Source organism: Microbacterium oxydans, from assembly GCF_900095745.1.
Lineage (GTDB): Bacteria > Actinomycetota > Actinomycetes > Actinomycetales > Microbacteriaceae > Microbacterium > Microbacterium oxydans_B.
Window position 1 is genome coordinate 170508 of sequence record NZ_FMIR01000018.1, and the last position, 113836, is coordinate 284343.

At 67.9% G+C, this 113836-nt stretch carries 112 protein-coding genes and 3 tRNA genes (2 of these 115 only partly in view); 44 read left to right on the top strand and 71 right to left on the bottom strand.

Annotated features, from left to right (window positions below; genetic code table 11):
- The 8 genes in view from fliF to BQ2383_RS13565 are tightly spaced (at most 28 nt apart) and all read left to right on the top strand, a layout consistent with a single transcriptional unit that may run on beyond the window.
- Window positions 1-1344 carry the 3' portion of a flagellar basal-body MS-ring/collar protein FliF gene (fliF, locus tag BQ2383_RS13530; protein ID WP_091035017.1) on the top strand. The gene continues 285 nt to the left of window position 1, outside the view, so the window shows 1344 of its 1629 coding nt (coding positions 286-1629); the start codon falls outside the window, past its left edge; it ends in the stop codon at window positions 1342-1344.
- A complete protein-coding gene (gene fliG / locus BQ2383_RS13535; protein ID WP_091035019.1) occupies window positions 1341-2345 on the top strand; it encodes a flagellar motor switch protein FliG in 1005 nt (334 codons plus the stop codon). The genes fliF and fliG overlap by 4 nt, the downstream gene beginning before the upstream one ends.
- Window positions 2335-2940 carry a FliH/SctL family protein gene (locus tag BQ2383_RS13540; protein WP_091035022.1) on the top strand — a complete coding sequence of 202 codons (606 nt, stop codon included), beginning with the start codon at window positions 2335-2337 and terminating at the stop codon, window positions 2938-2940. The genes fliG and BQ2383_RS13540 overlap by 11 nt, the downstream gene beginning before the upstream one ends.
- Entirely contained in the window at window positions 2937-4232 is a 1296-nt protein-coding gene (locus BQ2383_RS13545) for a FliI/YscN family ATPase (protein WP_091035024.1), read from the top strand. The genes BQ2383_RS13540 and BQ2383_RS13545 overlap by 4 nt, the downstream gene beginning before the upstream one ends.
- Complete coding sequence (locus BQ2383_RS13550; RefSeq protein ID WP_091035027.1) at window positions 4229-4651, top strand: hypothetical protein; 423 nt, start codon at window positions 4229-4231, stop codon at window positions 4649-4651. Before BQ2383_RS13545 ends, BQ2383_RS13550 begins: the two co-directional genes overlap by 4 nt.
- The gene (locus tag BQ2383_RS13555; RefSeq protein ID WP_091035030.1) at window positions 4648-6114 is read left to right on the top strand and encodes a flagellar hook-length control protein FliK; all 1467 of its coding nucleotides are present in this window, start codon (window positions 4648-4650) and stop codon (window positions 6112-6114) included. The genes BQ2383_RS13550 and BQ2383_RS13555 overlap by 4 nt, the downstream gene beginning before the upstream one ends.
- Window positions 6115-6129: 15 nt before the next feature.
- Window positions 6130-6567 carry a flagellar hook assembly protein FlgD gene (locus tag BQ2383_RS13560; RefSeq protein WP_029261089.1) on the top strand — a complete coding sequence of 146 codons (438 nt, stop codon included), beginning with the start codon at window positions 6130-6132 and terminating at the stop codon, window positions 6565-6567.
- A gap of 28 nt (window positions 6568-6595) precedes the next feature.
- Complete coding sequence (locus tag BQ2383_RS13565; protein WP_029261090.1) at window positions 6596-7756, top strand: flagellar hook protein FlgE; 1161 nt, start codon at window positions 6596-6598, stop codon at window positions 7754-7756.
- 76 nt (window positions 7757-7832) lie between these two features.
- Here the strand turns inward: BQ2383_RS13565 and BQ2383_RS13570 are convergent, their stop codons facing one another.
- Together BQ2383_RS13570 and BQ2383_RS13575 are read right to left on the bottom strand one after the other, a co-directional pair.
- On the bottom strand, window positions 7833-9269 hold the full coding sequence (locus BQ2383_RS13570; protein WP_205829199.1) for a type II toxin-antitoxin system HipA family toxin: 1437 nt from the start codon (window positions 9267-9269) through the stop codon (window positions 7833-7835).
- Complete coding sequence (locus BQ2383_RS13575) at window positions 9269-9517, bottom strand: helix-turn-helix transcriptional regulator (RefSeq protein WP_091035036.1); 249 nt, start codon at window positions 9515-9517, stop codon at window positions 9269-9271. Before BQ2383_RS13575 ends, BQ2383_RS13570 begins: the two co-directional genes overlap by 1 nt.
- Before the next feature lie 206 nt (window positions 9518-9723).
- On the opposite strand from BQ2383_RS13575, the gene BQ2383_RS13580 reads away from it, so the two are divergent.
- From BQ2383_RS13580 to csrA, 12 genes are read left to right on the top strand one after another with little or no spacing between them, the layout of a single operon-like run.
- Window positions 9724-9966, top strand: a complete 243-nt coding sequence (locus BQ2383_RS13580; RefSeq protein WP_029261094.1) for a flagellar FlbD family protein — start codon at window positions 9724-9726, stop codon at window positions 9964-9966.
- Window positions 9966-10781, top strand: a complete 816-nt coding sequence (locus tag BQ2383_RS13585) for a motility protein A (protein WP_029261095.1) — start codon at window positions 9966-9968, stop codon at window positions 10779-10781. Before BQ2383_RS13580 ends, BQ2383_RS13585 begins: the two co-directional genes overlap by 1 nt.
- Complete coding sequence (locus tag BQ2383_RS13590) at window positions 10778-11587, top strand: OmpA/MotB family protein (RefSeq protein ID WP_091035038.1); 810 nt, start codon at window positions 10778-10780, stop codon at window positions 11585-11587. Before BQ2383_RS13585 ends, BQ2383_RS13590 begins: the two co-directional genes overlap by 4 nt.
- 46 nt (window positions 11588-11633) lie before the next feature.
- A complete protein-coding gene (locus BQ2383_RS13595) occupies window positions 11634-12566 on the top strand; it encodes a flagellar motor switch protein FliM (protein WP_091035041.1) in 933 nt (310 codons plus the stop codon).
- A complete protein-coding gene (gene fliN / locus BQ2383_RS13600; protein WP_091035044.1) occupies window positions 12563-13222 on the top strand; it encodes a flagellar motor switch protein FliN in 660 nt (219 codons plus the stop codon). Before BQ2383_RS13595 ends, fliN begins: the two co-directional genes overlap by 4 nt.
- A 32-nt stretch (window positions 13223-13254) precedes the next feature.
- Window positions 13255-13719 (top strand): FliO/MopB family protein, encoded by a 465-nt coding sequence (locus BQ2383_RS13605; RefSeq protein ID WP_244176016.1) that lies wholly within the window; start codon window positions 13255-13257, stop codon window positions 13717-13719.
- On the top strand, window positions 13716-14531 hold the full coding sequence (fliP, locus tag BQ2383_RS13610) for a flagellar type III secretion system pore protein FliP (RefSeq protein ID WP_091035046.1): 816 nt from the start codon (window positions 13716-13718) through the stop codon (window positions 14529-14531). The genes BQ2383_RS13605 and fliP overlap by 4 nt, the downstream gene beginning before the upstream one ends.
- The gene (gene fliQ, locus BQ2383_RS13615) at window positions 14528-14800 is read left to right on the top strand and encodes a flagellar biosynthesis protein FliQ (RefSeq protein WP_091035049.1); all 273 of its coding nucleotides are present in this window, start codon (window positions 14528-14530) and stop codon (window positions 14798-14800) included. Before fliP ends, fliQ begins: the two co-directional genes overlap by 4 nt.
- Before the next feature lie 4 nt (window positions 14801-14804).
- Window positions 14805-15566: a flagellar biosynthetic protein FliR gene (locus BQ2383_RS13620; protein WP_091035054.1), complete on the top strand. Its 762-nt coding sequence runs from the start codon at window positions 14805-14807 to the stop codon at window positions 15564-15566.
- Window positions 15563-16654, top strand: a complete 1092-nt coding sequence (locus tag BQ2383_RS13625; RefSeq protein ID WP_091035056.1) for an EscU/YscU/HrcU family type III secretion system export apparatus switch protein — start codon at window positions 15563-15565, stop codon at window positions 16652-16654. The genes BQ2383_RS13620 and BQ2383_RS13625 overlap by 4 nt, the downstream gene beginning before the upstream one ends.
- The gene (locus BQ2383_RS13630; protein ID WP_091035059.1) at window positions 16651-18711 is read left to right on the top strand and encodes a flagellar biosynthesis protein FlhA; all 2061 of its coding nucleotides are present in this window, start codon (window positions 16651-16653) and stop codon (window positions 18709-18711) included. Before BQ2383_RS13625 ends, BQ2383_RS13630 begins: the two co-directional genes overlap by 4 nt.
- Window positions 18712-18715: 4 nt before the next feature.
- Window positions 18716-18967 carry a carbon storage regulator CsrA gene (csrA, locus tag BQ2383_RS13635; protein ID WP_091035061.1) on the top strand — a complete coding sequence of 84 codons (252 nt, stop codon included), beginning with the start codon at window positions 18716-18718 and terminating at the stop codon, window positions 18965-18967.
- Window positions 18968-19019: 52 nt separating this feature from the next.
- Here csrA and BQ2383_RS13640 read toward each other — a convergent pair whose 3' ends face one another.
- From BQ2383_RS13640 to BQ2383_RS13695, 11 genes are all read right to left on the bottom strand, one after another.
- A complete protein-coding gene (locus BQ2383_RS13640; protein WP_091035064.1) occupies window positions 19020-20159 on the bottom strand; it encodes a hypothetical protein in 1140 nt (379 codons plus the stop codon).
- On the bottom strand, window positions 20156-21751 hold the full coding sequence (locus tag BQ2383_RS13645; protein WP_091035066.1) for a sensor histidine kinase: 1596 nt from the start codon (window positions 21749-21751) through the stop codon (window positions 20156-20158). The genes BQ2383_RS13640 and BQ2383_RS13645 overlap by 4 nt, the downstream gene beginning before the upstream one ends.
- Window positions 21752-21957: 206 nt before the next feature.
- Window positions 21958-22761 carry a response regulator transcription factor gene (locus tag BQ2383_RS13650; RefSeq protein ID WP_091035069.1) on the bottom strand — a complete coding sequence of 268 codons (804 nt, stop codon included), beginning with the start codon at window positions 22759-22761 and terminating at the stop codon, window positions 21958-21960.
- The gene (tsaE, locus tag BQ2383_RS13655; protein ID WP_244176017.1) at window positions 22758-23255 is read right to left on the bottom strand and encodes a tRNA (adenosine(37)-N6)-threonylcarbamoyltransferase complex ATPase subunit type 1 TsaE; all 498 of its coding nucleotides are present in this window, start codon (window positions 23253-23255) and stop codon (window positions 22758-22760) included. Before tsaE ends, BQ2383_RS13650 begins: the two co-directional genes overlap by 4 nt.
- Window positions 23252-24358 carry an alanine racemase gene (gene alr, locus BQ2383_RS13660; protein WP_091035071.1) on the bottom strand — a complete coding sequence of 369 codons (1107 nt, stop codon included), beginning with the start codon at window positions 24356-24358 and terminating at the stop codon, window positions 23252-23254. The genes tsaE and alr overlap by 4 nt, the downstream gene beginning before the upstream one ends.
- A complete protein-coding gene (locus BQ2383_RS13665) occupies window positions 24355-24714 on the bottom strand; it encodes a holo-ACP synthase (RefSeq protein WP_091035074.1) in 360 nt (119 codons plus the stop codon). The genes alr and BQ2383_RS13665 overlap by 4 nt, the downstream gene beginning before the upstream one ends.
- Before the next feature lie 93 nt (window positions 24715-24807).
- The gene (gene glmS, locus BQ2383_RS13670; RefSeq protein ID WP_091035077.1) at window positions 24808-26655 is read right to left on the bottom strand and encodes a glutamine--fructose-6-phosphate transaminase (isomerizing); all 1848 of its coding nucleotides are present in this window, start codon (window positions 26653-26655) and stop codon (window positions 24808-24810) included.
- Between the two features lie 63 nt (window positions 26656-26718).
- Window positions 26719-27672 (bottom strand): type I pantothenate kinase, encoded by a 954-nt coding sequence (gene coaA, locus BQ2383_RS13675; RefSeq protein ID WP_091035079.1) that lies wholly within the window; start codon window positions 27670-27672, stop codon window positions 26719-26721.
- An 85-nt stretch (window positions 27673-27757) separates the two neighbouring features.
- The gene (locus tag BQ2383_RS13680; protein ID WP_091035082.1) at window positions 27758-29857 is read right to left on the bottom strand and encodes a fibronectin type III domain-containing protein; all 2100 of its coding nucleotides are present in this window, start codon (window positions 29855-29857) and stop codon (window positions 27758-27760) included.
- A gap of 40 nt (window positions 29858-29897) precedes the next feature.
- Window positions 29898-30770: a fibronectin type III domain-containing protein gene (locus tag BQ2383_RS19460; RefSeq protein ID WP_205820533.1), complete on the bottom strand. Its 873-nt coding sequence runs from the start codon at window positions 30768-30770 to the stop codon at window positions 29898-29900.
- Window positions 30767-32254 carry a dicarboxylate/amino acid:cation symporter gene (locus BQ2383_RS13695; protein WP_091035090.1) on the bottom strand — a complete coding sequence of 496 codons (1488 nt, stop codon included), beginning with the start codon at window positions 32252-32254 and terminating at the stop codon, window positions 30767-30769. Before BQ2383_RS13695 ends, BQ2383_RS19460 begins: the two co-directional genes overlap by 4 nt.
- 147 nt (window positions 32255-32401) lie before the next feature.
- On the opposite strand from BQ2383_RS13695, the gene BQ2383_RS13700 reads away from it, so the two are divergent.
- The 4 genes from BQ2383_RS13700 to BQ2383_RS13715 all read left to right on the top strand — a co-directional run bounded on the left by BQ2383_RS13700 (window position 32402) and on the right by BQ2383_RS13715 (window position 36201).
- Complete coding sequence (locus BQ2383_RS13700) at window positions 32402-33346, top strand: Ppx/GppA phosphatase family protein (RefSeq protein ID WP_091035093.1); 945 nt, start codon at window positions 32402-32404, stop codon at window positions 33344-33346.
- 35 nt (window positions 33347-33381) lie between these two features.
- Entirely contained in the window at window positions 33382-33852 is a 471-nt protein-coding gene (locus tag BQ2383_RS13705; RefSeq protein WP_091035095.1) for a VanZ family protein, read from the top strand.
- Entirely contained in the window at window positions 33849-34640 is a 792-nt protein-coding gene (locus BQ2383_RS13710) for a low molecular weight phosphatase family protein (RefSeq protein ID WP_244176018.1), read from the top strand. Before BQ2383_RS13705 ends, BQ2383_RS13710 begins: the two co-directional genes overlap by 4 nt.
- Before the next feature lie 94 nt (window positions 34641-34734).
- Complete coding sequence (locus BQ2383_RS13715) at window positions 34735-36201, top strand: polysaccharide biosynthesis tyrosine autokinase (RefSeq protein ID WP_140403357.1); 1467 nt, start codon at window positions 34735-34737, stop codon at window positions 36199-36201.
- Between the two features lie 8 nt (window positions 36202-36209).
- On the opposite strand, the gene BQ2383_RS13720 is transcribed toward BQ2383_RS13715, so the two are convergent.
- Window positions 36210-37295 (bottom strand): hypothetical protein, encoded by a 1086-nt coding sequence (locus tag BQ2383_RS13720; protein ID WP_091035101.1) that lies wholly within the window; start codon window positions 37293-37295, stop codon window positions 36210-36212.
- Window positions 37296-37659: 364 nt separating this feature from the next.
- Between BQ2383_RS13720 and BQ2383_RS13725 the strand changes: the two genes are divergently transcribed.
- The 3 genes from BQ2383_RS13725 to BQ2383_RS13735 all read left to right on the top strand — a co-directional run bounded on the left by BQ2383_RS13725 (window position 37660) and on the right by BQ2383_RS13735 (window position 40425).
- Entirely contained in the window at window positions 37660-38556 is an 897-nt protein-coding gene (locus BQ2383_RS13725; protein WP_140403358.1) for a helix-turn-helix domain-containing protein, read from the top strand.
- 195 nt (window positions 38557-38751) lie between these two features.
- A complete protein-coding gene (locus BQ2383_RS13730; protein ID WP_091035106.1) occupies window positions 38752-39285 on the top strand; it encodes a hypothetical protein in 534 nt (177 codons plus the stop codon).
- Window positions 39286-39435: 150 nt separating this feature from the next.
- Window positions 39436-40425 (top strand): MauE/DoxX family redox-associated membrane protein, encoded by a 990-nt coding sequence (locus tag BQ2383_RS13735; RefSeq protein WP_091035109.1) that lies wholly within the window; start codon window positions 39436-39438, stop codon window positions 40423-40425.
- 27 nt (window positions 40426-40452) lie between these two features.
- Here BQ2383_RS13735 and BQ2383_RS13740 read toward each other — a convergent pair whose 3' ends face one another.
- Window positions 40453-41517 (bottom strand): acyltransferase family protein, encoded by a 1065-nt coding sequence (locus BQ2383_RS13740; protein ID WP_091035112.1) that lies wholly within the window; start codon window positions 41515-41517, stop codon window positions 40453-40455.
- A gap of 48 nt (window positions 41518-41565) precedes the next feature.
- On the opposite strand from BQ2383_RS13740, the gene lepB reads away from it, so the two are divergent.
- Both lepB and BQ2383_RS13750 read left to right on the top strand, forming a co-directional pair.
- Window positions 41566-42249, top strand: a complete 684-nt coding sequence (gene lepB / locus BQ2383_RS13745; protein WP_091035115.1) for a signal peptidase I — start codon at window positions 41566-41568, stop codon at window positions 42247-42249.
- A gap of 42 nt (window positions 42250-42291) precedes the next feature.
- Entirely contained in the window at window positions 42292-43734 is a 1443-nt protein-coding gene (locus BQ2383_RS13750) for a hypothetical protein (protein WP_140403359.1), read from the top strand.
- Window positions 43735-43853: 119 nt separating this feature from the next.
- On the opposite strand, the gene BQ2383_RS13755 is transcribed toward BQ2383_RS13750, so the two are convergent.
- The 13 genes from BQ2383_RS13755 to BQ2383_RS13815 all read right to left on the bottom strand — a co-directional run bounded on the left by BQ2383_RS13755 (window position 43854) and on the right by BQ2383_RS13815 (window position 59460).
- Window positions 43854-45695 carry a DUF4012 domain-containing protein gene (locus BQ2383_RS13755; RefSeq protein ID WP_091035121.1) on the bottom strand — a complete coding sequence of 614 codons (1842 nt, stop codon included), beginning with the start codon at window positions 45693-45695 and terminating at the stop codon, window positions 43854-43856.
- Window positions 45696-45754: 59 nt separating this feature from the next.
- Complete coding sequence (locus BQ2383_RS13760; protein WP_091035123.1) at window positions 45755-46873, bottom strand: nucleotidyltransferase family protein; 1119 nt, start codon at window positions 46871-46873, stop codon at window positions 45755-45757.
- A 5-nt stretch (window positions 46874-46878) separates the two neighbouring features.
- Entirely contained in the window at window positions 46879-48102 is a 1224-nt protein-coding gene (locus BQ2383_RS13765; RefSeq protein ID WP_167381625.1) for a lipopolysaccharide biosynthesis protein, read from the bottom strand.
- Window positions 48103-48176: 74 nt separating this feature from the next.
- On the bottom strand, window positions 48177-49424 hold the full coding sequence (locus BQ2383_RS13770) for a glycosyltransferase (RefSeq protein WP_140403360.1): 1248 nt from the start codon (window positions 49422-49424) through the stop codon (window positions 48177-48179).
- Complete coding sequence (gene wecB, locus BQ2383_RS13775; RefSeq protein ID WP_091035131.1) at window positions 49417-50544, bottom strand: non-hydrolyzing UDP-N-acetylglucosamine 2-epimerase; 1128 nt, start codon at window positions 50542-50544, stop codon at window positions 49417-49419. The genes BQ2383_RS13770 and wecB overlap by 8 nt, the downstream gene beginning before the upstream one ends.
- Window position 50545: 1 nt before the next feature.
- Entirely contained in the window at window positions 50546-51640 is a 1095-nt protein-coding gene (locus BQ2383_RS13780; protein ID WP_091035132.1) for an NAD-dependent epimerase/dehydratase family protein, read from the bottom strand.
- Window positions 51637-52689: a polysaccharide biosynthesis protein gene (locus BQ2383_RS13785; protein ID WP_091035135.1), complete on the bottom strand. Its 1053-nt coding sequence runs from the start codon at window positions 52687-52689 to the stop codon at window positions 51637-51639. The genes BQ2383_RS13780 and BQ2383_RS13785 overlap by 4 nt, the downstream gene beginning before the upstream one ends.
- Window positions 52686-53909 (bottom strand): glycosyltransferase family 4 protein, encoded by a 1224-nt coding sequence (locus BQ2383_RS13790; protein WP_091035138.1) that lies wholly within the window; start codon window positions 53907-53909, stop codon window positions 52686-52688. The genes BQ2383_RS13785 and BQ2383_RS13790 overlap by 4 nt, the downstream gene beginning before the upstream one ends.
- On the bottom strand, window positions 53906-54571 hold the full coding sequence (locus BQ2383_RS13795) for an acetyltransferase (RefSeq protein WP_091035141.1): 666 nt from the start codon (window positions 54569-54571) through the stop codon (window positions 53906-53908). Before BQ2383_RS13795 ends, BQ2383_RS13790 begins: the two co-directional genes overlap by 4 nt.
- Window positions 54564-55172: a sugar transferase gene (locus tag BQ2383_RS13800; RefSeq protein ID WP_279627356.1), complete on the bottom strand. Its 609-nt coding sequence runs from the start codon at window positions 55170-55172 to the stop codon at window positions 54564-54566. The genes BQ2383_RS13795 and BQ2383_RS13800 overlap by 8 nt, the downstream gene beginning before the upstream one ends.
- A gap of 8 nt (window positions 55173-55180) precedes the next feature.
- Window positions 55181-56311: a DegT/DnrJ/EryC1/StrS family aminotransferase gene (locus tag BQ2383_RS13805; protein WP_208617674.1), complete on the bottom strand. Its 1131-nt coding sequence runs from the start codon at window positions 56309-56311 to the stop codon at window positions 55181-55183.
- Window positions 56308-58122, bottom strand: coding sequence for a polysaccharide biosynthesis protein (locus BQ2383_RS13810; RefSeq protein ID WP_244176019.1), 1815 nt, complete (start codon window positions 58120-58122; stop codon window positions 56308-56310). The genes BQ2383_RS13805 and BQ2383_RS13810 overlap by 4 nt, the downstream gene beginning before the upstream one ends.
- Window positions 58123-58251: 129 nt before the next feature.
- On the bottom strand, window positions 58252-59460 hold the full coding sequence (locus BQ2383_RS13815) for a hypothetical protein (RefSeq protein WP_091035149.1): 1209 nt from the start codon (window positions 59458-59460) through the stop codon (window positions 58252-58254).
- 70 nt (window positions 59461-59530) lie between these two features.
- On the opposite strand from BQ2383_RS13815, the gene BQ2383_RS13820 reads away from it, so the two are divergent.
- Both BQ2383_RS13820 and BQ2383_RS13825 read left to right on the top strand, forming a co-directional pair.
- Window positions 59531-60883: a polysaccharide biosynthesis tyrosine autokinase gene (locus BQ2383_RS13820; protein WP_091035151.1), complete on the top strand. Its 1353-nt coding sequence runs from the start codon at window positions 59531-59533 to the stop codon at window positions 60881-60883.
- 112 nt (window positions 60884-60995) lie between these two features.
- A complete protein-coding gene (locus BQ2383_RS13825; protein WP_029261163.1) occupies window positions 60996-62453 on the top strand; it encodes a polysaccharide biosynthesis tyrosine autokinase in 1458 nt (485 codons plus the stop codon).
- A 24-nt stretch (window positions 62454-62477) separates the two neighbouring features.
- Here the strand turns inward: BQ2383_RS13825 and BQ2383_RS13830 are convergent, their stop codons facing one another.
- A complete protein-coding gene (locus tag BQ2383_RS13830; RefSeq protein WP_051662295.1) occupies window positions 62478-62921 on the bottom strand; it encodes a GtrA family protein in 444 nt (147 codons plus the stop codon).
- A gap of 54 nt (window positions 62922-62975) precedes the next feature.
- Here BQ2383_RS13830 and BQ2383_RS13835 point away from each other — a divergent pair, with 54 nt between their 5' ends.
- Both BQ2383_RS13835 and BQ2383_RS13840 read left to right on the top strand, forming a co-directional pair.
- The gene (locus tag BQ2383_RS13835) at window positions 62976-63761 is read left to right on the top strand and encodes a glycosyltransferase family 2 protein (protein ID WP_091035154.1); all 786 of its coding nucleotides are present in this window, start codon (window positions 62976-62978) and stop codon (window positions 63759-63761) included.
- Window positions 63758-65206: a hypothetical protein gene (locus BQ2383_RS13840; RefSeq protein ID WP_140403361.1), complete on the top strand. Its 1449-nt coding sequence runs from the start codon at window positions 63758-63760 to the stop codon at window positions 65204-65206. The genes BQ2383_RS13835 and BQ2383_RS13840 overlap by 4 nt, the downstream gene beginning before the upstream one ends.
- A gap of 87 nt (window positions 65207-65293) precedes the next feature.
- Here the strand turns inward: BQ2383_RS13840 and glmM are convergent, their stop codons facing one another.
- From glmM to BQ2383_RS13875, 7 genes are all read right to left on the bottom strand, one after another.
- Window positions 65294-66652, bottom strand: a complete 1359-nt coding sequence (gene glmM, locus BQ2383_RS13845; RefSeq protein ID WP_091035159.1) for a phosphoglucosamine mutase — start codon at window positions 66650-66652, stop codon at window positions 65294-65296.
- A 14-nt stretch (window positions 66653-66666) separates the two neighbouring features.
- Window positions 66667-67152 carry a 30S ribosomal protein S9 gene (gene rpsI / locus BQ2383_RS13850; protein WP_028502255.1) on the bottom strand — a complete coding sequence of 162 codons (486 nt, stop codon included), beginning with the start codon at window positions 67150-67152 and terminating at the stop codon, window positions 66667-66669.
- Between the two features lie 27 nt (window positions 67153-67179).
- Complete coding sequence (gene rplM / locus BQ2383_RS13855; RefSeq protein ID WP_091035162.1) at window positions 67180-67626, bottom strand: 50S ribosomal protein L13; 447 nt, start codon at window positions 67624-67626, stop codon at window positions 67180-67182.
- A 183-nt stretch (window positions 67627-67809) separates the two neighbouring features.
- Window positions 67810-68478 carry an endonuclease/exonuclease/phosphatase family protein gene (locus tag BQ2383_RS13860; protein ID WP_091035164.1) on the bottom strand — a complete coding sequence of 223 codons (669 nt, stop codon included), beginning with the start codon at window positions 68476-68478 and terminating at the stop codon, window positions 67810-67812.
- Between the two features lie 12 nt (window positions 68479-68490).
- Complete coding sequence (gene truA, locus BQ2383_RS13865) at window positions 68491-69375, bottom strand: tRNA pseudouridine(38-40) synthase TruA (RefSeq protein ID WP_091035167.1); 885 nt, start codon at window positions 69373-69375, stop codon at window positions 68491-68493.
- A gap of 42 nt (window positions 69376-69417) precedes the next feature.
- Window positions 69418-70959: an APC family permease gene (locus BQ2383_RS13870; protein WP_091035170.1), complete on the bottom strand. Its 1542-nt coding sequence runs from the start codon at window positions 70957-70959 to the stop codon at window positions 69418-69420.
- A 98-nt stretch (window positions 70960-71057) separates the two neighbouring features.
- Window positions 71058-71423 (bottom strand): winged helix-turn-helix transcriptional regulator, encoded by a 366-nt coding sequence (locus BQ2383_RS13875; protein ID WP_091035171.1) that lies wholly within the window; start codon window positions 71421-71423, stop codon window positions 71058-71060.
- 93 nt (window positions 71424-71516) lie between these two features.
- Here BQ2383_RS13875 and BQ2383_RS13880 point away from each other — a divergent pair, with 93 nt between their 5' ends.
- Window positions 71517-72362, top strand: a complete 846-nt coding sequence (locus tag BQ2383_RS13880) for an SDR family oxidoreductase (RefSeq protein WP_091035173.1) — start codon at window positions 71517-71519, stop codon at window positions 72360-72362.
- A 54-nt stretch (window positions 72363-72416) separates the two neighbouring features.
- Here the strand turns inward: BQ2383_RS13880 and BQ2383_RS13885 are convergent, their stop codons facing one another.
- From BQ2383_RS13885 to BQ2383_RS13925, 9 genes are all read right to left on the bottom strand, one after another.
- Window positions 72417-72791, bottom strand: a complete 375-nt coding sequence (locus tag BQ2383_RS13885) for a hypothetical protein (RefSeq protein WP_091035175.1) — start codon at window positions 72789-72791, stop codon at window positions 72417-72419.
- Window positions 72773-73393: an Asp23/Gls24 family envelope stress response protein gene (locus BQ2383_RS13890; RefSeq protein ID WP_091035177.1), complete on the bottom strand. Its 621-nt coding sequence runs from the start codon at window positions 73391-73393 to the stop codon at window positions 72773-72775. Before BQ2383_RS13890 ends, BQ2383_RS13885 begins: the two co-directional genes overlap by 19 nt.
- Window positions 73390-73956, bottom strand: coding sequence for an RNA polymerase sigma factor (locus BQ2383_RS13895; protein ID WP_091035179.1), 567 nt, complete (start codon window positions 73954-73956; stop codon window positions 73390-73392). Before BQ2383_RS13895 ends, BQ2383_RS13890 begins: the two co-directional genes overlap by 4 nt.
- Before the next feature lie 126 nt (window positions 73957-74082).
- Complete coding sequence (locus BQ2383_RS13900) at window positions 74083-74256, bottom strand: CsbD family protein (protein ID WP_029261149.1); 174 nt, start codon at window positions 74254-74256, stop codon at window positions 74083-74085.
- A 91-nt stretch (window positions 74257-74347) separates the two neighbouring features.
- A complete protein-coding gene (locus BQ2383_RS13905; protein ID WP_091035180.1) occupies window positions 74348-74965 on the bottom strand; it encodes a hypothetical protein in 618 nt (205 codons plus the stop codon).
- Window positions 74962-75528, bottom strand: coding sequence for a hypothetical protein (locus BQ2383_RS13910; protein WP_091035182.1), 567 nt, complete (start codon window positions 75526-75528; stop codon window positions 74962-74964). Before BQ2383_RS13910 ends, BQ2383_RS13905 begins: the two co-directional genes overlap by 4 nt.
- The gene (locus tag BQ2383_RS13915) at window positions 75525-75872 is read right to left on the bottom strand and encodes a hypothetical protein (protein ID WP_091035184.1); all 348 of its coding nucleotides are present in this window, start codon (window positions 75870-75872) and stop codon (window positions 75525-75527) included. The genes BQ2383_RS13910 and BQ2383_RS13915 overlap by 4 nt, the downstream gene beginning before the upstream one ends.
- Entirely contained in the window at window positions 75869-76060 is a 192-nt protein-coding gene (locus tag BQ2383_RS13920; RefSeq protein ID WP_029261145.1) for a DUF2273 domain-containing protein, read from the bottom strand. Before BQ2383_RS13920 ends, BQ2383_RS13915 begins: the two co-directional genes overlap by 4 nt.
- Window positions 76057-76500, bottom strand: a complete 444-nt coding sequence (locus BQ2383_RS13925; protein WP_244176020.1) for an Asp23/Gls24 family envelope stress response protein — start codon at window positions 76498-76500, stop codon at window positions 76057-76059. Before BQ2383_RS13925 ends, BQ2383_RS13920 begins: the two co-directional genes overlap by 4 nt.
- 175 nt (window positions 76501-76675) lie before the next feature.
- Between BQ2383_RS13925 and BQ2383_RS13930 the strand changes: the two genes are divergently transcribed.
- The 4 genes from BQ2383_RS13930 to BQ2383_RS13945 all read left to right on the top strand — a co-directional run bounded on the left by BQ2383_RS13930 (window position 76676) and on the right by BQ2383_RS13945 (window position 80297).
- On the top strand, window positions 76676-77287 hold the full coding sequence (locus BQ2383_RS13930) for a TetR/AcrR family transcriptional regulator (RefSeq protein ID WP_091035187.1): 612 nt from the start codon (window positions 76676-76678) through the stop codon (window positions 77285-77287).
- A complete protein-coding gene (locus BQ2383_RS13935; protein ID WP_091035189.1) occupies window positions 77288-78958 on the top strand; it encodes an MDR family MFS transporter in 1671 nt (556 codons plus the stop codon). It begins immediately after the preceding gene.
- Window positions 78959-79070: 112 nt separating this feature from the next.
- Complete coding sequence (locus BQ2383_RS13940; RefSeq protein ID WP_091035191.1) at window positions 79071-79379, top strand: hypothetical protein; 309 nt, start codon at window positions 79071-79073, stop codon at window positions 79377-79379.
- 90 nt (window positions 79380-79469) lie between these two features.
- The gene (locus tag BQ2383_RS13945; protein ID WP_091035193.1) at window positions 79470-80297 is read left to right on the top strand and encodes a CPBP family intramembrane glutamic endopeptidase; all 828 of its coding nucleotides are present in this window, start codon (window positions 79470-79472) and stop codon (window positions 80295-80297) included.
- Window positions 80298-80303: 6 nt separating this feature from the next.
- Here BQ2383_RS13945 and BQ2383_RS13950 read toward each other — a convergent pair whose 3' ends face one another.
- The 7 genes from BQ2383_RS13950 to BQ2383_RS13980 are packed head-to-tail and all read right to left on the bottom strand — an operon-like array spanning window position 80304 to window position 87416.
- Entirely contained in the window at window positions 80304-80639 is a 336-nt protein-coding gene (locus tag BQ2383_RS13950; protein WP_091035194.1) for an L-rhamnose mutarotase, read from the bottom strand.
- 16 nt (window positions 80640-80655) lie between these two features.
- Entirely contained in the window at window positions 80656-81639 is a 984-nt protein-coding gene (locus BQ2383_RS13955) for an aldo/keto reductase (protein WP_091035196.1), read from the bottom strand.
- Window positions 81636-83156: a sugar ABC transporter ATP-binding protein gene (locus BQ2383_RS13960; protein WP_091035198.1), complete on the bottom strand. Its 1521-nt coding sequence runs from the start codon at window positions 83154-83156 to the stop codon at window positions 81636-81638. Before BQ2383_RS13960 ends, BQ2383_RS13955 begins: the two co-directional genes overlap by 4 nt.
- A complete protein-coding gene (locus BQ2383_RS13965; RefSeq protein ID WP_091035199.1) occupies window positions 83153-84157 on the bottom strand; it encodes an ABC transporter permease in 1005 nt (334 codons plus the stop codon). The genes BQ2383_RS13960 and BQ2383_RS13965 overlap by 4 nt, the downstream gene beginning before the upstream one ends.
- On the bottom strand, window positions 84154-85233 hold the full coding sequence (locus tag BQ2383_RS13970) for an ABC transporter permease (protein ID WP_091035201.1): 1080 nt from the start codon (window positions 85231-85233) through the stop codon (window positions 84154-84156). Before BQ2383_RS13970 ends, BQ2383_RS13965 begins: the two co-directional genes overlap by 4 nt.
- Entirely contained in the window at window positions 85233-86324 is a 1092-nt protein-coding gene (locus tag BQ2383_RS13975) for a mandelate racemase/muconate lactonizing enzyme family protein (RefSeq protein WP_091035203.1), read from the bottom strand. The genes BQ2383_RS13970 and BQ2383_RS13975 overlap by 1 nt, the downstream gene beginning before the upstream one ends.
- Window positions 86325-86351: 27 nt before the next feature.
- On the bottom strand, window positions 86352-87416 hold the full coding sequence (locus tag BQ2383_RS13980) for a sugar ABC transporter substrate-binding protein (protein WP_091035205.1): 1065 nt from the start codon (window positions 87414-87416) through the stop codon (window positions 86352-86354).
- 118 nt (window positions 87417-87534) lie between these two features.
- Between BQ2383_RS13980 and BQ2383_RS13985 the strand changes: the two genes are divergently transcribed.
- Both BQ2383_RS13985 and BQ2383_RS13990 read left to right on the top strand, forming a co-directional pair.
- Window positions 87535-88191: a GntR family transcriptional regulator gene (locus tag BQ2383_RS13985; RefSeq protein WP_167381626.1), complete on the top strand. Its 657-nt coding sequence runs from the start codon at window positions 87535-87537 to the stop codon at window positions 88189-88191.
- A 50-nt stretch (window positions 88192-88241) separates the two neighbouring features.
- Window positions 88242-88430, top strand: coding sequence for a hypothetical protein (locus tag BQ2383_RS13990; protein WP_091035211.1), 189 nt, complete (start codon window positions 88242-88244; stop codon window positions 88428-88430).
- A 174-nt stretch (window positions 88431-88604) separates the two neighbouring features.
- On the opposite strand, the gene BQ2383_RS13995 is transcribed toward BQ2383_RS13990, so the two are convergent.
- The 3 genes from BQ2383_RS13995 to BQ2383_RS14005 form a co-directional block, all read right to left on the bottom strand.
- Window positions 88605-88991, bottom strand: a complete 387-nt coding sequence (locus BQ2383_RS13995) for a hypothetical protein (protein ID WP_140403362.1) — start codon at window positions 88989-88991, stop codon at window positions 88605-88607.
- Between the two features lie 684 nt (window positions 88992-89675).
- Window positions 89676-90599, bottom strand: coding sequence for a DUF2971 domain-containing protein (locus tag BQ2383_RS14000; protein WP_091035216.1), 924 nt, complete (start codon window positions 90597-90599; stop codon window positions 89676-89678).
- 167 nt (window positions 90600-90766) lie between these two features.
- Complete coding sequence (locus BQ2383_RS14005; RefSeq protein WP_140403363.1) at window positions 90767-92326, bottom strand: P-loop ATPase, Sll1717 family; 1560 nt, start codon at window positions 92324-92326, stop codon at window positions 90767-90769.
- 238 nt (window positions 92327-92564) lie between these two features.
- On the opposite strand from BQ2383_RS14005, the gene BQ2383_RS14010 reads away from it, so the two are divergent.
- Window positions 92565-93101: a hypothetical protein gene (locus tag BQ2383_RS14010; RefSeq protein ID WP_091035223.1), complete on the top strand. Its 537-nt coding sequence runs from the start codon at window positions 92565-92567 to the stop codon at window positions 93099-93101.
- Window positions 93102-93546: 445 nt separating this feature from the next.
- On the opposite strand, the gene BQ2383_RS14015 is transcribed toward BQ2383_RS14010, so the two are convergent.
- The 8 genes from BQ2383_RS14015 to BQ2383_RS14050 form a co-directional block, all read right to left on the bottom strand.
- A tRNA-Met gene (locus tag BQ2383_RS14015) sits at window positions 93547-93620 on the bottom strand.
- Window positions 93621-93654: 34 nt separating this feature from the next.
- Window positions 93655-93726: transfer RNA gene (locus BQ2383_RS14020), tRNA-Thr, on the bottom strand.
- Window positions 93727-93794: 68 nt separating this feature from the next.
- Window positions 93795-95042, bottom strand: a complete 1248-nt coding sequence (locus tag BQ2383_RS14025; protein ID WP_091035226.1) for a peptidoglycan DD-metalloendopeptidase family protein — start codon at window positions 95040-95042, stop codon at window positions 93795-93797.
- Between the two features lie 119 nt (window positions 95043-95161).
- Window positions 95162-95956 carry an inositol monophosphatase family protein gene (locus BQ2383_RS14030; protein ID WP_091035229.1) on the bottom strand — a complete coding sequence of 265 codons (795 nt, stop codon included), beginning with the start codon at window positions 95954-95956 and terminating at the stop codon, window positions 95162-95164.
- Entirely contained in the window at window positions 95953-96951 is a 999-nt protein-coding gene (locus BQ2383_RS14035) for a hypothetical protein (protein WP_140403364.1), read from the bottom strand. Before BQ2383_RS14035 ends, BQ2383_RS14030 begins: the two co-directional genes overlap by 4 nt.
- Before the next feature lie 117 nt (window positions 96952-97068).
- On the bottom strand, window positions 97069-97869 hold the full coding sequence (locus BQ2383_RS14040) for an enoyl-CoA hydratase/isomerase family protein (protein ID WP_091035234.1): 801 nt from the start codon (window positions 97867-97869) through the stop codon (window positions 97069-97071).
- A 45-nt stretch (window positions 97870-97914) separates the two neighbouring features.
- Complete coding sequence (locus tag BQ2383_RS14045; RefSeq protein ID WP_091035237.1) at window positions 97915-98406, bottom strand: FBP domain-containing protein; 492 nt, start codon at window positions 98404-98406, stop codon at window positions 97915-97917.
- Between the two features lie 9 nt (window positions 98407-98415).
- On the bottom strand, window positions 98416-99315 hold the full coding sequence (locus tag BQ2383_RS14050) for a bile acid:sodium symporter family protein (RefSeq protein ID WP_091035239.1): 900 nt from the start codon (window positions 99313-99315) through the stop codon (window positions 98416-98418).
- Window positions 99316-99451: 136 nt separating this feature from the next.
- Between BQ2383_RS14050 and BQ2383_RS14055 the strand changes: the two genes are divergently transcribed.
- Entirely contained in the window at window positions 99452-99970 is a 519-nt protein-coding gene (locus BQ2383_RS14055) for a DUF2087 domain-containing protein (RefSeq protein ID WP_167381627.1), read from the top strand.
- A gap of 21 nt (window positions 99971-99991) precedes the next feature.
- Here BQ2383_RS14055 and BQ2383_RS14060 read toward each other — a convergent pair whose 3' ends face one another.
- The 3 genes from BQ2383_RS14060 to BQ2383_RS14070 all read right to left on the bottom strand — a co-directional run bounded on the left by BQ2383_RS14060 (window position 99992) and on the right by BQ2383_RS14070 (window position 104587).
- Window positions 99992-101800 (bottom strand): sigma-70 family RNA polymerase sigma factor, encoded by a 1809-nt coding sequence (locus tag BQ2383_RS14060; RefSeq protein WP_091035242.1) that lies wholly within the window; start codon window positions 101798-101800, stop codon window positions 99992-99994.
- 178 nt (window positions 101801-101978) lie between these two features.
- Window positions 101979-103799, bottom strand: coding sequence for a VaFE repeat-containing surface-anchored protein (locus BQ2383_RS14065; RefSeq protein ID WP_167381628.1), 1821 nt, complete (start codon window positions 103797-103799; stop codon window positions 101979-101981).
- Between the two features lie 47 nt (window positions 103800-103846).
- Window positions 103847-104587, bottom strand: a complete 741-nt coding sequence (locus BQ2383_RS14070; RefSeq protein WP_091035249.1) for a hypothetical protein — start codon at window positions 104585-104587, stop codon at window positions 103847-103849.
- 309 nt (window positions 104588-104896) lie between these two features.
- On the opposite strand from BQ2383_RS14070, the gene BQ2383_RS14075 reads away from it, so the two are divergent.
- On the top strand, window positions 104897-105370 hold the full coding sequence (locus tag BQ2383_RS14075) for a hypothetical protein (RefSeq protein WP_091035250.1): 474 nt from the start codon (window positions 104897-104899) through the stop codon (window positions 105368-105370).
- Between the two features lie 93 nt (window positions 105371-105463).
- On the opposite strand, the gene BQ2383_RS14080 is transcribed toward BQ2383_RS14075, so the two are convergent.
- On the bottom strand, window positions 105464-105937 hold the full coding sequence (locus BQ2383_RS14080; RefSeq protein WP_091035252.1) for a heme-binding protein: 474 nt from the start codon (window positions 105935-105937) through the stop codon (window positions 105464-105466).
- 235 nt (window positions 105938-106172) lie between these two features.
- Here BQ2383_RS14080 and BQ2383_RS14085 point away from each other — a divergent pair, with 235 nt between their 5' ends.
- Window positions 106173-106655: a hypothetical protein gene (locus BQ2383_RS14085; RefSeq protein ID WP_091035254.1), complete on the top strand. Its 483-nt coding sequence runs from the start codon at window positions 106173-106175 to the stop codon at window positions 106653-106655.
- Window positions 106656-106812: 157 nt separating this feature from the next.
- Here the strand turns inward: BQ2383_RS14085 and BQ2383_RS14090 are convergent.
- The 4 genes from BQ2383_RS14090 to BQ2383_RS14105 form a co-directional block, all read right to left on the bottom strand.
- Window positions 106813-106897, bottom strand: a tRNA-Tyr gene (locus tag BQ2383_RS14090).
- A gap of 86 nt (window positions 106898-106983) precedes the next feature.
- Entirely contained in the window at window positions 106984-107913 is a 930-nt protein-coding gene (locus BQ2383_RS14095; protein WP_091035258.1) for a PfkB family carbohydrate kinase, read from the bottom strand.
- 188 nt (window positions 107914-108101) lie between these two features.
- The gene (gene rpoC / locus BQ2383_RS14100) at window positions 108102-111977 is read right to left on the bottom strand and encodes a DNA-directed RNA polymerase subunit beta' (RefSeq protein WP_029261838.1); all 3876 of its coding nucleotides are present in this window, start codon (window positions 111975-111977) and stop codon (window positions 108102-108104) included.
- Between the two features lie 80 nt (window positions 111978-112057).
- Window positions 112058-113836, bottom strand: the 3' portion of a protein-coding gene (locus BQ2383_RS14105) for a DNA-directed RNA polymerase subunit beta (RefSeq protein WP_091035268.1). 1725 nt of this gene lie beyond the right edge of the window; only the last 1779 of its 3504 coding nucleotides appear in the window; its start codon lies off the right edge, out of view; the stop codon is at window positions 112058-112060.

Sequence of the window (113836 nt, forward strand, 5' to 3'; positions counted from 1 at the left end):
CGGCTCGCCGCCGCCTCCGCAGGTCTCCCCGGTGCGAGTTCCGGCGGGTACTCGCTGCTCGACGACATGGGCGTGACCACTTCGGAGTTCCAGCAGTCCGTGACCTACAAGCGCGCCATCGAGGGCGAGCTCGCCGCGACCATCTCGTCGATCGAGGGCGTGACCGCGGCCTCCGTGCAGCTCGCCATCCCGGAGGAGAGCGTCTTCGTCTCGGAGACCGTCGACGCCACCGCATCGGTGTTCGTGGAGACGTCGGGCAGTGCGTCGCTCACCTCGAAGCAGGTCGAGGCGATCGTGCACCTGACCTCCGCCGCCGTCAGCGGCATGAAGCCCGAGAACGTCGCCGTCGTGGACCAGAGCGGCCAGACCCTCTCGGCCGCCGGCGTCGGGGCGATCGGCGGCGTCGACCAGCAGGCCGGCGACTACGAGGCACGGGTGACCGCGAGCGTGCAGCAGATGCTCGACACCGTCGTCGGACCCGGCAACGCGACCGTGACCGTGGTCGCCGAGATCGACCGCTCGGTCAACGAGCGCGTCGAAGAGACCTACACCCCGGCGGAGGGCGCGCCTCCGCTGACCGAGCAGTCTCGAACGGACACGCAGAACGGCTCGAGCTCGAACGCCGGCGTGCTCGGACCCGACAACATCGCGGTGCCGTCGGCCGGCGCGGACGGCACCTCCGAATCCACGGAGACGTCGAAGACCAACGCCGTCAACAAGAGCACCCAGAGCACCTCGACCCCCGCCGGCAACGTGCTGCGCCAGTCGGTCTCGGTCGCGGTCGACGCGGGTGCCGGTGGCGACCTGAGCACCGCGCAGCTGACCGAACTGGTCGAGACCGCCGCGGGGATCGACACCGCACGCGGCGACTCCATCGCGGTCGAACTCGTGTCGTTCAGCCAGACGGATGCCGAAGCCGCGCAGGCCGCCCTCCAGGCCGCCAAGGACGCCGAGGCCGCGGAACGTCAGTCGGTCCTGCTGAACACCGCGATCATCGCCGCAGCGATCGCACTGCCCCTGCTGCTCGCGGTCATCGCCGCCCTCGTGCGGATGCGGCGTCGCGCCAACTCGGCGACCGAGTTCGACCAGTTGTTCGGCGACCGGCCGGCTCCGCTGTCGGCGGCCCTCGGCCCCGGTGCGGCCACCGTCGCCATCGACCAGGCCGCCACGACCCCGCTGGCCTTCCTCGAGACGACTCCCGATCCCGAGCCGGAGCCCGACCCCGAGCCCGCGCAGGTGAGCCTCGAGCGCCGCCGCGCCGAGATCGACTCCCTGACGCGACAGGACCCGAAGCGCACGGCCGACCTGCTGCGGACCCTCATCGACGACAGGCAGCACGTATGAGCGGGCTGACCGACCGGCAGACGGCGGCCGTCGTGCTGATGAACCTCGACCGCGCGCAGGCGATCGAGGTGATGAAGCATCTCTCGGAATCGGAGGCCGAGGCCGTCGCGGCCGAGATCATCGAGCTGCAGGACCTGGATGCCGCCACCACCGCTCAGGCGCTCGGACAGTTCCACCGGATCGCGACGGGACACCTGCCGCCCGCCCGCGGTGGCCGCGACCTCGCGGCCGGTCTGCTGGAAGCCTCGTTCGGTGCGGAACGTGCGGCGGCCGTGCTCGGCAGGGTGGGTTCGACGTCGATGAACTCGTCGTTCGAGTTCCTCGGCTCCGCCGACCCGGCGCAGCTCGCGACGCTGCTCGACGGCGAGCTTCCGCAGACCGTCGCCCTCGTGCTCGCGCACCTGCCCACCGACCGGGCGGCAGCCGTGCTGGCGGCGCTCCCCGACCCGACCCGTACCGACGTCGCCCACGCGATCGCGACCATGGGCACCGCGTCACAGGAGGCGATCGCGATCGTGGCCGACGCGTTGAAGACCCGTACCGGGAGCTTCGCGAGCCGCGACGCGCCGGAGACCCTCGGCGGCGTCGAACCGCTCGTCGAGATCATCGCCCGCTCCGGAGCGACCGTCGAGAAGGCGCTGCTCGCGAGCATCGAGGACCGCGACAGTGCCCTCGCGGAAGACATCCGGTCGCGCATGTTCACCTTCGCCGACGTCGTCAAGCTCGACGACCGCGACACCCAGCGGGTGCTGCGCGGCATGGACATCCGCTCTCTCGCTCTCGCGCTGAAGGGCGCCAACCAGGGGATCGCCGACCTCATCCGCCGCAACGTCTCCGAACGCAACCGGGAGAACCTCGATGAGGAGGCACGGACGCTCGGCCCCGTGCGCGTCTCGCAGGTCGAGGAGGCCAGAGCCGAGATCGTGCGCACCATCCGCGCTCTCGAAGCGGCGGGCGACATCACGGTGCAGCGCACCGACGAGGACGAGTATGTCTACTGACGCGTTCGCTCCGGTGCTGTTCCCGCGTCTCGACGGACACGCGGACGGCGCGGAGCATGCGCGCGCCCGGATGCGCGGCTACGCCGAAGGACACGCAGAGGGCTTCCGTGCCGGGCTCGCCGAGGCCGAGTCGGCACAGCGGGTCGCCGCCGCGGAGCAGGCAGCCCGCGACGCGGCAGCCGCGCGCGAGGTGGAGACCGCGGTCTCGGCACTGCAGGCCGCAGCCCGGTCACTGGGCGAGCGGGAGCGCGCACTCACCAGCGCCGCGGGCGATGAGGTGCTGCGCTGCGCGATCGAGCTGGCGGAGTTGATTCTGGCGGCCGAACTCTCGGACGCCGGTTCTTCGGCGGCGGCGGCCGCCCGGCGAGCACTCGCGGTCACCGACCCCGCCGATATCCGCGAGGTACGCCTGCACCCCGACGACCTGCAGACGCTGCAGACCGCGGAGTCGGACCTGACCGCGTTCGCCCTCGTCGCCGACGACACGCTCGAGCGCGGCGATGCTGTCGCGGCCCTGGCGCACGGACACATCGACGCCCGGATCGGCAGCGCCCTCGAGCGCGCCCGCCGCGCACTGGTCGAGGCCGGGTCGTGACGGCCTGGACCGCCGTCCGCGAGGCGGTTCGACCGGAACGCGTCGGCGTCGTCTCCCAGGTGCGCGGCCTGAGCGTGCAGGTGCGAGGGCTCGAAGGCGCCGTCGGCGATGTCGTGACGCTCGACGGGGTCGATGCCGAAGTCGTCGCGATCGGCGAGGGCGGTCTGCGGTGCATGCCCCTCGGCGCCGTCGCCGGGCTCACCGTCGGAGCACCCGTGCGGGGTCGCGGTGGCCCGCTCCGTGTGCCGACCGGAAACGCGCTGCTCGGGCGGGTCCTGGACGGACTCGGTCGGCCGATCGACGGCAAGGGCCCCTTGACCGGCGCGATCTCGGTGAGCCTCGACCACGCTCCGCCCTCGATCATGGGGCGCGACCGGATCGACTCCCCTCTTCCGCTCGGGGTGCGCGCGCTCGACACGCTCGTCAGCGTGGGTCGCGGGCAGCGCGTGGGGCTCTTCGCCGGCTCGGGAGTGGGCAAGTCGTCGCTGCTGTCGATGATCGCGCGCGGCACCGAGGCCGAGGTGACGGTGATCGCCCTCGTCGGCGAGCGTGGCCGCGAGGTGCGCGAGTTCATCGAAGACGACCTGGGGCCGGAGGGACTCGCTCGTTCGGTGGTCGTCGTCTCGACCTCCGACCAGCCGGCCATGGCGCGCATCCGGGCCGCGTACACCGCCACCCGGATCGCCGAGGCCTTCCGTGACGAGGGCGCGCACGCCATCCTCATGATGGACTCGCTGACCCGCGTGGCGATGGCGCAGCGCGAGATCGGCCTCTCCGCGGGAGAGCCCCCGGCGACCCGCGGTTACCCGCCGTCGACGTTCTCGCTCCTCGCCGGCCTGCTCGAACGGGCCGGCACCGATCGGCGCGGCTCGATCACCGGCATCTACACGGTGCTCGTCGACGGCGACGACCACAACGAGCCGATCGCCGACACCGTGCGCTCGATCCTCGACGGCCACGTCGTGCTCGATCGCGCGCTCGCGCTCTCAGGCCACCACCCGGCGATCGACGTGCTCGGCTCCGTCTCCCGCGTGGTGGGGAAGATCACCGCCCCCGGGCAGCGGGCGCACGCGGCGACGCTACGTGCGGTGCTCGCCGCGCGTCGCCGGGCCAACGACCTGATCGACATCGGCGCGTACCAGCCGGGTGCCGACGCCCGCATCGACGCCGCGATCGCCCACGAACGGGCGATCTCCGCCTTCCTCACCCAGTCGCTCGACGAGACGAGCGCGATCGACGAATCGTGGCGTCGACTCGACGAGCTCGTCTCCGGTTTCGGAGGAGTCTCATGACACGGTCGTTCTCCCTGGCGGGCCTGCTGCGTGTGCGCGAGATCCAGGAGCGCGCGGCGGCGCAGCGGCTCTCCCGCGCGGTGCTCGACGCCCGGCACACCGAGGCCCGCGATCGGTCCCTGCGCGCTCATCTCTCCGGTGCCGGGAGTGAAGCCGTGGACGTCCGCTCGCTGGCCGCGCTCGCGGCCGCCCGTGTGGCCGGGCGGACGCTGCTCTCCGACCTGACGGTGCTGGCGGAACTGCAGGAGCAGACCGTCGACCAGGCCCGCGCGGAGCACTCGGAGGCACGACGAGCGATGCGCGGACTCGACCGTCTCGCCCAGGCGCACGCCGTGCGGGTGCGGGCGGCCGAGCTGCACGCCGAACAGGCGGAGCTCGACGAGATCGGATCGCGCACCGACACGGAGGGGCAGTCGTGACCGCGCTCGGCATCGTCGACATGCTCGACCCTCGCGCGTCGCGGCCGAGCGGTGCGTCACCTTCGCGCGGCGTCACCCCGGGGGCCTCGGCCTTCGCCGACGTGATCCAGGATGCGGCGCGGGCTCAGCTCGCCGAAGACGCGCCTGCCGACGGCGTCCCCACCGAGGGAGTGTCGTCGGGTTCCTCGACGGGAACCGAGACGACGGATGCGGCCGCCGAATCCGCTGATCCGGTTGTTCCGGTGGCCGCATCGCCTCTCCCACCCCTCACGACCCTCACGATCCCGAGCGGGTCGGGGACTGTGGCTCCCGTCGACGAAAGCACCATGGGAGCGGACCCCGACCTCGACGGGCCCCCGCCACCGGTGGATGCCGGGGAAAACACCGGAGCGGCGGATGCCCCTGCGGAAGCCGCCGACCCCACCCCGATCGCGGCGTCCGGCGCTGTGGCCGCATCGGTCGATCCGGCACGCACCACCGCATCGACGGCAGCCCTGGCCGCCTCATCCGTGCCGCCCGCCGCGACCGGCGCATCGTCGCCGCGCGCCTCGACCGGGCCCGCCGCCGTCGGTGCGGCATCGGCTCCTGTCGGCAGCGACGGTATCGCCGGCGCATCCGGTGCGAACAGCACGGCGGCGGATGCTCCGGCCGATGTGACTCTCCGCCTTGTGCCCGTCGCCGCTGGGCCGCACGGTGCCGTCGCCGCGGCTGCGGCTGCCTCGACGCAACCGGCACCGGGGTCGGACGCCGACGCGGCGCTCCTGGCGGGGACAGCATCCGCCGTCGATAGGGCATCCGATACCGCGCCGTCCCCTGCAGGCTCGACTCCGGTCGCCACTGCCCCCGCCGCATCGGCACCCGCGACCGAGGATGCCACCGGCTCGACGGCCGCCGTCACTGCACCGGCTCCCGCCTCGCCGCCCCCGTTCGCCCCGGCCACGCCTGCCGCCGCCGCCGTCGCCCGCCCGGTACTGCTCCCCCAGATCACAGCGCCCGTCGTCTCCCTCGCCCAGGCCGCAGACGGCGATCACAGCCTCACGCTGACCGTGTCGCCGGAGAACCTCGGGCCGGTGACCGTGCGCGCGCACATCTCCGGCGGGGCCATCCACATCGAGCTGCACGCCCCGAACGACCTCGGACGCGAGGCGCTGCGGGCCGTGCTCGCCGACCTGCGGCGGGATCTCGCCGCAGCGGCTCCGCACGCCTCCCTGATGCTGTCGACCTCGGACGACGGCCCGGGCTCATCGAATCCACAGACATCACCGAACAGCAGCGGCTCCGCGAACGGCAACGCGACGAACGGCAACGCGGCGAGCGCGGGCGGCGGCCAGGCCCGCGGCGACGCACCCGCCGACCGGAATGCCGGCGCGCGGCCGAACCCGGTCGTCGTCCCCACCGCACCGGACGGCGCACCATCCGGCCCCCTCGACGCGCCGCTCGGCGGCATCGATGTCTTCGCCTGATCCGAGAGGAACCCCATGACCACGGTCGACCCCATCACCGGCACCATCCCGCCCACCGGCGTGCAGACAGGAAGCACCACGCCTCCGGTCGAACGCAAGAAGACGCTCGACTCGGAGGTGTTCCTGAAACTGCTCGTGACCCAGCTCACCAACCAGGATCCGAGCTCTCCCATGAACACGAACGAGATGATCTCGCAGACCACGCAGCTCGCGTCCATGGAGCAGCTGACCGCGCTGTCTGCCACCTCGACCGAGAGCTTCGCGCTCAGCATGCGTCAGACCGCCGCCGCGCTCATCGGCCACGAAGCCCAGTACGTCGATGCCGACGGTGTCACGCAGAAGGGCATCGTCACCTCGGTCTCCTATGCGGGCGCCGTGCCGCTCGTGACCATCGGCGAAGCATCCATCCCCCTCGACGCCGTCTCCGGCGTCTCCCTCGTCCCCAAATCCTGATCAGCCCCGCACCCAGAAAGGCACCACCATGCTCCGCTCCCTCTTCGCCGGAATCTCGGGCCTGCGCTCGCACCAGACCATGCTCGACGTCACGGGCAACAACATCGCCAACGTCAACACGACCGGCTTCAAGGCCTCGGCCGTGCAGTTCCAGGATTCGCTGTCGCAGCTGCTGCGCAACTCGATGATGCCGCAGACGAACCTCGGCGGTCAGAACCCCGCCCAGGTCGGTCTCGGTGTGCAGGTCGCCGGCATCAGCACCAACTTCGCGTCGGGGGCACCGCAGCCCACCGGCGTCCCCACCGACCTCATGATCGCCGGCGACGGCTTCTTCGTGGTGCGCTCCGGCGGCGAGACGCTGTACACCCGCAACGGCGGCTTCTCGTTCGATGCGAGCGGCAAGCTGGTCTCGGCCGACGGTGCGCTCGTGCAGGGTTGGACCGCGCGCGGCGGAGCCATCGTCCCCGGTCAGGGCATCGGCGACATCACACTCCCCGTTGGCGCTCTGAGCCCGGCCGCCGCGACGACCACCGCGCGAGTGACCGGCAACCTGCCTTCGGGCGCGGCCGTCGGCGACACGCTCGTGCGCGACATCAAGACCTACGACGCGCAGGGCACGGAGACCTCGATGCGTCTCACCTTCACCCGCACGACCGCCGGCTGGGACGTCACCGACGCTGCCGGCGCGCGCACCCCGCTGGCCTTCACCGACGGCAAGCAGGCCGGCGCCTCGTCGATCGTGTCCGGCGGCATCACGGTCGACCTCTCGGCGGTCACCGGCTTCGCCGACGTCAGCGACATCGCCATCAAGGAGCAGAACGGCAAGCCGGCCGGCACCCTGAGCTCCTACGCCCTGACCAACGACGGCAGCCTCGTGGGCACGTTCAGCAACGGCGACACCGAAGTTCTCGCGCGCATCGCACTGGCCGGCTTCGTGAACCCGGGCGGCCTCGAGAAGACCGGATCCTCGCAGTTCCGTCCCAGCGGCAACTCCGGCCAGCCGACGCTCGGCGAAGCCGGAACCGACGGCCTGGGCGGCATCATCAGCGGCGCCCTCGAGATGTCGAACGTCGACCTCTCGCAGGAGTTCACCAACCTGATCGTCGCGCAGCGCGGCTTCCAGGCGAACGCCCGCATCATCACCACGAGCGACGAAGTGCTGCAGGAGCTCACGAACCTCAAGCGCTGAGCGAAGGCGCCCTGGCCGAAGTCGGGGCGCCTTCGACGTGTCACAGCGGTCGTCTCCTGGAGGCGCTGCTGACCCGTCAGCGGGAGATCCGAGTGCGGTACCGTCCGGTGATCCACCGACCGGAGCGCCACTCGCCCGGTTCCCACACCGCGGTCCGGGCCTGCTCTTCCGCGTTCGTCGGCCCGGTGAAGGTGGGGATGTTGCGCACGCTCAGGTCCTCGGCCGCGATCCTCTCGACGAACTCTGCTGCGAAGCGCTCGATGCGCGCGGGCATCGCACGCACACGCGCCGTCGCGAGTCCGCCGGGCAGCGCTTGGACAGCCTCCTCGAATGCCCCGCCGAGTTTCTGCGACATGCGGTTCAGCAGCGCGGCGAACTCCCGCCGCGGCACGCCGAGCACGTCAGCGGTGCGCGCGAGATTGCGGCCGGTGATCTTGCTGTACGGGCGCTCCTTCCCGTACTTGACCGCGGCACTCGAGCGGTATGTGATGCGGTCGTCGTCCCAGATGCCGTGAGCGGAGATCAGGTCGTACGCCGGTGCCAGCCTGGCGACCCCGCCGACATGCAGCAAACTGTGGTTCTTCGCGTGTGCGTCCACTCCCGCGGTCAGCAGGTTGAAAGCGAAGAGCTCGGTGAGACTCCGCAGGTCTCCACCGCGGTACGACGGCGAAGACGCGCTGCCGACCAGCTCCACCATGTCCGACATGGTGGGGCCGCCGTCCTCTTCGTACTTCCGCGCCGGCAGGACGCTGAGCGCCTGGCAGAAGTCCTCCTGGTGGACTCTCGTGACCTCGCCGTTCCCCGCCACGCTGCGGTCGTAGCGGGTCGTGACGAAGGTGGGGAGACCGTCGAAGTCCATGATGTCGACGGTGGCCGCACGAACACCCATCGCCCGTGCGGCGCGCATCGTGACGAACTCCACCGCCTGGACGTCGTTGTCGGTCTGCCCCGAGGCGAGCACCATGCCGGGCTTAACGATGTGCGTGCTGGCGGCACGACCATTGGGCTCGAACCACTCCCCGTCGATGCGGGCGAGAGCGAACTTGCCCTGGTTGCCGCCCAACGAGAACCTGCTCTCGTCGTCGTCGCTGTCGTCGACCCAGTGGTCCGGATCGGCGAGGATGGCCCGGACGCGGCGCGCGATATCCCACTCCGTCAACCGGGAGATGGCTCCCGTGGAGCTCGGGATGACCCCCTCGGGCACGACCTGCACCGAGCCCGGGGCATCCTCCCCCGTGTGGCGGAGCAGGGAGAAGGGGTCGTTGCGCCGTTCGTCGAACTTCGCCGCCCAGCGCGCCCTCACCTCGTCGGAGTCGGGCAGCAGGTTCGAGAGCCAGGGCATGACCCGGTCGGGACCGTGCCCCGCTTCGCTCTTCGGCATACTCACGGACAGGGGCGTCGAACGGGACTCCTCGCGGTAGTCGTCGTCGTAGAGGAACTCCACCTGATCGCGTTCTCCGCGCATCAACTTCCCGGCGAACCGTCCGTCGAGCCAGAGATCGAGCACGCTCATCACAGATCCTCGAAGAGACGGTCGAGCATGTCGGAGCGCGCGCTCTGTTCGAGCGTGACGCTGAATCCGAGAACGGCGGCGACCTCGATCGCGGCGCTCAGGGAGGGGACGACCTTGCCCGATTCCAGGTCGTGCACCCAGCGTCTGCTCTTGCGCGCCGCCTGGGCGAGTTCCTGTTGGGTCATGTGCGCGCTCAATCTGTTCGCACGGACGAACCCGGCGAACGCCTTGGCTGATTGCAACTGCATCTCGCACCTCCGTGAGCAGAATACTTCCCTTTAGGTCTTATGGGAAGTTTACTGCACTTTAGAGCTAATGGGAAGTATCCTGCGCAGATCATGGCCACCCGCTAACGCCAGGCGCCCACCGGCCGACAGTCACCTCCGACAGCCCAGGACGGGCCGTCGGGTCCGCGCTCCCCGGAACGCGGACAGATCTTTCCAGGATGGAGCCCATGATCGTCCTCACGCGCCTGAACCGTTCCCGGTTCGCGGTGAATCCCGACCTGATCGAACGTGTCCAGGCAACGCCGGACACGACGCTCATCATGGTCGACGGTGCGACGTTCGTCGTCACCGAGACGATGGACGACGTGATCGCGCAGATCACCCGGTTCCGGGCCGGCGTGCTCGCTACCGCCGCCGCCCTCATCGCCGCGAACGAGGGCGACTCCCCCACTCCCGAGGCGGGTCTCTGATGGATCCGTCCCTCATCCTCGGGCTGGTCCTCGCGTTCGGCGCCCTGATCGCCATGATCAACCTCGAAGGCGCGACCATCGGCTCGCTGCTGATCCCCGCCCCGATGGTGCTGGTCTTCGGAGCCACGATCGCCGTCGGCATCGCGAGCGGCACCGTGCGCGATGCGCTGCATGCGGTCAAGTCGCTCCCCCGCGCCTTCCGCGGCGAGCGCCGCACCGCGTCGAGCATGATCGACACGGTGGTCGGCTACGCCGAGAAGGCGCGCGCCGAAGGGCTCCTCGCCCTCGAGCAGGGGCTGGAGGACGAGAAGGACCCGTTCCTGCGCCAGGCACTGCAGAGCATCGCCGACGGCACGGACGCCGAAGACCTGCGAACCCTGCTGGAGGATGAGCTCACCTCGACCGCTGCCCGTAACCGCACCGCCTCACGCTTCTACATGACCCTCGGCGGCTTCGCCCCGACCGTCGGCATCATCGGCACGGTCGTCTCCCTCACGCATGTGCTGGAGAAGCTCGACAAGCCGGACACCCTCGGTCCCATGATCGCGACGGCCTTCGTGGCGACGCTGTGGGGTCTCCTGTCGGCCAACTTCATCTGGCTGCCCATCGGCGGACGCCTCCAGCGTCTCGGCGAGCTCGAGCTCGAACGCATGACCGTGCTCATGGAGGGTATGCTCGCGATCCAGGCCGGCGCCCCGCCGCAGTTCGTCGGAGAGCGCCTGCGCGCCCTCGTGTCCGAGCGCCCCTCCGCCCGCTCGGGCCGTCGCACCCGCACTCGCGCCGCGGAGGAGACGGAGACGGAGCCCGCGTCGTGAGCGTGCGCGCCCGTCGCCGCGTGCCACAGGAGGAGCACAGCGGTCCGGACGAGCGGTGGATGGCGTCCTACATGGACATGGTGACCGTGCTGATGTGCATGTTCATCGTGCTGTTCGCGATGTCGACCGTCGACCAGGAGAAGTTCGAGGCTCTCAGCGCGTCACTCGCGACCGGCTTCGGCCAGGAGCCCTCGGAAGACGTGGATGCCGTCACGGGCGTCGTGGTGCCGCCGGAGCTGGTCGACGAGAAGGGCGAGGACTTCGCCGACATCGAGCTGGCCGCGGCCCAGACTGAGTTCGACGAGCTCTCCGCGCTCCGCGAGCGGCTGCGCACGGTGCTCGCCGACAACGGCCTCGAGGCCGACGTCACCTTCACGATCGACGAGCGCGGCCTCACGATCGGACTCGTCAGTGCCGAGACGTTCTTCACCACGAACAGCACCACCCTCAGCTCGAAGGCCATGCTGGTGCTCGATGCGCTCGGCTCCGTCCTCGTGACCGCCCCGAACGAGATCTCGGTCGAAGGCCACGCCGACGTCCGCGGATCGGTCGCCCCGTTCCCCACGAACTGGGAGCTCTCGGCCGGTCGATCCACCCAGGTGCTGCGGCACCTCGTCGAGGCGTCCGGGCTCCCGCCGGCGCACCTGAAGTCGGTCGGGTTCGGCGACACCCGACCTGTCGCGGCCGGTTCCTCGCCCGCGGCGCTGGCACAGAACCGGCGCGTCGACATCGTCGTCCTCTCCGATGCGAAGGAGGAGGTGCGAGCACTCATCCCCGAAGCACAGGCCGCGCAGCCGTCCTCCTGACCGTTCCCGCCTAACGCACGTCGATCACCACCCGATAGTCGGGTTCGTGGTGATCGAGGACAGCGTGCGCTCCGACGTGCGCACAGCGACGGCGACGAAGACCGCCGAAGTCGAGGTGTACGACTTCGGCCGTTCGGCGACCCTCTCGCGCGAGCACACCCGCGCCCTCGAGCTGGCCTTCGAGACGTTCTCCCGGCAGTGGTCGGCGCAGCTCTCGGCCAAGATCCACGTGCGTGCCACCATCGCCGTCGAGCATGTCGGGATGCTGACCTACGGCGAGTACGCCGCCTCACTGCCGACCACGACGACCCTGATCGTGTGCGCGCTGCCCGACTCCGACGAGCGACTCATCGTGCAGCTGCCGACCTCCGCCGCCACGACGTGGATCGTGCAGATGGTGGGAGGACGAGCGTCCGCGACGTCGGAGGACCGCACGTTCACCCCGATCGAGCAGGCGCTGATCCGCTCCCTCATCGTCGACGCGCTCGACCACCTGACCGGCTCGCTGGACGGGCTGCTGCCGGCCGGTGTCACCGTGAGCGGCATCCAGTACAGCTCGCAGTTCGCCCAGGTCGCCGCATCGGGCGAACCGGTCATCGTCGCCCGCTTCTCGATGCGCCTCGCGGGTCGGGCGGTGCCGGTGAGCGTCATGCTGCCGGCGTCGGTGCTCGCCGGCTTCACCGTGCGCACCTCGGATGCCGACCGCGCCGCAGCGCCCGGCCTGGTCCGACGCCAGGTCGAGGTCTCCCCCATCGAGCTCTCCCTGCGGCTGGCCCCGCGCGCCGTGCTCCCCCGCGAGGTGCTCGACCTCGCCGTCGGCGACATCGTCTCCTTCCCGCATTCCGCCGACCGTCCGATGCTGCTCGCCGTGGGCGATCAGACGGTCGCCACCGCCGCCGTGGGCAGCGCCGGCGCCCGTCTCGCGTGCGTCGTCGCCACCACCGTCCCCGATCCCGTCTTCGCCGAGGAGCCCGCGTGACCAGCACCACCACCTACGAGTCGGCCGTCGCCGCCGCCTTCGCCGCGTCGTTGCCGACCGCCGCTCCCGTCACGGCCCGCGCCTCGCAGGTCTCCGGAGACACCGGCGATGCCGTGATCGTGCAGTTCGTCGGCGAGGCCAGCGCGCAGCTCGCCGTGCAGCTCTTCGACGCCGAGACCCTGGTCGACGGACTCTCCGGAGCGCCCCTCGCCGACCGGCTGCGCGACGCACTGGAAGCCTCGACGAGTGCGCTCGGAGCCGGTGCGCTCGGCGATGCCGTGATCGGCGATGCCTCTCCGCTCTTCTCGAACCCCACCGCGCAGCTCTTCGACCTGCAGGACGACGCGGATCGCACGATCGGCCGCCTCGCCGTCGTCGTCACGCGCACCCCGGCAGCGGCATCGAGCTCGACCCGGCGTCTGCACCGCATCGCCGGCGTCGAGATGGAGCTCACGGTCGAGATCGGCCGCACCCGCATGTCGGTGCGCGATGTGCTCGACCTCGAACCCGGCCGCATCGTCGAGCTCGACCGTTCCGCCGGCGCCCCGGCCGACATCAAGCTCAACGGCCGCATCATCGCGCACGGCGAGGTGGTGGTGGTCGACCAGGACTACGCGGTGCGGATCACCCGCATCCTCGAGAACGTCGAGGCCTGACCCTGGACGACCTCCTGCTCGGCCTGCGGGTCGTGCTCTCGCTCGCCGCCGTGCTCGGGGTGCTGTGGTTCCTGCAGCGCCGCGTCGCGCGCACGCAGGCGCGTCGGCGCGACGGCGAGGTCATCACGGTGCTCGGGCGGCAGGGTGTGGGTCCGAAGGCGCAGGTGGTCGTGGTCCAGACCGAAGACGCCCGTTACGTCCTCGGCGTCACCGAGCACGGAGTGAGCGTCGTCGACAAGCTGCCGGTCAAGGCCGCGGCGCAGCCTGATGCAGACACCCACCCGGTGTGGTCGGCGGCGACGTCAGAGGCGGCATCCGATGCCGAGGAGTTCGACCGCATCCTCGCCGCGACCGCACTGACCGAGACCACCGCGGCATCGCCGGCCGACCGTGCCCCGCAGCGCCGGGTCCGTCACCGCAACGATCCGCTGCGCGGCTCCATCCTCTCCCCCGAAACCTGGCGGCAGACCGCCGAGGCCATCCGGCGCACGCGATGAGCGCGTCCCGTGGGGTCGTCGACGGCCGCGCGCTCCGACGGGTCGCACTGATCTTCGTCGCGGTCTTCGCACTGGTCGCCGTTCTCACGCTGCTCACCGGCACCGCGGCCCATGCCGAGGTCACCCCCGACGATCCGGGCGAGGGCGTCACGATCGACATCAACGGCGTCGACGGCGGCCCCTCGGGTTCGATCCTGACCCTGCTGGGCATCACGCTGCTCTCGGTCGCCCCGGCGCTCCTGCTGATGATGTCGTCGTTCACGAAGATCTTCGTCGTGCTGGCGATGACGAGGAACGCGCTGTCGCTGCCCACGATCCCCCCGAACCAGGTGCTGGCCGGACTCTCCCTCTTCCTGTCGCTGTTCATCATGTGGCCGGTGCTGACCGAGATCAACACGGTCGCCGTGCAGCCGTACATCGATGGCACGCTCACGTTCACGCAGGCGATCGACGTCGGCCAGCTGCCGCTGCAGGAGTGGATGCTGCGCTTCACGCGCGAAGAGGATCTGGCCCTGATGACGCGGATGGCGGGTCAGCCGAACCCCGAGGATCCCTCGAGCGTGCCGATGTACACGCTCATCCCGGCGTTCATGATCTCGGAGCTGCGCGCCGCCTTCATCATCGGCTTCGTCATCTTCGTGCCGTTCCTCGTGATCGATCTGGTCGTCGCCGCCGCGCTGATGTCGATGGGCATGATGATGCTGCCGCCGGTCATGATCTCGCTCCCCTTCAAGATCCTGCTGTTCATCCTCGTCGACGGCTGGGGACTCATCATCCGTGCCCTGCTGGAGAGTTACGGGGGCGTCGGATGAGCCCCGAAGCGGTCATCGACATCGGCACCCAGGGCCTGATCATCGCGGCGAAGCTGGCGGCCCCCATCCTCGTCACGGCCCTCGTGGTGGGCTTCGCGATCTCGCTGCTGCAGTCCATCACCCAGGTGCAGGAGGTGACGCTGTCTTTCGTGCCGAAGATCGTCGCCGTCGGCATCGCGCTGCTCATCGCCGGCAACTGGATGATCGCCGAGATGATCGCCTTCACGAACGAGATGTTCGCCCGCATCCCCACCCTGCTGAGCGGGTGACAGCGTGTTCATCCCCATCGACTTCGCGTGGCTCGAGGCGACCATGCTCGCCGCCGTGCGCATCACCGCGTTCATCATGATCGCCCCGCCGTTCTCCTACGGAGCCATCCCCGTGCGGGTCAAGGCGATGCTCGCCATCGGCCTCTCCCTCGCCGTGGGCACGGCCGTCGCTCCCGGCTACGAGAATCTCGACACCGGGCCGTTCCTCGGAGCCCTCGTGCTGCAGGTGCTCACGGGAGCGCTGCTCGGCTTCCTCGTCTTCCTGTGCTTCGCCGCGCTCCAAGCCGCCGGCAGCCTGATCGACGTGTTCGGCGGGTTCCAGCTCGCCCAGGCGTTCGACCCGCACTCGCTCGTGAACGGCGCCCAGTTCACCCGGCTCTTCCACATCACCGCGCTGACACTGCTGTTCGCCTCGGGCGGGTATCAGCTGATCCTCGCCGGTCTCGCCCGGAGCTTCGAGGCGGTGCCGGTCGACGGCATCTTCGAGGTGGCCGGGCCCGCCGAACTCCTCATCGACGGGGTGTCGCAGATGGTCCTCGCCGCCGTGCAGATCGCAGGTCCCCTGGTGCTGGTGCTGTTCCTCGCCGACGTCGGGCTCGGACTGATCACCCGGGTGGCGCCGGCGCTCAACGCCTTCGCGATGGGCTTCCCGGTGAAGATCCTGCTCACCCTGCTGCTGGCCGGTGCCGTGTACGCCGTGCTCCCCGGCATCGTCGACGCCCTCTCCGGGCAGGCGCTGAAGATGATGCAGGGGGTGCACGAGTGAGCGGCACCGACACCGGCGAACGCAGCGAGAAGGCCACCGACAAGCACCTCAATGAGGCCCGCAAGAAGGGGCGCCTCTCGCGCAGCCAGGACCTCACGGCGTGGCTCGGCATCGGGGCCGCGGCGATCGCCATGCCTGCGGCGATCGCCCTCGGCGCAGGCGCCGGGACCGAGCAGCTCCTCACCGTCACCTCGCTGGTGTTCAGCCCCACGCCGGAGGCGGCACTCGGTGCGCTCGAGCGCGGCCTCGCCTCCGTGCTCCCGACCATCGCCGTGATGCTCGCCGCCGTCGCGATCGTCACGCTCATCGGCGCCGTGGTCCAGGGCGGCGTGCATCTGAAACCGCTCACCGGGCGCTTCGAGCAGTTCAACGTCGTCAGCGGCATCCGTCGCGTGTTCGGCCTGCAAGCACTGTGGGAGGGCGCCAAGGCCCTGCTGAAGACCGCCGCAATCGGCATCGCGCTCTGGGTGGTCATCGCCGGTCTGATGCCGGTGCTCACCGCCAGCGGCGCCCACTCCATCTCACGCCTGCTCGGCACGGCTTCCGAGGGCACGGCCGCCCTGCTGCAGACCGCGATCGCCGTCGGACTGGTCCTCGCCGCGATCGACATGTTCGTCGTGATGCGCCGCAACCGCAAGCACACCCGCATGACCAAGCGCGAGATCCGCGACGAGAGCAAGAACTCCGAAGGCGATCCGCTGATCCGTCAGCAGCGGCGCTCCCGGCAGCTCGCCGCCAGCCGCAACCGCATGATCGCTGCGGTCGCCGGGTCGGATGTCGTCGTCGTCAACCCGACGCACATCGCGATCGCACTGCGGTACGAGCCCGGTCGCGCGGCCCCCAAGGTCGTCGCGAAGGGCAGCGGTGTGATCGCGGAGCGCATCCGCGACGAGGCCGTGCGCGCCGGGGTGCCGCTCGTGCGCGAGATCACGCTCGCCCGAGCCCTGCATGCCGCGTGCGAACTCGGCCAGGAGATCCCCGAAGACCTGTACAACGCCGTCGCGCGCGTGCTCGTGTTCGTCGACGCCCTGCGTCGGCGCGGCGCCGCCCGCGGCATCCACACCCTTCCCTACCGGAGGACCGCATGAGACAGCTGTTCGTCAAGCTCATGGTGCCCATCGGGGTCGTCGGCATCATCATGCTGCTCGTCGTCCCGGTTCCGCCGTTCCTGCTCGACATCCTCATCATCCTGAACATCATGTTCGCGCTCGTGATCCTGCTCACGTCGATGTTCGTCAAGAAGCCGCTGGACTTCTCGGTGTTCCCCTCGCTGCTGCTGGTGGCGACGCTGTTCCGGCTCGGGTTGAACGTCGCCTCGACACGTCTGGTGCTCGGCGAGGCGTATGCGGGTCAGGTGATCGAGGCGTTCGGCGCGATCGCCGTCGGCGGCTCCCTCATCATCGGCGCCGTGGTGTTCCTCATCCTCGTCGTCATCCAGTTCGTGGTCGTCACCAAGGGTGCGGAGCGCGTCGCCGAGGTCGGCGCCCGGTTCACCCTCGACGCCATGCCCGGCAAGCAGATGGCGATCGACGCCGACCTCAACGCCGGTCTCATCACGGATGCCGAGGCCCGCGAGCGCCGTGCGGAGGTCGCGGCGGAAGCCGACTTCTACGGGGCGATGGACGGTGCATCGAAGTTCGTGAAGGGCGATGCGATCGCCGGACTCGTCATCATCATCATCAACATCGTCGGCGGCATCGCGATCGGCCTCGTGCAGCACGGCATGTCGGTCGACGAGGCCGTGAGCACCTACAGCCTCCTCACGATCGGCGATGGGCTCGTCACGCAGATCCCGGCACTGCTGATGGCGGTCTCGACCGGCATGATCGTCACCCGCTCCACGGCGGAGGCCGAGATGGGGACGGCGGCGTCGGCACAGCTCGGTCAGTCCCGCAACGCGCTCATCATCGCCGGATGCGCCGCGATCATCATGTCGCTGATCCCGCACATGCCGATGCTGCCGTTCGTCGCGATCGGCGCCCTCCTGCTGCTCGTCGCGCAGCGCATCAAGGCGAATCAGCAGCGGGAGGAGGCGATCGCCGCCCAGACGCCGACGGCCGCCCCGACCGACCAGCCGGAGGAGCTGATCGAGAAGATGCGCGTGCATCCGCTCGAGATCCTGCTCTCCCCCGACATCGTCGATCTGGTCACGGGTGGTCCGGACGACCTCCTGGCCCGGGTGAAGGCGCTCCGCCGCCGGATCGCCCTCGACCTCGGCCTGATCACCCCGCCGGTGCGCACCCGCGACAGCATCGAGCTCGCGCAGTCGACGTACGTCATCCGCATCGCCGGTGTCGAGACCGGGAGGGGTACGGCGCCGGTGGGCTCCGTACTGGCCCTCGGGCAGGGCCTGGAGTCCCTCCCGGGTACGGCGACCCTCGACCCGGTGTTCGGGCTGGAGGGTAAGTGGATCCCCCTGGAGATGCGGCACAGCGCCGAGTTCGCCGGGGCCACTGTGATCGACCGGGCCAGCGTCATCATCACGCACCTCTCCAGCGTGATCCACGCCCACGCCGCGCGTCTGCTGAGCCGGGAAGATGTCCGGCAGCTCACCGACGCCCTCAAGCAGGCCTCCCCCGCCGCGGTCGAGGAGCTCACGCCCGCACTGCTGTCGCTCGCCGAGGTCCAGCGTGTGCTCCAGGGGCTCCTCGCCGAGCGGGTGCCGATCAACGACCTCAGCCGCATCTACGAGGCGCTCGCGCTGCGGGCCAGGACATCGACCGACCCCGAGGGCCTGATCGAGGCCGCGCGCGCCGCACTCGGCCCCGCGATCGCCGCGCGCTTCGCCGACGCGGGCATCCTGCGCGTGGTGATGATCAACCCGCTCCTCGAGCAGGCCATGCTCGAGAACCTGCGTCCCGGCGACGAGGGCACACAGATCGTCTTCGACCCGCAGCGCATGGAGTCGGTCGTGGAGTCGGTGAAGCAGGCCGTCTCCTCAGTACGCGAGGGCGGCGAGCCGGTGCTGGTGTGCGCCCCCTCGCTGCGCCCCGCCGTGCGACGACTCGTGTCGGCGCAGACCGACGGCCTTCCCGTGCTCTCGTACACCGAGGCGACGGCCGCCGCGCTCACCATCGAGACGGTCGGTGTGGTCCGTGACGCCCCGGCTCCGTCGGTCGGTGCCGTCTCCGCGGCAGTAGGCTGATCGAATGCTGGTTTTGACGAGGCGGATCGGTGAGAGCGTGCGCATCGACGGCGACATCGAGATCACGCTGCTCGAGATCAAGGGCGACAGTGTGCGCATCGGCGTGAAGGCGCCCCGCGAGACGCGCATCCAGCGCACCGAGATCATCGAAGCCGTGGTCGCCGAGAACGTGTCGGCCGTCGCCGAGACCGGTGCCGATGCCGAGGACGCGATCGTCGCCGCCCTGGCCAGGGGCCGCGAGTCCCGCCCGCACTGACCCGCACTGACCCGCATACGGATCGTCGGCCGCCGTCGACGACCTGAACCCCTCAGGCGACCGTCACGTCGGCCTCGGCCGCTCGCTTCCATTGATCGCCGCCGGCGTCGCGTGCCCGTGCCGCCGCCCGTCCTGCAGCGGCCACCAGCACGTCGTAGTCGTAGCCGCAGGTGTCGGCCGTGGCCCACCCGATACTGGCGGAGGCGCGGACGCCACCGACGGCCCGGTCGTGGTCGATGTCGGAGATCCGGCTCAGCACCGCCCGGACGTGGAACCTGACCGCTTCATCGCTCGCACGGATCACCACGACGGCACGGTCGTCGGCAATCCGCTCGGCATCGGCCAGCGGCGGGAGCGCCTCCTGGATGTCGTCGTGGAAGCGATCGACGATGCGTGCGAACTCCGAGCCCGACATCGCCTCGCGGAGGTCGGCGGGGTCGTCCAGACGCACCTCGAGAATCGACCAGCCGTGGTCGTTCTGCGCCTCCGCCTTCCGGAGCCGCCGACGGGCGCGCTGCGCGACCCCATCCGTCTCGGCGGGTCGGGACTCCCCCGCCCGCACGAGCAGCACGAGCGTGAAGGCCGCGCAGGTCGACACCACGATGGTGCCGACGGCGTTCATGCCGCGCAGGGCGTCCAGCTGCTCCGCGGAGCTCGCCGTGCCGATCGTGAGCGCACTGACCGTGCTGGCGACCGCCACGATCACGAAGCCGCAGGACGCCAGCGCGAGCGGGAGAACGATGTCGCGCGAGACCGGCTGCCGGCGCAGCAGCTCGTAGGCGACGAGCCCGGCGAAGACGCCGCTTCCGACGAAGACGAGGTTGAAAGCGGGTAGATACCAGGGCGAGTCCGAGGTCGCGACGAGCAGCACGGGAGCGACGACCACGAACACCAGCACGATCCACCGGGGAGCGGGTCGTCCGAGATGCATCCGCAGGCCGATCCAGATCAGCGGTTCGAAGCAGAGCAGCAGCGCCGACGCCGCGCTTCGAAGCGGCTGGAAGTCGTTCTGGTGCCCCGCGAGCCAGAGATACGCGCCGAGCATGCCGAGCCCGAACGCGGCTCCCCAGATCACCGTCGCACGCGAAGGGCGGGCGAGTGTGGCGAGGCCGAGCACCAGCACCGTCAGGACGGTGACGACCGCCACCATGCTCGTGGTGATGTCGACGTTCACGGGCACGAGAGGCGTCATGCCTGCACCTCTTTCTTACGACGGCGGGGAAAACGGAGTGTGACGGTGGTGCCCTGCCCCACCTCGCTCGTGACCTCGATGCTGCCCTCATGGGCGACCACGATCTCGCGGGCGATCCCCATGCCGAGCCCGGTGCCGGCGATGCCGCCGCGGATGGCGGCATCGGATCGGAAGTACGGTTCGAACAGCCGGGGCAACTCATCCGGGGCGATGCCCATGCCGGTGTCGGAGAGGACGAGCTCGGCCTGCGCGCCCATCGCGCGCAGCCGGGCCGTGATGCGCCCACCCGAGGGCGTGTATTTGACAGCGTTGCTGAGCAGATTGTCGAGCACCTGACGAAGCCGGAAGGCATCCCCGTGGATGACGAGGGTGTCCACGCCGACGATTTCCAGCATCTGGCGATTCACGGCGATCAGCGGCGCCGCGGATGCGGCGGCGGCGTCGAAGATCTGACGAAGGTCCACGGGCTCGAACGGGTCCTCGGTCGGTGGCACGGTCTGGTCCAGCATGGTCGTCACGAGCTCCTGCATCCGTTCTCCCGCATTCGCGATGACCTCGAGCTGCGCGGGGACCCGGCCCGGCAGATCCTCGCGCTCGCGCAGCAGGTCGACGTGGCCGACGATCGCGGTGAGGGGATTGCGCAGCTCGTGGGAGACGATCGCGGTGAGTGCACGTCGCTCCTCTGCCGCCTCGAGGAGCATCGTGACGTCGTCGATGACGACGAGCGTGATCTGGTCGCGCGCGTTCGCACTGGCCACCGTCTGCGTCGTCACCTCCAGCGCGCGCCACTTGCCGGTGCCGTCGAAGAGCCAGACGCGCTCGTCCTGAAGATTCTCGCCCGCGGCCGCCCTGGCGAGGGTCGTGCGCTCCGGCGGCACGGTCGCACCGCGCCGTCCGTCGTACTCCACGGCAGCCGTGGGCAGTGCGGCTCCGAAGCGGTCTCGCCCGTACAGCACCCGGTAGGCGTCGTTCATCTGCAGGATGCGTCCCTCCGCCGTCACCACGACGAGGGCCACCCCGAGCGCATCGATGATCTGCGTCACCCGATGCTGATTGGTCTCGGCACGCTCCGCGGCGCGGTTGATCTGCTCGGAGCGACGCTGGAGGAGCCGCCGGGAGGCCCGTGCCCGCTGCGCCCCGATGCGGACCGTCACCCCGAGGAAGCCCAGCGTGATGATCGCGGTGAGCACGCGCAGCAGAACGTCTGCCGGCGTGCCGGTGCGATCGGAGAACACCACCAGACAGAGGCCGATGAAGGCGATACCTCCCACCACCCACGGCATCGTGAAGTACGACGCCAGCCACACCACGGGGAACACCCAGAGGAACCCGAGCCGAAGATCGGGAGCGTTGGTGGTCAGCCCCACCGCGAGCGCGTCGAGGAACGGCACGACGGTCACCGCGTTCGGGGGGAGGCGGTGCCACGGGACGAGCAGCGTGGCGATGGTCGTGACGACGATCAGCGTGATCCCCGCGAGGAAGAAGGGTATGCCGAGAGTCTGCGGCTTGAAGGCGGCGACCATCACGACGATCGCCACCATGCTGCCGGTGAAGACCAATTGCCAGCGCCAGATCGACACAGTACGGATCATCGACGCTCGCCCTCCCCCAAGAACCTCAGCTTTACCGCAAGATTACTCAAAGATCGCGGGTGCCAGCTCTTCAGGCGTCCCCGCAGCCCTAGCATTCTGAGTGGGGGCCGACACTGCGACTGGGGAACAACGCAGACGCTGGGGCCACGCGAATGGGGATTCGCAGGCACCGGGGCCGCGGCTGGGGAGCCGCGGCCCCGCCCCAGTCAGGTCGCCGTGTCATCGGCGGGAGCGAGGCGATAGCCCACACCGCGCACTGTTTCGATGTAGCGCGGTCGCGCAGAGCTGTCGCCGAGTTTGCGACGCAGGTTCGCGATGTGCGTCTCTATCGCACGCTTGTCGGGCTCGCTCACGTAGTCGTTCGAGCCGTCGGGTGCACCGCGCAGCCCGCGGGCGAGATCCGCCTTGCTGCGCACCCGCTGCTTCGCACCGAGGATGTCGGCGAGCAGGTCGAACTCGGTGGGGGTGAGGTCGATCCGCCTCTGCCCGATCAGCACGAGCCGCGTGTCGAGGTCGACGCTGAGGTCGCGGTGCACCAGGCCGCGCCAGGTCAGCACGGTGGCGCCTTCCGCCGACGGCTCGTGAACGACGGTCGGGGTCGGCGTCGGCTCCGGGCGCGTGTCGGCGACCCGGGGGCGCCGGAGGAGCGCCTGGATGCGCGCGCGCAGTTCGCGCGGCCGGAACGGCTTCACGAGGTACTCGTCCGCGCCGGACGTGAGTCCGAGGACCACGTCCGACTCGTCGGAGAGCGCCGACAGCATGATGATGAACGTGTCACTCACCCGACGGATGCGTCGAGCGACCTCGAACCCGTCGATGCCGGGGAGGTTGATGTCGAGGGTCGTGATCACCGGCTGGTGCTGCTCGATCGCGGCGATGCCTTCCGGCCCGGACCCGGCGAGGTGGGTCTCGAATCCGGCGGCGAGGAACACCTCGTCGAGGAGCGAGCGCACACCGGGGTCGTCTTCGATGATGACGGCGACGAGCACGGATCGTGCGGCCGCCGTCACGTGATGGCCTCGCGCACGATCGTGACGATGCGCGGAGCGTCGGCGTCGAGTTCCGAGGGGTCGAGCTCTGCGGGGTCGAGGTCCGAGGCGCCGACCGGCCGTTCCAGCTCGATGTCCCACCACGAATCGGCGAGCTCTTCGGCCATGCCGCGGCCCCACTCGATCACGACCACCGAATGCTCCAGGTCCAGGTCGAGGTCGTCGAGCTCCGCAGCGGAGCCGAGGCGGTAGGCGTCGACGTGCACGAGCGGAGCGCGGCCGGTGAGGGACGGATGGGTGCGTGCGATCACGAAGGTCGGACTCTGCACGGGTCCGCGCACGCCGAGCCCCTCCGCGAGGCCGCGGGTGAACGTGGTCTTCCCGGCGCCGAGAGGGCCGGTGAGGATGAGCAGGTCGCCCGCCTCCAGCTGCTCACCGATGCGGAGACCCAGCTGTTCCATCTCCTCGGTCGTCGCGATCTCCCGTCGGCCGAGGAAGGCCGGGTCGACGCTCACGAGGCCCGCCGGGGGACGCGGGGACCGATGCGCGTGACGATCTCGTAGTTGATGGTGTCGGCGGCAGCGGCCCAGTCGGCGGCCGAGGGAACGCCGAGGGTGGGGTCGCCGAAGAGCACGACCTCGTCGCCGATCGAGACCGGGGTGTCGCCGACGTCGACGACGAACTGATCCATCGCGATCCGTCCGACGTTCACGAAGCGGCGTCCGCCGATCGAGACGGGGAGCCTCCCCGACGCGTTGCGCGGCACTCCGTCGGCGTATCCGAGCGGGACGAGGACCAGTGTCGTGTCGCGGTCGGTGCGATGGTCGTAGCCGTACGAGACACCCGTACCCGCCGGCACTCTGCGCACGGCGGCGATCGCACCGCGGAGGGTCATCGCGGGTCGCAGTCCGAGTTCGGCGGAACTGCGGTCGTCGAAGGGAGACAGGCCGAACAGGCCGACGCCGATGCGCACGGCGTCGAGTCGCATCTCGGGCAGGTCGATGGCCGCGGCGGTGGCGGCGATGTGGCGGATCTCGGGATGGATGCCGAACGATGCGGCCGCGGCGACCCCCTCCTCGAACTTCGCCAGCGCCGCCCTGTCGTCGTCCGCCGACGTGTTCGAGAGGTGGCTGAACAGCCCGACGATGCGCAGCCGTCCGATGCGCTCGAGGCGCGCGGCCTCGGCGAGCACGCGCCCCCAGTCCGCCGGGGCGATGCCGTTGCGCGAGAGCCCGGTCTCGAACTTCAGGTGCACGCCCACCGGGCGGTCGACCGTGGCCGCGGCGGCAGCCGCCTCGAGCTGGTCGAACGCGGAGATGCCGATCTCGATGTCCTGCGCGGCCGCGTGCTCGAACCTCTCCCCCGGTGCGTGCAGCCACGCCATGAGGGGCGCGTGCACGCCCTGCCTGCGCAGTTCGAGCGCCTCGGGGATCTCGGCGACGCCGAGGCGCGTGGCTCCGGCGGAGAGCGCCGCGACCGCGGTGGCCGCGGCGCCGTGCCCGTAGGCGTTGGCCTTGATGACGGCGATGACCTCGACGCCCGTGAGTCGGCGGAAGTGCCGCACGTTGTCGGCGATGGCGTCGAGATCGATGGTCGCCTCGCGGAAGGGGACGGTCACAGCGGGGCTCCTTCGGCGACGACGAACGCCGCGGCGAGACCGGCGTCGTGGGTGAGGGTCAGATGCAGTGTGCGGATTCCCCGCTCCTCGACGACCGCGGCGGTCGAGCCGGTGAGCACGAAGTGCGGACGCCCCGACGGTTCGGAGGCGATCTCGATCTCGGTCCAGTGCACGCCGTCGGAACCGCCCAGCGCTTTGATGAGCGCCTCTTTGGCGGCGTATCGAGCCGCGAGCGAGGGAAGGCGCAGCGTGCGCTCGGAGGGGGCGAAGAGCCGCTCCCTGAGGCGCGGCGTGCGGGCCATCGTCCGCTCGAATCGCGGGATGTCCACGAGGTCGATGCCGGTGCCGATGATCACCCGTTCAGCCTACCGATCCTGCATCCCGGCGGAATCGTGCGAATGGCCTCGCTTCCGTGGAAACAAGGCCATTCGCGCGATTCGAAGACGGGCTTACTCGACCGTGACCGACTTCGCGAGGTTGCGGGGCTGGTCGACGTCGAGTCCCTTGGCGGTGGCGAGCGCCATCGCGAAGATCTGCAGCGGGACGACGGCGAGCAGCGGCTCGAACATCGCACCGGCCAGCGGGATGTGGATGACCTCGTCGGCGAACGGCAGCACGGCCGCGTCGCCCTCTTCGGCGATCACGATCACCCGGGCGCCGCGGGCGCGGATCTCCTGGATGTTCGAGACGACCTTCGAGTGCACGAGCGCGGAGTGACGCGGCGACGGCACCAGCACGAACACCGGCTGTCCCGGCTCGATGAGCGCGATCGGCCCGTGCTTGAGCTCGCCGGCGGCGAAGCCCTCGGCGTGGATGTACGAGATCTCCTTGAGCTTGAGCGCGCCCTCGAGCGCGATCGGGTAGCCCACGTGGCGGCCGAGGAACAGAACCGAGCGGGTGTCGGCCATCCAGCCGGCCAGCTGGGTGACGTGCTCCTGCTCGCTTTCGAGGACCTTCGCGATCTTCTCCGGGAGAGCTGCGAGCTCGGCGACGTCGGTCGACGCGTCGGCGATCGCTCCGCGCACGCGGCCCATGTGCAGGCCGAGCAGCAGCAGTGCGGTGATCTGTGCCGAGAACGCCTTGGTCGACGCGACGGCGACCTCGGGTCCGGCGTGGGTGTAGACGACGGCATCCGATTCGCGCGGGATCGTGGCGCCCTGCGTGTTGCAGACCGACAGCGTGCGTGCGCCGCGCTCGCGGGCGTACTTCACGGCCATCAGCGTGTCCATGGTCTCGCCGGACTGGCTGATCGAGACGACGAGGGTGTCGGCGCCGATCACCGGGTCGCGGTAGCGGAACTCGTGCGCGAGCTCGACGTCGACCGCGACGCGCGCCCACTGCTCGATCGCGTACTTGCCGACGAGGGCCGCATAGGACGCGGTGCCGCAGGCGGTGATGATGATGCGGTTGATGCCGATGAACAGCTCGTCGAGTCCGTCGAGCTCGGGGATGACGACCTGGCCGTCCTGGATGCGACCGCGGATCGTGTTCGCGACGGCCTCGGGCTGCTCGGAGACCTCTTTGGCCATGAAGCTCGACCATCCGCCCTTCTCGGCGGCGGCGGCGTCCCACGACACGTCGAACGGCTCGGCCTCGACGGGCGTGCCGGCGAAGTCGGTGACCGTGACGGCCTCCGGCGTGATCGAGACGATCTGGTCCTGTCCGATCGACAGCGCCTTGCGGGTGTATTCGATGAAGGCGGCGACGTCGGAGCCGAGGAAGTTCTCGCCCTCGCCGAGTCCGATCACCAGGGGCGAGTTGCGGCGAGCGCCGACCACGAGACCGGGGTGGTCCTGGTGCATGGCCAGCAGGGTGAACGCGCCCTCGAGGCGGTTCACGATGCTGCGGAAGGCCAGCTGCAGGTCGCCACCGTTGCCGGCGTACTCCCGCCCGAGCAGGGCGGCTGCGACCTCGGTGTCGGTCTCGCTGCGGAACACCACGCCATCGGCGAGCAGTTCCTCGCGCAGGGCCGAGAAGTTCTCGATGATGCCGTTGTGGATCACCGCGAGCTTGTCGTCGTCGGCCAGGTGCGGGTGCGCGTTGACGTCGGTCGGTCCGCCGTGCGTCGCCCAGCGGGTATGACCGATGCCGGTCGACCCGTCGGGCAGCGGCGCGTCGGCGAGCGAGTCGCGCAGCATGGCGAGCTTGCCCGCCTTCTTGCGCATGCCGAGCGAGCCTTCGCCGTCGATCACGGCGACGCCCGCGGAGTCATAGCCGCGGTACTCGAGGCGGGCAAGACCGGCGAGAAGGATGTCCTGGCTGGGGCGCGGGCCCACGTATCCGACGATTCCACACATGCGATCAAGAGTAAGGCGGGTTTTTTGCGAGTCGTCCGTACATTCTCTCGCCCCGAACGGCGCTCAGAGTTTGCGCAGCAGCACGGTCTCCACGTCGTGATCCGCGCCCTTGCGCAGGACCAGTCGCGCACGGTGCCGCGTCGGCATCACGTTCTCGACGAGGTTGGGCATGTTGATCTCATTCCAATATCCGAGCGCAGTGGTGATCGCCTCCTCGTCCGTGAGGTGCGCGAACACGTTGAAGTAGGACGACGGGTTGGCGAACGCGGCCTGGCGGAGGGCGAGGAAGCGGTCGACGTACCACTTCTCGATGTGCGACGTGTCGGCGTCGACGAAGATCGAGAAGTCGAAGAGGTCGCTCACGGCGACGTCGTTCGGCGCGGGCGGCGGCTGCAGGACATTGAGTCCCTCGACGATGACCACGTCGGGACGACGCACGACGACGTTGGCGTCCGGCACGATGTCGTACCGCATGTGCGAATAGAAGGGAGCGCGCACCTCGGTCGCGCCGCTCTTCACGTTCGTGAGGAACTCGATCAGCGCGCGGCGGTCGTACGACTCCGGGAAGCCCTTGCGGTCCATGATCCCGCGGCGCTCGAGTTCGGCGTTCGGATAGAGGAAGCCGTCGGTGGTCACCAGCTCGACGCGCGGAGTGCCGGGCCAACGGCTCATGAGCTCGCGCAGCAGGCGCGCGATGGTGGACTTGCCGACCGCGACCGATCCGGCGACGCCGACGACGAACGGGGTGGTGGTGTCGTCCTCCTGGAGGAACGACGACGTGGCCGCCCCCAGACGCTTGGTGGCGGTCGCGTAGAGGCTGAGCAGGCGACTCAGCGGCAGGTAGACCTCGCGCACCTCGGTGAGGGAGAGCCGGTCGCCGATGCCGCGCAGCTCCACGACCTCGGTCTCGGTGAGGGGCTGCTCGAGTCCGGCGGCGAGCCGGGCCCATTCCGCGCGGCCGATCTCCCGATAGGGCGACAGCGGCAGCGTGGGGTCGACGGTGGTCACGGAGTACATCGTATCCGCGTGCTCGCACGCGGGATGCGCCGGACGCCCCTTCCCCCGCGGGAGGGAAGGGGCGTCCGGATGCGACGTGCGTGCGTCAGGATGCCGACGCCGCTCGACGGCGAGCCACCAGCAGACCGCCGGCGCCGAGCAGGACCAGGGCGGTCACGCCGCCGGCGATCAGCAGCCCGGCATCAGCTCCCGTGTTGGCCAGCCCCGATGCGCCCAGCGTCACGGAGGTGCGAGCCACCTCGACGCCGTCGACGAACACGACGACCGCGTGGCCACCGGCCGGGACGGATGCCGGGATCGTGGCGTTCAGCGCGAACGTGCCGTCGGCCGCGGCGGTCGTGCTGCCGAGCACCGTGGGCGTGGAGTGCAGCTCGATGCGCACGGCGTCGGAGTCGGGGTCGACCCCTTCACCCTCGACCCTGATCTCGCCGCCGGGACGCAGATCGCCCGTCACGGTGACCGAGGCGTCACCCGTTGCGGGAAGCTCCCCCTCGCCGCCGCCCGGCTCACCGCCGCCGGGCTGGGCGCCGCCCACGGTGACGGAGGCGGTGGCGGAAGCGGGCGAGCTCCCGATCTCGTTCCGCGCCGTCACCGACGCCGAGTGGGTGCCCACCGGGACCCCGGTGAAGGTGTGGCTGGTGACGCCCACCGCGATGTCGACGGTGGTGGCACCGAGCGTGACGGAGTATCCGGTGAGCGGCGATCCGCCGTCGGATGCCGGGGCGGCCCAGCTGACCGTGACGGCATCGCCCACGGCGGTCACCGTCGGAGCCGACGGCGCCGCGGGAGCGGTCACCACGGGCTCGACCCCGAGTCCGAAGAACTGATCGAGCTTCGCGAGCGCCTCGTCGGCGAACGCGAGACTGGTCGCGCGGCCCGCCGCGTACTGCTCGTCCGTCTGGTTCGGCCGCTTCGCGGGACCCTGCAGGTCGGAGATCCACCACCATTCGGTCATGTACTCGCGGAAGCCCGCCTCCCCGTTGTCCTGGATCCAGTTCTTCGTGATGGGGGCGGCCGTGGCGGAACCGTCGTAGTCGAAGAGGTACGGAACCTGCAGCTTGCGGGCTGCCACCTTGTCCGCCGCGGTGTCACCGCCCGGGTGGTACTCGACCCGCTGGCCGGCACTGCCGTTCAGGACGTACTGGGTCTGCAGGTTCGGGAGGTGCTTCTGCACCAGGTCGCCGTAGAGGTGCGCGATCGACGAGTTGGAGTCGCGGATGTGCGCGTTCGCCCCGCTCCAGCCGTCGAGGCGCAGGTCGAACACGTACACGGTCTGCACGCCGGACTCCGCGGCCTTGTGGTTCACGTCGCGGATCACGGCGCGGGTGTTGTGGCACCAGGTGCCGCCGAACAGGATCGTGTGCTCCCCGTCCGACTCGAGCAGGTCGACGAGCTCGGGGTACGTGATCGACTGCAGCACGAAGTCATCGGCGTCGGCGTCCGTGAAGATGGTCTCGCCATACGCGGTGAGGTTGGTGCTGTACGCCGCACGGTGGCGGGAGTTGACCGCGGTCGAGAAGAACTCGTACTGCGACTGGGTGTCCAGCGTCGCCTGGCCGTTCACCGCGACGGCCTCGAACACCGATGCCACCTTCTGGCGGTACCCGTCCGTCGCCGCCGAGGTGGTGTCCTCACTGCCGCCGAGCGACGAGACGATGCGGTCCTCGACGCCCTCCACGCGGCGGTCGCCGTCGTAGACGAAGAGGTAGGGGTCGGTGCCTGCGCCGAACTCGGGGGTCGTGTCCTTGTTCAGGTACCCGTCGACGAGGCGCGTGTAGAGCGCGCCCGCGGCCTCGCCGGCGACTCCCGTGACGAACGTCCGGATGTCGACGGAGGCACCGTCCAGCAGTGGATCGAACGTGTAGATCGCGTCGACGCCGTACTGCTGAGCGACCTGGTCGATCTGCGCCGCGGTGGCGACGGTGGTCGGATCGCTCGGACCGCCGAGGAGGAACGCGTAGGTGCCGTCGCTGTTGAGGAGGCTCTCGAACCGCTCGAACGTCACGGACTCGAAAACCGAGCCGGCGCGGAGGCCCGGGATGGTGTCGGCGAAGTAGTCGAACGTCGGGGTGGGGACCGGGGCGGCTGCTGCCGGGAGGGCCGTGAGACCCGCGGCTCCGCCCGCGACGAGCGCCGCGATGACGGACCCCGCGGCGAGACGTCTGCCTCGTGCTGTTCTGGACATGATGAAGGTTTCCTGTTCTCGGTGCGTGTGCGTGATCGGGTCAGAGGATGGGGGTGCCGTCATCGGATGCCGCGGCCGGGACGGTCGCTGTCGCGCTGGAGCGACGACGCAACCACCACCAGGTGAGCAGCCCGCCGGCGACGACGACGATGCCGCCGAGCGTCAGCGGCGCCGCCAGGGGGATCCCAGCTTCCACGGGCGCTTCGGCGGTGACGGTCGCAGCGGTCTTCGCCGTCTCCGTCTCCTCGCCGGCGATCTCCACGCCCGCGATCGACTCGGACGCCGGAGAGTCGCCCACGGCGTTCGTCGCGATCAGCGTGAGGTCGTACGTGCCCTCACCGAGTTCGATCTCGTACTCGGTGGCATCTGCCGGAAGGGCGATCGGCGTGCCCTCGTTCAGGACCAGCTTGTAGCCGGTGAGCGCGGAGCCGCCGTCGGCCGGAGCCGTCCAGGCGAGCGAGAGCGTCGTGCCGTCGATCTCGTGGGAAAGGCCGGTCGGAGCCGTCGGAACCGTGGCCGCGACCGCCGCCTTCTCCGGGGTCGTGCTCGTGCTCGTGTTCGTGGTCGTGGAGTTCGACGTACCGGCCGCCGGCTTGTCGTTGCCCGTCGCGGGTGGCTGCGCGGGCTTGGGCGCCGGAGCGGGGGCCGGGGCCGGCTTGGGCGCCGGAGCGGGAGCCGGCGCGGGCTTGGGCGCGCCGCCGCCGCCGGAGACCGCCGCCGGGGGTGCCTCCACCGTGGAGTCGTAGGGGTAGCCGCCGAGGCCCTCGCAGGCTCCCAGGTCGAAGTTGATCGAGCACAGATCGCAGACGTCGCCCGCGGCGTGCGCAGCGGTCGGGATCGCGATCGGGGCGAGCAGGAAGGCGGCGGAGACCGCGAGGGCGGACAGTACGCGGGAACGGCGGACGGATTTCATCGGGAGACTCTCTCGTGGATCGGACGGGCGGCGGGCAGCTCGCACTGCCCGAGGGGGAGGTCGGCGGGGATGCCGAGGTCGGAGACGACGGGTGTCGGGCCGGTCTGCGCACGTCGACGCTCCCGCCGCGATGCGGGCTCTGCCGGAGCCTCGACGGGCGGCCGTTCGCCGCGGAAGACGGCGTCGTCGAGCACGCCCAGGCGGCGTGCGACGATGGTCGCCGCCGTGGCCGCCGCGGTGACGTTGGCCATCGTCGATGCGGTCCCGGCGACCGCGCTGATCGGGATGAGGACGACCAGCACCTCGATGGGAAGACCGGAGGCGCTGAGCACCGCGGTGGCGGTGATGATGGCGGTGCCCGGGACCCCGGCGGTGCCGATCGAGACCAGCAGGCAGAGGAGTGCGAGGGCGACGTAGTCCCACACCGAGTACTCGATGCCGAGGACGTTGATCGAGAAGACCGCGACGATGATCGGCCAGATGCCCGCGCACCCGGGCATCCCGATGGTCGTGCCGATCGGAGCGGTGAACGCGGCCACGTCCTCGGGCACGCCGACCTTGCGGGTGAGGGTGGGGATGGTCAGCGGGAGCGTCCCCACACTCGACTGGGTCGTGAACGCCGTGTACTGGGCGGGGGTGAGGAGGCGGAACCACCGGATCGGGTTCACGTCGGCGAAGACTCGCAGCAGCACGCCGTTCACGACGTAGGCGTCGATGAACGCGATCCCGAGTGCCAGCACCAGAACGAGCGCCAGCGCCAGCACGGTCTCGATGCGCGTGACGGCGGTGGCCGTCGTCGTGGCGACGAGGGCGAGGACCGCATACGGAGTGAGCTCGATGATGAAGCCCACCGCGGTCATGATGACCTTCTTGGTGCCGTCGATCACGCTCTTGAACGAGCGCAGGTTCGGGTCGTCGCTCCGGTTGGCGACCAGGTAGGCGACGGCGAAGAGCAGGGCGAACAGGATGATGCCGGTGATGTTGTTGCCGACGAAGTCGCCGGCGATGTTCGAGGGGAAGAGTCCGAGCAGCACCTCGTCGAGCGGCTTGATCAGCCCGGTGAGCGTGTCGCCGCTGCCCTCCTGCAGATCGAGCTGCACTCCCTGCCCGAGGCCGACGCTCAGCGCGATGGCGAGGGTGAGGACGATGGCGATCGCGTTGGTGAGGAGCAGCCAGAAGGCGCTCGACAACCCGATCGTGCGCAGCTTCACGGCCGATCCCAGCGAAGTGACGCTGGACAGGATCGAGATGAAGATCAGCGGAGCCACGATCGCCGTGATCACCTGCACGTAGAGGTCGCCCAGCACGGCGACGTACTCGAGGCCGTCACGGAACCCGATGCCGATCCCGATGCCGACGCCCAGGGCGATCAGGACGAGCGAGGTGAATCCCGCGCCGCGGCGACGGAGCAACGCGATGCCGACGAACGCGACGAGGGTGACGGTGAGCGCTGCGATGGGCAGGAGGACGGCGCTATCGGGCATGGCGCGAGATTATCGATCTGCTGTGAGTCGCCTTTCGGGCGGGTCGATCTGTTGCCATGTGTGACGAACCGTGTCGGCGCCCTGTTTCCGAGGTCGGCCGTACGATACGAGCGCGATGGCGGCTCCGGGCGCGAGTAGTCTCTTCCCGTGCGCCTGGGAGTCCTCGACATCGGATCCAACACCGTCCACATGCTGGCGGCCGACGTCCGCCCCGGTGGACGTCCGCTCGCGACGACGAGCGACAGGACGGTGCTGCGCCTCATGCGCTACCTCACGCCCGACGGCGCGATCTCGGAAGAGGGCGTGGTCGCGCTCGAGGCCGCGGTCGCCCAGGCCCGCCGAGTCGCCGAGACCGAACGGGTGGATGCGCTGCTCGCGACGGCCACGAGTGCGGTGCGCGATGCGCGCAACGGAGCCGACGTGATCGCGCGCATCGAGGCGGCTCTCGGGCAGCCGCTGCAGGTGCTCGACGGCGAGACCGAGGCCGAGCTGACGTTCCTCGCCGTGCGGCGCTGGTTCGGGTGGTCGGCGGGACAGCTGCTGCTCCTCGACATCGGCGGAGGGTCGCTGGAGATCGCCGCGGGCGCGGAGGAGATGCCCGATGCCGCGGCATCCGTCCCCCTCGGCGCCGGACGCATGACCGTGCAGTTCCTGCCGAACGACCCGCCCGGCGAGGCCGATGTCGAGAAGCTGCGCACGCACGCCGCCGAGACGCTCGCCACGGTCCTGCCGCAGTTCGCCGCGCTCCCCCGACCCGACCACGTCGTCGGCTCGTCGAAGGCCATCCGCTCGCTGGCACGTCTGGTCGGTTATCCGGCGCCCGGATGGTCGGGGACCGAACGGATGCTGCTCCCCCGGGCCTCGCTCGGCTCGTGGATCCCGCGGCTGGCGCGGCTGCCCGCGTCGGCCCGACAGGAGCTCCCCGGCATCACCCCGGATCGCACGTTCCAGATCGTGGCTGCGGCGGTGTCGCTGCACGCCGCGATGACGGCTCTGAAGGTGGAGGAGCTCGAGGTGTCGCCGTGGGCGCTGCGCGAGGGCGTGCTCCTGCGCTACATCGAGCAGCTGAGCTGGAGCGACGCCCGAAGCTGAGAGTCGCACCGGGGTGCCGCGGATACCCTGACGGGATGCCCTCCGCCACCGCTGCCCCCGTCCGCGCCGGGGCTGCGACGGCACGGGTCGCGCTCGTCGGCTACCTGCTCTTCATCGGCTTCACGGTGTGGCTGCCGGCGAACGTCTCGGCGAAGGTCACCGGCCTGGTCGGCGTGATGGCTCGATGGGTGTCCGACGCCGGCATCGCTCCCTACTACCAGAGCGCCGTGGTGTTCGAGTTCCTGGCGAACGTCGCCCTCTTCGTCCCGGTGGGTTTCCTGCTGCCGTTCGCCTGGTCGCGCCTGCGGCTGTGGCACGTGGTGCTGATCGGCGCCCTGATGAGCGGGCTGATCGAATCGGTCCAGGGGCTCATGCCCTCGCGTTTTCCCACGATCTCCGATGTGATCGCCAACAGTCTCGGAACGCTCGTGGGCGGGGTGATCGCGGTGCTGCTCATCCTGATGCTGCCGTCGCGTCCCGCACGGAGCCCTAGGCTGGTGGCGTGAACCCGCAGCACGACGATGGACCGCCGGCCGGCATGAGCCGCCGGGAATGGCGCGAGAAGCAGAACTCCGCCACCGCCCCCGAAGCGCCGTCCGCTCCCGTCGTCTCCGCTTCCGCCCCGTCGACTCCGCCCGCCCCCGCGGAGGATGCCGCACTCCTCGACGCCATCCTGGGCACCCCGGAGTCGGACGCTCCCTCGTCGCGGCTCACGATCCTCACCGTGTGCACCGGCAACATCTGCCGGTCGCCGCTGGCCGAGGTCATGCTGCGGGCCGACCTCGAGCCGCTCGGCGTGCGGGTCCACAGCGCGGGCACACATGCGCTGGTGGGTCACGGCATGCCCGAGCCGGCGCTCGAGCTGGCCGCGCAGGCGGGCGTCGATCCCGCGACGGCATCCGCCCACCTGGCCCGCTACTTGGTCGAGCCGCTTCTCGAAGACGCCGATCTCGTCCTCACCATGGCACGCGAGCATCGGTCGCACGTGGTCAAGATGATGCCCAACCGACTGCGTCGCACCTTCACGGTCCGCGAGTTCGCGCGCCTCGCCTCGACGTTGAGCACCGACGACGCCCGCGCTGCAGCCGATGCGGCCGGCTCGTCCTCCCGCGATCGGTTCGCCGCCGTACTGCGTGCGGTCAACGATCAGCGCGGCATCACCGCCTCTTCCGGGGATGACGACGATGTGATCGACCCCTACCGTCGGTCGCGTGAGACCTACGCCCGGTCGGCGGCGGAGTTGACCCCCGCGCTGGTCGAGGTCGAACGAATCGTGCGCGCCGCCCTCACGTGAGCCGCGTGCGCCTCCGGCGGAGGGGTGTTCGCCGTATGCTCATTCTCATGTCTGCATCCCGACCTCCCCGCGGGATGTGCGAGGGGATGAAGAGTTGGAACTGAGAGACTACGCGCGCATTCTGCGCGCGCATTGGATCGTCATCGTCGCGGCCACGCTGGTGGGTGCGGCCCTGGCGTTCGGCTGGAGTTCCCTGCAGCCGCGGGTGTACTCGGCCGACACGACAGGCATCGTGACGGCCGTGGGCGGCGACGGCACGAGCGGTTCCGCGCTCGTGGGCAACCAGCTCGCTCAGAGCAGGGTCAAGTCTTACCTCAATCTCGGTTCCTGGCGGGCGGTCGCCGAGCACGCGATCGACGAACTCGACCTCGACGCCTCCCCCGACGTGCTGGTCAACCGGGTCACGGTGACGAACCCCGTCGACACCACCGCGCTGAAGGTCACGGCCACCGGCCCGACGCCGGAGTCGGCGCAGGCGCTCGCGCAGGCCTGGCTCGACGGCATGGCGATCGAGATCGAGAAGCTCGAGGGCGGCACGGCGGAGACGCCGGCGGCGATCTCCCTCATCGTCGGTGACTCCGCACGCCTTCCCAGCACCCCGTCGTCGCCGAACACGCGGCTGAACGTCATCATCGGCGCTCTCGCCGGTCTCGCCCTCGGTCTCGTCTACGCGTTCGTGCGACACACCGTCGACCGTCGCGTGCGTCACCCCCGCGACATCGAGCGCGAGACGGGCGTCTCCGTGATCGGCACCCTCCCGCTCGAGAAGTCGATCGCCGACGAGCGACAGGTGATCGACTTCTCCCTGGAATCGCAGCACGGGGTGTCGCATCACCTCATCGAGTCGATGCGCGAGCTGCGCACGAACCTGCAGTTCATCGACGTCGACAACCCGCCGCGCGTGATCGTGGTCACGAGCTCGGTGCCCGGAGACGGCAAGTCCACCGTCTCGGTCAACCTCGCCTCCAGTCTCGCCGCAGCAGGACAGTGGGCCATCCTCATCGACTGCGACCTTCGTCGCCCGGTCATCGCCGACATCTTCGGGATGTCCCACGACGTCGGCCTCACCGATGTGCTCGCGGGCCGCGCCGAGCTGCAGGATGTGGCGCATCGCCCGTCCCGCGACATCCCGCTGGCCGTCGTCGGCGCCGGCCGCATCCCGCCGAACCCCAGCGAGCTGCTCGGGTCGCAGCGCATGCGCGACTTCCTGGCGGAGATCAGCAAGTCGGCGATCGTCATCCTCGACTCGCCGCCGGTGCTGCCGGTGACCGACGCCGCGGTGCTGGCCGCGAACGCAGACGGCGTGCTGATCGTCGTCTCGTCCGGCAAGACCACCTTCGACATGCTGCAGCGGGCGATCGACAACATCACCCGCACGACCGGCCGCGTGCTCGGCGTGGTGCTCAACCGTGTGCCCCGCAAGGGTGCCGAGTCGGCGTACTACGGCCGCGAGTACTACGGCGCTTACGAGCGCTATGCGAAGGACGGCGCGGACAGCGAGAGCGGGGAGTCCGAGGCAGCAGCACCGGGCGTGCGCCGGCGCGGCACCGCTCAGGTCTGAGGCGCCGTTCAGGCCGGAGTCGGCGGCAGCAGGAGCCCATCGTCGATGAGCACCTGCACGGCCGCCTGCACGATCGACGCCGGGTCTCCGTCTGCGGGTTCTCCGTGCGCGGTCACCACGGCATCGACGAGCTGAGCGAGCGTGCTCCCTCCGGCGGCAGCGGTCCAGATCGTCGGGCCGATGCCGTCGAGGACGTGCACCTGTCCCCCGGTCGGCGTCCGCCGCAGCACAGCGACGCGGGATTCGAGCACCAGCTCGTCGACCGTCTCCGCGCGGCGGTACGCGTCCGCGGCTGACGCGTCGACCACGGGTGCGGTACGGGTGACGATCGACCGGACCGGAGCCGGCTCGACGTCGATCAGATCATCGATGATCCCGTCGATGCCCGTCACCTCCCGGTAGCGCAGTCGCACGGCACCGCCGGTGGCTTCGAGCAGCGCGGCAATCCGCTGCAGGGGCGCCGGCCCGTCGGAGAGATAGCTGGTCTGCGGCCCCAGCAGCGCCAGGGCATCCGCGATGTCCAGCGGTTCGATCTCGGGCACGTCCGGGCCCTCCGGCGAGCGATCGATCACGACGATCTTCGCCACCCGCAGCTCGTCGGGCAGGGCGTGCGCGCCACCGATGCTCGAAAGTGCGACCTGCGCCTTGGGAGCGGCATCCTGCTCGATGATCGAGAGCGGCTTGCGGTAAGGCACCACGCGACCGGTGTCGTCGATGCCGATGGTCTCGTCGCTCACATACGCGTAGCGCTGCGAGAGGTGTCGCGCCGCTGTCGTCTTGCCGGTGCCGGATGCCGCGCTGAGCACCACGACGCGACCGTCGGCGGCGGCGAGTCCGGCGGCGTGCAGCATCCAGATCGGGTCGTGTCGGCGGTGCGCGAGGGCCTTGATCGTGACGTCGGTCGAGAGCGCGGAGAGGGCTGAAGCGTCCTCCGTGTCGGCCGGAACCACGGCGACCGCATCGGCGGCTCGATCGCCCTCGTAGCGCGCGTCTGTCCAGGCGGCGAGGGTGCGTGCGCGGAAGTCTTCGTCGCGCCGAGAGGCGTCGATCTCGATGACGGCTCCGACCGCGTTGACGAGGAAGCGATCGGACATGGCAGCAAGCCTATCCACGTTCTTCGACTCGGCGAGCCGCGCAGGTGAAAGCACATTTCGCGCAGGAACAACGCACATTGCGCGCTTTTCTTCCATTCGCCGGACATTCCCCGGCGGGCGCTCTACGGTGGCTCGCAGTGAGGCTCCTGGGGGATGCAGATGAGGTTCGTGTCGTCTCACTACACGAATTCAGAATCTGTGTTGACAGGAGGGGCCGGATGATTGAATCTGTATTCAATACACCACCGTATCGAGGCATCGGGATGGCGAACCCGGCAACGCGACGCGTTGATGGGAGCAGGTTCGGCACCCCGATCACAGAGGCGCCGCAGTTGTTCGCAGGCACCCTGAGGGGGAACGTCTCGTGAGTCACTCAAACGCTCAGGTCATCGACGACAGAGAGCTCGCGAAGCATGGTGTTCGGCGGGTCGGTGACCGCCCTGGACTGCGTTCCCGGGAGCGCGCCTCCGGCGGTGTGCGACTGCTCAGCACGGGCGGAGGGACCTCCGAGCTCCACGTCGACACGGTGACCCGGTACCCCGACCACTCGGTCTTCGCGTTCGTCGAGGCACAGGCGCTCTGGTCGCGAGTAGAGGGTGAGCCCTGGGTCGAGACCGAGGGCGGTCTCGTCGTCGCCGCACACGGCATCACACGCCGGCTGCGGTGGGCAGGGCAGTGGAGCTTCGTCGCCGCACTCGTGCCCCGCTCGGCCATCGCCTCGTTCGTGCCGTCGCTGCCTTCCGACGCGAGTGTGTTCGCGGACCGCCGACTCCTGGACACCTCGATGCAGCAGTTCGTCGGGTGCCTGCTCGACACCGACGACAATGCATCGGCGATCGAGCAGTACGCCATCGAGCAGCTGGTGATGGAGATGTGCGGCGCGGTGCTGCTCGACCGGGTCGGCGGGGTCAGCGCCCAGGGCTCGCCGCATGCCGTACTGCGCGAGCGTGCCATCGCCGTGATCTCGCAGCAGTGCGGTGATCCGTCGCTGAACCCGTCGCGCGTCGCGCACGAGGTGCAGTCGTCGCTGCGGCAGCTGCAGCTCGTCTTCTCCGAATCCGGCAACAGCGTCGCGGCGGAGATCCGTCGGCAGCGTGCGCGGCTGGCCCACTCGCTCCTCGTCGACAGTCGCTACGACGTGCTGAGCATCGATCAGATCGCGCAGCGTGCCGGATTCCACTCTCCGATGAGCATGCGTCGGGCACTCGACGAGGCCTATCAGGCCACCCCGCGCACCCTGCGCTCCTCGCGCCGGGCATAGCTCCACGCAGCCATAACGCACAGATCGCGCAGGTTGAGCGCACCCTGCGCGTAGTTCACCGAAACCCCCTTCCTCCCCCTCTTCCTCTCCCTACTTTGATGACCACGAAGAGGCTCCTGGGGGATGCAGACAACGTGTCGCCTCTTCACGACACAGCGGGAAACCGCATCTGCATCGAACAGGGAGGGCACTCACGTGACCGAAGAAATCCAGAAGAACAAGGGCATCTCGCGCCGCACCATCGTCAAGGGCGCGGCATGGTCGGTGCCCGTCATCGCGGCAGCCGTCGCCACACCGCTCGCCGCGGCTTCGCTGGTGAACGACGACCTCGTTCCCGCGCTCAGCGGTCCGATCTCGCTGAACCTCGGTCTCGCGACGGTCACCGCGGTCAACACGCTGACGATCACGAACAGTGGCACCGATGCGTCGCCTGCCGGTGCCACGGCCGTCGTGCAGTACAACTCCTCCCTGCTGTCGCTGAACATCGCGGCGGTCGGCGGTGTCACCGTCGGAGGCGCGGACGGCAACTACACGCTGACCCTCCCGTCGATCCCCGCCGGAGGCAACATCGTGATCGGGCTGGGAACCACGCTCGACTCGCTCCTGAACATCACGCTTCTCACCACACTGCTCGGCGGCCCCCAGCAGGTCATGACCGCGACCGTCTCGGGCGACTCGGTCACGGGCAACAACTCGACCTCGTCGAACATCGGCATCTCGCTCCTCTGAGCCGAATCTCGAAGGGGGCGCCGGGCCCAGCACCGACGCTCCCTTCGTCGCTCCGGCCACCGCCGATGGTGGCGGCAGGGCGACGTGCAGCACCGAGCGGGCGGATCCTTCCAGGATCCGCCCGCTTTTCCGATCCGGGAGAATCAACCCATGAGCGCATTCCTCGTTCCGCTTGCCTTCTTCCTCGCCGTCGTCTTCGCTGTGAGCGCCGTCGGCAAGTTCCGCGCGGCGGACAACGGGCGTGGGGCTTTCGCCGCCTTGCACATCAGGGTCGACCACCCGAAGACCGCGGCCGGGGTGCTGATCGCGGGCGAGGCGGTTGTCGCTGTGGGTCTGCTCGTGACCGCCAACTGGCTCTTCGTGGGCTTCGCCACGGCGGCACTCCTGCTGACGTCCGGCCTTCTGGTCGCCGTCGCCCGGGCGCACCGACTCGGCGCCACCGATGACTGCGGCTGCTTCGGCGACTGGCTCCCCTCCGCGATCGGACCTCGACTCATCGTGCGCAACGCGGTCCTCACCGCCATCGCCGCCTCCGCGCTGGCAGGGGCCGTCACGGCGGCCGCCGTCGCCGAGCCCGTCGGGATTCCGGCCACGCTCCTCACGGGCCCGTCGGTGCCCCTCGTGCTGGGCGCGGTCGGCTCCGGGTTGCTGATCGCCGTCGGTGTCTGGTCCCTGGTCCGCGCATCGCACGCCACCGGGCGAACCGATGCGCAGATCCCCCGTGGAGCCGGCGCCGTGCTGCTGCCTGACACCGCAGAGATCGTCGACGTGCTCGTCCCGGCCGCCCGCGCCCGGCTACTCGTGTTCGTCGCTCCGGGGTGTCACGCGTGTGCGACCGCCATGGCATCACTCAAGGCCGCAGAGGCCCCTCTGGCGGCCGTTGTCGACGTCTATGTGATCCAGCGCGCCGTGAGCGTCGCGGCGAGCACAGAGCCGCCGCACGACCTCCCCGCTTCGACGCGGTTCGCGCTCGACGTCGGCGGTTCTGTTGCGGCGGCGCTCCGCATCGGAGCGGAGACCCCCGTGGCCGCACTCATCGGCACCGACGGAACGCAGGCCGGGCCGCTGGCGGTCGGCAGCGACGAAGTACGGGTGCTGATCGACAGCATCCGCGCGGCGGTCGAGGTCTCCCCCGCCTGACGCGGTGTCAGTGGCGCGAAGCCGCCTTCATCGTGCGTGGAGCAGGGGCTTGCGCCGACCGGTCAGCCAGCCCATCACCCATTCGACGGGGCCCGTGCCGACGAACCGCCACCAGAGCCACCCCACCAGGATCATGCCCGGAACGATCACGAGCCACCCCGGCCAGAAGTTCTCGGTCGGACGTCCGTTCGCGTTGTTCCACAGCGCGATGATCCCCACGTGCAGCAGGTAGAGACTCAGCGCGACCTGTCCGCATGCGACGAGGGGCACGAAGATCGGGCTCCAGAAGCGCTTGACGCCGTCGCGTCGAGCGGTCGCGGCGAAGACCACGATCACGTAGACCGCGAAGACGAGGCCGAAGTCTTTCAGGGTGTCGAGGTAGTCGCCGGACTGCACGTCGCCGAGCCGCTGCCCGACACCCCAGGCCAGGTAGGCAAGAGGTGCGGCGATGGCCAGCGCCGTGAGCAGTCGGTCGCGCTGCAGTCCGTGCCGGATGAGGAGCGCGCCGATGAGGAACATCGGCAGGAGATTGAGCACGCGGTAGTGCGATCCGAGGAAGAGCCACTGCATGATGTCGGCGATCGGGGCGGGCGCCGTGTAGACCCAGGTCCAGGTCCGGGCAAGATCCACCAGAGGCTGGCTGATGAGCAGCAGGACCGCTGTCACTCCGATCACCACGGGCGTGCGCGCGAGGAGGAGCGGCGCTCCGAGGATGATGGTCACGCCGAGATACGCCAGGATCACATCGACCCACGAGCCCCAGGTCGCCATCCAGACGCCCAGCGCTATCAGGAACAGTCCACGGATCACCTGCTGCAGAAGTGTCACGCCGACGCGTCTGCCCCGGCGCCAGACGAGCTCTGCCGACATGCCCATCACCAGGGCGAACAGCGGCGACGCCAGGTCGCTGAACATCGCCGTTACGAACTTCGCGGCCCACGGCAGTTCGGGAAGGAACGGGTTCGCGTGCGCGATAACCATCGCCACGATCGCGACGCCTCGGAGGACGTCGGGGATGAGCAGTCGCTGGGCTTGCGACGCCTGCGGGGACTCGAGCAGGCGGGGACCGCTGTCACCGGAATACTGGGCCATTCACTGACAGTATTGTGTCGACACCGCAGCGCGCGAGCCGGAGAGCACATGATGACGACAGATGCACCGAGACCGCGTCGGCGACTCCTCGGGAACATCTGGGTCAACATCACGCTCGCACTCGCGCTGACCGGCATCATCGTCGCCTTCATCGGCCAGCCGTCGTCTGGATCCATGTCGCCGACGCTCGAGCCGGGCGACCGCCTCATCGTCAACCGCCTCGCCTACGTCGCCGCAGACCCCGCGCCGGGCGACATCGTCGTGTTCCGCCCCGATGAGGCCTGGGGAGAGAAGCCCGCAGCCGGCGGAAACTGGTTCTCGCAGGCGTTCCACTGGGTCGGCGAGACCACCGGCATCCGGCCCTACGTGCTCGTGAAGCGGGTCATCGCCGGACCAGGGCAGACCGTGGAATGCTGCGACGCCCAGGGCGGGGTGCTGGTCGACGGCGAGCCGCTCGACGAGCCGTACGTCGTCAAAGATCTCCCCTTCGTCGCCGACTCACTCGACTGCGACAGCGAGCCGATGTCGACCCGCTGCTTCGGGCCGGTCACCGTTCCGGAGGATTCGTATCTCGTACTCGGAGACAATCGGGCGAACTCGGCCGACTCCGCTTACCTCTGCCGAGGGACGGCGGATCCGGACGAGGACTGCTGGCGCTGGATGACGCGCGACGACGTGTTCGGTCAGGCCGGGGCCATTCTGTGGCCGATCGGGCGGTGGGGCGGGCCGTAGGCCGCGCGTGGTGTCGACGCCTCTGCCCGTAGAATCAGCAGCATGTCTCACACGCGAACCGAGCGCGCGATGAGCGACGCCAACGTCCGCTCCCAAGCCAAGCGGTCATCCCTCGTGCAGCACGTTTCCGTGTTCGTCGTCTTCGCCGGTTCCCTCGCCATCTACATCGAGGCGCTGCGGGTCACCTACTCGGAGTTCATGGCCCCCCGGTTCGCGTACTTGGGCTGGGTCTACCACGAACCGTCATTCATGTGGATGCTCCTCTCTTACGCACTTTTGCTCGCGGCGTCGGCCTTCCTGCCCTACAGGGTCGAGCGGTTCTCCGGTTACGCGGTCTGGTTCCTCTACACTGCTCTGCTGGTGCCCGTAGCGACGCTGCCCCAGTATGGCGGCGGCCGCACTCCGGAAGATACCTTCGCTTTTGCGGTGTTCTGTTCTGCGGTCTGGATCGCTGTCGCCCTTCTTCTACGCCGCAAGACCGCCCTGTTGATCCCCATCAACCTCTCGAGCGGGATGCTTCTCTGGGTGCTTGTGGCCGCAATCTCAGTTGTCACCTATGTGTATCTGGCAGTGGTCTTCGGCATCACGTTCAACATTGTGTCGGTGTTCGAGATCTACGACACTCGACTCGCATACCGCGACGAAGTCATCCCGACCGTGCCCCTCCTGGGATACCTCATCACTAATCAGGGGAATGTCATCAACCCCTTCCTGATGGCCTTCGGACTGCTCAAAAGGAAATACTGGCTGTTCGCGCTCGGTGTGGTCGGGCAGTTGCTCATTTATTCCACGACGGGGTACAAGACAGTTCTCATCTCCATCCCACTGTGCTTGTTGCTCGTCTTCCTCCTCAACAAGCGAACTTCCATCGTGGGCGCGATGGTCGTCGTCGGCGCGTCCGCCCTGGCGTGGCTATCGATCGCCGCTGACCGCGTGGCAAGCATTGGTCTCGTGGATGTGCTGGTTGCCCGAACGTTCATGACAGCTGGCTACCTCATGCCGCTGTACAGAGATGTTTACGACGAGGGAGCCTGGGCGCTCTGGGACTACTCGTTTCTCGGACCATTTGTTGAAGCGCCATATCAGACGTCTCCGGGGTTCTACGTCAGCGCAGTGCTGCTGAATCGACCCGATGTCCAGCTCAATGCGAGCCTGTTCGCTGACGGATACGCGAACCTCGGGTTCATCGGCATCGCAGTAGAAGCAGCGTTTCTCGTGATGCTGCTTTTCCTGGTCGACAGCGCGAGTCGTGGGCTTCCGGCGGCGATCGTCGTTCCCACCGGCCTCCTTCCGGTGTTCTCGCTTGCGAATGCGAGCCCCTTCAGCGCCGTTCTCAGTTACGGTTTCGGCCTGCTGGTTCTGCTCCTCGCGTTGTATCCGAGGGAGGAGGCATCGGGCTTGCACGCTTCAGAGGATCCAACTGGTCCCCGGCGCCTCCCGGCTCGGAGAAGTTCACGACCGCGGCGGCTCTCGCACGCCGATTGATGGGACCATCTGACGCCTTAGGACGAGTGGTCCAATGCACCACGGCGACAGCTACCGTGCGTACGGCTGTTCGGTAGACAGGGTCCCGAACGTACCATCTCAACGGACTTGTGGACTGTTCAGCCGCAGCCAGGAGTCTCCAGAGTGACGGGAGTCTGGCGCACCATCGGCGTGGTCCACACGTCGTACACGCCGTAGTCGGTCCCTATGGTTCCTTCAGAGCCCTTCATCGACACGGTAATGGTTGCTGCCGTCTGCGGAGTCGTTACCACGCTGATACGCACGGCAGAACGCCCGAGATGAGTCCCTTCCGAAACCAGGGTGGCCCTCTGCGCCCCGTCGACTTTCCACGATTCGATGGAGGCGCCCACCGGCGTGTACACGACGACGTCGGTCGCGATGTCACCCGGGCGATAGTGGGGACCAGTGATGAAGTAAGGCAGATCCGCGGCCTGTTGGGGCGTGATGTTGTTCGCGAAGGTGATCGTCTGCATAAAAGTGGGCGCACCAGAGGTCGTGCACTGATCGGTAGTCGCGACCACCTTCGCATCCGCGTAGTAATCCGTCTTCGCTCCCGTGGTGTCGTTAAAGAACACACCGGCGACGGTGCGGTCGTCGTTGGTCGCCGGCAGGGTGCCCGCGAGCTTTGATCCGGACATCATCGCCTCGATGTCAGGATTCGACGACCAGATCTTCATGCGCCCCTCGTCGGTCGCCTTACCCAGCGCCTCAAGGAAAGCGACAGGGTTCTCGACACCTGAGGTGATTTTCGCGAAGATCTGTGCGGCAGCAGAGGCGAAGAAGAGATCTTGGGGGTTTTGGTCGGTACCGTCGCCGTACTTGAAGTACACCTCGTTCAACAGAAGCGGCACAGCATTCTCGCTGGTCAGAGTCTCGCCCGTCTGCAGTGGAATCGGGCCCGTCGCGTTGAGGATGTACGCGAGCGCGACCGGATCGGTAGAGATGACGTCGTCGAAGGGAGGGAGGCCTTCGTCGGCCCACCACGCACGCATGATCTCAACGGTCGTCGGAAAGTCCGGAGTCGCCGTCATGTTGGGGATCCAGCGGCCAATGATGTCCGAGTACAAATGTTCGGTCTCCGAATCGAGCGGGGCGATGCTCTCGTCACGAGCATTCGCGAATTGCACGCTCGTTGCCTGGGTGGTGAGCTCGATTCGCCCATCTGTCGCGGTGACGAGTGCGAGGGCCGCGGGGTTCCCGCCTGAAGCGCGAAGTTCGGAGTTCCCCTGGAACATCAGCAGATAGGTCCGTGGTGTGCCCTCGCCGAGCGCGGCAGGCAAGACCTTGAGGATCGGCGACAGGGCCCCCAACGACTCGTCGACTCCGCCCACAGCGTCATTCAGGGTCGAGAGCGCCTCGGTCACTGGAGGAAGAAGGAATGTCCGATCCGCGGAGTCGATCCGTTCACGCACTTCGGCGAACGTGTCAGCACCCGCCGTGACGATCCCCTCTAGACGATGTATCGCGGCGAGGTCGATGGCGCCGTCCACCGGACGGAAGGCATTCAGGTCGAGGTCCGGGAGCGAACCAACCGAGAAGTCGGCGATCTCATCGACGCTCTCCGCAGCGGCACGTACTGCGGAGAGGTTCTGCCCCACCACAGGGATCCACTCGGCGAGGCGCCAGTCCGCCTCGCGGGTGGTCGCTACGGCTTCCGCGGACAGTTCCTTGAGCGACGCAGCGTCGGCCGCAGCCCCGTCGGCGTCGCCCGCCAGCACCTTCGACGGCAGCCCGCTCGCAATCGGCACCGCCGGGGTCAGCGAGTCGCGGACGGACAGCGCCTTCGACGCGGCCACGGCAGAGAGCACGGCGACACCAATGACGAGGAGCGTCAAGACACCGACGGCGATCCACACCGCCCGACGCCGATGGATGCGCCGGGCCTGCTGCCGGTCTGCTTCTGCGCGCGCGCTGGCGCGGGTCTGGTGCATGCTGCTCATTGCGTCCTATTCAATCTCATGACACGGCGAATCCCCTGGGAGGCCGACCGCGTCGGGCCTCAGCGTCGCGCGGCCAGCTTCCTTACGCTGTCCCGAACCCGCCTCACCCGCGCGAGGAAGATTCTCCGGCCGGTTGCCTGCGGCTCTTCCAGCGCGATGCGCATGGTCTCTGCCGTCGGCCACATCAGACGGATAAGTGCACGGAGCCGGTGCTGTATCGGCACAAACCGTAGGGCCTTGAAATGCCGCAACGAAGTGGCCTCTTCGAGGCGCATGCTCCAGTCCGCCGGAGGAAGCGCACGGGAGTAATCGGGTGCATCTTCTCCGAAGGCTCGTTCGAGTGGCGCGCGCAGGACGAAACCCGCGTCGAACCGGTCGACAATCGGAATCACTCCGCGCCCCACCGTTCGCAATACGGCCGTCGCCTTGGTCACGGCATACTCAGGCGCTGCTGCACCGTTGTACGGCCGCATGTCGTGCAAAGCGGATAGGACGGCGTGGGTCTCGCGCGACGGAGTCAGCACCGGCACGCCGGCGAACGCCCGGGCCTCCGCGTCATCGATCAGGACGTCGAACGCCTCCCCCGGCCGCAGGCGCATCCCTGGGAAGGAGGTGTGCACGTCGATCGCGCATCCCCACTCCCCCGCCACCAGCGTGAGAGAGTGGCTGACCGTCGTGCCTGTGAAGGGAAGGATGAGCGGCGTCCACCCCCAAGCACGCATGGCATCCGCGAGGCGGAGATCGTCGCCCGGCCGCACCCAGCAATCCACGTCGCCGGAGTGCTCACGATCGCGGAGTCCCTGCGCGTGGAGCGTCGGACCCTTGATGAACACCAGTTCGACTCCCGCCGAGGTCGCCACCCGTTGCAGCAGCGCGTAGACGAGCTCATGGGTAAACGAGGAGAGCCATGGGCGAGGCAGATCGGAGATCCGCGCAGCATGGGCCGGGTCTTCAACCGCGAGGCCCATCTCGGCCAGTTCCTTCATCACCTCGACGGACTCTGACTCGGCAGGCGTCGGCGCATCGCCTCGCGCCATGTGACGCCAGACCTTAGCCCCTTCCCCGAACAGCAGAACCGGGTGACCGGGTTGGATCGGCGTCACCGCGATGTCGTACCCGTGCCCCCCCGTTGCCGCGATGTCCAGAGCGCCGTACCCGGAGGCGAACCACTGCGTCATACTTACTACTCCTCCGCAACCGAGGATAGGGCGCTGCCACAATCCAGATGACGGGCCGCGGCCAGCCCCGCGATCCAGGTCGCCACGTAAATCACTGCGAAGGCGATGGACGTCGCGAGAACCAGCTGCGGGACCGTGGACTCGCGATACCAGCACAGAATGAGGACGACGAGCACGATAGCAAGTCGCGACGCGTCGAGAACAAAGTTGATTCGTGCCCACCTGGCCACGACGAGGGCCTTGCTGAGCGGACTCGCGATGAGCCTCGTGACCAGCATCGGAGTCAGGAGTTGCATAATGAGAGCCGCGTCCGCCCACCCCGGTCCGAGTACCCAAGGTACGACGATAGGGGCGAGGACTACGACCACCACTCCGACGGCCACGCTCACGACGAGGAGGAGCGTCGACACCCTGAGGTAATAAGAGGCGCTGCCGTGCGACTCGGATCGCGCGTGGTGCGCGAGCCGCGCCTCGACGACCTGCGATACGGCCGTGGCTACGATGACGAGTGGTACGGCGAGGATGCGCTCAGCCATGCCCCATTGCCCGGCGTCCGCCACGTCATACCAGACTCCTGCGAAGAGCACCGGCAGTGCGAGGGCTGAGGCGTTCATGAGGGCGGCTGGAGCGAATAGCAGCGGGAAGGCTCGATACTCGCGCCCCACTCGGCGAACGTCACGGAGATCGAAGCCACGAATTTCGGCCCGCACGGAGCCGACCAAAGGCACCACACCCACCAGACGGCCTGCTCCGTATCCACCGACGAGACCGAATGCGGAGGGGGCGATCAGCGCGGCGCCGAGCTGAACGACAGCGGTAGTCGCGGCCTGAGTCACGTTTCGCGCGGCGACAGCGCGGTAGTTCCGCACCCTCAATGCGAACTGCCCGAACAGCACGAAGACGCCGGAGAAGAAGGTGATCCCTCCGACCCACGCGCTGAAGCCAGGAAGTGCGGCCATCGCCTGCAGGAGGCCGGTGGAGAACAGGATTTCGAGGGTCGCCGCAGAGAGGAAACTGATAACCGCTGCGACAGCGAGCCCGAGGAACAGAAGAGCTGACGCCTCCCTCGTATCCTTCGGGAGCATCAGGGCCGATTCGAGACGGAGCGCCACAGCCGGGATGATCATGCCGGTGACTGAAACGACGAGCGTGAGGTAGCCGAAGGCTGCCGGCTCATAAATACGCGACAGGACGGGGGTCGCGACGAGAGTGATGATCTGCGCGATCACCGAGCTCAACACAAGCACGGAACCCCCGCGCACCTCCTTGCCGGCTGCGAGCGCGCGAAGGCGGGCGAAGAGTCTCATGACCCCGAACTCATCGGCTTCGGCCGGCGTAACCGCAGGAGCTGCGCGCGCAGTTCGGGCTCGACCGCGAGCTCCCAGGTGAAATGCTTCCTCGCTGCGCCGGCGCGCGCACGGAGGTCGGCATCCGTGCGGGGCGCTTCGGCGAAGCGCAACATCTGGTCCAGCATCGCGTCCGCGGATCTGTGATCGCCGTGCACGGTGATCGCGTTCTCTTCCGAGAAACGCCACTGAGCCTGACGCTCGGTCACCACGTTGACCAGCCCCGCCATCGCGTGCTCGTAGTTCTTGCTCGGCACCGCCTCCTCATTTTGCCCGTCCGGCATGAGCAGTGACAGGCCGAATCCTGCAGTCGCGAGGAGGTCGGGCATCTCGTGAGTGGGTCTCGTCGGCAGGACCGTCAGATTCGCTGGGCGCCCCGCGGCATCCAGCAGGCGCTCAAAATCAGCCTGATGCTCCGGTGAGGGATAACGGCCGAGCACCTGAAAGACGAAAGGCAGAGAGCGCTGTGCTGACCGGGCGGCCAGCTCCACGAGCAACTCCGTCCCGTAAACGCGCGTCAGAGTGCCGATATGGAGAACAGACCAGCGCCGGTCCTCGAAGGGCACAGAGGGCAGTCCACCGAACTGCGACAGCATCGGGTAGTTCGGTGAGACCGAGACGGGGACGCCTGCTGCACGGAACGGCACGGCCATGCGCTCGGTCACGACGTTCGCGGCACCGAGTCTGCGGGCGGCGCGGACCTGATAGCGCTCCAGCATGCCGGCGACGATGCTCCGCAGCCGGCGCGGAACCGGCAACTTCTCCGCGTAGTACGACGCGTAGTACTCATGGACGTCATAGAGGACCGGCCGACCGGATTGGCGGCGCCAGCGAAGGGCGGCGCCGAGGAAGTAGTAGTCGTGGATGTGCCACAGCTCGCCGTTCAGCGACGCGGCGGCCCTGGCGACTCGACGGACCATGCTGATGCGCTCGCGAGCGTTGCGCGGCGAGGGTAGCACTGTCTCGGCCACGAGAGGATCTCGCGACGGCTCTCCCTCACCGAGCCACAGGAAATGCACGCGGAAACCGGCATCCAGCGCGACCTGCGCGCATCGGACGATACGGCGGTCACCGCGCGGATGCACGGTGGGCACAACGAGCAGGGGGGACGAGGCGGTCACGCTCGCCGGAACGGATACCCGCCAGGCATCCGTGCGGGCCACCCGCTCCCCGGCGTCGCCTCCCGGACCTTCCTGCTCAGACATGCAGCCCCAGCCGTGCACGGTGGGAGTGAGCTGTGGAGAGGACGAACGCCGTCGCCCTCCAGGAGGTGTTGCCGATCTCGTATCCCGCGGGAAGCGAGGCGAGGTCCGCCGGGATGCTGAGTCGCGCACCCACCGCCCGCAACACGCTGTCCGGCGTCAGCCCGGTGGTGATGATGGCACCGGCATCCAGCGCTTCCGGGCGCTCGATGAAGTCGCGCACCGTCACCGCCGGAAAACCGAGAATGCTTGATTCCTCGCTGATCGTGCCGCTATCGGAGAGGACAAGCTTCGAATCCAACTGCAGCTTGATGTAGTCGTTGAAGCCAAACGGCGGATGGAAGGTGATTCCGTCGATCGAAGCCGAATCCCCCAACGCTTCAATACGCTTTCGGGTCCGAGGATGCGTCGAGACGAGAACGGGCAGACCGTACTCCGCACGAAGCGCCTGCAGCGAGGCAATCGCCGACCGTAGCCGGGTCGGATTGTCGACGTTCTCCTCACGGTGGAGGCTCACCAGGAAATACTCACCCGCTGTCAGTCCGGCCCGCTCCACTGCATCGCTCGCCTCGATCTGGGCTCGATTCTGCTCGAGCACTTCCCGCATCGGCGAACCGGTGAGGATGATCTTCGACGGATGCAGGCCTTCGGCCAGCAGGTTTCGCCTCGCGTGCTCGGTATAGACGAGGTTGTAGTCCGCGACGTGATCGACGAGCCGCCGGTTGGTCTCCTCGGGGACGTTCTCGTCGAAGGAACGGTTTCCCGCCTCCATATGGAAGACGGGGATCTTCATCCGCTTGGCGATGACTGCCGAGATGCAGCTGTTGGTATCCCCCAGGACGAGGAACGCGTCGGGCTGCTCCTCTCGGATCACCTCCTCGGTCTTCGTGAGGATCGAACCCAACGCCGCACCCAAAGACGAGGTATCGGCGTTCATGAAGTGATCCGGGCGACGAAGCCCCAGGTCTTCGAAAAACACTTCGTTGAGCTCGTAGTCGTAGTTCTGTCCGGTGTGCACGAGCACCTGATCAGTGTGCTCGTCGAGGAGCTTGATCGTGGCTGAAAGGCGGATGATCTCCGGCCTCGTCCCCACCACCGTCATCACTTTGAGTTTGTCGGCCATGTCACACTGCCTCGGCAATCGTGTCGGGGTTGTCGGGGTCGAAAATATCGTTCGTCCAGAACGACGTGTAGAGCACGTCATCACCGATATTCGTGATGTTATGCGCCCACATCGTGGGCATGTCGACGGCGCCGGGTGCATCGCCCGAGACCTCGAAGGAGACAACCTCCTCAGAGTACAAGCGCCGTAGCGAAATGCGCGCTCGTCCCTGAAGAACCGTGAACCGCTCGATCTTGCGTCGGTGGAAATGGTCCCCACGGGTTACCCCTGGAACCGTCGTGGAGAAAGAGGACTGACCAGCTCCGCCGTGGGATCGGATGATCTCGAAGAACGATCCCCGAGCGTCAGCATGACGGGTCAGGCCGATGGGAGATTGCGCAGGGAACGTGTACGAGCGGTATGTGTTGAAGAGATCACGGTCGAAGGCGTCGATCGTGCTTGGGATATCGCCTCGACGGTACAGCGCGGCGTAGTCCTGGAGCCGCGCGAGCAGGCCGGACACCGTCTCCACGCGCTGCAAAGTGCCGAGAGAGGCGAGCGGCGCAGCTCCGGTAAGAAGATCGACGGCATTCTGCGCATGGAGAAGCGTGAGTTCCTTGTCGTTCTCGACCGTGGGGCTCTCCCCCGCCGCGACCAGGTGGCTGAACGTCGCCGTGACCGCGTTGTAGAAGGGGCGACCATGTTCGCCGAACAGGTTCGGCAGCCGCACGTCGATGAACTCCGCACCGATGTCCGACGAGGCTCCGGCGAGCAGTTCCGCACTCTGTGCTTTTGCCTCGCCGTAGACAGATCCGTTAGTCGACTGGGTGGAGTTTGCGAAGACGACGACCGGCGGAGGCGTCGTTGCTGCGCGCAGCGCGGTGGCCAGTTGCTCGGCGAAGCGGATGTTTCCCTCAGCCACCTCTTCGTCGCTCCCGCGATTCACACCGGCGATGTGGATGACACGCGCTGCCCCATCGACAGCGGCGGTCGCCGTGTCGAGCTCGAAGGCTTCGCCTACCGGGATCATGTCCACGGCAGTTCCCGACTCCCGCAACGCAGCGCGCAGGTGCCATCCGAGGAATCCTCGCCCGCCGGTGACCGCGAAGCGGCTCATGATTCCGAGACCAGGGTCTCGTCGATGCCTGCCTGGCGCAGCTCGGCACGCACCTCGGGCAGAGTCAGCAGCAGCTCTTCCACCTCGCGCACGGACATCTGCTGCACCGTGTGCGAGTCGTAGTCCTCGAAGCGGCTCTGAGATACATCGCCTTCCTCGAAGTAGACGCTGTAGTTGAGATCGCGGTTGTCGGCGACGACACGGAAGTACTCCCCCATATCGCGGGCTCGAGCCAGCTCTTCCCGAGTGGCGAGGGCTTCGGAGAGCTTCTCCGCGTGGCGGGTGCCGATCACCTCCACCTGTGTCTTCGAGCGGAACAGATTGATCGTCGCCTGGGCCAGGTTGCCTATCGAAGTCGCCTTCGCCTTACGGACGAAGAGGTCGCCCTGCTGTGCGTTACGGAATGCGAACTCGACGAGGTCGACCGAATGCGCGAGGGACATCATGAAGCGGGTCATCTCGGGATTCGTCACCGTGATGTTCTTGCCCGCCTTGATCTGTCGAATGAAGAGCGGGATGACCGAACCGCGCGAGTACATGACGTTGCCATAGCGGACGCAGGAAACGGTTGTGCCCGTGTTGGGATTGTTCAACCCATGAGACTGCGCAACCTTCTCCATGAGCGCCTTCGACATTCCCATCGCGTTCACCGGGTACACGGCCTTGTCCGTGCTGAGCGCAACCACCGATGAAACGCCATTGCGGTCGGCGGCGCGCACGACATTCTCGCTACCGTGGACGTTCGTTCGCACCGCCTCCATGGGAAAGAACTCGCAAGAAGGCACTTGCTTGAGCGCAGCAGCATGGAAGACGAAGTCGACGTCACGCGTCGCCCTGTCTACGCTGTCGAAGTCGCGCACATCACCGACATAGAAGCGCAGCCTCGAATCCGGGATCTCGTGCCTCATGAGGTCTTGTTTGGCCTCATCGCGGCTGAAGATCCTGATCTCGGAAACATCGCGCTCGAGGAGCTTCTTTGCCACCGTGTGTCCGAAGGAACCCGTTCCGCCGGTCACCAGCACTCGGGCTCCGCCGTATGACTCGCTCATCGTCCTCTACTCGTTCCGTTCGCGGCCGCAGAAAGCAGCTCTTCTATCCTGGCGACTCCCGACTCGCGGGAAAAATTGGTGTCGTACAACGTACGCCCACGACGAGCCATCGCTGCCCGGTCAACAGACGACCGCTCGGCGGCCGACCGGAATGCCAGCTCAAGGGAGGTCGCGCTCTCCGCATCAGCGGTCAGTCCGACCCGGCTTTCCTCAACGATCCGGCGAACATCGCCCTGGACGGTCGATATCACTGGCACTCCGGCTGACAGCACCGCCTGAAACTTCGAGGGGATGGTCCCGCGGAAGACAGCAATGTCCTTCAGCGAAACGAGCGCGTAGTCGGCGCGAGCGTAGATCTCTGCCATCCGCTCGCGCGGCACAGGATCCTGGAAACGCACGTTGTCGGCGCCGAGTTCGTCGACGAGGGCCCGAAGATCATCCTTCGCCACCCCATCACCGACGATGGTGAGCGTGACGCCAGCTTCTGCGGCGGCGTGAGCAGCGCGAACTGCTGTCTCCAGGTCCTGCATGTCCCCGACGTTTCCGGCGTAGACTATCTCGGCTCTTGGCGACGCCGGCGGGGGAAGCACGGTCTCGACCGCTTCTCCCGCGTCGGCCCAGTTGTACACGAGGTGTGTGCGTTCTTCCGGCGCCCCCCGTGAAACCAGCGTCGAAACCATTGTGGGCGCGATCCCGATAACGCCGGACGCTCGGCGATACGAGCTGCGCAGCCAGGGTCCGAGCGAACCGGAAACCGCGCGCCCTTTGAAAGAGCCGGCGACGATCGACGAGCCGACGATGGAGTCCGGCCAGAGATCCTGCACGTGCAGGACATACGGCCGGCCGCCGGTGATCCGCCACACCCACGGACCGAACCCGGCCGTCATCTGAGTGGCATACACGTACACGACGTCGGCACCGCGTGAGAGGCGTCTGGCTGTCGCAGAGCTGAATGCGAAGGAGAAGTAATTCACCATCCGCTTGAGTGCGTTCTGCGAATGGTCGGCGAATAGCGGTACACGGTGAATCTCGATCGCATCCTGATTCTCCACGGACCGCCAGCGTTGGCGGTACCCGCGGAAGACCTTTCCCGCCGGATAGTTCGGGAAACCAGTCAGCACCTTGACCTGATGCCCGCGTGCCGCGAGCCCCTGGGCGAGGTCCGCCGGAAGGGGTACGGCTTCAGGCGGATAGTACTGCGAAACGATCAGCACCCTCACGGCGTGACCTCTTCACTGATGGGGCGTGCTGGCACTCCAACCGTTGTGGCTCCGGCAACGACGTCTTTCGTGACGCATGCAGCAGCCCCCACGGTCACTCCAGCGCCGACCGTGAGCCCCTGTAGCACGACCGATCCCGCGCCGAGAAGCGTCCCGCCCTCGACGACGACGTTGCCGGACACGATCGCGCCGGGGTTCACAGAAACAAAGTCGGCCAGCGTCGCATCATGCCCGATGATGCACGCCGGGTTGAGGTGGACATGGTCGCCGATGCTCACGTTGGTCGAGACCTGCACGCCCGACGTGATGACGACGCCGTCCCCGATCCGAGCCTGCGAGCCGACGACGGCGCGCGGATGGATGAGGGTGACGGGGCGCAGACCCGCGTCGGAGAGGCGCCGAGCGACGGCCTCTCGGACGGTCGGCGAGCCGATCGCCACGACGAAGCGCTCGTCGCCGGATGCCCCGAGCAGCCACTCCTCTTCGGTGCCGAGGTAGACGATGCCACGCTCCGCGAGTCGGCCGAGGTCGATCTGGCGCGGCCCTGAATCGACGACGCCCACGAGGTGCAGGGTCTCGCCGTCGGCGTTGATCGCCTCGATCACATCGAGTGTCTCGCGCCCGAAGCCTCCGGCGCCGATGACGACGATCCGCTCAGCCATTCGCTTCTCCGAACTTCGACATCGTCACGTGTCCTTCTGCGGAGATCCCGTCCCGCTTGAGCACGGAGCCGATCGTCGCGACAACGATCCGCAGGTCGAGCCCGGCGCTCCGTCGATCGACGTAGCGCACGTCCTGCCTGAACTTGCTCTCCCAGGAGATCGCGTTGCGTCCGGTCACCTGCGCGAGCCCGGTGATGCCGGGCCGCACCTCATGCCGACGAGCCTGCTCCGGCGTGTACCGATCAAGGTACTCCACGAGCAGCGGACGTGGTCCGACGATGCTCATGTCGCCTTTCAGCACGTTCCAGAGACTCGGCAGCTCGTCGAGACTCGTCGATCGCAGCCGCACGCCGAACGGGGTCAACCGGTCGGCATCGGTCACCCACCCGCGCGCCTCGTCGACCGAACGCATCGAACGGAACTTGTAGAGCGTGAAGATCCGGCCGTCCTTGCCGGGCCGCTCCTGCGCGAAGACGACCGGCCGCCCCAGCTTCGTCGCGACCAGCACAGCCGTCGCGACGATGACCGGAGAGAGCAGCACGAGCGCGACAGCGGACACGACGATGTCGAGCCCTCGCTTCACCACGTCGTACGGACGCACCCGCACCCTCATCGCTTCAGGAAGCCGCGGATCGCGGTGACCACGCGCTCACGCTGCGCATCGGTCAGAGCCGAGCCGCTCGGCAGGGTCAGACCGCGCGCGAACAGCGCCTCCGACGCCCCGTTGGTCTTGCTGCGCGCACCGTCGAAGACGGGTTGTGCATGCATCGGCTTCCACAGCGGCCGGCTCTCGATGTCGTCGGCGGCGAGCGCTGCGGCGAGCTCCGACGGCTCCCAACCCGTGACGGACGAGTCGATGAGGATCGACGTCAACCAGACGTTGTCCGCCTCGTCTCCTTCGGCCCCGAAGACCTCCACGCCATCGACCGCGGCGAAGAGCTGCTTGTAGAGCTCGCGCATCTCGCGACGGCGGGCGATCATCGCGTCGAGGCGAGCGAGCTGCGCGCGGCCGAGCGCCGCGAGCAGGTTGCTCATCCGGTAGTTGTAGCCGATGTCGGTGTGCTCGTAGTGCACCACCGGCTGCCGTGCCTGGGTGGCCAGATACCGCACGTGCTGCGCGAAGTCGGCGTCATCGGTGAGCAGCATTCCGCCACCGGACGTCGTCATGATCTTGTTGCCGTTGAACGACACGATGGATGCGCGTCCGAAGCTGCCCGCCGCACGACCGGCGTGCGTGGCGCCCAGCGACTCCGCCGCATCCGCCACGACCGGCACGCCGAACTCGTCGGCGATCGCGAGGACCGCGGTGTAGTCGATGGCCTTGCCGAGCAGGTCGACCGGGACGATGGCCGACACGTGCTCGCCGGCGTCGCGCAGCTCGACGAGAGCCTCACGCAGCAGTGCCGCATCGATGTTCCCGGTCGCGGGATCGGCATCGATGAAGTACGGCTCGGCGCCGGTGTAGACAATGGCGTTGGCCGTCGCCGCGAAGGTCATCGATGACGTGAGCACCACGTCGCCCGGCTTCACGCCCAGCGTGAGCAGTGCGAGGTGCAGAGCCGCGGTTCCCGAACTCAGCGCCACCGCATGCGCAACGCCGACACGCTCGGCGAGCTCACGCTCGAAGGCATCGACGTCAGGGCCGAGAGGCGCGATCCATCCGGATCGCATGGCCGCGACGACCGCCTGCTCCTCTGCTTCGCCGACATCGGGCGAAGACATGTAGATCCGCTCGCTCACGCCTCTGACACCTTTTCCGCACGGATCGGCTCGATCGCCACCGTGTCATTGATCCGCGGGCTCGCGTACATCCGGTCCATCCAGCCCGCCTTGTCGAGCCGCTCGGGCGTGATGATGTCGGCCCGCGTGTGCGACACCTTCGGGTGGAAGGGCCGCTCCAGGTTCTCGCGCGACCCGACGAGCTCTTCGTGCAACTTCTCGCCGCGACGGAGCCCGGTGAACACGATCTCGACGCTCTTGCCCGACATCGCGATCATGCGCTTGGCGACCTCGAGGATCGACACCGGCTCACCCATGTCGAGGATCAGCACCTCGCCCGCTCGCCCGATGCCGCCTGCCTGGACGACCAGCTGGCACGCCTCGGGGATCGTCATGAAATACCGCGTCGCCTCGGGATGGGTGACCGTGATCGGCCGCCCCTCGGCGATCAGCCGCTGGAACGTCGGCAGCATCGACCCGCGGCTTCCGATCACGTTGCCGAACCGCACCGAGAGGTACCGCATCCCGGTCACGGATCCCGCCCAGGCGGTGAGCTTCTCGGCGACGCGCTTGGAGTGACCGAGCACGCTCGTCGGGTTGGCCGCCTTGTCGGTGGAGATGTTGACGAAGGTGTCGACGCCGACGGCACGCGCGGCGTTGATCACATTGAGCGTGCCCAGCACGTTCGTCTTCCACGCCTCGTCGGGATACTGCTCGAGCATCGGCAGGTGCTTCAGAGCGGCTGCGTGGAACACGACCTCGGGACGACGGTCGACGAAGATGTCGAGCAGGTTCTGCTCCTCACGGATGTCCGCGAGGACGACGTCGCGAGAATCGAGCAGGCCGTGGCCGAGAGTCCCGAGCTGCGCGACCTGAAGGCCGGTCTCGTCGCGGTCGACCATGATCAGCTCGCTCGGCCCGTACTTCGCCAGCTGTCGGCACAGCTCGGAGCCGATGGACCCGCCGGCACCGGTCACCAGCACGCGTCGACCGGTGATGTACCCGGCGATCAGCTCGACGTTCGTGTCGACGGGGTGGCGTCCGATCAGATCCTCGATGCTGATGTCGCGCACGTCGGTGACCGACTGCTCCCCCGACGCGAGCGTCGCCAGCGTCGGGGTGACCGCGACCCGCAGACCAGCGCTCTCGGCGCGGTCGCTCAGCGCACGCAACAGGGTGCTGTCCGCATTCGGGATGGCGATGACGGCGAGCTTCGCGCCGGTGCTCCGGGCGGCCGACGCGATGTCGCGCGTGGTGCCGAGCACCGGCACGCCGCGCAGACGGAGATTGCGCTTGGCCGGGTCGTCGTCGAGCAGGCCGACGGGTCGGATCGGCGACGACGGGTCGGTCGTGACGTTCGCGAGCAGCTTGTCGCCGAGGAACCCGGCACCGATGATCAGGGCCGCCTCGGCGTCAGCACCGGGCTTGCGCGCACGCTCGATCGCGAGACGAGCCACGTAGCGCACGCCGAACATCAACAGCAGCACGAACGGGAAGGCGAGCAGCAGCGTGCCGCGCGGGATGCCGACGAGCGGGCCGATCGGAATGACGATCAGCGACAGGAGCACCGCCTCGACCACGACGATCAGCGCCACCGCGCGGACCTCGTCGAACGAGCCGTAGGTGAATCGCCCGCGATAGAGGGCTGTCGCGAATCCGACCGCCATCTGGATGACGCCGGCGGCGAGCGCGAGCACGATCGTCGCGATCCATCCCTGCGGGTCCATGACGAACTCGAAGCGGAGCGCGATCGCCAGCACGACGCCGAAAGTCCAGGCGAGCCCATCGACCGCCGCGGCCAGCATGCGGCGTCGCCGCTGCTTCACGGACACCTCGGACAATATTGGAATATTGCCGGTAGACACGTCGACAGACCCATCCGGAATCAAGATACGGAGCCCCCTCAGACTTATTCACTCCCCTGGAGATATGTTCTCACAGCGAACGAGCAGGTCTGTGCGTTATGGCGTTCCCTCGCCGTCCGGCGGCGTCTCCCCGCCGGGGTCAGTCTCGCCGCCACCGGGGTTCGGGACCGGCGGAGTGACGCCGGTTCCCGGGTCGGTGCTTCCCTCCGTGGGCGGATTCTGAGTTCCGTCGCCCTGCTGCGGCTGCTGTTGCTGCGGCTGCCACTGGTTCATGTCCTCGCGCTGGTCGCGCTCGATCTCGAACCGCAGCTGGTCCGCAGCCAAAGCGACGAACGCATCCCGGTAGGCCGCCAGCGCCGAGCGTCCCTCGACCGTCCACAGATCCGCGGCAGCGACGCGCGCCGCGGCATCCGTCACAGCCGCACGCAGCGACTCCTCGGCATCCGGGTAGCGGGCGATCGCGGCCGCCGCCGCGGGCACGAACGATGCGGCGTACGCATCCACCGCCACGTCGGCGGTCGGCCGAAGCGCATCGAACTTCTCGCGGACAGCCCGGGCCTCGGCGGTCGCGTCGTCCATCGCGACCAGACGCTCCTGCACTCCGTCGATCGCGCCGCCGACCTCCACGAGCGAATCCTCGTCGATGTCGGCACGTGCGTAATCCGTCGGAAGTTCCGGAACGGTGATCGCCGCCAGCCCCGAGGCATACGCATCGACGGCCGCGAGTGCCGTGGCGAGCGCGGCGGCGTCGGTCACTGCGATCGGCGCATCGTCGGCTCCCCCGGCCGGATCCGGCGCGGTGCTCGTCCCGGTGAGCGCGCTCCGCAGCGGGGCGACCTCCGCCGTCTGCGCGTCGATGTCGGCGATGAGCCGGTCCTGAGCCGTCTTCAGGGACTGGTGAGCATTCAGAAGGGCGGCCTCATCGGCCTCCAACGACTCCACGGCACTCGCGGCCGGGCTGGCCGTCGCCATCTGGATGCCGCCGACGGTGCCGGCGACGACCAGGGCCACGACGGCGAGCGAGGCAGCCGACAGCGTCACGGCATCGACGGACCGCCTCGGCCGCTTCTTCGAACGCGAGGACTCCCCGGACCCCGCACCGACCGGAACGGCGGTGCGCGCGGCGGCCTGAACCATGTCGGCGAGAGCTCGAGCATCTGCGTCGGACGTCGCCGCTGCGCCACTCTGCCGCGGCTCGCCGATCATCTCCCGCAAGCGGCGCGCAGTGTGGTGGTCGTCCAGCACCACGCTCCCTGCGTCGCCGGCGCGAGGCCCGTCGGGGAAGAGATCGTTGAGGTGCGTCATGTCGCCTTCATAGGAATCGGTAGTCTCGGAAGACGATACCGCCGATCGCACTCGACCACGCTGGAGAGCTTTGGACATCCATGACTACCTTCGGGTGTTCCGTCGACAGATCGTCGTGATCGTCGCGAGCGTTCTGATCGGGCTCTCCACGGGTGCGCTGGTCGCGATGCTCACCCCTCTCCGCTACCAGGCTTCGACCGAGGTCATGGTGGCCGCGCAGGTCGCCGACACGGCCACGCCCGCGGAACGCTCCCTCGCCACCGGGTACGCGAAGCAGGCCGTCGAGACCTACCGCTCGCTCATCACGAGCTCCCTCGTGCTCGATCCCGTCACCGAAGACCTCGGCCTCACCACAGCTCCCACGGGCATCAGCGCCTCCGCACCCCTCAACAGCGCGATCATCACGATCACGGTCGACAACCGCAACCCGGGGCAGGCCGCCCGCATCGCGAACGCTGTCGCCGAGAGTTTCGCCACCGTCGTCACCGACACGCTCGAGAGCCGCGACCAGGCCGCCGCGTTCAGCATCCGGATCGTGACGCTCGAACCCGCCCAGGTGCCGACGAATCCCGTCGCGCCGAACCTCTCCCTCTCTCTCATCATCGGCTCACTTCTCGGGCTCGCGGTCGGCGTCGGCGTCGCTCTCCTGCGTGCGACGCTCGACCGCCGGGTGCGCGTCGCCGCCGACGTCGAGGCCGCCGTGCCGGTTCCCGTCCTCGGACAGATCCCGCTCGACCCGGACACGGGCGAGCACCCCCTCGCCATGAGCACCGCGCCGCACGGCCTTCGCGCCGAGGCCTACCGCAGCCTCCGCACCAACGTGCGCTTCTTCTTCTCCGGCAACCAGGGCGTGTTCGTCGTGACCAGCTCCGGCCCCGGCGAGGGCAAGTCGACCACGGCGGCGAACCTGGCACTCGCCTTCGCCGACGCCGGTCAGCGCGTGGCCCTGCTCGACGGCGACCTCCGCCTCCCCCGCGTGGCCGAGTACTTCGGCATCGAGGGTGGGATCGGACTCAGCGATGTGCTGGCCGGTCGCGTGCAGCTCAACGACGTCATCCAGCGCTGGGGCCGCAGCGCCCTGTTCGTCCTCCCGGCCGGCACTGTGCCGCCGAACCCGGCCGAGCTGCTCGGCTCTTCCGCGATGGAAGGCCTGATCGAGACGCTCACAGAAGCCTTCGACGTCGTCATCATTGACGCGCCACCGCTGCTGCTCGTGACGGACGCCGCCGTGATCGCGCGCGTCACGACCGGAGCCCTGCTGATCGCCGCCGCCGGATCGTCGCAGGCGAACCGGCTCGCCGACGCGGCCAAGAGCATCGAGTCGGTCGGAGCCCGAGTGCTCGGAACCGTGTTGACGAAGGCCCCGGTCACCGCTGCCGCGAACACGCCCTACAACACCGCCGCACCGGCCACGACGAACTGACCACACGCAGCGGCCGGTCGTCCCACCGCCGCTGTGGAAGAATACCGGGATACCGTTTTCACGGCCCGCCTTGATCGGCAGAGGTCGCATTGCATCAGGGGGAATCTGCCGCGTGGAACTTCGCGACTATGTGCGTGTGCTGCACAGAAACTGGATCCTGATCCTCGTCCTGATGGTCCTCGGCCTCGCGGGCGGTGCCGGCTATGCCGCACTGCAGCAGCCGAAGTACGTCGCATCGACGCAGCTGTACGTCTCGGTCCGCACCGAAGGCGCAGCCACCGGTGACCTCGTGCAGGGCACGACCTTCGCACGACAGATGGTCACGAGCTACGTCGACGTCGTCGGCACGGCGCTCGTGCTCGAACCCGTGATCGACGAGCTCGGCCTCGACGACTCGGTCTCGGGCCTCAGCAGCCGCGTCACCGCGACCACGCCGCTCAACACGGTCCTGATCGACGTCAGCGTGACCGACGGAGACCCCGAGCAGGCCGCGGCCATCGCCAATGCCGTCGCAGTGAGCTTCCAGGATGCGGTGCAGAAGACGCTCGAGCAGCCCGCAACCGAAGATGCCGTCAGCCCGGTGCGCATCACCGTGACCGAGCCCGCCATCGCCTCCTCCACGCCGACGAGCCCCAACGTGCGCCTGCTGATCGTCCTCGGCGGCATCATCGGCCTCGCTCTCGGCCTCGGCATCGCGATGCTGCGTACCGTGCTCGACAACCGCATCCACACGCTCCACGACATCGAGACGCTCACCGATCGCCCCGTCCTCGGTGGCATCGCGTACGACCCGGATGCCACCAAGCGCCCGCTGATCGTGCACGCCGACCCGCGCAGCCCGCGCGCCGAATCGTTCCGCAGCCTGCGCACGAACCTGCAGTTCCTCAACCTCGACTCGGGCCCCCGCATCTTCGTCGTCTCCAGCGCCGGCCCCGGCGAAGGCAAGTCGACGACCACCGCCAACCTCGCCATCGCACTCGCCGAGACGGGAGCCCGCGTGGCCCTGGTCGACGGCGACCTGCGACTGCCCCGCGTGGCCGACTACCTGGGCATCGAGGGCGGCGTCGGACTCACCGACGTGCTCATCGGACGCGTGGACGTGGCCGATGCGCTGCAGAAGTGGGGCACGTCCGACCTGTACGTCCTGCCGAGCGGGCAGGTCCCGCCGAACCCCAGCGAGCTGCTCGGCTCGGCCGCGATGGATCAGGTGCTCAAGTCACTCGGCGACTACTTCGACTACGTGCTGATCGATGCCCCGCCGCTGCTGCTGGTGACCGACGCGGCCGTGGTGGGAAGCAAGACCCGCGGAGTGATCCTCGCCGCCGCCTCCGGCAAGACGAAGAAGCAGGAGCTCTCCGGAGCACTGCGCGCGCTCGAGAACGCCGGCGTGCAGATGCTCGGCGTGGTCGTCACGATGCTGCCGACCAAGGGCCCCGACAGCTACGGCTACGGCTCCTACACCTACGGTTCGACGCACGACCTCGACGGCGAGACGTCGACGGATCGCCGGAAAGCGAAGAAGGCCAAGAAGGCGAAGAACGCCAAGAAGCGCGCAACCGCCCGAGCCTGACCTGCCCGCGACCGAGCCGCACCGCTACTTGGTCGGCGCCACCCGGAAGACGATGCCGTGATAGAGCACGAAGCGCAGCAGGACCACGATGACGATGCTCGTCAGGTTCACGAGGTTGACGGCGACAGCCCCCGGCTCACGGCCGAGGACCGCACCGACGGCTTCGACACCCACCCAGACGAGCACGGCGCCGATGGCCGTGCAGACGGCGTTGGTCACGAGGAACAGCGTGACCTCGGAGACCCGTCCGCGACGATCCCGGTGACGGAACGTCCACTCGCGGTTGCCGATGTACGCGTTCACGAGCGCGACGAGCGAGGCGACGATCTTCGCGGCGACCACATCCCATCCCCACACGTAGACCAGCAGGTTGAAGACGCCGACCTCGATGAGGGTGCTCAGAGCACCCACGACGAGAAAACGGCTGCCGACGCTGGCGATGCGACGGATGCGGGAGGGAGGGTTCATGGCTCAACTAGGCTACTGGCTGATCCCCGCGCCCTCCGCCACCCCAAGGACCCCGTGACCCTTCGCCACCTCGCCGTCGTCATGCCCGCCTACAACGAGGCCGAGGGCATCCAGGGCTTCATCGACGAGATCCGCGACTGCGTCTCTCCCCTGGCCGACCGCGTCACCTTCCACGTCGCCGACGACCGCTCCACGGATGCCACCGCCTCGGTGTTCGACGGCGTCTCCGACGTGACCGTCGAGGTTCAGCCCCTGAACCGCGGCCACGGCCCGACAGCCCTCGCGGCTTACCGCGCTGGACTTGCCGCCGACCCCGATGTGCTGGTGCACGTGGACGGCGACGGGCAGTTCTACGGAAGCGACTTCATTCGTCTGATCAACGCACTCACGACCGAAGAGGCCGATGTCGTCCACGGCGTGCGCGACGGCCGTACCGACCCCTGGTACCGCAAGGTGCTCACGGGGGCAGTGGGCCTGCTGATCGCCCTCGCCGCCGGGCGCCGCATCCCCGACGTCAACACCCCGCTGCGTGCCTACCGCCCCGATGCCCTGCGACTGCTCGTCGACGCGACCCCGGCCGACGCCACGGTGCCGCACGTGCACTTCTCCCTCGCCGAGGCGCGCGCGGGCTTCACCGTGCGCTACCTCCGCGTCGCCAGCATCCCCCGACGCGGAGCATCGACCACCGGCACCATGTGGGGGCGAGGCAACTCCGTCACCCTGCCACCGAAGCGTCTGCGCCGTTTCGTGCGCGTCGCGCTCGTCGAGGCGTGGACGCTCTCTCTGCGGCCGTCCGCTCCCCTGCGCAGCATCCGTCGGCCGGAGACCGTCGCGCGATGACCCGCGCACGCACGATCGCGTTCTGGGCGGCGGCCGTCGCCCTGCTGATCGGGCATGTCATCATCGCCTGGCACAGCCTCCTGGTGTGGCGCTTCTGGGAAGACGAGGCCTTCAACCTCACCGTCCCGCTCAACCTGCTGGACGGTCTCGGATACTCCAGCGACGGCGCCCTCTCCGGCTCGACCATCACACCCTTCGACCCGCGCATCTCGACCGGGCCCGTCGTGCTCCTGCCCGTCGCCGCGCTCCTCGCGACCGGGATGGACCCGGTGCTGGCCGCACGGCTCGTCCCCTTGGCCTTCTGGGTGGCGCTCCTCGCCGGCCTCGCCGTGATCGGGCGACGCATCGGCGGACGCTGGGCTGCTCTGCTCGCGGTCGCCGTTCCCCTGGCATTCACGGCGGATGCCGGCTTCTCCCCCATCCAGGGCCCCGCCGACCTGCTGGGCGAGATCCCCGCGGCCGCGCTCCTCGTCTGGGCCCTCACACTGCTTCCCCGCCGCGCCTGGCTGGCCGGGCTGCTCGTCGGCCTCGCGATCCAGGCGAAGCTCATCGCCGCCCTCGCGCTGCCCGCCTTCGCCATCGCCCTGTGGGTGCTCTCCGATGGCACCGGCTGGGCCCGCGTGCGCGACACCCTCCGGCGATCGTGGCTGCCCCTCCTGCTGGCCGCCGTGCCGACGCTGCTGCTCGAGCTGGGCGCACTGCTGTCGCTGGGGTTCTCAGGCTATGTGCAGCACGTGCGCGACTTCGCCCACTTCCTCCGCACCGGCGGGCAGGGTGACGCCGCGACCACGGTGCTGCAGAAGCTCGGCACGCTGGCGGACTCGTGGTCGCTGCCCGGTTTCGTCGCCGTGATCGGAGCGGTCATCGCCCTCGGCCTCGCCCTCACCGGCATCGTGCTGCGCTGGCGTGACGCGAGCGCAGCGGACCGGATCGTGATCGCCTACGCCCTGGCGGCCATCGTCGGCGCGCTCGCCTTCGTCGGCTGGTGGGCCACCGCCTCCCGCCTGCCGCTGTGGGTGCGGCACCCCGCGCCCGGCATCCTCGCGTTCTTCCCCGTCATCGCGGCGGTCGCGCTGTGGGCCGTGACGGCCCTGCCGCGCCGCAAGGGCATTCGTGCCATCGGCATCGTCGCCGCCTCCGCGCTGGCCGCCGTGATCGCCGGTGGCGGCGTGAGTCATGTCGTGTCGACGTACGAGCCCCGCACCACGTTGGAGAGCCAGCGCACAGCCCTCGTGCCGCTCACGGCCTGGGTCGAGGCGAACGACGTCGAGTGGCTGGCCGCGGAGCCCTGGGGGTATGCGGTCGCGCCCATCGTGCTGACGGGTGCGCACGTCGGGCTCTTCGACGCCCCCGCGATGGCCGACGTGCCCCGGCTGAGCACGCAGCCGTGCACGACCGAGACGCTCGTCGACGCCGGCCAGTACCGCATCTGCGCGGCACCCTGACCGCTCGCCGCACAACGGCTCCCCGCAGACAGAGAACCGGCCGACCGCTGAGATCAGCGACCGGCCGGTTCCGAGGTTCTGCGAGTGTCAGAGCGAGAGGCGCTCCTGGACGACCTCCGCCAGGCGTCCGGCGTAGGCGTGCACCGACTCCGCATCGGCGGCTTCGACCATGACGCGCACCAGGGGCTCGGTGCCGGACTTGCGCAGCAGCACGCGGCCGGAATCACCCAGCTCGCCCTCGATGTCGCGCACAGCCTGCTGCACGACCTCGTCGTCGGCGACCCGATCCTTGTCGACGTCGCGCACATTGATGAGCACCTGCGGGTACACGGTCATGATCGACGCGAGCTCGGCGATCGACTTCTTCTGCCGAGCCATCTCGGCCACCAGGTGGAGGCCAGTGAGGATGCCGTCACCGGTGGTGGCGTACTCGCTCATGATGACGTGGCCGGACTGCTCGCCGCCGAGCGCGTATCCGCCCTCGTTCATGTCTTCGAGCACGTAGCGGTCGCCGACGGCGGTCTGACGCACCGTGATGCCGTGCTCGCGCATCGCGACATGCAGGCCGAGGTTGCTCATGACGGTCGCGACGAGCGTGTCGTCGGTGAGGCGTCCGCGCTCCTTCATCGACACCGCGATGATGGCCATGATCTGGTCGCCGTCGATGTGATTGCCCTCGGCGTCCACGGCGAGGCAACGGTCGGCGTCGCCGTCGTGGGCGATGCCGATGTCGGCCCCCAGACGCACGACAGCCTCGGCGAGGTTGTCGAGGTGGGTCGAGCCGACTCCGTCGTTGATGTTCCAGCCGTCGGGGTCTGCCCCGATGACCGTCACCTCGGCGCCCGCATCGCGGAACGTCTCGGGCGAGACGCCGGATGCCGCGCCGTGGGCGCAGTCGAGCACCACGTGGATGCCCTCGAGACGATTCGGCAGCGAGCCGAGGAGGTGCACGACGTAGCGGTCCTCCGCGTCGGAGAAGCGGTCGACACGGCCGACGCCCGCGCCGGTCGGGCGCAGCATCTCGCCGTGCATGGCCTCTTCGATGCGCTGCTCGACCTCATCGGGGAGCTTGCGGCCCCCACGGGCGAAGATCTTGATGCCGTTGTCGGGAGCGGCGTTGTGCGACGCCGAGATCATCACACCGAAATCGGCGTCACGGTCGGCGACGAGGAATGCCAGCGCCGGGGTCGGGATGACGCCGGCCTCGAGCACGTCGACTCCCGAGGAGGCGAGCCCGGCCGAGACGGCCGAGGTCAGGAAGTGTCCGGAGACCCGGGGGTCCCGGGCGACCACTGCGGTGAGTCGCTTGCCTTCGGCCTTGCGAGCCTCCGCAGTACGGCCCTGGCCCAGGACGACAGCAGTCGCCTGGGCCAGGGTGAGCGCCAGGTCGGCGGTGAGGACGCCATTGGCAAGTCCTCGCACGCCGTCCGTGCCAAAGATCGGCATCGGAGCAGTGGACCTTAACGCTTCGAGTACTGAGGCGCCTTACGGGCCTTCTTGAGTCCAGCCTTCTTGCGCTCCTTGACGCGAGCGTCGCGCGAGAGGAAGCCGGCCTTCTTCAGGGTCGGACGGTTGTTCTCCTCGTCGATGCCGTTCAGCGAACGAGCGATGCCGAGACGGAGCGCGCCGGCCTGACCCGAGGGGCCACCACCGGAGATGCGCGCGATGACGTCGTATGCACCGGTGAGGTTCAGCACCGTGAACGGGTCGTTGATCAGCTGCTGGTGCAGCTTGTTCGGGAAGTAGTCCTCGATCGTGCGGCCGTTGACCGTGATCGTGCCCGAGCCGGGGACGATGCGCACGCGGGCGATGGCCTGCTTGCGACGGCCGACAGCGGCACCCGGGACGCTGAGGACGGGGCGGGGAGCCGCCTCGACCACGTCGGTCTCCGGAGTCGACGTCGAGAAGTTCTGCGGGGTTTCGGTGGTGTCCTGGATGTCAGCCACGAGTATGTCCTTAAGTCTTTACGGCGCTTACTGGGCGACCTGGTCGAGGGTGTACGTCTGCGGCTGCTGCGCGGCGTGCGGGTGCTCGGCACCGACGTACACCTTGAGCTTGGACAGCTGCTGGCGGCCGAGGCTGTTCTTGGGGAGCATGCCACGGATGGCCTTCTCGACAGCGCGGACCGGGTTCTTCTCCATCAGCTCGGCGTAGGTGACCGACTTGAGGCCGCCCGGGTAACCCGAGTGGCGGTAAGCCAGCTTCTTCTGGAGCTTCTGACCGGTGAGCGCGACCTTGTCGGCGTTCACGATGATGACGAAGTCACCCGAGTCGATGTGGTTGGCGAAGGTCGGCTTGTGCTTGCCACGCAGGAGCGTAGCGGCGTGCGAAGCCAGACGGCCGAGAACGACGTCGGTGGCGTCGATGACGACCCAATCGCGCTGGACTTCGCCAGCCTTGGGGGTGTAAGTGCGCGTCACGATAGTGCTGCTTTCTTGTGTCGAACGGAGAAGTTCGTGAATCCCACTCCGGGGTGGTTCTTCCCTACAGGGAGGAACACGCCAGTGGAGGGCTCACGTTCGGACGATGCCCACATCCCGCGAACGGGAAAGGCACCAAAGGGAAATCATACGCCACCGGGCGCGGATGCTCAAACCATCGGGTCAGTCGGGCTTGACAGTGACCAGGATCGGGCGGTGGTCACTCGACCCCTGCGGCAGCGTCGTGATGCGTTCGATCTCGAACCCGGCCGAGGTCGCGAAGTCGTAGTGCCCGCGGAACACCCGGTAGCGCGTGTAGGTGTGGTCGTCGCTGAGCGAGAGCGCGTACCCGTGGTCACGCACGGCCTGACCGAGGTTCTCCTTGAAGATCGGGTAGTTGTAGTCGCCGACCATCAGCTGCGGGAGTCCCTCGCCGAGCGTCGCCAGCTCGGTGAGCGCTGCGCGGATCTGGTGCCGACGCAGTGAGTTCAACGCCGTCAGCGGCGCGGCATGGAAAGAGGCGACGATGAAATCCTGCGCGTCGTCGATGTCACGCAGCCGCGCGCCCAGCACGCGTTCATGAGCAGGTTTCGCGATGCGGTCGTGCAGCGACTTCTTCAACCCGAGAGTGCGGATCGACTGCAGGTGGTAGGCGCTCGACCGGTAGAACAGCGCGAGCCCGAGACGGTTGCCCTGCGTCGCATCCGCCAGCACGAGGTCGCCGATCTGCGCGGGCAGCTCGGGCACGTCGCACTCCTGCAGACACAGGATGTCGGGGTCGTGCTCGCCGACGATGGCGGCGAGTTCACCGGCCGCCCGGTGCTTCTGGAGGTTGTACGAGATGACCTTCATGACCGTTCCACGCTACTCGCCCCTGCTGTGCCCCGGCTCCGGATCGCGAACGCGGCTCGCACCGTCACGTCGAGCCCGCGTCTGCTCCGCGCGCGTGGCGAGCAGTTCGTCGGCCGGGTAGCCGACCTCAGTGAGGATCAGTCCGCGTGCCGCCAGTACCTTGAACTCGCTGGTGCGCGTCAGGGCGTCGCGCAGCACCACGACGTCCTCGACGTCGAGGCGTCCCTCCCCCACCGCCGCGCACGCGCCGACGAGTGCGCGCACCATGCTGTGGCAGAACGCGTCGGCCTTGACCTCGGCGACGAGAACGCCCTCGGCATCACGTACCCAGCGGTAGTCGAGCAGCGTGCGGATCGTCGTCGCCTCTTCGCGCGGCTTGCAGTACGAAGCGAAGTCGTGCAGGCCGATGAGGCTGCGGGCCGCGGCATCCATCGCCTGTTCGTCGAGATTCCCGCGGATGTTCGTCGTATCGTGCCGGCGCAGTGGATCGAATCCGGCCTGCGCATCGGCGAGACGGTAGCGGTAGCGCCGCCACACCGCCGAGAACCGGGCGTCGAAGCCCTCGGGAGCGATCGACGTCTTCGTGACGGTGACGTCGGAGTAGGCACCCAGCACCCCGCGCATGCGCCCGGCGATGGTCTCCGCCGGAGCCAGCGGAGCCCGCCCCTGCCTGGCCTCGATGCGCGACCACTGCTTCTCGTCGAGATCGACGTGCGCGACCTGACCGCTGGCGTGCACTCCCGCGTCAGTGCGGCCCGCGACGACGAACTGCACGTCGGAGCCGACGATCCGCGCGAGAGCCGCCTCGAGAGTCCCCTGCACGGTGCGGAGCGTCGGCTGCTTCGCCCACCCTCGGAAGTGGGTGCCGTCGTAGGCGATGTCGAGCCGGATGCGCACGGAGCAAGCCTAGGACACCCCCGTCCGGCGCCCGGTCGACCCTCAGATGCCGCCGTCGATCGAGCGGATCGTGACGCTGGGCTCGTCCGGCACCATCACCTGCGTCTCGCGGTTCAGGCTCTCGCCGCGGAAGAACCGCTTCGACCGCGGGAACAGGTACCAGACGAACATCAGCACCAGACCGAACGCGAGCGAGCCGACGCCGATCACGAAGGTGCCGCCGATCCCGAACAGCACCGTGTAGCCGTAGTCGACGTCCCACATGTCGATCGCGGACTGCACGAACGCCCAGGTGAGCATCAGCCCGCCCAGCAGCGGGAAGAGCCCCTTGAAGAAGAAGTCCCGCGGCGACGACGTCAGATCCTTGCGGAAATACCAGACGCACGCGAAGCCCGTGATGGCGTAGTAGAACGCGATCGCGAGCCCGAGCGAGAGGATCGAGTCCTGCAGGATGTTGTCGCTGATCAGCGTCATGCCGATGTAGTAGGCCGAGGCGACGACGCCCATCACGATCGTCGAGAACGACGGCGTCTTGTAGGTGGGGTGCACCTCCTTGAACTTCGCCGGCAGCGCGCGGTAGACGCCCATCGCCAGCGTGCCGCGGGCGGTCGGCAGGATCGTGGTCTGCGTCGACGAGATCGCCGAGATGATCACCGAGACCACCAGCACCCAGCCGAACGGGCCGAGCAGCCCATCCTTGATCGCGAGGAAGAAGTCGTCGGCGTTCGCCTCGTTGCCGAGGCCCGTGCCGCTCTCCCCCAGCCCGGCGTACATCATGGCCGCGATGGTGACGGCGACATACGTGACCAGCAGGATGACGGTGGTCAGCAGCGCAGCGCGGCCGGGAATGCGCTTCGGGTCCTTGGTCTCCTCGTTCAGGGCGAGGCAGGTGTCCCAGCCCCAGTAGATGAAGAGGGCGAGCAGGATGGCCTCGGTGAAGCCCGACCAGTCGGTGAAGGCGAAGGGGTTCATCCACTCCCAGGAGAAGGGAGTGGGGTTCGGTGCCGTCCCGGCGAAGAACTGCCACAGCGCGGTCACCACGAAGATCGCGAGCGCCAGGTACTGGATGCCGAGCAGGATGTTCTGGATGCGCTCGCCGATCTCGACGCCCCGCCAGCTGACCCAGGTCATCGCGGCGATGAAGAGCACGGCCACGACGACCACGCGCCAGTCGTTGTTCTCGAGGTCCTGTCCGATCAGCGACCAGAAGTAGACCGAGGCGATCTGGGCGAGGTTGGCGAGCACGACCATTCCGGCGACCGCCACGCCCCAGCCGCCCATCCAGCCCACCCACGGCCCGAACGCCTTGGTCCCCCAGGTGAAGGTCGTGCCGCAGTCGGGCACGGCGTTGTTGAGCTCTCGATACGCGAAGGCGATCAGGAGCATCGGGACGAAGGCGATGATGAAGGCGATCGGCGCCTGCGCACCGACGGCGAGCACCACGAAGCCGAGCGTCGCGACGAGCGAGTAGACCGGGGCCGTCGAGGCGAGACCGATGACGGTCGACCCCCAGAGTCCCAGGGTTCCCGCAGCCAGACCCTTGCCGTCGGGTCGTTCCAGATGAATGGGCGTCGTTGCTGCCATGTCAGAACAGTAGAGCCACCACGGTTATCGCGTCAACGGTTTCTTCGACCGACCGAATCCGCAGCGAACAGCGCACGCTCGCGACGGATTCCGCAGGTTCAGGCCCTTCCGAGCATCCCGTCGGCATGGTCGGCGACCCATTCCATCAGCGGCAGCATCCGCTCCATGAGATCGCGGCCGAGCGGAGTGAGGCTGTACTCGACGTGCGGCGGCACCGTCGGGAGCGACTCCCGATGCACGAGCCCGTCCTCGGCGAGCGTGCGCAGCGTCGAGGCGAGCATCTTCTCGCTGATGCCGTCGACCTCGCGGCGCAGTGCACCCCAGCGGTGCGTGCCGTCGGACAGGCAGGAGAGCACGAGCACACCCCACTTGCTCATGATGTGGTCGAGGACGACCCGCGTGCCGCAGTTCTGATCGAACACGAACGGTGTGGATTCCTTTATCTGCGCGAAACTAACCGTCATGTGGGTACCTTACTTCAAAGTGGGTACCCGCAGATCGGAATGCGCAATGCCCGTCTCGAGGTTGTCGAGGGTGTCACTTACGAAAGGACCCTCATGACCATCCTCGTCACCGGCGCGACCGGCAACCTCGGACGCCTCATCATCGCCAGCCTTCTCGAGCGCGGCGCCGACCCGCAGTCGATCGTCGCCGGAGCCCGCGACACCGCGAAGGCCGCCGACCTCGGTGTGCGCGTCGTGCGCCTGGACTACACCGACCCCGCCTCGGTGGCCGCGGCCGTCGAGGGCGTCGACACCGTCGTGCTCGTGTCCGGATCGGAGGTCGGACAGCGGGTGGCCCAGCACCAGGCGGTCATCGACGCCGCGAAGGCCGCCGGGGTCTCCAAGTTCATCTACACCAGCGCGCCGAAGGCGACCACCAGCGACCTGGTCCTGGCGCCCGAGCACAAGGCGACGGAAGAGCTGATCGCCGCCGCGGGGCTTCCCGCCGTGATCCTCCGCAACAACTGGTACACCGAGAACTACGCCGCCGACCTCGCCCGCGCCGCCGAGGCCGGCGTGCTCACCTCGGGCACCGGTGACGGACGGGTCGCCTCGGCCAGCCGCAAGGACTTCGCAGAGGCGGCGGCCGTCGTCGCGCTCGAAGACGGACACGTCGGCGAGGTCTACGAGCTGGGCGGCGACGTCGCCTGGACCTACAGCGATCTGGCCGCGGCCCTCTCGGAGGTCACGGGGCGCGAGGTCACGTTCGTCCCGGTCTCGTTCGACGACCAGCTCGCAGCCCTCCGCGAAGCCGGTCTCGATGAGGGAACCGCCGGATTCGTCGCCGCGCTCGACGCCGGGATCCGCGATGGCGCGCTGGCCGAGACCGACGGGACGCTCGCACGCCTGATCGGACGCCCCACCACCCCGCTCGTCGAGGGTCTGCGCGCGATCGCCTGATCGCCACCGGGTTCCGAGGGATGCCGCTCTTCTCCGAGGGCGGCATCCCTCGTCTCACCCTGCAGACGCAGCTTCTGCAGGCTGCACGTGCACGACCGTCAGGGTGATGCTGTCCGACCGAAGCCCCTGCGTCGCGAGCACCGCATCGATCGCGGCGTGCACCGCGCGAAGGGTGTCCCCCGATCCGGCAGCGGAATCCACCCCGATCGATGCCTCCACCGCAACGCCGTCGCCCACGGGAGCGACCGACACGAGCGGCTCGTCCTCCGGTCGCCCGCCGAGTGCCGCCGCTCCCGCGCGCAGTAGGTTCGAGATGAGCGAACCGGAGCGGTACACGGAGCGCACCCCGGGAGACGCTCGCACCGCCGTCTCGAGGTCGGCAGCGAGTTCGACCTGCACGTCCGCCGCCTTCAGCTCTCCTGCGTCCATGACGACACCTCCCTGATGTCCCGGATCGCGATGTCGATCGCGACGACGTTCAGCTCCGTGTGCGCGCGAAGGGCCCGATCGACCTCGGCGCGGAGGCGGTCGGCGATCACCGGGATCGGCTGCCCGTGCAGCGCGCTGGCGTCGATCTCGACGCGGATCGGCTCATCCGGGACGGTCACGTCGCCGATGAGGCGGCAGCGCCCGATGAGGAGTCCCTGCACGGTGCTCTCGGCCGAGCGGATGAGTCCGCGCACCGCGCCCTCGGTGATCCCGAGATCCGTCGACGGATCCGGGGACTCGAACGGGATGCGCCGACCCGAGCGCGCATCCATGGCGATGCCGCTGAGGATGCGGTCGACCCAGCTCGCATCGACCTCCGGTTCTGCGGCGGTCTCGGCGGCCATCAGCTCCGCACCGAGGCCGTGCAGTCGTTCGAGCGCGTCCAGCGCCAGCTGACAGCCGGGCGACTCGTCGATCGAGCGGTCGGAGGGCTGTCGTCCCGCTTCGAGGTAGTCGGTGAGCTCGTCGAGCGTGTGCCCGTCGAGATCGCTCGGTTCCAGACCGAGACGGCGGACTTCGGGGATGTCTCTCTCGTCGGTCATCGCCACTCCTCCATCCGTACGATCATGTATTTCCGGGCCCGCGCGAGCAGTCCTCGCGCGGTCGAGACGGGAATGCCGAGCTCTTCCGAGATCTCCTCGTAGGAGTACCCGCCGATCTCGCGAAGGACCCAGCATTCGCGCTGAGCGTCCGGCAGCTCGCGCAGCGCGGCACCGACGGCAGCGACCCCGGCGCGCACCTCGACCACCGCCGAAGGCGAGGCGTGCAGCGGCGCCGGGCGATCGATCGAATCGATGTCCACGACGGGTCGGGTCGCGCGGATGCGATCCACCGCCTTCCGACTCACGATGCGCATCAGCCAGCTCTTCACCTTGGACGGGTCGTCGAGCTCGCCGAACCGCTGCCAAGCCGTGACGAACGACTCCTGCACGATGTCGTCGACGTCGGCCGAGGCATTCAGCATCCGCTGTGTGTAGGCACGCATCATCGGCGTGTATCTCCGCACGAGCACGGCGAAGGCTTCGACGTCGCCGTCCATCGCGCGTCCGGCGACGATGCCGTCGTCGGCGTGCTCGAGCGCTCTGCGAAAGCGTTCCTCTTCCATCTGTTCCCCACCCCTCGATCCGATCCCCACAGGAGATTCGGAACCGACGCCTCACCGGATCGGATCCTCGCCGACCGACCTGGGAGTGATCGGGGAGGAACCCGGTCGGGTCCCTCCCCGCGTCCGCTACTTCTTGAACGCATCCTTGACGTTCTCGGCCGTGTCGCGGATCTCGCCCTTGGCCTGCTCGGCCTTGCCCTCGGCGACGAGCTTGTCGTCGTTGGTGACCTTGCCGACGGCCTCCTTCGCCTTGCCGGCGACCTTCTCCGCAGCGGCCTTGATCTTGTCTTCAGCGCCCATGGCGTCTCCTTTTTCTCATCGCACCCGGATCTCGGGTTCGTTTACTCACGCACGTGGTCCGTGCGTTGGTCTGTGTCGCCGTCGCGCCCGATCACCGCACCCTGGTCGGCGAGCGGAACCCTTCGCGCCAGCGCCGATCCGAGAGGTGCAGCAGGATCGGGATTCGAGACCCCAGCAGCTCGTCCCATTCGTCGATCGCCGCCTCGGCCGCCGCGACGACGTTCGCCAGTGGAGCCCCCGGCCGCACGGTCACGGCCAACTCGACCGCGCGCGTCTGACCGACACGGTAGGTGCCGGTGCGGGCCGAGAGCACATCGGGTCGCCGGATCAGCGGCTCGGTGAGCACGTCGTCGACCACGTTGCGATCGACCGTCGTCCGCCCGGTGGCGGTATGCACGTCGAGCACGGTCTTCGAGCGCCCACGTCGGCGCGAGATCAGGAACACCACCAGCAGAACCGTCAGCACCAGCGCGGCCGCCGCCGCGAACAGCAGCGGCATCGACACCGGGCCGATGCCCATCACCTGCCACGTCCATCCGTCGACGGATTCCCACGCGGCCGCGACTTCTGCCGCCGGCCGCCGCACCCACGCCGGCGGATCACCGGCGGAGAGCACTCCTGCCGCGAGAGCGACGGCTCCGGCGATCAGAAGTGCCGCCCCCACGAGGAAGAGCACGCCGCGGTTCACGAATCGGTTCGTCGCGTTCATGCGACCACTCCGTTCGGTTCGACGATGACGCGCGGGGTGGCCGAGAAGCCGATCCCCGCGAGGATGTCGTTCGCTGCGTCCTCGGCGTCGGCCACCCGGACGAAGACGCCGCTGGTCGGAGTGATGCGGACTTCGACCGTGCGCCGGCCGACGAAGACGGCCACCCGGCTGCGTTCGACGCCGGCACGACGGGCGACCGCTGCGGCGATCGAGTCGGCGATCACACCGTCGTCCACGAGCAGCGCGGTCCGTTCGGTGAGGCGTGCCCGCCGTGCCCGTCGTCCGGGCAGCAGTGCGAGCGCGAGGAGCACCACGGCGAGGGCCGTGAGCACCCCACCCACGGTGAACAGCACCGGCGGCTGCTGCACCCCGACGGAGATCTCCTCGAGCGGGCGCGCTGCCGCGTCACGGAAACCGCCGTCGACGAGCCACCACACGGCGCCGGCGAGCAGCGCGATCAGGAGCAGGGCACCGATGGATGCGACCACCATCGCCGCGACCGTGCGGGACGTGTGCGTCTCACGACGCAGGACGCGGCGATACGTCGCCTGTTCGTTCGTCATCGCACTCTCCTCTCCGTACTCCGGTGGACGCCCGAGTACCGGACGTCCACGGTGCCGACCTCACGGCCGGCCAGTTCTCGCATGCCCTCGATCAGACCGGTGCGGAGGTCCTCCCCACCGGCGACCAGGTCCGTTCGACGCGTCGATGCCACGGCCACGGGCACGGTGACCGCGATCCGCAGTGCACCGTGATCGTCCGACAGCTGCACCCCGACGTCGCGAGCCGAGACCCGGGCGACATCGTGCGCGATGCCCACGGCCAGCCGTTGCAGCGCGCGGGCGGTGAAGGTCGTTGTCCCCAGGACGGCACCTGCCTCCGCCAGGGGTGAGCGGTCGGCCGTCATGAGGAGGAGCGCCGGCCTCGGAAGACCTCGGCGAGCGCCCGCAGGTCGAGTCGACCGTCGATGATGCGGCCGGCGACCGCGCCCACCAGCATCGCCAGTGCCACGAGCACGAAGGCCCAGAAGCCCAGAGCCACCCAGGTCAACGCGAGGGCGGCCGCAGCCGCCGCTCCGATCACCGACGCGGTCACTGGACTCGCGTCTCCTGCGTGCCGTCGCCCTCGTCATCGGAGGGGATGTGCACGTCGTTGACGGTCACGTTGACCTCGGCGACCTCCATGCCCACCAGTTCCACCATGGCGCGGTGGATGGCGGCGCGGACGTCGTCCGCTACCTTCTGCAGCGAGACCGGGTACTCGGCGACGATCGTCACGTCGACCGCGACCTGCGTCTCGCCCACCTCGACGCTGATCCCCTGCGAGAGATCGGCCGTGTTCAGTGCTTCGCGGATGGCGCCCACCATGCGTGCGGCGCCACCGCCGAGTGCGTAGACGCCGCTGACCTCGCGAGCGGCGATGCCGGCGATCTTCGCCACCACCGCATCCTCGATCGTGGTCTTGCCCGCAGCAGCCCCCCGCTGCGGTGCGACGATCTGGGTCTTGGGCTGAGTACTGCCGGTCACGTTCGCCATCTCGAGCTCCTTCATCCGTGTATCCGTCCCCCTGCGGAGTGCGGGTCGCCGTTCAGCGACACCACTAGGACGGATGCCGGGCGGAGAACGTCACAGATTCGTCGGAACTTTTTCGTCTCCGCTCGAGTCGACGCTCACAGTGCACTCCAAGGAAGAGAGTGCAATATTGCACTCCATGAGCGACAGTGCAGATTCATTGCGGGAGCAGCGCAAGCGCGAGACGTCCCGCGCACTCACCGATGCCGCACGCCGACTGACGACGGAGCAGGGCTTCGCGGGTTTCACCATCGAAGAGCTGTGCGCCGAGGTGGGCGTGTCCCGACGCACCTTCTTCAACTATTTCGAGAGCAAGGAGAACGCGGTCTTCGGGTTCGCCACCATCGACTCGCGCCAGGAGGCCCTCGAAGAGGAGTTCGCCTCTCAGCACGGCGACCTGCTCGACGACTTCATTCAGCTGACGATCCGCCGCTTCGAGCTGTTCAACCCGGTCGAGGATGCTCCGGCGATGTTCGCCGTGATCGAGCAGGAGCCGCGTCTGCTCAAGGCCGCGTTCGAGCAGCTCGCCAAGAACGAGCGTCGCGACATGGGGCTGATCGTCCGCCGCACCGGAGACGACGCTGATGCCGAACTCCGCGCCGAGGTGATCGTGCACACCGTCGGCGCGCTCGTGCGGATGAGCATGGACCAGCTCCTGCACCACCAGTCCACCGAGCCGTTCAGCGACCTCATCACCCGACGTCTCGACCTCGCCCGCTCGCTCTACGCACCGTCACAGAAAGACCTCTGAATGTCCGCCACCGCCACGAAGGATGCGCCCTTCCTGCTCACGAAGCGCCGCATCTGGATCATCTTCAGCGCCCTCATCGCGGGCATGCTGCTCTCCAGCCTCGATCAGACCATCGTCTCGACCGCCATGCCGACCATCGTCGGGCAGCTCGGCGGCGTCGACCACCAGGTCTGGATCACCACCGCCTACCTGCTCGCCACGACCATCGTGATGCCGATCTACGGCAAGTTCGGTGACGTCCTCGGCCGACGCAACCTGTTCCTGGTCGCCATCGCGCTGTTCACCCTGGCCTCGGTCGGCTGCGCCTTCGCCACCGACTTCTGGATGTTCGTCGTCTTCCGCGCCCTGCAGGGCCTCGGCGGTGGCGGTCTGATGATCCTTTCGCAGGCGATCATCGCCGACATCGTGCCCGCCAACGAGCGCGGCAAGTACATGGGCCCGCTCGGCGCCGTGTTCGGTCTGTCGGCCGTCGCCGGTCCGCTCCTCGGCGGCTACTTCGTCGATCACCTGACCTGGCAGTGGGCGTTCTACATCAACATCCCCGTCGGCATCGCCGCGTTCATCATCGCGCTCGTCGCACTGAAGCTGCCGAGCAAGAAGGCCGAGAAGCCGATCGACATCTTCGGCGTGATCTTCCTCTCCATCGCGACCACCTGCCTCATCTTCTTCACCGACTTCGGTGGCGACAAGGAGTTCGGCTGGGATTCGCTGGCCACCTGGGCCTGGGGCGCCGGCCTGATCGTGGCAGCCACGGCTTTCGTCATCACGGAATCGCGGGTCAAGGACCCGATCATCCCGCTCAGCCTCTTCCGGAATCCGATCTTCGTGAACGCGACCGCGATCGGGCTGGTGCTCGGAATCGGGATGTTCGCGGCGATCGGCTTCGTGCCGACCTTCCTGCAGATGTCGTCCGGCACCTCGGCGGCGGAATCCGGTCTGTTGATGATCCCGATGATGGTCGGTCTCATGGGCACGTCGATCTTCTCGGGCATCGCGATCTCGAAGACCGGCAAGTACAAGATCTATCCGATCCTCGGCACGATCATCACCGGCATCGCGATGGTCTCGATGACCACGCTGTCGGCGGCGACACCGATCTGGCTGATCTGCACGTTCCTGTTCGTGTTCGGCGCCGGACTCGGGCTCATCATGCAGGTCGTCGTCCTGGTCGTGCAGAACGCGGTTCCCGCGGGCGAGCTCGGCACGGCCACCAGCACGAACAACTACTTCCGCGAAGTGGGGGCGTCGCTGGGCACCGCCGTGTTCGGCACGATCTTCACCACGCGACTGACCGAGAACCTCACCGGGGTCTTCGCCGGGGCCGGCGCCTCGCCGGATGCCGCGTCGCAGGCCGCATCCACGATCGACCCCGCGACGTTGAGCACGCTTCCCGACGAGGTGCGCGACGGCATCGTCACCGCCTATGCGGACGCCCTGGCACCGGTGTTCTGGTACCTCGTGCCCTTCATCGCGCTTGCACTCGTGCTGTCGCTGTTCCTCAAGCAGATCCCCCTTTCCGATCAGGCAGGACTCGTCGCCCGCGGCGAGGCGATCAGCGGCGAGGAGGCGGAGCGGCTGGAAGCAGAGCAGCGTGGCATCGCCCGTCCGGACGATCTCGCGACGGCGGATGCCGGGCCGACCGACACCGCGCCCACACCGACGGTCCGCTGACGTCCCGGCGCCCTCGCCCTTTCGATGAAGGGTGAGGGCGCTGCGCTGTCAAGCCCCTCCCTTTCCGCGAAGCGAGCGGTCATCCTTCATCGTGGGGACAGGTAGGAGAACGATGGAGCACGACCCGGACCGCAGGTTCGCCCTGGTGCACGTCAGTGACACCGACTGGGCGATCCACGATCTGCACTACCCGGAGGGCGATCACCGCCGGGTGGTCTGCACGATCTTCGAAGACGCCCCGACGGAGTTCGAGGTGCTGTGGCGGCGCGACCTTCCGCTTGCCCTGCGGTACAGCTCCGCCGAGGACGTGCTCGACGCCGTCCGGAGGTTCCAGGACGCCTCTCGGGCGACGCGGCCGATCCCGATCCCGCACCTCCCGCCGACGCGCAACCGGGGTGCGGGTCGAAGCACTCCCCGCTGACGCGCCGAGACGCCTCCGCTGGACGCGAAGCGCCGGTCTGCGCAAAACTGACGTGAACACGCCGGCCTTCCCCCACAGCCTGGAGTCCCCATGACCTCTCCTGCACCCACCGCCACGTTCTGGAAGAGGTTCTGGGAAAAGGGTGGCTGGTGGCGAGCGCTCCTGCTCACGGCCGCGTACTTCGTCCTCTTCCAGCTGCTCTCGCTGTCGTTCACCCCGCTCGCCCTGAACATCGAGGAACCGAGCAGCGCGGCGGGCATCGTCGTGTTCTACGTCCTGCCCGAGCTCGTCGGTGCCGTCATCCTCGCCGCCTTCACCCTCTCGGTCGGGTGGTGGCGCGAGGTCTTCGGCCGGCAGCCGATCCGCGGCCGGGGGTGGATGTGGATCGCCATCGTGGTGGTGCTGCTGTTCAACATCCTCCGCTTCGCGACGATCGACTACGGCAAGGCGGGCTTCGACGTCGTGCTGACGTGGCTCCTCGCCGGCCTCCTGATCGGCTTCACCGAAGAGGTGCTCACTCGCGGTCTGGTGGTGAACCTGATGCGCAAGGCGGGTTACCGCGAGGTCGTGGTGGCCGTGATCTCGGCCGCGCTCTTCGCGGGACTGCACGCCGGCAACCTGCTCAACGGACAGAACCTCCTCGCGACCGGATTCCAGCTGATCTACACCTTCGCCTTCGGCATCCTGATGTACCTCGCGCTCCGCGTGACCGGAACGATCATCGCTCCGATCCTGCTGCACGCGAGCACCGACCCGAGCATCTTCCTGCAGACCGCCTACCCCGCGGACGGCGCGCTCACGGGCTTCGCCGGTCTCGGCAACATCGTGGTGGTCGTCGCCGGCTTCGTGACGATCTTCTTCATCCGCGGCCGTGTCGGCGACGCGCATCCGGACTTCGCCGCACAGCGTCCGGCCTGACCCCGGTCACGCGTCGGCGCCGCGCTGCACCGACAGCGCCCACACCTGCTCGATCGGCGCGACCGCGTCTTCGCCGTCGGCGCCTCGGAAGCCCTCGACGAAGCGCCCGATGTCGGCCTGCCAGGCGTCATTCACCGGCGAGGCCTCGACGACACGCATCGCCGCTTCGAAGTCGTCGCATTCGACCAGGTGGAACAGGTCGCGACCGGAGCGCCAGATCGTCCAGTCGTGGATGCCCGCGACGCCGAAGAGGTCGCGTAGCGCATCGGGGATCCGGGCATGGTGGGATCGGTAGTCGTCGACCGCACCCTCGGCGATGATCGAATGCAGTGCGATGCGCATGTGGTCCCCTCCGCGCTCAGATCGATTCCGGTGACAGGATATGCCCGGCTTGCTCCAACGCGGTCCACAGCGACTCCGGGATGCTCGCCGTCGCGCAGGCGACGGCCTCCGTCACCTGCTGCACCCCGCGCATCCCCACGACGGCCGAGACCACCTGCGGCATCCGCAGCGGATACTGCACGGCGGCCGAGGGCAGCGTCGTGTCGTGCGCGCGACAGATCCGCTCGATGTCCCGCGCCCGCTCCACGATGTCCTGCGGGGCGTCGGCGTAGTCGTAGCTCACCCGGTCGGGCACGCTGTCCCGGGCGAGGAGTCCCGAGTTGTAGACGGCGGCGGCAACCACCGCGACGCCGCGCTCGCGCGCGAGCCGCAGCATCCGCACGCTCGCGCCCTGCTCGAGCAGCGTGAGCCGGCCGGCGCACATCACGATGTCCGTGTCGGTCTGCTCGATCAGGTCGGCGAGCATTCCCGCCTGGTTCATTCCGGCGCCGTAGGCCCCGATCACGCCCTCGTCACGCAGTGCCGACAGTGTCTGCGCGCCCGTGGTCCTGGCGGCGTCGAAGTGGGCGTCCGGGTCGTGCATGTACACGACGTCGACCCGGTCGAGTCCGAGTCGCTCCAGGCTTGCCTCGACCGAACGCAGGATCCCGTCGCGGCTGAGGTCGTACACGCGCCGCACATCGGACGGCACGTCGAAGAGGTTGTCCAGGTCGCGGAGATGGGCGGTCTCCGGGCTCGGGACGAGGAGGCGCCCGACCTTCGTGGAGAGCACGTACTCGTCACGCGGATAGGCCGCGAGCGCGCGACCGAGTCGGCGCTCCGAGAGGCCGAGTCCGTAGTGGGGCGCCGTGTCGAAGTAGCGGATGCCGGCGTCCCAGGCCGCGCGTACCGAGGCTTCCGCCTCCTCATCGGTCAACACACTGCCGAGATTGCCAAGCTGCGCGCACCCCATGCCGAGGATGCTGATGTCGAGCCCGCGATGCGCGCGAAGGGGGATCATGAAGCCTCCACTGCGGATCCGTGGATGTGCGCCATCACGGCCGCACTCATCGGCTGGTAATCGTGCGTGTTCTCGACGACGCCGCGCACGATGAACTGGTCCATGACGACGATGCGGTCGGCGAGCGTCACCATCTCGGCGAGGTCGCTCGAGATGAGGAGGATCGCCATGCCGTCGTCGGCGAGCTGCCAGATGAGCTCATAGAACGCCCGCTTGGTGCGCACGTCGATTCCGACGGTCGGCTCGTCGATGATGAGCACCCGGGTCCGGGCGGCGAGCCACTTGGCCAGCGAGACCTTCTGCTGGTTGCCTCCGGAGAGCTGGCCGGCGAGCTGATCCTGGGAGCTGATCCTGATGTCGAGGGCGTCGACGTGGGTCTGCACCGTGTCGCGCTCGGTGCGACCGGGGACGAATCCGAGCACCTTCGAGATCTCCGACCAGATGGTGACGGCGACGTTGCGCGTGATCGACTGCAGGAGGAAGACGCCCTCCTCCTTGCGGTTCTCGGTGACGTAGCCGATGCGGAAGCGGCGCAGGGCATCGCGCACGGAGCGGATCCGCACCGGTCTGCCGTCGACCTTCACCTCTCCCCCGACGACCCGGTCGAGTCCGAGGATCGCGCGCGCGAGCTCGGTGCGTCCGGCGCCGACGAGCCCGTACATCCCGAGCACCTCTCCGGGATGCACGGCGAGCGAGATGCGACGATGCCCGGCGGCGGTGCTGACGTCTGTGAGCTCGAGCGCGGGCGTGACGGTGCGATCGACCTCGCGCTCCTCGACCTCGAGGTCGGCGAGGGTTCGGCCGACCATCCGCGCGACGACCTCGTCACGGGTCGTGTCCGCGATCGGCTGCGACGGCATGACGGTGCTGCCGTCGCGGAGCACCGTGATCGCGTCGCAGTGCGCGAACACCTCGTCGAGCTTGTGGCTGACGAGGACGATCGCGGTGCCTTCGGCGCTGAGCTGGCGCACCACTTTGTACAGGCGGTCGGCCTCGTCGTTGCTGAGTGAGGCGGTCGGTTCGTCGAGCAGGAGCACCTTGGCGCTCCGGTACAGGCCTCGGGCGATCTCCACGAGCTGGATCTGCGCGGCCGAGAGCTCACGCATGGGAGTGCGCGGGTCGATGTCGAGGTCAAGCATGTCCAGGCAGCGCTTCGACTCCCGCCACACCTGCCGCCAGTCGACCGTGCCCGCGCGGCGGGGCATCGCGGAGAGGGCGATGTTCTCCCCCACGGTGAACTCGCGGACGACGTTGCGCTCCTGATGCACCACCCCGATGCCGGCGGCCATCGCCTCCAGCGGGTTCGAGAACGAGACCTCCTCACCGCCCAGGATCAGGCTCCCGGAGTCGGCGCCCTGCACACCGGTGACGATCTTGATGAGCGTCGACTTGCCCGCGCCGTTCTCTCCCATGAGCGCGTGCACCGAGCCCGCCTCGAGGGTCAGGTTCGCGTCGGCGAGCGCGGTCACCCCGGGGAACGTCTTGCGCAGGTTCCGGACTTCCAGTGCGACGCTCATCGCTTCACCTCCGCCAGTGCGGCTTCCGCTCGCAACGATCTGATCCTGCTGGCATGTCGTGATGCCTGCACCTCGCGCAGCTTGCCGAGTGCCACGGTACCGAGCACGACCGCACCGACGACGAAGTTGACGACCTCGGCGTCGAATCGGAAGATCGGGCTGGCGGCATCCACGAGCCGCACGACCATGGCCGCGAGCACAGTGCCGAGGACGGCCACGGTGCCTCCGGCGAGAGCGACGCCGCCGATGATCGGTGCGGCGAAGCTCGGCAGCAGCCAGTCGCCGCCGACGGTCGTGTTGACGCCGGGGAGGAACGAGATGCTCACCATCGCGGCGACGCCGCACAGCAGTCCGGAGAGCGTGTGGGCCACGATGAGAGCGCGGTCGGTCGAGATTCCGGCGAGCTGCGCGGCCGAGGCGTTGCCTCCGCTCGCGAGGAGTTTTCGTCCCGACACCGTCTGCGCGAAGTACAGGGCGACGATCGCGGCGACCACGAGCGTCATCAGGAAGATCGTCGGGATGCCCAGGATCTCCGACCGCCCGAAGGCGGCGAGCTCGGGCCACGCCTTGCGCTCGATCGTGCGGGTGCCGACGAGGGCGTACTGCACACCGATCAGGATCTGCGACATCGCGAGAGTCACGATGAAGCCGTTGATCCGAGTGCCGACGACGAGCAGACCGTTGACGAGGCCGAGGACGGCGCCGGTGAGCACGGCGACGAGGGCGCCGATCCACGGCGGGACGCCCCAGGAGGTGACGATCACGCCGGTGAAGCAGGCCGCGACACCGCCGATCGCTCCGACCGCGAGGTTGAGCTGACCGACGCAGAGCGTGATCATCTGCGCCAGCCCGATCAGGATCGGCACGCTGACGAACCGGAAAAAGCTCGTCATCGACACCGGGCCGAAGAACTGTCCCGATGTCGCCATGCCCAGCACAGCGGCTCCGACCACGACGATCCCGACCAGCAGGAGGTTGTTCGCGCTGATCATGCGTTTCATCGGTGGGCCTCCGCCTCTTCGAGTTCGACGGCGAGGGTCGCGGCGGACTCCGTCGCGTTGGCGGGGCGGCGTCGCGCGAAGAGCAGCCGCAGCCGATCCGTGGCGAGTGCCGCCAGGAGGATGACGCCGAGCAGGACGTTGAGCGTCTCGAGTCCGACCCCGAACAGCTCGAGTCCCTTGCGGATCACCGAGGTCAGTGTGATGCCGAGCGCGGTGCCGACGATCGAGACCAGGCCGCCGGCGAGCAGGGTGCCGCCGAGGATCGGTCCGAGGAAGGAGGAGAGCATGAACTCGCTGCCGATGGCGGGGGTGAACGACCCCGTGCTGGCCGCGAGCAGGAACCCGGCGATCGCCGCGAGCAGTCCGGAGAGGGCGTGGGCGAGGATCGTCCGGCTCGCCGTCGGGATGCCCGAGAGCTCTGCGGCCTTCACGCTGCTGCCGGTCATCAGGACTTCGCGTCCGCTGCGTGTGCAGGTGTAGAAGTACCAGATCACGGCCATGCAGCCGAGTGCGGGCAGGACCATCAGCGGCACGGCGTTCGACCCGCAGTAGCCGAACATGCAGACATCGGCGAAGGTGCCACGCCCGATGGTCTCGAACCCGGCGGGCGAGACCGTGAAGGCCTGGCCGGTGCTCCACGACTTGTACAGCGTGGGGATCAGCCCCAGCAGCGTGAAGCTCATCGCGAGAGTCACGATGAAGGAGTTCACTCCGGTCTTGGCGATGATCCATCCGGCGAGCGCGCCGAGCGCCGTACTGGCGAGCACCCCGAGAGCGAGCCCGGCGAGGAGCGGCAGGCCGAAGTTCTCGAACGCGGCACCGGTGACGAGCGCTCCGATCCCCGCGAGCTGTCCCACAGCGAGGTTCATGTGGCCGATCGAGAGCACGACCATCTGTGCGAGCCCGACGACCGTGAAGATCGCGATCGTCGTGAGCAGCGGCGCGATGACGAAGGGGCCGTTGAGGAACGCCGGCTTGAGGATCGCCAGGGTCGTGACCAGGACGACGATCAGGACGACGAGGAGCGCACGCGGTGAGCGGAGCTCGGCGCGCGCGGCAGTGCCCAGACGCGACATCAGAGCACGATCCGATCGTCCATGGCGTCGCGATCCCAATCGATCCCGAGACCGAGCGTCTCCGGGGCGAGGGCGCGGCCGTCTTCGATGGTCATGCCGGTCCGGGTGATCGCGCGCAGCTGCGGGATGTGCTCGACGTAGCGTCCGTTCGGGACGGCGGCGACCAGGCTCACGTGCAGCTCCATGAGGAAGTGCGGGCACACGTGCACGTTGAACGACTCCGCGAGGTGCGCGACCTTGAGCCAAGGCGTGATCCCGCCGATGCGGGCGACGTCCACCTGGACGACTCCCGCGGCGCCGCGGTCGAGATACTCGCGGAACTGCGCGATCGAGTACATCGACTCCCCGACCGCGATCGGTGTCGATGTCGATGCCGCGAGGCGGACATGCCCCTCGATGTCATCGGCGGGCAGGGGCTCTTCGATCCAGCCGAGGTCGAGTCCGTCGAACAGTCGGGCACGACGGATGGCCTCCGCGCCGGTCAGGGACTGGTTGGCGTCGACCATGATGTCGAAGTGCGCGCCGACCGCCTCACGAACGGCGGTCAGACGCTCGCGGTCCTCCTGTCCGCTCGGCTTGCCGATCTTCACCTTCACGCCTTTGAGCCCGGCGTCCTTCGAGGCGAGCGCTCCGGCCACCAGCTCGTCGGTGTCGAGGTGCAGCCACCCGCCCTCGGTGTCGTAGAGGGGGATGTCGCGGCGGAACCCGCCCGCGAGCCGCCAGAGCGGGAGCGCGGCACGACGCGAGGCGACGTCCCACAACGCCGTGTCGACGGCAGCCAGTGCGAGCGAGGTGATGGCCCCGGTCGTCGTCGCGCGGGTCGAGGCGAACAGGCGATACCAGACCGCCTCGATGCGGTCGGCTTCCTGACCGACGAGGATCGGGAGCAGGTGGTCGCGCAGCATCGACAGCACTGCGCGACCTCCCGTTCCGATCGTGTAGGAGTACCCGAGGCCGTGCAGGCCATCGCTCGTGGTGAGTTCGACGAAGATCGTCTCCTGAGACACGAAGCTCTGCACGGCATCCGTGCGCTCGGTCTCGACGGCGACGTCCACGAGGAACGCGCGAGCATCGGTGATCGTACTGGCCATCGGGTACATCTCCTGGTGTGGGTCAGATCACTTGCAGGTGAGCAGCTCGTCGTCGAACTGCTTCTTCACCTTCTCGGCGAACGCGACGCGCTCGTCGTCGTAGGTGTCGACGTTGTCCTTCGTGACGACGAACGAACCGGAGTCGACGATCACTCCGGGGTCGGCCATCTCGCAGGTGCCGCTCGCGAGCTGCGCCAGCACCCAGCTGCCCACATACGCCTGGCCGGCGGGGTTCTGCGCGACCGTTCCGTAGACGGAGCCGTCGCGGATGCCGTCGAGGATGGTGGCGTCGTCGTCGATCGCGACGAGCTGGATCTCGAGGCCGGATTCGGCGATCGCCTCGGCGCTCGCCACGGCCGGGTTGTAGGCCGTGGTGACGATCGCGTTGATCTCGGAGCCGCTTGCCGCGAGGAGATCGGATGCCGCCTTCTGGGCCGTGGCGAGGTCGGTGTCGACGTCGGTGATCGTCTGGAGCAGGGTGACGGCGCCGTCGGTCTCGTCGATCGCGCGCTGGACGCCCTCGATACGGCGCTGCGTGTTGGAGTCGACGTTGTTGCCGGTCATGTGCACGATCGTGCCCTTACCGCCGATCGCCTCGATCGCCGCAGCGGCAGCCTGGTACGCGGCCTCCTCGGTGTCGGTCGAGAGGCAGAAGGCGGCGAGGTTCTCGTCGCCGGCCGGACAGGAGGCGATGGATCCGACCGCGACGCCCGCGTCAGTCAGCTTCTTGAAGGTGGAGTTGATGTCGGTCGGCGAGACGCCGAAGATGCCGAACGCGTTGTAGCCGTTGGCCACGAGCGAGTTGATCACGTCGTTCTGCTTGGTCTGGTCCCATTCGGCGGTCTCGTTGAACGTGACCTCGCCGAGGCCGAAGTCCTTGGCCGCCTTCTCGCCTGCCTCGATCCAGGGCTGGAAGTACGGGTGGGCGCCGCCGGGAACGAGGGCGACGCGCACGTCGGACAGATCTCCGCCGGCCCCTTCTCCGCCGGCGTCCGGATCGGCGTTCTGCGGGGTGCACGCGCCGAGCGCGAGGGTGAGGGCGGCGGCTGCCGCGATGACGGCGCCGAGCCGCACGTGCTGTGTGATGCGCATCTTTGAGCCTCCAGGAAAAGGGTTCCTTTTGAAATATCGTATTTGATCTTTCAAAGGATATGATGGCTGCACTCCGCCGCTATGTCAAGGGAAAGGTCGGATGTCTACGCTCGGTCAATTGCCCTCCTTCACCCCCGGCGCACGCACGATGCTCGGTGACGAGGTCTACGGCGCGCTCCAGCAGTCGATCCTCGACGGCACTTTCCCGCCCGACGCACGTATCAACGCGGGCGAGCTCGCCCGGCAGTTCGAGGTGTCGCCGACCCCCGTGCGAGAGGCGCTCGCCCGACTCGAGTCGGACGGGCTCGTCGAGAAGCTCCCCCTGCGCGGGTACCGTACGACCGATCTGCTCGACCGGACGCGGCTGACCGAACTCTTCGAACTGCGACTGCTGCTGGAGCCGGGCAGTGCGGCGAGCGCCGCCGAACGCCGCTCGGCCACGGATCTGAAGGAACTCGCCCACGAGGTCGAGGCGGGGCGGACCGCGGTCGGCGAAGCGGACGCCTACCGCCTGCTCTCCCGTCATGACGTGCGGCTGCACGATCTCGTGTTCCGTTCGGCGCGGAACGAGACGGTCCGTCAGGCGTATGCGCGCACGCACTGCCACCTGCACACGTTCCGACTCGCTTACACGGGCGCATACGTGTCCGACACGGTCGACGAGCACGCGGCCATCGTCCGCGCCATCACCGATGGCGATCCGGTCGCGGCCGCGGAGTCGATGCGCACGCACATCGAGCGTTCCCGCGACCGACTGATGCGCGTCGTCGACTGACACGCAGGCGGCTCCCTCTAGGCGTAGACGCTCCCCGTAGGGTCGAGGACATGACTCTGGAGTATGTCGGGACCCTCGTCTCTGCGATGTGGCTGACTGTGGCGATCCTCGCCGGCGGGTTCGCGCGCACGCGCAACCGGTCCACATGGACGTCGTTCCTGCTGACGCTGCTGTTCGGCCCGGTCTCCGCATTCCTGCTCGTCGTGTGGCCGCCCGTCACGCGGGTGCCGCGCACGTAAGGGCAGACACCCTTGATCTCGCGGCCCTGCGTTTCCTGGGTCCGGTAAAAGGGCCTCTGATCACGTTGCGGCTGCCTCAGCGCCACTTGTGGTGTGTCACGGCAACGTGTCTATCTCCGCCCCGTACTTCTCCGCGTTCTGCGTCATCGGCATGAAGATCGAGTCATCGCCGGCTTACTCCTCGATCTCCGGGGGACACTCGAGGTCGCCGATCGAGAGCGCGGATTCGGTGAATATACCGGTGAGAGTTCCACAGGTATGACGCGACTGGCTCGTGGAAGTCAGTCCGGAGGCGCGATACGCGCCCGATCTGAAAAAGACGGAGAACGTCACGGATCCGTCACCGTTCTCGACGATGTCGAACACCCCACGCGTCTTCACGGGGTTCGCTGGGCCGGCTTCGTAACCTCGCGCGTCCGTGAGGAACACATCGACGATGTCGTCTGCCGAGATCTCGCTCACGGCGGTGCGCTCAGCCAGGAGATCAGCGAGCTGTCGTGCAGTGTTCTCTAGGCCGATCGCCAAACCGGATTCGGCCTCAGTTACCGCCCCCTCATACATGCGACGGTCAGTTCCGCATGCAGGCAGCGCCCAGATGAGCGTCAGAGCAACCCCCGCCGCGATCGCGCGGGTCCAACGCAGAGATCTCCGCGTCGCTTCCGGCCCCCGGCGGCACTCCATGCGCCCACTTTAGCGACACCGCCGCCGAACGATCGATGCCGCGGGGCTGACGGCTGTCGCCTGCCGAAAGTGCGACATCCCACCGGACGAGCGTGAGGACGCGCCCCTCGCCACGGTCGCGCACGATCGGCGACGGGGTTCAGGAGCCGCCGACCGGAGAGGAGGGCCTGATCGAGTTCGTCGACTTTCTCATGGCAATCGCGGACGAGCCGAGCGGCGGCCGATCCGTTACCACTGGAAGAACGCTGGCTCGCGAGGTGAGATTCACCCGCGGGCCTAGTGTTTTGTAGCAGGAGCGGGGCTTGAACCCGCGACCTCACGATTATGAGTTAGATGCGGTGGGGCAACGGGGCCTGCCGTTTGCCGTGTGGTTCCGCGGAAGTCGTCGTGGTTGGATGCGGCTGGTTGAGGATGGTTTCAACGGAGCAACCGGCACAGAACCGGCACCGAAACTACTAAGGCAAGACGTTCAGTTGTAGAACCGATGCGCGAGCTCGCTCCGCTGCTGTTGCTCAGCGAGCCGCAGGAGGAGACAAGGCGCACGGGACGGATGCGCTAGCGCAACTACTTTTTGCCAATCGAGTTCATTGAATTGATGTAGTCCTGCAACAGTCCTGCTGAAGCGATCAATCGCCAAGAATTGCTTGCCGCCGCATCATGCCGATCCGCTTCCTGAATCCTGCACCATGAGCAGCTATCGCCGTCTTCCATAGGCTCACCGCACGATTGGCAGGAGTTCTCAGCTTCTGAGATTGCGCCGCCCGCGAAGACACAAGTTGAACCGTCCGAGTTCGTGAAATAGGGGGTGATGCTACTTCGCCCGATCCTGCACTTATACACTTTGCAACCAATTTCTGCTGCATACGAGCGCAGTTTCGACTCCGTGTCAGTATCAACGTTCGAGCCGAGGATCACCGCTGTCACGAACTGGCGCGGGATTGGAAGAACCGAAACACCACCCGCTTGGAGGAGGTCCGTCGCACCGTTCAGAACGAGACGCCTCTCCTTCTCATAAGACCAACACGTAGCCTTTGTGAAGTAGGCGGCGTTGTAGACGCCATTGCGGAGAAAGTAGATGTCTCTAGGTTTCTGGCGAAATTGAGCGCGGGCGAGCAACCCGGCGAGCTCATCGGGACTCGAGTCACGGTAGGTTACGTCCTCAATGACTCCGTCGTCGCGGAGGTCGGCACTCAGAAGATCTTCATCAACCTCCAGGACGAACCCCCGGCCGTTCTGGCCGTAATGAGCCCACATCGGAACCACATCAGGGTGACTCGAGAAGCATGTCGTAGGCATACCCGCTATCTCTCCGATTACCTCCTCATAGAAAGCGAGGGTGTCGGGAGAAGAGTTACGATCCACGGTCAGAAACAACTCAAAAGGGTCATTGAACTCCCTTGGCAGCGAAAACTTTAGGGTTGCTCCATCATGTGAGAGGGCAATGCCTGCAAGCTCCGGGCCGAGATACTTGTATAGCTTTCGCGCCATAGGATTGCCTTTCGTGGGCCGCGTCCGGTCCGGATACCGCGGGGTGCCAAGGCGCGCAATGCACCTGTCGTCATGACTGTGCCCATAAATGCGCGGGATCTGACGGGTTGGTCGTGGCCATCTTGTGGTGTTTACAGTGGGGCAACCGGCACGTGGCCGGCACTGCCCTAGTTGCTAGCGACGATCTGCAGAAGGCTGCGGGCGCCGTGTCGTGAAATCTCGTTCTTGCACTTCGGGCAGAAGAGGTCATCCCCGGAACCGATAGCTAGCTCGTGGCACGTATCGCATTCAACAAGATATTCGTTTAGTCGGCGTTCGATTTCGGCCTCATCTCGACTCCGGAGAACGAGACGGGGATCGGTGAATGCGTAGACGTGGGGTGGGCGGTTGGGCGACCCGGTTTGGCGTTCACCCACCTTGACTACTGCTCCGACCGCATCCCACTGAATAATCTTCTGCCGCATCGAGGCGACACCGATCTTGAAGACATCGCTGGCAAGCTGCGAGGTGGTAAAGCTCGCGCCCGGGACCCGCGTAAGTTCCGCTTCGATCTGTGGGAAGAGCTCCTCGGCTCGCTGATCCGAGAATGCGCGCACTCCTCGCATCAAGTCCTCGCGGCTGATTTGGCCCTCATCCCCTCCGCGAGTGGCCTCGGCAATCACATGCTTCGCGAGGCGAATCATGTCTCGCGGTGACCCGTGCGCGAGATAGCACAGCAGCTTGTGAGCATCGAGCTCCGCGCTGTCGTCTAGAAGGACATTGAAAGATGAGATCTTCTGTTCCGAGAATGTCCGGAGCCGGCGAGTGAGCATCTCCGAGAGTTCATCTACAGACCAGCGCAGAGTGTTAATCGCAATGCGGTCGGGACGCCCGCCCTGAGTCTTGAAGAGATCGTGCGTCTGATCCCAGAGGAAGAGCTTGAAGCCTATTCCCGGCTGTTCGAGAGTGGGAAGACTTGTCACAAGCGTGCGAATCACGTTGAACGCTGCGACCGGATCAGCAGCGGTCGCTGAAGTCTCATCTACTCGATCCACCAGAACGTAGACCGAACGCCAAGCAAGCTTGCGTGTGACAGCTACGAGGTCGCCCAGTAGGTCTTGCGCTCCCGCGGTGAGTGCTTCGGGTGATGAGATGAGTTCCGCGTTGATGGGTGATGCGGTCAGCCCTGCGGCGGCGGAGAGCGCGCTTACGGCTCCGGTTACGAGGCCCCCATACTTGGCCCAGAGATCGCTTGCCTTGTCGTGACGACTCTTGACTCTGCTGAGCGCGGCGCGAAATTGCGTAGAAGTCAGAGTAGACAGGAGGGCAGTCGTTGCTGTCTTGAGAACTGACTTGTCGTATTCGTCGAGGTGGAACAGCGCTTCACTCGGCTCGGCCTCAATCTCGGACAAGATGGCCAAGGTGAGCAGACGGGCGATCTGGAGCTGGTGCTGCTCGATGGTTGGCGTTGTGCCGCTGGCCCACTCAAAATCCATGTAGGAGATGGCGAGGTACGGTGTGGAGTCGTTCGCCGACTGCTGTTCGAGTATGCGGCGGAGGGCAGATTTTCCGGTGCCACGCGGCGAAAAGATGATTGTCGGTTCCGGCGCTGTTGGATCCCCGAGAACGCTGGGGAAGTAAGGCGGCGGCACGAAGTAGTCGGCCAAATGCTCTTCACGGTCAGAGTCCCAGGTGGCGAAGGGATCGGACGTGAAGCCCGCTCGAGTCATGATCGACGATCGGGTCAAGGTCGTATCTCCTCATCAGTGGCTACGAACTGCGGCCAAGCTTAGTGGTGTGCGCCACTGAGGAGCGCCCGGACCGCAGCGGAGCGAGGACCGGACGCACCGAGGTGACGCAGCCGGCCGGAGGCCGGCCTTGAAAGAGTAAAGAAAGTTCTCACAACTCCACACTTGATTCAGCGGCCCCGCCGCGAGACTTGCACAACCAACTTGATGCGTCTGAAGTGCAGTCTACGGTTGAAGGGTGATCTTCCACCCTGCCGACCGTGTCTACGTCGACGAGTCGAAGGCGCGGGGCTACTACGTCGTCGCGACCGCCTCCGCAGTCGGAGACGTGCAGGCATCCGAGCGGGCACTGCGCGATCTCCTCAAGCCCGGCCAGCGGCGCATCCACTTCAAGAGTGAGAGCGACCGTCGACGCCGCCAGATCCTCTCGCGCATGTGCGCTCTCGACGTGCGCGTGTCTGTCTGGGTCGTGAAACACCGATCCGACAAAGAGGCTCGCCCTCTCTCGCTTGGCGCGCTAGCTGAGGAGGCCGTCCGCGCTGGTGTAGCGCATCTGATCATCGAACGAGACGAGTCCCTGCAACGTGCCGATCGGCGTCTGATCGCCGATGTGATCCGTCGCGCTCGGTCATCAGAGATGCAGTACCGGCATGTCGCTCCGCACGAGCATCCGCTGCTCTGGGTGAGCGATGCCGTCGCCTGGTGCTACTCGAACGGCGGCGATTGGATCCGTCGCGTCGACGCGATCGTCGAGTCCCGGGTCACCCGGCTGTAGAAACACGTGAGCCTGGCTCGTCATACCGTCCGGAAGACTGCCAGGCTCCGAGGGCTATTGCCCGCCGTACTAGAAGTCTAACGCGTACACCCCGTGAAGGGCCAGCAGCCGGAACAGCGGTGCGGATGTCGGTCGTCACAGCTAATCTCCTCGCATGACCGTGAGATGCTCCACAACCCGTGCTGTGATCGACTCCGAGGCCGAAGCGATCGCAGTAGCCCGACGCGCGCACAAGCCGGCGCGTGCAATGCGATGCCACTACTGCGGATGGTGGCACGTCGTCGGGATTGGCTCACCACTGGAACGTCCGTCGAAGCCCCACAAGCACCGCTAAGCACATGTCACCGCGCCGCTGACCGGCACAAAACCGGCACAACTGCCGCCGTATCCCGGACTCACGGCCCAGAAACGACAAAACCCCCGATTTCCCGGGGGTTTAAGTCTGTAGCAGGAGCGGGGCTTGAACCCGCGACCTCACGATTATGAGTCGTGCGCTCTAACCAGCTGAGCTACCCTGCCGCGAGGCATCCGTCCGCGTGAGAAGAATGCTGCGAGCCCCGAGTCAGGATTGAACTGACGACCCCTTCCTTACCATGGAAGTGCTCTGCCACTGAGCTATCGGGGCGTGCTGCCCCTCGCGGGGCAACCGTACGAGAATACCATCACTGTGGCGTCCTCATGAAATCCGGGCCGTCAGTAAGACGTCCGCCCGGCGTTCTCCTTGAGCCACGGCATCGGATCGATGGTCGACCCGTTGACGATGAGCTCGAAGTGCATGTGCGCGCCGTAGGAACGGCCCGTGTTTCCGGTCTTGCCGACGACCGTGCCGACCTTGACGGTCTCGCCGGCCTTGACCTGCAGCGAACCGTACTGCATGTGCGAGTAGTGGCTCGTGATGACCGACCCGTCGATGACGTGGTCGATGTAGACGGTGACGCCGTAGGCGCCGCCCTGCTCGGTCGCGATCCGGACGGTGCCGTCGGCGATCGCCTGAACCGGGGCCCCGTCGCCGGGAACGAAGTCGATGCCCTCGTGCAGACGGCCGCTGCGCATGCCGTACCCGTAGCTCATGCCGACGCCGACCAGGAAGGGCCATTGGATGGCCGCGTCGGGGTCGTTCGTGAAGATCTCGCCCGAGTAGTTGATGCCCTGTTCGGCGGCGACCTGGACCAGCGAGACGGTGCTGAAGTCATCGGATCGCGCGAGCGGCTCGTTCTCGACGCCCGAGGGTGCGACGAAGGCCTGGATCTCGTCATCGGCCGCCCCCTTCGCGTCGGCGGCAGCAGCCGAGACCAGCGAGGTGGCCGCGACCGAGGTTCCCTGAACCGCGGCGACAGCCTCGGCGGGAAGAGTCATGGAGACGGCGAGGAGCCCTGCGAGGCTCATCACGCCGACGCTGGCACCGACGGCCACGACCTTGCGGAAGTTGCGCGGGCGGCGTGCAGCGACGTGGACGGGAGCCTCGGGCTGCGTGGAGTCCGCAACGGAGGACGGCGTGTGCGCGGCCGAGAAGTCGGCCGTCGGGATCGAACCCGTGCGGAAAGCTCGGGATGCACGCTCGAAGGCATCGACATCGTCTTCGAGGGGCAACTCACTCGCCGGCTCCGGCGTCGAGTCGGCCGGTGCGGCGTCGATCTCATCTGCGGTCGCGATCTCGAGGATCTGCTCCCCCGCGTCGACGACGACCGGGGTGGCGGGAACATCGGCGATGATCGGCTCAGGCGTCGCGGCGATGAAAGGCTCGACGGGTGATTCGACGACGGCGTCATCGGAGGCCTGTCGCTGGCGAGCGGTACGACGGGAAAGCGGCGCGACGGCCGCGGCTTCTGCGGCCAAACTGGGTGCCGTCGTTCCCGCCGCGGAGGCTTCGGGGGCCTCGGTGCGGAGTCGGCTGGACCGGCGCGTGGGCGCAGAGGCAGCCTGGGAATTCTCGAAGGGCAAAGCGTTTCTCTCGGTTGTGCGTCAAGCTTCGGGCGCAAACTCAGACTTTCACCTTCGGGTGGCGAAAGTAACGATCGGGTAAACCCTACCCTGATCAGCCTGGGAATGCCATGAATCGGTCAGTGTTTCGGGTCGAGGATCTCGAGTAGTCGAGCATGCACATCGCGGCCCCCGGCGACCAGCATCGGCCGCGTCGACTCGATGTCGATCCTGGAGACGTGGCCTCCCGCCTCCGTGATCAGGAGCGCCCCGGCGGCGTGGTCCCAGGGGCGGAGCCCGCGCTCGAAGTACCCGTCGAGGCGCCCGGCCGCGACGTAGGCGAGGTCGAGCGCCGCGGCACCCATGCGTCGGAGATCACGCGCCATCGGCATGACGCGCGCCACCGTGGCGAGATCGCCGTCGTGGGTCGCGGGGTCGTAGCCGAACCCGGTGCCGAGCAGCGCTCCCGCCGGAGTCTCCTCGGTCACCGCGAGCCGGCTCCCCTCCAACCATGCTCCGTGGCCACGCACCGCTGTGAATACCTCTCCGAGCGCAGGCGCGTTGACGGCGGCGGCGAGCGCCACCCAGGTCTCGGGGTCGGGCTCGCCCTGCACCGCGGCGATGCTCACGTTGTACGCCGGGATGCCGTAGGCGTAGTTCACCGTGCCGTCGATCGGATCGACGACCCACGTGATCCCGCTCGCACCCGGCTCGGCGCCCGACTCTTCGCCGAGGAAGCCGTCGTCGGGACGGGCGGCGCGCAGTCGCTCTCGGATGAGCGCCTCGACCTCGCGGTCGGCGTCCGTCACGATGTCGGCGAGCGTCGTCTTGGTGGCGGCGAGACGCACCCCGTCACGCCGACGCGCGCGAGCGAGCTCTCCTGCTTCCCGGGCGATCTCGGTCGCGAGTTCGCCGAGCTCGAGTTCGGTCGTCACTGTGCAGGGTGCTGGGGCGCGGGCGGCGGCGGCGGGAACGCCTGCGGTTCGCCCTGCTGCGGGGCCAATGGCTGGCCTCCGGCGGCGGGTGCGGGCGGAACGAGGTGGCCACCCGGCGCGGTGGGCGGTGCGAACTGCGGCGGCGCCGACTGCGGCGGCGTGGGCTGCGGAGGTGCAGGCTGGGGTGCCACCGGGAAGCTCGACGTGGGCGCGGCAAGCTGGGGCTGTGCAGGAGTCCGGTACCCGGTGTAGTAGGCGTTCCAGTCCGGCGACGAGTCGGGCAGCGCCGGCAGCGGGGTGACGCCGTCGGCGTAGGTCGGCCACGACGGCGCCGGCGCGACGCCACGAGCAGGCGACGCCTTCTTCTTCGGCGCGAACAGCGCGTTGAGCAGCGGGATGAGCGTGGTTCCGACGGCGACGAGGATCGTGAGCGCGACGACGATCCGCCAGTAGAGCTCGCCGTAGTGGAAGGTGTTCGGGAAGGCGAGGAAGAACACGAGCATGCCGACGAGTCCGACCAGGAACGTGATCGTGACGATGTAGATCACACGTGTGAAGGTCGTGATGTGCCGCTGCGCGGCCGGAGTGAACAGCCGCACATGCAGGAGGGCGAGCTGCAGGATGCCGATGACGAGCAGCAGCTGGAAGAAGCGCTCGGCTCCGAAGAACATGCCGTCTTCGGGGAGCCAGATCTTGACGGCGCCGACGAGCAGCGCGACGATCCAGCTCACCATGCTGGCCAGTTGCAGCCAGTCAGGGCGATTCGGGGCGAGGCCCGCCTCGAGGATCGCGATCCCTGCGAAGGCCGCAAGGAGCAGGATCGTGAGGAAAGCTCGTCCGATCAGCCCGTCCTGATCCCCCACGAGCACCCAGATGACGCACACGAGCGCCGCGGCGATCAGTGCCCCGATGGCGATCCAGAGGGACCCTCTGATCAGCAGCGACATATTCTTCTTCTCACCCTGCGGCTGCGTGGTGATGTCCGGCTGGGACATGGTGATCCTCTCGTCGAGCGGCGATGCCTTCATCCTGCCACGCGCATCGCCGCAGGCGACGGTCGAGCGCCGCGCTGAGGAGAAGTCTTCACTCCACGCCGACGGGGGGAGGAGAAGTCAGCCCGACTTCCTTGCGGACGCGGCGGCGAAGGCCGCGACCCTCGCCTGCGCATCCGGAGTCTCCAGGGCTGCGCCGATCGAGCGCGCCTCTTCCGTGAGCTGCTCGACGAACGAGCGCTCGGGCTGCGAGCGCACGAGCCGCTTCGCCTGTCCGTACGCGTCGGCCGCTCCGGCGAGCCAGAAGCGTGCGATCTCCTCGCCGCGGGTCCGCACGGCATCTGCCTCAGCAGCACCGTCCGCGCCTTCCACCGACTCGGCGACGAGCCCCCACTCCACGGCCTCCGCTGCCGACAGCAACCGGTCTTGGAGCACGAGCTGCAGCGCGCGGCGCTGGCCGACCGCCCTGGCGAGCTGCGCCGAGACCGAGAGGTCGGGAGTCAGGCCGATGTTCGCGTACAGGCTGCCGAGCTTGGAACGCGACCCGACGACGGCGTAGTCACTGGAGAGCAGAATGCCGAGGCCTCCGCCGGCCGTAGTGCCATGTGCGGCGGCGACGACGGGCACCGAAGACTCGGTGAGCGACCGGATACCGGCGTTGATCACCTCGGCGAGCGCGGTGATCTCCGCCCCGGATGCGCCCATCGTCGTGGCCATGTCTATGACGTCGCCGCCGGCGCAGAAGGCCGGACCTGCCGCATCGATCAGGATCGCCTTCACGTCGGGCCGCGACGTCGCCTCGGCGGTCGCATCCTTCCACGCGTGGGCGAGGTCGGCGTTGAACGCGTTGAGCCGGGCGGGACGGTTCAGCGTGAGCCGGGCCATACCCTCTTCGACGGTGAACAGGATGGCATCACTCATGGCTTCTCCTTCGAGCGCAGGACGTGTGGTCCAGCGTAACCGTGATCAGTTCTGCTCCCAGACCTGCGAGACGAAGCGCTCCATCCGGCGCCGCGTGCCGTCGAGGCGGAAGTCGACCTGTCCTGGCGTCCTGATCTCGTTGGGCGCGAGCGGATGCGCGAGGCGCACGTTCTCGTGGCAGGACAGGTCGGCGCACATGTACGTGCCGAACGAGTCCCCTCGGTGCCCCGCCTCGCCCGCGCGCCGAGCGGAGAGGAGCGCGATCTGGTTGCCGGGCTGCATGGTGTGGCAGATGTTGCACAGGCCGGAGCGTCCGCGTCCCGGCTCGGTGGCGCGGAGCACGATGCCGACGACGCCGTCCTCGTGCGGGATCAGCACATAGCCGCGGCGAGTGGCGCTCGGATCCTGCCAGGCGAAGAAGTCGAGGTAGTCCCAGTCGACGAGCAGGAAGTCGTGCGGCATCTCCATGGTCCGCAGCTCATCGGCATCCGCATTGACGAACGATGACCTGACGTCGGCCTCTGTGAGCGGTCGCATCGCTCCAGTCTATGAACGGGTGGCACCCGAAGGCGCCGCGACGCCCTCAGCGCCCTCGCCCGATCGATCCCGGATGAGGAAGCCGAAGCCGAATGCGATGAAGAACATCAGCACCCCGTAGACGGCGGCGGGCAGGCTCAGCTCCACCGAGCCGAGCACGGACTGCGCGATGACGATCGCGAGCGTCGCGTTGTGGATGCCGATCTCGAACGACGTGGCGATCGCCTGCCGCTTCCCCACCCGCAGCATCCGTGGGATCAGGAACCCGATGGTCAGGCTGATCAGACAGAACAGCACGGTGATGAGGGCGAGCTGCGTGAAGTTGGCCACCAGCAGCGTCCAGTTCGAGGCGACCGCGCCCGCGATCACGACGATCAGGATGATCACCGAGGCGATGCGCACCGGCTTGTCCATGCCGGTGGCGAACTTCGGCCAGTAGCGCCGCACGATCATGCCCAGTGCGACCGGCAGCAGCACGATCGCGAACACCTCGAGGGCCTTCGACCACTGCAGGCCGAGCCGGTCGTCGAACGGCTCGAAGTAGGCGATGGCGAAGTTGGTGATGATCGGCAGTGTGATCACCGCGATGACCGAGTTCACCGCCGTGAGCGAGATGTTCAGCGCGATGTCTCCGCGGAACAGATGGCTGTAGAGGTTGGCGGTGGTCCCGCCCGGGGATGCGGCCAGCATCATCATGCCGACGGCCAGGATCGGGGGGAGTTGGAACGCCAGCACGAGTCCGAAGCAGATGGCCGGCAGCACGACGAGCTGACAGAGCAGCGCGATGATCACCGCCTTCGGCTGCTTCAGAACCCTCGCGAAGTCGGCGAGGGTGAGGCTGAGACCGAGGCCCAGCATGATGATGCCGAGAGCGACGGGCAGTCCGATGGTGGTCAACGCTGATCCCATGGGACTCAGTGTGGCGGATGGAGGACCTCGGTGCCACCCATATATCGCGTCGAGACGAGCACACGAAGTAGCCTGCAGGAGGTCCCCACCGCTCGATGCGGGAGCGGGGGCGACCCGGAGGAAGAAGGATGGTGCGATGGAAGACTCACACGCGTGGCGCCCGCTGATCGCCCTGTTCGCGAACCCCGAGACCCGCCGCGTCGCCGCCGAGGTGATGCTGGGCGGAACTCTCACATCAGCCGTGGAAGGCCTCTCGCCGTCTCGACGCCGACGTGTGACGGAGGCGGTCGTGCAGAGCGGCCTGGTCGACGCGGAGACCCAGGCGCTCGCGCCTGACGTGTTCCGAGAGATCCTCGCATCGGCGCCCGTGCCGCGGCGGCAGGGGATCGAGCGGTTCGTCGACGGAAAGCGCATCCGCCAGTACCCGGCCAACCTCGAAGAACGCGGAGAGCTCCTCGCCTGGGTCGCCAGAGGGGTGTTCGGAGCAGACGAAGTCCTGACCGAACGCGAGGTGAATGCGCGACTTCTGCCGTATTCCGAAGATGTCGCCGTGCTCCGCCGCTACCTCGTGGATTACCAGCTCGTGGAACGTCGCTCGGACGGCACCCAGTACGCGTTGGCCGTCAGTGGACCGGTCGTCCCGACGGACGAGTGACAGCTACTGCTCTGAGGAGCGTCAGGGGTCGACGAGTTCGAACGTCATCTCCTCCGGCCCCGGCCCCCAGGGGTCGAAGATGATGTCGGGGTCGTAGACGTCGAGCGGATGTTCGTCCATCGGCCCGATGAATCCCTCCGCGTCCATGGCTCGGAACGTGAACCAATACCAACCGCGGGAGTTCAGCCGCAGCCGCTTCACCGCGTGCCCGGTGTCGTCGAGCGGGATGATCGCCGAGTGCCCCTGCATGGTGCTGACGTAGATCGTTCCGTTCGCAGGGCCGGTGGCGGCGATGACCACACCCGTTGTCCTCGCCTCCTCCACCTGCATGTCTTCGGTGCCGATGATGTTCTCGAACCCTTCGATGACGATGGGACGGACCGTGAAGGTGCCTGTCGTGGCCGGGGACTGCCCGGCGGCATCGAACGCCCAGGCCCGATAGTCATACGTGCCGGCGGCGAGCTCCAGGGCACGAGAGTCGAAGGACCACTTCCCGTCGGCAGCGACCGCTGGCGTGTAGCGCTGGCCGGCGACCTCGATCGCGACAGCCGACCCTGGCGTGGCAGTGCCCGCCACCACCGGAGCGAGATAGCCGGAGGATGCCGTGGGGCTGGTGACACCGGGGCCGAGGGCCGAGCCCGGAGTCTCCCCCGGGTCGGGTGTCGTCCCGGGCGCGGTTCCCGGCCTCGTGGGGTTGAGCGGCCCCGGGGCATCCGGATCGTTGACGAGGTCGATGGAGTCGATCGCCGGGTCGGAGTTCCAGCGTCCGGTTCGGGGAGGCGACGGCGATGCGGACGGTGCGGGCGTGGCCACCGTCCCGTCGGGCGCTCCGACGACGGGTGCCGGCACTCCGACGTGAGGAACGGACCGCGCCACGCTCCACGTCTTGTCCCCCTCGGCGGCGGGCGTGGATGCTGCCGGCGCGGCTCCGGGGAGCAGGAAGGATCCGAGTATCAAGGTGCCGGCGGTGAGCACACCCAGGCCGCCGGCCAGAAGGCTCGCAAGACCCGCGCCTGCGCCGGTGGCGATGACCGCGGCCGCCACCGCGGTGCCGGGAGCGAATGCTCCGGTGGACGGCAGGATGACTCCCAGTGCGCCGAATCCGACGGCAGAGAGGGTGACGCCATGCAGGCGCTGCGCGTCGCTGCGAAGACCGATGAGCAGTTCGCCGCACACGTCGCATGACGACACGTGCCCGGCCACTTCCTGCGCCACGGCCTCGTCGAGCGGCTCGGTGAGGTGTCGCGGGAGGAGTCGGGCGACGTGAGCCTCGTCGTCTCTCAGCGCGAGCGGCACCTGCGACGTGAGCCACTGGACCTTGAGTCCGGAACGGGCTCGGCGTTGCAGGGCGGAGACAGCGTTGGGCTTGATGCCGAGCTCGCGCGCCACCTCCGGGCGGGGTACATCAGCGACCTCGGTCAGCCACAGCACACGTTGCCAGCGTTCGGGGAGCTCTTGGAACGCCCCGAGGAACTGCTGCGCGTTCGTCTCTCGTTCGACGAGGCTGAGCGCGTCACGGAAGTCGGCCCGATCGGGCTCGACCGTGTCGTCGATGTGCTCGGCATCCTTGCGCCACCGGATCGCGGTGTTGCGGATCACCGCCTTGAGGTACGACCGGAACGCGAACTCGGGCCCGGAGCCGGTGGTCGTCACCTGCTGGTAGATGGCCAGGAGCGCCTCGGAGGCGAGATCCTCGGCCCGCGACGGGAAGAGTCGGTGTGCGTAGCGAAGCGCCGCGCCGATGTGCCGCTCCCACAGCACGGCATACGCTGCCTGATCGCCGTCCCGAAGCGCACGAAGGAGTTCGGCATCGCCGCGAGAATCTTCCACGCCTTCCCCTCCAGAAAGAACGCCCGCTCATCTGCGACGAGCAGTTGACCGCGGGCAGACCCACGCGATCGATCCACATCTGAACACGTGTTCAACGACGGCGCTGCGCTCATACTAGCGGCAGCGGACAGGGCCGCGGAGTGGAGATATCCGCGGCCCTGTCCTGTCGGAGAACCGGTCAGGCGTCGAGCCTGCGTCGCCTCGCCAGCATCAGAACCGCACCGGCCAGAACAGCGAGCACTGCGGCAGCGATGCTCGCTATCGGCGCCGGGGCACCGGTGACCGCGAGGTTTCCCTCCCCGCCCGGAGCCGGTGTCGTGGGAACACCGGAACCCGCCGCGTCGACCGCGACCGTCTGCGCCGCGTCATCGATGTCGGTGTGCACCGCGACAGGGTCGCCGGTGACATCTCGGCCGACGAAGAGCCTCTCGAATGCCACCAGCACCGTGCCGGCGAACTCCCCCGTGACGCGGAACGACACCTCGACCGAGCCGTCCGCAGTCGTCGGCGTGAACGTGGTCGATCCCGTGATGCCCGTCGACTCGTTGTTCGCCTTGTCCATCAGCACGCCCGTGACCGTGTACTCGGTACCCGGCGTGAGGTTGCGGTAGGCGATCGTGTCGATGAGCGTCCCGCCGCCGGCAGCCAGAACGTGGTCCTGGTCAGCGGCGTCGACCAGCGAGGTCCCGATGAACGGCGCCGGCGCTTCCGGGGCCGGCGCCACCGTGACCGTCTGCGCGGGGTCGTCGATGTCCTTGTGCTCCGCCACCGGCTCGCCGGAGGCCTCCGGACCTTCGAAGAGCTCCTCGAAGGCCACGAGCACGTCTCCGGCGAAGCCCTCCGGCACGACGAGAGTCACGCCCACAGAGCCGTTCGCGGTCGTCGGAGTGAACGTCGTCGAACCCGTGATACCGGTCGGCTGACCGTCGGACTTGCGCATCAGCTCACCCGAGACCGTGTACACGGTGCCCGGAATCAGGTTCTGGTAGGCGACGGTATCGATCACCGTTCCCCCGTTCCATCCCAGCGCCCGGTCACCGTCGGCGGCGTCGACCAGCGACGTCGCGATCACCGGCTCCGCGGCACCGGGCTGAGCGGCCCACTCCACAGTGGCCTCCCCCGTCGTCTGCGTCGCCGCGGGCGCCACCAGGATGATCGACTGCGCGTGGTCCTCCGCAGTGGGCGTCCCACCCGGCACGTTCGGTACCGAGACCACCATGCCGGTGCTGCTCGATCCCTCGGCCGTGACACGGACGGTCGCGCTGCCCGCTGCCGTCGAAGCGCGCAGGTCCAGATATAGTTCCTGACCGTCGACGACCGCGTCGAGGGCCACTGCCGCCCCGTTCACGTCGGTGACCGCCACGGCGGGATCGACGGAGACGGAGGCCGAGGCCCGGTTGGTGTTCACGACGAACGGTCCGATGAGGGTCCCCGCGACCTGCGCCGCATCCGGCGCCGTCACAGTGGCCGTGACCTCGAGATCCTCCGGGGTCAGCCCTGGACTCGCGTTCGCGCCGTTCACGAGGTACCAGTAGGCCGCCTCCGAGTCCGGCGTCTCCCATGGCCACGCGGCATCGAACGTGAGGTCCGTATAGCGCCAGATCGCATACTGCGTGGCCTCGATCGCATCGTTCCGCGAGATCTGCGCGACCCCGGCCGACGCTGCGAGATCTGCGAGGCTCACCGCGGGATAGCTGTGGGCGAGCACCCACAGCACCTTCCCCTGCACGGCAGGATCCACGAAGTAGTTGCTGCCGAGGAAGTCGCCGCCGTCGCCGACAGTGCCTACCCGGCCCGTCTGCGCCGTCACCTGGTTCTCGAGGCAATACGCCCACAGGTCAGGATCCCCGCTCGGGATCCCCTCAGACCAGATCGGGAAGACCCCCGTACCGCTGTAGCCTTCCTTGCTGCCGACGTAGACGGAGTCCCCCGGGGCGACCTCTGCGGCTGCTGCGGCGCTGACGCCCGCGGGTGCGATGAGCGCACCGAGGACGAGCATCGCCCCTGCGACCCATCCCGCCGACCGAGTCGACCTCCTCGACGGCATCATGCGAGGCAGGCGGGGTTCACCGCGGTGAAGCTGAACGGGCCCACCCAGATGTTCTGGTTCGGCCGATCCGTGCCGGCACGACCCGAGTTGTTGGCGACGAAGGTGAGGTCGAATGCACCGACCGTCGCTGCGGTGACCGCGATGTTGCCTCCCGTGTTGGTGGGAATGACCTCGACGTTCGGGGCGCCGGTGAACGGCCGCCACGGGTTGGCGGCCGTCCCCTGTCCGCGGATCCAGTCGGAGTTGTAGACGCCGGTCCCGGCCCCCGCCGAAAGGTAGACGCGCTCTGCGCCGCCGAGGGCATCGACTGCCTGGAAGCCGTCGATGTCCTTGATCTTGTACGTCAAGTTCTCGACGATGGTGGGCGCGCCATCCAGGGCGAAGCTGAATGTCACCCGCTCGCCTCCGCCGATGTTGTTGAGGTTCACGGTGTCGAGCGACAACCGCACGCTGGGCAGCGACTCATTGCCCTGCGTGCTGGAATCCAGAACGAAGTTGTTCGTCGTGTTGATGGTCATGTTGGCCGCCCCGTTGGGCACGGCGTTGAGCGTGAGCGTGAAGTCCTTGCCGTCGCCGAAGATGTCGGTCCACGTGAACACGGCCGAAGTGGCGCTCAGCCGCGAGTACGTGGCGGTGCTCGTGCTGACCGTCGCCGTGCAGTTCGCCGTCGACGCGGCCGCCAACGGTGTTGCCACGGCGGCGGCGATCACGGGCAGCGACCATGCTGCACCCTTCACGATCGTCCTTCGCGACAGGCCACGCCCTGCGACTGCTACCTCGTTCTCATTCATCTGTTCCGAATCCCCTCGATTGGACGCCGATGCCTCCGGTGTGGACGCCTGTGCGTCGATACACCTGGAAGGAGTCCGGCGGTTCCCGAAAGTGACGCGATGCCGAGGAAAAAGTTTCGGAATGGCCGAGAGAGCGACGCGGACCCCCTTATATGGCCTCCTCGCGTCACGTCCGCCTGCGCTTCGACTCCTTACCGAGGGACGACAGAGAGCCCACGAAACAGAGGGCTCGTCTGAGCCGGACAAGGAACGAAAATGCAGGAAGAACTCGACACTCAGGGCCTCTCGCGCCGGACGCTCGTCAAGGGCGCAGCGTGGTCGGTGCCGGTCGTCGCTGTGGCGGTCGCCACTCCGCTGGCCGCGGCATCCACCACGGCGCCGCCCGCCACGTTCTGGGCGACCGGCGCGACCGTGAGCGTCGTCAGCGGCAACGTCACCAACTTCACGGTGGAGGGCAGCGACGCGGACGGGAACCTCGCCCTGCTCCCCGCCGGCACCAACGTCACGATCGTTCCGCAGCCCGGCGTCACCCTGGTGCTCACCAACGCCATCGGCATCGTGGTCACGACCAACCCCGACGGCTCGATCACGGGCATCATCACCGCGAACGACATCACCAACATCCGCATCCAGTTCCGCCCCACGGGCGCGTCCGGTTCCGGCTACGCGATCACGACCAACATCGACATCGACCCGTTCACCGAGACGATCGACGTCAAGCTGCGCTGATCCGATCAAGAGGAGATGGTCGGCCCGCCGATGCGGGCCGACCATCTCTGCGTCACGCCGCCCGAGCATTGACCGGCAGCGGGGCCTGAGGCGTTATTCCGCGAGGAGTCCGAGCCCGCGGATGCCGTCGACGACGTTGTCGTGGTCCTGCGCAGACGGCAACCCCGACATCGTCGCGACCGCGACGACACCCACACCCTCCACGCGGATGGGGACAGCACCGCCGGCGACGGCGTATTCGGAGGGATCGAGCCACCCCGGTTCGTGCATGTCGCGCCCGCCGTTCTCGATTCGCGCTTCCAGCAGCGCGGTGCTGGTGTCGAAGCGGAGGGCAGTCGCGGCCTTCTTCTGCACCCAGGAGTCGTTATCGGCGGTCGCGCCCGGCAGCGACGCGTGGAACAGGATCCCTGACGAGGTGCGCACGTCGACGGCGACCGGATGACCAGCTGCGAGTGCCCGTTCTGCGATGGCACGTCCGAGCTCCCATGCGTCTTTGCGATCGAACCGCCGCAGGACGAGTTCGAGATGTTCCTTCTCGAGCTGGGCGAGCCTTGCTTCATCGGCCATCGGTGCTGCCTCTCGTAGGGGTTCGCCTCAGACTGTAGCGGGCGCCGACCGAATGCAGAGCACTTCGACGCGGGCTCGGAGACCGAACAACCCCGTCAGGCCGAGGCTGCCTCACCCGCCTTCATCTTCGCTCTGATGACCGCGAAAGCGGCCGCCCACCCGCTGGGGCTGCGTCAACAACATCTGGAACAATTCTCCTAAGTCCTGAGGACTCGACGGATAAGGAGCCGATCTCATGCCCGCCATCGTCTGGATCTGCGTCATCGCCGCCTCGTGGATCGGGGGAACATGCGCGCAGCTCAGCAGCGTGCTGAACATGCCGTCGCCCACCGTGGGGGCCGCCTTGTACTGGCTCGCGATCCTGCAGATGGGCAGCATCCCCGTGACGTTGCTCGCCACGCTTCCGCTGCTCTTCATGAGTGGAGCATTCGAGAATCGGGACACTCCCCTGCGAACACGGAGCATCGCGCTCACGCTCGTCGCGGTCGGCACTCTCGCCATCTCCATCCTCGGATACGTGCTCTTGAACGGAGCCTCCGCGGGCCCCTTGGACGACGGTGATCCTTTCCACGGCATCGCTCGCGACGCCGCCACGCTCGCGGCCTTCCACCTCATGCCGTTGCTTGTGCTGTTGGCCGTGCACGCAGTTCGGCCGGTGCGGGACAGGGATCGGGTGGACGTGCGTCCCGTGGCGGAAGTCGAGAGCCGACGCGGTTGACGTAGCGCGGACCGAGCCAAGAACGGCCTTGTCGAGCCGTTTGCGCGACGCCAGAAAAAGCAGAAGAGCCGCCGAGAATCCCGGCGGCTCTTCTTCGGCATCTCTGTCTGGGTGAGTTACAAGAACATCACCCGAGAGATCCGAGAGCACTGCAAGATGGTGGCGAGTGAGGGATTCGAACCCCCGAATGCTGAGCAGTCTGATTTACAGTCAGATCCCTTTGGCCGCTTGGGTAACTCGCCAGAGCGCACCCGTCCGACTTGAACAGCCAACCGGGGGCACGAAAGACAAGCATACCTGCCCGAGGCGGGTCGAAGAAATCGAACCGTCAGCTGCCCCAGACCCCGCGCTGGGCGTCTGCCAACGACTCCGGAGTGCGCAACAGTCCGCCCTCCGCGCGACACGTCGCGGCCGCGATATCCATGGCGCGGAGAAGGAGCACCCGCCACTCCCCCAGCGCAGTCGGCGAGTTGGACACCAGCCCTTCAGCAACAGCTGCGAGCGTCGCATCTCCCGCGCCCACCGTGTCGATCACGTCACCCGCGAGCGTGGTGATCGGCGCGGACACAATGCCCGCTTCCGTGTCGAGCGTGGCGCCATCGGCACCCGCGGTCGCCAGCACCGCAGCGGCGCCGATCTCGCGAAGCCGGCGGCGCAGCGCATCGAGATCGCCGTCGTAGAGAACCGCCGCGTCGTCGGCGCCGACCTTGACGATGACTGCCGACGCAGCGAGTCGCTCGAACCCGCGCACGAACTCGACGCGATCGCGCAGCATCCCGAGGCGCGGATTCGGATCCACGGCGACACGGGCATCGGCAAGAGCATCGACCAGCGACTCCACCTCTGTCGGCACGTCGAAGGGGAAGCAGCTGATCGCGACGAGCCCGGCATCCGCGATCGCCGCTCGCGCTTCGTCCGAATACCGGATGCTGCGCTGCCGGGCCGCCTCGTTGAACACGTACTCCGGCTCGCCGTTCGCCGCCCGTCGCACGATCGCCCGCGACGAGCCGAGTGGAGCCTCGCTCGCGATCAGACGCACCCCCTGGTCGGAGAGGTACTCGCGGATGTGTGCGCCGGCCTCATCGTCGCCCACCATGGCGATCAGGGTGGTCTCGATCCCCAGTCGACGCAGGCCCACAGCGACGTTCAACGCGGCCCCGCCGACCAGTTCACGCACCCCCGCGGCATCGTGGATCTCGTCGATCAAGGCATCGCCGATGACGACCACGGACCGGGCGGAAGGCGTCTCGTTGCTCACCCGCCGACACTATCGCCCCCGCTTCCCCCTCGCCGAGTGCACGGCTTCGTGGCGAGTGCACGGCTTATCCGCGCGAACACGCCGTGCGCTCGGCAGCAAGCCGTGCACTCGGCTGGACCGGCCAGATCATCGAGGGTACGAAGAATGCCCCGGGGCGAACCCCGGGGCCTTCCTCAATCACTCAGTACTCAGTTGTAAGTACCGGGGGTGATGTCGTCCGTCGAGAACGCGTCGAAGTCGACGTAGCCGAAGTCGCCGTCAGCGTACGCACCGTCGGATGCGAAGATCCGGTTCGGGTAGCGCTCGCTCTTGGCTTCCTCGGTGGCCTCGACCGTGACGTCGCGGTACTTCGAGAGACCGGTTCCGGCGGGGATGAGCTTACCGATGATGACGTTCTCCTTGAGACCGACCAGCGGGTCACGCTTGCCCTGCATCGCAGCCTCGGTGAGCACGCGGGTCGTCTCCTGGAAGGAGGCGGCCGACAGCCACGACTCGGTCGCGAGCGACGCCTTCGTGATACCCATCAGCTCCGGTCGGCCCGACGCGGGGCGCTTGCCCTCTGCCACGGTCTCGCGGTTGATCGACTGGTAGCGCTTGAGGTCGACCATCTCACCCGGCAGCAGGTTCGTGTCGGCGTGATCGACGACCGTGACCTTGCGGAGCATCTGACGGACGATGACCTCGATGTGCTTGTCGTGGATCGGCACACCCTGCGAGCGGTACACGCCCTGGACGCCGCCGACGAGGTAACGCTGCACCTCGCGAGCACCCATGACGCGCATGATCTCCTTGGGGTCGAGCGTGCCCACCAGGATCGGCTGACCGACCGTGACGTGCTGCCCGTCCTCGACGAGAAGCGTCGCACGCTTCAGCACCGGGTAGATGACCGGCTCTTCGCCGCTGTCGGGCGTGAGGATGACCTTCTTGCCCTTGTCGGTCTCGTCGATCGCGATGCGGCCATCGGCCTCGGCGATCGGCGACGCGCCCTTGGGGGTACGCGCCTCGAAGAGCTCCTGCACACGGGGAAGACCCTGCGTGATGTCATCCGCCGATGCCGAACCACCCGTGTGGAAGGTACGCATCGTCAGCTGGGTACCGGGCTCACCGATCGACTGGGCCGCGATGATGCCGACGGCCTCGCCGATGTCGACGGTCTTACCCGTCGCGAGCGAACGGCCGTAGCACTGCGCGCAGACACCGACGGCGGAGTCGCAGGTCAGGACCGAGCGCACCTTGATGGTCTCGACGCCCAGAGCGACCAGCTTGTCGATGAGCACGTCACCCACGTCGTCGCCGGCAGAGGCGAGGACCTCGCCCTTGCTGTCGACCACGTCGGAGGCCAGCGTACGAGCGAACACCGAGTTCTCGACGTTCGCGTCGCGCACCAGCTCGCCCTGCGAGTTCGGAGCGGCGATCGGGAGCTCGAGGCCCTTCGACGTGCCACAGTCCTCTTCGCGGATGATGACGTCCTGCGAGACATCCACCAGACGACGGGTCAGGTAACCCGAGTCGGCGGTACGCAGAGCGGTGTCGGCCAGACCCTTACGGGTACCGTGCGTCGCGATGAAGTACTCCGCAACCGACAGACCCTCGCGGTACGAGGAGATGATCGGACGCGGGATGATCTCACCCTTGGGGTTGTTCACCAGACCACGCATACCGGCGATGTTCCGGATCTGCAGCCAGTTACCACGGGCGCCCGAGGACACCATGCGGTTGATGGTGTTGTCCTCCGGGAAGTTCGCCTTCATCGCGGCCTGGACCTCGTCGGTCGCCTCGGTCCAGATCTTGATGAGTTCCTGGCGACGCTCGGAGTCGGTCGTCAGACCCTTCTCGTACTGCGACTGGACCTTCGCGGCCTGCTTCTCGTAGCCGGCGACGATCTCCGCCTTGTTCGGCGGGGTGAGGATGTCGCTCAGGGCGACGGTCACACCGGAGCGCGTGGCCCAGTAGAAGCCGGCGTCCTTGATGCGGTCCAGCGATGCAGCGGTCTCGACCTTGGGGTACTCCTCGGCCAGCTTGTTGACGATCTGCGACAGCTTGTTCTTGTCAGCCTGCTCGCGGACGAACGGGTAGCCCTTGGGCAGCGTGTCGTTGAAGATCGCCTGACCCAGCGAAGCGTCGACGAGACCGTGGCGCTCGTAGCCCTCGGGAGCTTCGCCCTCGAGGAAGGTCAGACCCGGGATGCGGATGCGGATCTTCGCCTGCAGGTCGAGGGTGCCCTCGTCCTTGGCCAGGATCGCCTCGCCCACCGAACCGAATGCACGGCCCTCACCGGCTGCGCCCTCCTTGACCGTGGTCAGGTGGTGCAGACCGATGATCATGTCCTGCGAAGGCAGGGTGACCGGACGGCCGTCCGACGGCTTCAGGATGTTGTTCGACGCGAGCATCAGCACGCGGGCCTCGGCCTGAGCCTCGACCGACAGCGGCAGGTGCACAGCCATCTGGTCACCGTCGAAGTCGGCGTTGAACGCCGCGCAGACGAGCGGGTGCAGCTGGATGGCCTTGCCCTCGACGAGCTGCGGCTCGAACGCCTGGATGCCGAGGCGGTGCAGCGTGGGTGCACGGTTCAGCAGAACCGGACGCTCACGGATGATCTCCTCGAGCACGTCCCAGACCTCGGGACGGGTGCGCTCGACCGCGCGCTTGGCGGCCTTGATGTTCTGCGAGTGACCGAGGTCGATCAGACGCTTGATGACGAACGGCTTGAAGAGCTCCAGAGCCATCTGCTTGGGCAGACCACACTGGTGCAGCTTCAGCTGCGGGCCGACGATGATGACCGAACGGCCGGAGTAGTCGACGCGCTTGCCGAGCAGGTTCTGACGGAAGCGACCCTGCTTACCCTTCAGCATGTCGCTGAGGGACTTCAGGGCACGGTTTCCGGTACCGGTGACGGGACGACCACGGCGACCGTTGTCGAACAGTGCGTCGACGGCCTCCTGCAGCATGCGCTTCTCGTTGTTGACGATGATCTCGGGGGCACCGAGGTCGATCAGACGACGAAGACGGTTGTTGCGGTTGATGACGCGGCGGTACAGGTCGTTCAGGTCGGAGGTGGCGAAACGGCCACCGTCGAGCTGGACCATCGGGCGCAGCTCCGGCGGGATGACCGGGACGACGTCGAGGACCATCGCGGCCGGGCTCATGCCGGTCTCGAGGAACGAGCTGACGACCTTGAGGCGCTTGATCGCACGGATCTTGCGCTGGCCCTTGCCCTCGGAGATCTGCAGACGCAGGTTCTCCGCCTCGGCGACCAGGTCGAACGCCGCGAGGCGACGCTGGATCGACTCGGCGCCCATGTAGGCCTCGAAGTACTGACCGAAGCGGTCCTGCAGCTCGTGGAAGACGTCGTCCTCCGGGCGCAGTGCACCGACCTCGAGGGTGCGGAAGTCTTCCCACACGCGCTCGAGCTTGGCGATCTGCTCGTCGGCACCCTTGCGGATGAGGGACATCTCCTTCTCGGCGGCGTCCTTCACCTTCTTCTTGGCGTCGGCCTTGGCGCCCTCTGCCTCGAGAGCAGCGAGCTCCTCCTCCAGCTTGGCCAGGCGCTCCGCGATCTTGGAGTCGCGGCGGTCGCCGAGCGTCTTCAGCTCGAGACGGATGTTGTTCTCCTGCGTGCCCAGGTCGCGGTGACGAGCATCCTCGTCGACCGAGATGACCATGTAGGCGGCGAAGTAGATGACCTTCTCGAGGTCCTTCGGCGCCATGTCGAGCAGGTAGCCGAGACGCGAGGGCACACCCTTGAAGTACCAGATGTGGGTGACGGGAGCGGCGAGCTCGATGTGACCCATGCGCTCACGACGGACGGAGCTCTTGGTGACCTCCACGCCGCAGCGCTCGCAGACGATGCCCTTGAAGCGGACACGCTTGTACTTGCCGCAGGCGCACTCCCAGTCGCGGGACGGGCCGAAGATCTGCTCTCCGAAGAGACCATCCTTCTCCGGCTTCAGGGTGCGGTAGTTGATGGTTTCGGGCTTCTTGACCTCACCGTACGACCACGCGCGGATGTGGTCCGCAGTGGCCAGGCCGATGCGAAGCTCATCGAAAGTGTTTGACTCGAGCACTGATTCTCCTGTGTCGGAATTCTTTTTGAGAAGTCTGCTGTGGTGTGCTCGGGAGCGGGGCTCCCGAGCACACCAGCGGATTAGATCTCGTCGATCGAGGCGGCCTCGAAGCGGCTGGAGATGTTGATACCGAGTTCCTCTGCGGCGCGGAACGCCTCATCGTCGGTGTCGCGGAGGTTGACCAGCGTGCCGTCGGCCGAGAGGACCTCGACGTTCAGGCAGAGCGACTGCATCTCCTTCATGAGCACCTTGAAGGACTCGGGGATGCCGGGCTCCTGGATGTTCTCGCCCTTGACGATCGCCTCATACACCTTGACGCGGCCGAGGATGTCGTCGGACTTGATCGTGAGGAGCTCCTGGAGCGCGTATGCGGCGCCGTAGGCCTCGAGGGCCCACACCTCCATCTCACCGAAGCGCTGTCCACCGAACTGCGCCTTACCACCGAGCGGCTGCTGGGTGATCATCGAGTACGGACCCGTGGAGCGTGCGTGGATCTTGTCGTCGACCAGGTGGTGCAGCTTCAGGATGTACATGTAGCCGACCGAGATCGGAGCCGGGAACGGCTCACCCGAGCGGCCGTCGAACATCTGGGCCTTTCCGGTGGAGTCGATCAGGCGCACGCCGTCGCGGGTCGGGGTGGTCACGTCGAGGAGACCGGCGATCTCCTCCTCGCTCGCACCGTCGAACACCGGGGTGGCGACCTTCGTACCGGGAGCCGCCTCGAAGGCCTGCTCCGGCAGACGAGACGCCCACTCCGGGGTGCCCTCGACCTTCCAGCCCTGCTTGGCGATCCACCCGAGGTGGGTCTCCAGGACCTGACCGAAGTTCATTCGACCGGGGATACCGAGCGGGTTCAGCACGATGTCGACCGGGGTACCGTCCGCCATGAACGGCATGTCCTCGATCGGGAGGATCTTCGCGATGACACCCTTGTTGCCGTGACGGCCGGCGAGCTTGTCACCCTCGGTGATCTTGCGCTTCTGGGCGATGTAGACCACGACGCGGCGGTTCACGCCGGAGCCGAGCTCGTCGTCGCCGTCCTCGGCGTTGAACTCCTTGACGGCGATGATCGTGCCCTGCTCGCCGTGAGGCACCTTCAGGGACGTGTCGCGGACCTCGCGGCTCTTCTCGTTGAAGATCGCGCGGAGCAGACGCTCCTCGGCCGACAGCTCGGTCTCACCCTTCGGCGTGACCTTGCCGACGAGGATGTCGCCGGGGCGGACCTCGGCGCCGATGCGGATGATGCCGCGCTCGTCGAGGTCCTTCAGCAGCTCCGGGCTGACGTTGGGGAGGTCACGGGTGATCTCCTCCTTGCCGAGCTTGGTGTCGCGGGCATCGACCTCGTACTCCTCGATGTGGATCGAGGAGAGGGTGTCGTCCTTCACCAGGTCCTGGCTCAGGATGATCGCGTCCTCGAAGTTGTAGCCTTCCCACGTCATGAACGCGACGAGGAGGTTCTTTCCGAGGGCCAGCTCACCGTTCTCGGTCGCGGGACCGTCAGCGACGACCTCTCCGACCTCGACCCGGTCGCCCTCGTTGACGACGACCTTCTGGTTGTACGACGTGCCCTGGTTCGAGCGGTCGAACTTGCGCAGGTGGTACTCCTGCGTTCCACCCTCGTCGAGCATGACGACGACGCGGTCCGCGGAGACCTCGGAGACGACACCGGCCTTGTCGGCGGTGAGCACGTCACCGGCGTCGATGGCCGTGTAGCCCTCCATACCGGTTCCGACGAGCGGCGAGTCACTGCGCAGCAGCGGCACAGCCTGACGCTGCATGTTGGCACCCATGAGGGCGCGCTGTGCGTCGTCGTGCTCGAGGAAGGGCACGAGCGAGGTCGCGACCGACACCATCTGGCG

Coding starts and splice junctions, on each gene's coding strand:
- BQ2383_RS13760 (WP_091035123.1), bottom strand. CDS start 46,873: ATGACGCAGTGGTTCGCCTCCGGGTACGGCGCTCTGGACATCGCGGCA.
- BQ2383_RS13740 (WP_091035112.1), bottom strand. CDS start 41,517: ATGGCCCAGTATTCCGGTGACAGCGGTCCCCGCCTGCTCGAGTCCCCG.
- BQ2383_RS13975 (WP_091035203.1), bottom strand. CDS start 86,324: ATGGCCAGTACGATCACCGATGCTCGCGCGTTCCTCGTGGACGTCGCC.
- BQ2383_RS14080 (WP_091035252.1), bottom strand. CDS start 105,937: ATGGCCGATGAAGCAAGGCTCGCCCAGCTCGAGAAGGAACATCTCGAA.
- BQ2383_RS14055 (WP_167381627.1), top strand. CDS start 99,452: ATGGAAGACTCACACGCGTGGCGCCCGCTGATCGCCCTGTTCGCGAAC.
- BQ2383_RS13870 (WP_091035170.1), bottom strand. CDS start 70,959: ATGGCAGCAACGACGCCCATTCATCTGGAACGACCCGACGGCAAGGGT.
- glmS (WP_091035077.1), bottom strand. CDS start 26,655: ATGTGTGGAATCGTCGGATACGTGGGCCCGCGCCCCAGCCAGGACATC.
- fliP (WP_091035046.1), top strand. CDS start 13,716: ATGAGCGCGTCCCGTGGGGTCGTCGACGGCCGCGCGCTCCGACGGGTC.
- BQ2383_RS13695 (WP_091035090.1), bottom strand. CDS start 32,254: ATGCCCGATAGCGCCGTCCTCCTGCCCATCGCAGCGCTCACCGTCACC.
- BQ2383_RS13915 (WP_091035184.1), bottom strand. CDS start 75,872: ATGACGGCCGACCGCTCACCCCTGGCGGAGGCAGGTGCCGTCCTGGGG.
- BQ2383_RS13860 (WP_091035164.1), bottom strand. CDS start 68,478: ATGAAGGTCATCTCGTACAACCTCCAGAAGCACCGGGCGGCCGGTGAA.
- BQ2383_RS13780 (WP_091035132.1), bottom strand. CDS start 51,640: ATGAGCCGCTTCGCGGTCACCGGCGGGCGAGGATTCCTCGGATGGCAC.
- BQ2383_RS13885 (WP_091035175.1), bottom strand. CDS start 72,791: ATGGACGCAGGAGAGCTGAAGGCGGCGGACGTGCAGGTCGAACTCGCT.
- BQ2383_RS13585 (WP_029261095.1), top strand. CDS start 9,966: ATGGATCCGTCCCTCATCCTCGGGCTGGTCCTCGCGTTCGGCGCCCTG.
- BQ2383_RS13750 (WP_140403359.1), top strand. CDS start 42,292: ATGTCTCACACGCGAACCGAGCGCGCGATGAGCGACGCCAACGTCCGC.
- BQ2383_RS13930 (WP_091035187.1), top strand. CDS start 76,676: ATGAGCGACAGTGCAGATTCATTGCGGGAGCAGCGCAAGCGCGAGACG.
- BQ2383_RS13630 (WP_091035059.1), top strand. CDS start 16,651: ATGAGACAGCTGTTCGTCAAGCTCATGGTGCCCATCGGGGTCGTCGGC.
- lepB (WP_091035115.1), top strand. CDS start 41,566: ATGATGACGACAGATGCACCGAGACCGCGTCGGCGACTCCTCGGGAAC.
- BQ2383_RS13895 (WP_091035179.1), bottom strand. CDS start 73,956: ATGGAAGAGGAACGCTTTCGCAGAGCGCTCGAGCACGCCGACGACGGC.
- BQ2383_RS13540 (WP_091035022.1), top strand. CDS start 2,335: ATGTCTACTGACGCGTTCGCTCCGGTGCTGTTCCCGCGTCTCGACGGA.
- BQ2383_RS13755 (WP_091035121.1), bottom strand. CDS start 45,695: ATGAGCAGCATGCACCAGACCCGCGCCAGCGCGCGCGCAGAAGCAGAC.
- BQ2383_RS13840 (WP_140403361.1), top strand. CDS start 63,758: ATGACCCGCGCACGCACGATCGCGTTCTGGGCGGCGGCCGTCGCCCTG.
- BQ2383_RS13945 (WP_091035193.1), top strand. CDS start 79,470: ATGACCTCTCCTGCACCCACCGCCACGTTCTGGAAGAGGTTCTGGGAA.
- BQ2383_RS13785 (WP_091035135.1), bottom strand. CDS start 52,689: ATGAGCGAGTCATACGGCGGAGCCCGAGTGCTGGTGACCGGCGGAACG.
- BQ2383_RS13680 (WP_091035082.1), bottom strand. CDS start 29,857: ATGTCCAGAACAGCACGAGGCAGACGTCTCGCCGCGGGGTCCGTCATC.
- BQ2383_RS13830 (WP_051662295.1), bottom strand. CDS start 62,921: ATGAACCCTCCCTCCCGCATCCGTCGCATCGCCAGCGTCGGCAGCCGT.
- BQ2383_RS13890 (WP_091035177.1), bottom strand. CDS start 73,393: ATGACCGACGAGAGAGACATCCCCGAAGTCCGCCGTCTCGGTCTGGAA.
- BQ2383_RS13560 (WP_029261089.1), top strand. CDS start 6,130: ATGACCACGGTCGACCCCATCACCGGCACCATCCCGCCCACCGGCGTG.
- BQ2383_RS14065 (WP_167381628.1), bottom strand. CDS start 103,799: ATGCTCGTCCTCGGTGCGCTCATCGCACCCGCGGGCGTCAGCGCCGCA.
- BQ2383_RS13900 (WP_029261149.1), bottom strand. CDS start 74,256: ATGGGCGCTGAAGACAAGATCAAGGCCGCTGCGGAGAAGGTCGCCGGC.
- BQ2383_RS13875 (WP_091035171.1), bottom strand. CDS start 71,423: ATGACGGTTAGTTTCGCGCAGATAAAGGAATCCACACCGTTCGTGTTC.
- BQ2383_RS13645 (WP_091035066.1), bottom strand. CDS start 21,751: ATGATCCGTACTGTGTCGATCTGGCGCTGGCAATTGGTCTTCACCGGC.
- BQ2383_RS13720 (WP_091035101.1), bottom strand. CDS start 37,295: ATGTCCGATCGCTTCCTCGTCAACGCGGTCGGAGCCGTCATCGAGATC.
- BQ2383_RS13980 (WP_091035205.1), bottom strand. CDS start 87,416: ATGCGCATCACACAGCACGTGCGGCTCGGCGCCGTCATCGCGGCAGCC.
- BQ2383_RS14085 (WP_091035254.1), top strand. CDS start 106,173: ATGCCCGCCATCGTCTGGATCTGCGTCATCGCCGCCTCGTGGATCGGG.
- BQ2383_RS13705 (WP_091035095.1), top strand. CDS start 33,382: ATGCCCTCCGCCACCGCTGCCCCCGTCCGCGCCGGGGCTGCGACGGCA.
- BQ2383_RS13640 (WP_091035064.1), bottom strand. CDS start 20,159: ATGACGCCTCTCGTGCCCGTGAACGTCGACATCACCACGAGCATGGTG.
- glmM (WP_091035159.1), bottom strand. CDS start 66,652: ATGCCGATCTTTGGCACGGACGGCGTGCGAGGACTTGCCAATGGCGTC.
- fliG (WP_091035019.1), top strand. CDS start 1,341: ATGAGCGGGCTGACCGACCGGCAGACGGCGGCCGTCGTGCTGATGAAC.
- BQ2383_RS13950 (WP_091035194.1), bottom strand. CDS start 80,639: ATGCGCATCGCACTGCATTCGATCATCGCCGAGGGTGCGGTCGACGAC.
- BQ2383_RS13960 (WP_091035198.1), bottom strand. CDS start 83,156: ATGAGCGTCGCACTGGAAGTCCGGAACCTGCGCAAGACGTTCCCCGGG.
- wecB (WP_091035131.1), bottom strand. CDS start 50,544: ATGGCCGACAAACTCAAAGTGATGACGGTGGTGGGGACGAGGCCGGAG.
- BQ2383_RS14045 (WP_091035237.1), bottom strand. CDS start 98,406: ATGCGACCGCTCACAGAGGCCGACGTCAGGTCATCGTTCGTCAATGCG.
- BQ2383_RS13550 (WP_091035027.1), top strand. CDS start 4,229: ATGACACGGTCGTTCTCCCTGGCGGGCCTGCTGCGTGTGCGCGAGATC.
- BQ2383_RS13995 (WP_140403362.1), bottom strand. CDS start 88,991: ATGTATGAGGGGGCGGTAACTGAGGCCGAATCCGGTTTGGCGATCGGC.
- BQ2383_RS13570 (WP_205829199.1), bottom strand. CDS start 9,269: ATGAGCGTGCTCGATCTCTGGCTCGACGGACGGTTCGCCGGGAAGTTG.
- BQ2383_RS13910 (WP_091035182.1), bottom strand. CDS start 75,528: ATGACGAACGAACAGGCGACGTATCGCCGCGTCCTGCGTCGTGAGACG.
- BQ2383_RS13925 (WP_244176020.1), bottom strand. CDS start 76,500: ATGGCGAACGTGACCGGCAGTACTCAGCCCAAGACCCAGATCGTCGCA.
- BQ2383_RS14035 (WP_140403364.1), bottom strand. CDS start 96,951: ATGTCCCAGCCGGACATCACCACGCAGCCGCAGGGTGAGAAGAAGAAT.
- BQ2383_RS13990 (WP_091035211.1), top strand. CDS start 88,242: ATGACTCTGGAGTATGTCGGGACCCTCGTCTCTGCGATGTGGCTGACT.
- BQ2383_RS19460 (WP_205820533.1), bottom strand. CDS start 30,770: ATGAAATCCGTCCGCCGTTCCCGCGTACTGTCCGCCCTCGCGGTCTCC.
- BQ2383_RS13815 (WP_091035149.1), bottom strand. CDS start 59,460: ATGACGCACCTCAACGATCTCTTCCCCGACGGGCCTCGCGCCGGCGAC.
- BQ2383_RS13905 (WP_091035180.1), bottom strand. CDS start 74,965: ATGAACGCGACGAACCGATTCGTGAACCGCGGCGTGCTCTTCCTCGTG.
- BQ2383_RS14050 (WP_091035239.1), bottom strand. CDS start 99,315: ATGGGATCAGCGTTGACCACCATCGGACTGCCCGTCGCTCTCGGCATC.
- BQ2383_RS13970 (WP_091035201.1), bottom strand. CDS start 85,233: ATGTCGCGTCTGGGCACTGCCGCGCGCGCCGAGCTCCGCTCACCGCGT.
- BQ2383_RS13965 (WP_091035199.1), bottom strand. CDS start 84,157: ATGAAACGCATGATCAGCGCGAACAACCTCCTGCTGGTCGGGATCGTC.
- BQ2383_RS14075 (WP_091035250.1), top strand. CDS start 104,897: ATGCAGGAAGAACTCGACACTCAGGGCCTCTCGCGCCGGACGCTCGTC.
- coaA (WP_091035079.1), bottom strand. CDS start 27,672: ATGTACTCCGTGACCACCGTCGACCCCACGCTGCCGCTGTCGCCCTAT.
- BQ2383_RS13565 (WP_029261090.1), top strand. CDS start 6,596: ATGCTCCGCTCCCTCTTCGCCGGAATCTCGGGCCTGCGCTCGCACCAG.
- BQ2383_RS13955 (WP_091035196.1), bottom strand. CDS start 81,639: ATGATCCCCCTTCGCGCGCATCGCGGGCTCGACATCAGCATCCTCGGC.
- BQ2383_RS14000 (WP_091035216.1), bottom strand. CDS start 90,599: ATGGCGCGAAAGCTATACAAGTATCTCGGCCCGGAGCTTGCAGGCATT.
- fliQ (WP_091035049.1), top strand. CDS start 14,528: ATGAGCCCCGAAGCGGTCATCGACATCGGCACCCAGGGCCTGATCATC.
- BQ2383_RS13935 (WP_091035189.1), top strand. CDS start 77,288: ATGTCCGCCACCGCCACGAAGGATGCGCCCTTCCTGCTCACGAAGCGC.
- csrA (WP_091035061.1), top strand. CDS start 18,716: ATGCTGGTTTTGACGAGGCGGATCGGTGAGAGCGTGCGCATCGACGGC.
- BQ2383_RS13770 (WP_140403360.1), bottom strand. CDS start 49,424: ATGTCTGAGCAGGAAGGTCCGGGAGGCGACGCCGGGGAGCGGGTGGCC.
- BQ2383_RS14040 (WP_091035234.1), bottom strand. CDS start 97,869: ATGAGTGATGCCATCCTGTTCACCGTCGAAGAGGGTATGGCCCGGCTC.
- BQ2383_RS13580 (WP_029261094.1), top strand. CDS start 9,724: ATGATCGTCCTCACGCGCCTGAACCGTTCCCGGTTCGCGGTGAATCCC.
- BQ2383_RS13795 (WP_091035141.1), bottom strand. CDS start 54,571: ATGGCTGAGCGGATCGTCGTCATCGGCGCCGGAGGCTTCGGGCGCGAG.
- BQ2383_RS13575 (WP_091035036.1), bottom strand. CDS start 9,517: ATGCAGTTGCAATCAGCCAAGGCGTTCGCCGGGTTCGTCCGTGCGAAC.
- BQ2383_RS13735 (WP_091035109.1), top strand. CDS start 39,436: ATGAGCGCATTCCTCGTTCCGCTTGCCTTCTTCCTCGCCGTCGTCTTC.
- BQ2383_RS13940 (WP_091035191.1), top strand. CDS start 79,071: ATGGAGCACGACCCGGACCGCAGGTTCGCCCTGGTGCACGTCAGTGAC.
- BQ2383_RS13880 (WP_091035173.1), top strand. CDS start 71,517: ATGACCATCCTCGTCACCGGCGCGACCGGCAACCTCGGACGCCTCATC.